Source organism: Mycolicibacterium elephantis DSM 44368 (assembly GCF_004014805.1).
Taxonomy (GTDB): Bacteria; Actinomycetota; Actinomycetes; order Mycobacteriales; family Mycobacteriaceae; genus Mycobacterium; species Mycobacterium elephantis.
Map to the genome: position 1 here is coordinate 1 of NZ_ATDN01000013.1, position 112,804 is coordinate 112,804.

Annotated in this window: 111 protein-coding genes, 1 tRNA gene and 2 pseudogenes (1 of these 114 cut by a window edge); 74 read left to right on the forward strand and 40 right to left on the reverse strand. The window is 68.1% G+C overall.

Annotated features, from left to right (window positions below):
- From MELE44368_RS10795 to MELE44368_RS10805, 3 genes are all read right to left on the reverse strand, one after another.
- Positions 1-1,453 (reverse strand): PP2C family protein-serine/threonine phosphatase (locus MELE44368_RS10795; RefSeq protein WP_164890089.1); only part of this gene is annotated, 1,453 nt, incomplete at its 3' end.
- Positions 1,450-1,914: an FHA domain-containing protein FhaB/FipA gene (locus MELE44368_RS10800; RefSeq protein ID WP_128108478.1), complete on the reverse strand. Its 465-nt coding sequence runs from the start codon at positions 1,912-1,914 to the stop codon at positions 1,450-1,452. The genes MELE44368_RS10795 and MELE44368_RS10800, both read right to left, overlap by 4 nt.
- 117 nt (positions 1,915-2,031) lie before the next feature.
- Positions 2,032-3,534 (reverse strand): FhaA domain-containing protein, encoded by a 1,503-nt coding sequence (locus MELE44368_RS10805; protein ID WP_128108479.1) that lies wholly within the window; start codon positions 3,532-3,534, stop codon positions 2,032-2,034.
- A 257-nt stretch (positions 3,535-3,791) separates the two neighbouring features.
- Between MELE44368_RS10805 and MELE44368_RS10810 the strand changes: the two genes are divergently transcribed.
- The 5 genes from MELE44368_RS10810 (at position 3,792) to MELE44368_RS10830 (ending at position 9,519) form a co-directional block, all read left to right on the forward strand.
- Positions 3,792-3,874 (forward strand) — tRNA-Leu (locus MELE44368_RS10810).
- Between the two features lie 644 nt (positions 3,875-4,518).
- The gene (locus MELE44368_RS10815) at positions 4,519-5,157 is read left to right on the forward strand and encodes a hypothetical protein (RefSeq protein ID WP_128108480.1); all 639 of its coding nucleotides are present in this window, start codon (positions 4,519-4,521) and stop codon (positions 5,155-5,157) included.
- A 36-nt stretch (positions 5,158-5,193) separates the two neighbouring features.
- Positions 5,194-6,834 carry a hypothetical protein gene (locus MELE44368_RS10820; RefSeq protein WP_128108481.1) on the forward strand — a complete coding sequence of 547 codons (1,641 nt, stop codon included), beginning with the start codon at positions 5,194-5,196 and terminating at the stop codon, positions 6,832-6,834.
- 18 nt (positions 6,835-6,852) lie between these two features.
- Positions 6,853-8,226 carry a hypothetical protein gene (locus tag MELE44368_RS10825; RefSeq protein WP_128108482.1) on the forward strand — a complete coding sequence of 458 codons (1,374 nt, stop codon included), beginning with the start codon at positions 6,853-6,855 and terminating at the stop codon, positions 8,224-8,226.
- A gap of 111 nt (positions 8,227-8,337) precedes the next feature.
- Positions 8,338-9,519 (forward strand): DUF7373 family lipoprotein, encoded by a 1,182-nt coding sequence (locus MELE44368_RS10830; protein WP_128108483.1) that lies wholly within the window; start codon positions 8,338-8,340, stop codon positions 9,517-9,519.
- Here the strand turns inward: MELE44368_RS10830 and MELE44368_RS10835 are convergent.
- Positions 9,503-10,102: a TetR/AcrR family transcriptional regulator gene (locus tag MELE44368_RS10835; RefSeq protein ID WP_128108484.1), complete on the reverse strand. Its 600-nt coding sequence runs from the start codon at positions 10,100-10,102 to the stop codon at positions 9,503-9,505. The genes MELE44368_RS10830 and MELE44368_RS10835 overlap by 17 nt on opposite strands.
- Positions 10,103-10,321: 219 nt before the next feature.
- Here MELE44368_RS10835 and MELE44368_RS10840 point away from each other — a divergent pair, with 219 nt between their 5' ends.
- The 4 genes from MELE44368_RS10840 (at position 10,322) to MELE44368_RS10855 (ending at position 14,573) form a co-directional block, all read left to right on the forward strand.
- Positions 10,322-12,493: a molybdopterin-dependent oxidoreductase gene (locus tag MELE44368_RS10840; protein ID WP_241566572.1), complete on the forward strand. Its 2,172-nt coding sequence runs from the start codon at positions 10,322-10,324 to the stop codon at positions 12,491-12,493.
- Between the two features lie 13 nt (positions 12,494-12,506).
- Positions 12,507-13,007, forward strand: a complete 501-nt coding sequence (locus MELE44368_RS10845; RefSeq protein ID WP_128108486.1) for a pyridoxamine 5'-phosphate oxidase family protein — start codon at positions 12,507-12,509, stop codon at positions 13,005-13,007.
- A 4-nt stretch (positions 13,008-13,011) separates the two neighbouring features.
- Positions 13,012-13,491: a nitroreductase family deazaflavin-dependent oxidoreductase gene (locus MELE44368_RS10850; RefSeq protein WP_064930055.1), complete on the forward strand. Its 480-nt coding sequence runs from the start codon at positions 13,012-13,014 to the stop codon at positions 13,489-13,491.
- 119 nt (positions 13,492-13,610) lie between these two features.
- A complete protein-coding gene (locus MELE44368_RS10855) occupies positions 13,611-14,573 on the forward strand; it encodes a ferritin-like domain-containing protein (RefSeq protein ID WP_128108487.1) in 963 nt (320 codons plus the stop codon).
- Between the two features lie 165 nt (positions 14,574-14,738).
- On the opposite strand, the gene MELE44368_RS10860 is transcribed toward MELE44368_RS10855, so the two are convergent.
- From MELE44368_RS10860 to MELE44368_RS10875, 4 genes are read right to left on the reverse strand one after another with little or no spacing between them, the layout of a single operon-like run.
- Positions 14,739-15,542 carry a thioesterase family protein gene (locus MELE44368_RS10860; RefSeq protein ID WP_128108488.1) on the reverse strand — a complete coding sequence of 268 codons (804 nt, stop codon included), beginning with the start codon at positions 15,540-15,542 and terminating at the stop codon, positions 14,739-14,741.
- Positions 15,543-15,563: 21 nt separating this feature from the next.
- Entirely contained in the window at positions 15,564-15,896 is a 333-nt protein-coding gene (locus tag MELE44368_RS10865; RefSeq protein WP_128108489.1) for a GNAT family N-acetyltransferase, read from the reverse strand.
- Between the two features lie 7 nt (positions 15,897-15,903).
- Positions 15,904-16,869 carry a pirin family protein gene (locus MELE44368_RS10870; RefSeq protein ID WP_128108490.1) on the reverse strand — a complete coding sequence of 322 codons (966 nt, stop codon included), beginning with the start codon at positions 16,867-16,869 and terminating at the stop codon, positions 15,904-15,906.
- Between the two features lie 15 nt (positions 16,870-16,884).
- On the reverse strand, positions 16,885-17,301 hold the full coding sequence (locus tag MELE44368_RS10875; protein ID WP_046753932.1) for an EVE domain-containing protein: 417 nt from the start codon (positions 17,299-17,301) through the stop codon (positions 16,885-16,887).
- Between the two features lie 86 nt (positions 17,302-17,387).
- Here MELE44368_RS10875 and MELE44368_RS10880 point away from each other — a divergent pair, with 86 nt between their 5' ends.
- Positions 17,388-18,962: an acyl-CoA carboxylase subunit beta gene (locus tag MELE44368_RS10880; protein ID WP_128108491.1), complete on the forward strand. Its 1,575-nt coding sequence runs from the start codon at positions 17,388-17,390 to the stop codon at positions 18,960-18,962.
- A 125-nt stretch (positions 18,963-19,087) separates the two neighbouring features.
- Here the strand turns inward: MELE44368_RS10880 and MELE44368_RS10885 are convergent, their stop codons facing one another.
- The gene (locus tag MELE44368_RS10885) at positions 19,088-19,378 is read right to left on the reverse strand and encodes a WhiB family transcriptional regulator (RefSeq protein WP_046753934.1); all 291 of its coding nucleotides are present in this window, start codon (positions 19,376-19,378) and stop codon (positions 19,088-19,090) included.
- A gap of 347 nt (positions 19,379-19,725) precedes the next feature.
- Here MELE44368_RS10885 and MELE44368_RS10890 point away from each other — a divergent pair, with 347 nt between their 5' ends.
- Positions 19,726-20,463 (forward strand): helix-turn-helix domain-containing protein, encoded by a 738-nt coding sequence (locus MELE44368_RS10890; RefSeq protein ID WP_128108492.1) that lies wholly within the window; start codon positions 19,726-19,728, stop codon positions 20,461-20,463.
- A gap of 8 nt (positions 20,464-20,471) precedes the next feature.
- Here MELE44368_RS10890 and MELE44368_RS10895 read toward each other — a convergent pair whose 3' ends face one another.
- On the reverse strand, positions 20,472-21,749 hold the full coding sequence (locus MELE44368_RS10895) for a MinD/ParA family ATP-binding protein (protein WP_128108493.1): 1,278 nt from the start codon (positions 21,747-21,749) through the stop codon (positions 20,472-20,474).
- 548 nt (positions 21,750-22,297) lie between these two features.
- Here MELE44368_RS10895 and MELE44368_RS10900 point away from each other — a divergent pair.
- The 12 genes from MELE44368_RS10900 to eccD all read left to right on the forward strand — a co-directional run bounded on the left by MELE44368_RS10900 (position 22,298) and on the right by eccD (position 36,290).
- The gene (locus MELE44368_RS10900) at positions 22,298-23,152 is read left to right on the forward strand and encodes an ESX secretion-associated protein EspG (protein WP_128108494.1); all 855 of its coding nucleotides are present in this window, start codon (positions 22,298-22,300) and stop codon (positions 23,150-23,152) included.
- A 6-nt stretch (positions 23,153-23,158) separates the two neighbouring features.
- The gene (locus MELE44368_RS10905; RefSeq protein WP_409366114.1) at positions 23,159-23,629 is read left to right on the forward strand and encodes a YbaB/EbfC family nucleoid-associated protein; all 471 of its coding nucleotides are present in this window, start codon (positions 23,159-23,161) and stop codon (positions 23,627-23,629) included.
- Positions 23,622-25,343, forward strand: a complete 1,722-nt coding sequence (gene eccA / locus MELE44368_RS10910; RefSeq protein ID WP_128108495.1) for a type VII secretion AAA-ATPase EccA — start codon at positions 23,622-23,624, stop codon at positions 25,341-25,343. The genes MELE44368_RS10905 and eccA overlap by 8 nt, the downstream gene beginning before the upstream one ends.
- A gap of 3 nt (positions 25,344-25,346) precedes the next feature.
- Positions 25,347-26,825, forward strand: a complete 1,479-nt coding sequence (gene eccB / locus MELE44368_RS10915) for a type VII secretion protein EccB (RefSeq protein WP_128108496.1) — start codon at positions 25,347-25,349, stop codon at positions 26,823-26,825.
- Complete coding sequence (eccCa, locus tag MELE44368_RS10920; protein ID WP_128108497.1) at positions 26,822-29,053, forward strand: type VII secretion protein EccCa; 2,232 nt, start codon at positions 26,822-26,824, stop codon at positions 29,051-29,053. The genes eccB and eccCa overlap by 4 nt, the downstream gene beginning before the upstream one ends.
- The gene (eccCb, locus tag MELE44368_RS10925) at positions 29,050-30,810 is read left to right on the forward strand and encodes a type VII secretion protein EccCb (RefSeq protein ID WP_128108498.1); all 1,761 of its coding nucleotides are present in this window, start codon (positions 29,050-29,052) and stop codon (positions 30,808-30,810) included. The genes eccCa and eccCb overlap by 4 nt, the downstream gene beginning before the upstream one ends.
- Positions 30,811-30,978: 168 nt before the next feature.
- The gene (locus tag MELE44368_RS10930; protein ID WP_128108499.1) at positions 30,979-31,272 is read left to right on the forward strand and encodes a PE family protein; all 294 of its coding nucleotides are present in this window, start codon (positions 30,979-30,981) and stop codon (positions 31,270-31,272) included.
- A 49-nt stretch (positions 31,273-31,321) separates the two neighbouring features.
- Complete coding sequence (locus MELE44368_RS10935) at positions 31,322-32,596, forward strand: PPE family protein (RefSeq protein WP_276050632.1); 1,275 nt, start codon at positions 31,322-31,324, stop codon at positions 32,594-32,596.
- An 86-nt stretch (positions 32,597-32,682) separates the two neighbouring features.
- The gene (locus tag MELE44368_RS10940; RefSeq protein ID WP_046753024.1) at positions 32,683-32,985 is read left to right on the forward strand and encodes a WXG100 family type VII secretion target; all 303 of its coding nucleotides are present in this window, start codon (positions 32,683-32,685) and stop codon (positions 32,983-32,985) included.
- A gap of 26 nt (positions 32,986-33,011) precedes the next feature.
- Positions 33,012-33,299, forward strand: coding sequence for a WXG100 family type VII secretion target (locus MELE44368_RS10945; protein ID WP_128108501.1), 288 nt, complete (start codon positions 33,012-33,014; stop codon positions 33,297-33,299).
- Positions 33,300-33,387: 88 nt separating this feature from the next.
- A complete protein-coding gene (locus tag MELE44368_RS10950) occupies positions 33,388-34,764 on the forward strand; it encodes a MinD/ParA family ATP-binding protein (protein WP_128108502.1) in 1,377 nt (458 codons plus the stop codon).
- The gene (eccD, locus tag MELE44368_RS10955) at positions 34,761-36,290 is read left to right on the forward strand and encodes a type VII secretion integral membrane protein EccD (protein ID WP_128108503.1); all 1,530 of its coding nucleotides are present in this window, start codon (positions 34,761-34,763) and stop codon (positions 36,288-36,290) included. Before MELE44368_RS10950 ends, eccD begins: the two co-directional genes overlap by 4 nt.
- 88 nt (positions 36,291-36,378) lie before the next feature.
- Here the strand turns inward: eccD and MELE44368_RS10960 are convergent, their stop codons facing one another.
- Both MELE44368_RS10960 and MELE44368_RS10965 read right to left on the reverse strand, forming a co-directional pair.
- The gene (locus tag MELE44368_RS10960; RefSeq protein ID WP_128108504.1) at positions 36,379-37,761 is read right to left on the reverse strand and encodes an acyl-CoA dehydrogenase family protein; all 1,383 of its coding nucleotides are present in this window, start codon (positions 37,759-37,761) and stop codon (positions 36,379-36,381) included.
- A 115-nt stretch (positions 37,762-37,876) separates the two neighbouring features.
- A complete protein-coding gene (locus tag MELE44368_RS10965; protein WP_046753029.1) occupies positions 37,877-38,188 on the reverse strand; it encodes a hypothetical protein in 312 nt (103 codons plus the stop codon).
- Positions 38,189-38,397: 209 nt separating this feature from the next.
- On the opposite strand from MELE44368_RS10965, the pseudogene MELE44368_RS10970 reads away from it, so the two are divergent.
- Positions 38,398-38,917: pseudogene (locus tag MELE44368_RS10970) on the forward strand (hypothetical protein).
- 7 nt (positions 38,918-38,924) lie between these two features.
- Positions 38,925-39,233 (forward strand): hypothetical protein, encoded by a 309-nt coding sequence (locus MELE44368_RS10975; protein ID WP_046753051.1) that lies wholly within the window; start codon positions 38,925-38,927, stop codon positions 39,231-39,233.
- Between the two features lie 20 nt (positions 39,234-39,253).
- Here the strand turns inward: MELE44368_RS10975 and MELE44368_RS10980 are convergent, their stop codons facing one another.
- Positions 39,254-40,642: an HNH endonuclease signature motif containing protein gene (locus MELE44368_RS10980; protein WP_128108505.1), complete on the reverse strand. Its 1,389-nt coding sequence runs from the start codon at positions 40,640-40,642 to the stop codon at positions 39,254-39,256.
- Positions 40,639-40,941 carry a hypothetical protein gene (locus tag MELE44368_RS10985; RefSeq protein WP_128108506.1) on the reverse strand — a complete coding sequence of 101 codons (303 nt, stop codon included), beginning with the start codon at positions 40,939-40,941 and terminating at the stop codon, positions 40,639-40,641. The genes MELE44368_RS10980 and MELE44368_RS10985 overlap by 4 nt, the downstream gene beginning before the upstream one ends.
- Positions 40,942-41,029: 88 nt before the next feature.
- Between MELE44368_RS10985 and MELE44368_RS10990 the strand changes: the two genes are divergently transcribed.
- The gene (locus MELE44368_RS10990; protein WP_128108507.1) at positions 41,030-41,998 is read left to right on the forward strand and encodes a pirin family protein; all 969 of its coding nucleotides are present in this window, start codon (positions 41,030-41,032) and stop codon (positions 41,996-41,998) included.
- Between the two features lie 11 nt (positions 41,999-42,009).
- On the opposite strand, the gene MELE44368_RS10995 is transcribed toward MELE44368_RS10990, so the two are convergent.
- Complete coding sequence (locus MELE44368_RS10995; RefSeq protein ID WP_128108508.1) at positions 42,010-44,169, reverse strand: FUSC family protein; 2,160 nt, start codon at positions 44,167-44,169, stop codon at positions 42,010-42,012.
- A gap of 39 nt (positions 44,170-44,208) precedes the next feature.
- Entirely contained in the window at positions 44,209-44,775 is a 567-nt protein-coding gene (locus tag MELE44368_RS11000; RefSeq protein ID WP_128108509.1) for a TetR/AcrR family transcriptional regulator, read from the reverse strand.
- A 145-nt stretch (positions 44,776-44,920) separates the two neighbouring features.
- On the opposite strand from MELE44368_RS11000, the gene MELE44368_RS11005 reads away from it, so the two are divergent.
- The 10 genes from MELE44368_RS11005 to MELE44368_RS27315 all read left to right on the forward strand — a co-directional run bounded on the left by MELE44368_RS11005 (position 44,921) and on the right by MELE44368_RS27315 (position 52,566).
- Entirely contained in the window at positions 44,921-45,556 is a 636-nt protein-coding gene (locus MELE44368_RS11005; protein ID WP_128108510.1) for a TetR/AcrR family transcriptional regulator, read from the forward strand.
- A gap of 53 nt (positions 45,557-45,609) precedes the next feature.
- Complete coding sequence (locus MELE44368_RS11010; RefSeq protein WP_128108511.1) at positions 45,610-46,548, forward strand: class I SAM-dependent methyltransferase; 939 nt, start codon at positions 45,610-45,612, stop codon at positions 46,546-46,548.
- 101 nt (positions 46,549-46,649) lie between these two features.
- Positions 46,650-48,050: an aldehyde dehydrogenase family protein gene (locus MELE44368_RS11015; protein WP_128108512.1), complete on the forward strand. Its 1,401-nt coding sequence runs from the start codon at positions 46,650-46,652 to the stop codon at positions 48,048-48,050.
- A 72-nt stretch (positions 48,051-48,122) separates the two neighbouring features.
- Entirely contained in the window at positions 48,123-48,986 is an 864-nt protein-coding gene (locus MELE44368_RS11020) for an SDR family oxidoreductase (protein ID WP_046753037.1), read from the forward strand.
- Between the two features lie 10 nt (positions 48,987-48,996).
- Entirely contained in the window at positions 48,997-49,971 is a 975-nt protein-coding gene (locus MELE44368_RS11025; RefSeq protein WP_128108513.1) for an NADPH:quinone oxidoreductase family protein, read from the forward strand.
- A gap of 19 nt (positions 49,972-49,990) precedes the next feature.
- Complete coding sequence (locus tag MELE44368_RS11030) at positions 49,991-50,695, forward strand: haloacid dehalogenase type II (protein ID WP_128108514.1); 705 nt, start codon at positions 49,991-49,993, stop codon at positions 50,693-50,695.
- A gap of 22 nt (positions 50,696-50,717) precedes the next feature.
- Entirely contained in the window at positions 50,718-51,449 is a 732-nt protein-coding gene (locus MELE44368_RS11035; protein WP_241566569.1) for a methyltransferase domain-containing protein, read from the forward strand.
- A gap of 16 nt (positions 51,450-51,465) precedes the next feature.
- Positions 51,466-51,960 carry a DUF456 domain-containing protein gene (locus MELE44368_RS11040; RefSeq protein WP_128108515.1) on the forward strand — a complete coding sequence of 165 codons (495 nt, stop codon included), beginning with the start codon at positions 51,466-51,468 and terminating at the stop codon, positions 51,958-51,960.
- 8 nt (positions 51,961-51,968) lie between these two features.
- Complete coding sequence (locus MELE44368_RS27310; protein ID WP_264031816.1) at positions 51,969-52,346, forward strand: LLM class flavin-dependent oxidoreductase; 378 nt, start codon at positions 51,969-51,971, stop codon at positions 52,344-52,346.
- A complete protein-coding gene (locus tag MELE44368_RS27315; protein WP_264031814.1) occupies positions 52,234-52,566 on the forward strand; it encodes an LLM class flavin-dependent oxidoreductase in 333 nt (110 codons plus the stop codon). The genes MELE44368_RS27310 and MELE44368_RS27315 overlap by 113 nt, the downstream gene beginning before the upstream one ends.
- Here MELE44368_RS27315 and MELE44368_RS11050 read toward each other — a convergent pair.
- Genes MELE44368_RS11050 through MELE44368_RS27320 form a run of 3 tightly spaced genes read right to left on the reverse strand, consistent with a single transcriptional unit; the run spans position 52,535 to position 54,742 of the window.
- On the reverse strand, positions 52,535-53,332 hold the full coding sequence (locus MELE44368_RS11050; RefSeq protein WP_128108516.1) for a tyrosine-protein phosphatase: 798 nt from the start codon (positions 53,330-53,332) through the stop codon (positions 52,535-52,537). The genes MELE44368_RS27315 and MELE44368_RS11050 overlap by 32 nt on opposite strands.
- Positions 53,332-54,588, reverse strand: a complete 1,257-nt coding sequence (locus MELE44368_RS11055) for an acyl-CoA dehydrogenase family protein (protein WP_128108517.1) — start codon at positions 54,586-54,588, stop codon at positions 53,332-53,334. The genes MELE44368_RS11050 and MELE44368_RS11055 overlap by 1 nt, the downstream gene beginning before the upstream one ends.
- A gap of 22 nt (positions 54,589-54,610) precedes the next feature.
- Positions 54,611-54,742 (reverse strand): hypothetical protein, encoded by a 132-nt coding sequence (locus tag MELE44368_RS27320; RefSeq protein WP_264031811.1) that lies wholly within the window; start codon positions 54,740-54,742, stop codon positions 54,611-54,613.
- 195 nt (positions 54,743-54,937) lie between these two features.
- Between MELE44368_RS27320 and MELE44368_RS11060 the strand changes: the two genes are divergently transcribed.
- Positions 54,938-55,525 carry a peroxiredoxin gene (locus MELE44368_RS11060; RefSeq protein ID WP_128108518.1) on the forward strand — a complete coding sequence of 196 codons (588 nt, stop codon included), beginning with the start codon at positions 54,938-54,940 and terminating at the stop codon, positions 55,523-55,525.
- A 3-nt stretch (positions 55,526-55,528) separates the two neighbouring features.
- Positions 55,529-56,062, forward strand: a complete 534-nt coding sequence (ahpD, locus tag MELE44368_RS11065) for an alkyl hydroperoxide reductase AhpD (RefSeq protein WP_128108519.1) — start codon at positions 55,529-55,531, stop codon at positions 56,060-56,062.
- 63 nt (positions 56,063-56,125) lie between these two features.
- Here ahpD and MELE44368_RS11070 read toward each other — a convergent pair whose 3' ends face one another.
- Entirely contained in the window at positions 56,126-56,380 is a 255-nt protein-coding gene (locus tag MELE44368_RS11070) for a hypothetical protein (protein ID WP_128108520.1), read from the reverse strand.
- Between the two features lie 170 nt (positions 56,381-56,550).
- Here MELE44368_RS11070 and MELE44368_RS11075 point away from each other — a divergent pair, with 170 nt between their 5' ends.
- Positions 56,551-57,201, forward strand: coding sequence for a response regulator (locus MELE44368_RS11075; RefSeq protein ID WP_128108521.1), 651 nt, complete (start codon positions 56,551-56,553; stop codon positions 57,199-57,201).
- Position 57,202: 1 nt separating this feature from the next.
- The gene (locus tag MELE44368_RS11080; protein WP_409366115.1) at positions 57,203-58,408 is read left to right on the forward strand and encodes a sensor histidine kinase; all 1,206 of its coding nucleotides are present in this window, start codon (positions 57,203-57,205) and stop codon (positions 58,406-58,408) included.
- A gap of 49 nt (positions 58,409-58,457) precedes the next feature.
- Here the strand turns inward: MELE44368_RS11080 and MELE44368_RS11085 are convergent, their stop codons facing one another.
- From MELE44368_RS11085 to MELE44368_RS26900, 4 genes and pseudogenes are all read right to left on the reverse strand, one after another.
- On the reverse strand, positions 58,458-59,597 hold the full coding sequence (locus tag MELE44368_RS11085) for an acyl-CoA dehydrogenase family protein (protein WP_128108522.1): 1,140 nt from the start codon (positions 59,595-59,597) through the stop codon (positions 58,458-58,460).
- 11 nt (positions 59,598-59,608) lie between these two features.
- Positions 59,609-61,054, reverse strand: a complete 1,446-nt coding sequence (gene pntB / locus MELE44368_RS11090) for a Re/Si-specific NAD(P)(+) transhydrogenase subunit beta (protein WP_128108523.1) — start codon at positions 61,052-61,054, stop codon at positions 59,609-59,611.
- Positions 61,055-61,057: 3 nt separating this feature from the next.
- The gene (locus MELE44368_RS11095) at positions 61,058-62,590 is read right to left on the reverse strand and encodes a Re/Si-specific NAD(P)(+) transhydrogenase subunit alpha (RefSeq protein WP_128108524.1); all 1,533 of its coding nucleotides are present in this window, start codon (positions 62,588-62,590) and stop codon (positions 61,058-61,060) included.
- 153 nt (positions 62,591-62,743) lie between these two features.
- Positions 62,744-62,854: pseudogene (locus MELE44368_RS26900) on the reverse strand (CAP domain-containing protein); the annotation flags it as partial.
- Between the two features lie 140 nt (positions 62,855-62,994).
- Between MELE44368_RS26900 and MELE44368_RS11100 the strand changes: the two are divergent.
- Both MELE44368_RS11100 and MELE44368_RS11105 read left to right on the forward strand, forming a co-directional pair.
- Entirely contained in the window at positions 62,995-63,672 is a 678-nt protein-coding gene (locus MELE44368_RS11100; protein ID WP_128108525.1) for a TetR/AcrR family transcriptional regulator, read from the forward strand.
- Positions 63,669-65,465, forward strand: a complete 1,797-nt coding sequence (locus MELE44368_RS11105; RefSeq protein ID WP_128108526.1) for an acyl-CoA dehydrogenase — start codon at positions 63,669-63,671, stop codon at positions 65,463-65,465. Before MELE44368_RS11100 ends, MELE44368_RS11105 begins: the two co-directional genes overlap by 4 nt.
- Here the strand turns inward: MELE44368_RS11105 and MELE44368_RS11110 are convergent.
- Positions 65,462-66,568, reverse strand: a complete 1,107-nt coding sequence (locus MELE44368_RS11110) for an alcohol dehydrogenase catalytic domain-containing protein (protein ID WP_128108527.1) — start codon at positions 66,566-66,568, stop codon at positions 65,462-65,464. The two genes, MELE44368_RS11105 and MELE44368_RS11110, sit on opposite strands and share 4 nt — an antisense overlap.
- Before the next feature lie 35 nt (positions 66,569-66,603).
- Here MELE44368_RS11110 and MELE44368_RS11115 point away from each other — a divergent pair, with 35 nt between their 5' ends.
- Together MELE44368_RS11115 and MELE44368_RS11120 are read left to right on the forward strand one after the other, a co-directional pair.
- On the forward strand, positions 66,604-67,041 hold the full coding sequence (locus MELE44368_RS11115; RefSeq protein ID WP_128108528.1) for an acyl-CoA thioesterase: 438 nt from the start codon (positions 66,604-66,606) through the stop codon (positions 67,039-67,041).
- Positions 67,042-67,057: 16 nt separating this feature from the next.
- Positions 67,058-67,498 (forward strand): SRPBCC family protein, encoded by a 441-nt coding sequence (locus tag MELE44368_RS11120; protein ID WP_128108529.1) that lies wholly within the window; start codon positions 67,058-67,060, stop codon positions 67,496-67,498.
- A 135-nt stretch (positions 67,499-67,633) separates the two neighbouring features.
- Here MELE44368_RS11120 and MELE44368_RS11125 read toward each other — a convergent pair whose 3' ends face one another.
- Positions 67,634-68,326 carry a GntR family transcriptional regulator gene (locus tag MELE44368_RS11125; protein WP_206613742.1) on the reverse strand — a complete coding sequence of 231 codons (693 nt, stop codon included), beginning with the start codon at positions 68,324-68,326 and terminating at the stop codon, positions 67,634-67,636.
- A 124-nt stretch (positions 68,327-68,450) separates the two neighbouring features.
- Here MELE44368_RS11125 and fadD5 point away from each other — a divergent pair, with 124 nt between their 5' ends.
- The 17 genes from fadD5 to MELE44368_RS11210 all read left to right on the forward strand — a co-directional run bounded on the left by fadD5 (position 68,451) and on the right by MELE44368_RS11210 (position 88,084).
- Complete coding sequence (fadD5, locus tag MELE44368_RS11130; RefSeq protein ID WP_128108530.1) at positions 68,451-70,091, forward strand: fatty-acid--CoA ligase FadD5; 1,641 nt, start codon at positions 68,451-68,453, stop codon at positions 70,089-70,091.
- A gap of 221 nt (positions 70,092-70,312) precedes the next feature.
- A complete protein-coding gene (locus MELE44368_RS11135) occupies positions 70,313-71,110 on the forward strand; it encodes an MlaE family ABC transporter permease (RefSeq protein ID WP_128108531.1) in 798 nt (265 codons plus the stop codon).
- 1 nt (position 71,111) lies between these two features.
- The gene (locus MELE44368_RS11140) at positions 71,112-71,981 is read left to right on the forward strand and encodes an MlaE family ABC transporter permease (RefSeq protein WP_128108532.1); all 870 of its coding nucleotides are present in this window, start codon (positions 71,112-71,114) and stop codon (positions 71,979-71,981) included.
- Positions 71,982-71,985: 4 nt separating this feature from the next.
- Positions 71,986-73,197, forward strand: coding sequence for an MCE family protein (locus MELE44368_RS11145; protein WP_046752560.1), 1,212 nt, complete (start codon positions 71,986-71,988; stop codon positions 73,195-73,197).
- Entirely contained in the window at positions 73,194-74,225 is a 1,032-nt protein-coding gene (locus tag MELE44368_RS11150; RefSeq protein ID WP_128108533.1) for a virulence factor Mce family protein, read from the forward strand. The genes MELE44368_RS11145 and MELE44368_RS11150 overlap by 4 nt, the downstream gene beginning before the upstream one ends.
- Positions 74,222-75,790: a virulence factor Mce family protein gene (locus tag MELE44368_RS11155; RefSeq protein ID WP_046752562.1), complete on the forward strand. Its 1,569-nt coding sequence runs from the start codon at positions 74,222-74,224 to the stop codon at positions 75,788-75,790. The genes MELE44368_RS11150 and MELE44368_RS11155 overlap by 4 nt, the downstream gene beginning before the upstream one ends.
- Positions 75,791-75,801: 11 nt before the next feature.
- Complete coding sequence (locus MELE44368_RS11160) at positions 75,802-77,436, forward strand: virulence factor Mce family protein (RefSeq protein ID WP_128108534.1); 1,635 nt, start codon at positions 75,802-75,804, stop codon at positions 77,434-77,436.
- A 65-nt stretch (positions 77,437-77,501) separates the two neighbouring features.
- Entirely contained in the window at positions 77,502-78,653 is a 1,152-nt protein-coding gene (locus tag MELE44368_RS11165) for a virulence factor Mce family protein (protein ID WP_128108535.1), read from the forward strand.
- A 3-nt stretch (positions 78,654-78,656) separates the two neighbouring features.
- On the forward strand, positions 78,657-80,219 hold the full coding sequence (locus MELE44368_RS11170; protein ID WP_128108536.1) for an MCE family protein: 1,563 nt from the start codon (positions 78,657-78,659) through the stop codon (positions 80,217-80,219).
- Positions 80,189-80,839, forward strand: a complete 651-nt coding sequence (locus tag MELE44368_RS11175; RefSeq protein WP_128108537.1) for an Rv1363c family protein — start codon at positions 80,189-80,191, stop codon at positions 80,837-80,839. Before MELE44368_RS11170 ends, MELE44368_RS11175 begins: the two co-directional genes overlap by 31 nt.
- Before the next feature lie 11 nt (positions 80,840-80,850).
- Complete coding sequence (locus MELE44368_RS11180) at positions 80,851-81,828, forward strand: RDD family protein (protein ID WP_128108583.1); 978 nt, start codon at positions 80,851-80,853, stop codon at positions 81,826-81,828.
- Positions 81,825-82,376, forward strand: coding sequence for an Rv1363c family protein (locus MELE44368_RS11185; protein WP_128108538.1), 552 nt, complete (start codon positions 81,825-81,827; stop codon positions 82,374-82,376). Before MELE44368_RS11180 ends, MELE44368_RS11185 begins: the two co-directional genes overlap by 4 nt.
- A complete protein-coding gene (locus MELE44368_RS11190) occupies positions 82,343-83,239 on the forward strand; it encodes a mammalian cell entry protein (protein WP_128108539.1) in 897 nt (298 codons plus the stop codon). The genes MELE44368_RS11185 and MELE44368_RS11190 overlap by 34 nt, the downstream gene beginning before the upstream one ends.
- A gap of 16 nt (positions 83,240-83,255) precedes the next feature.
- Positions 83,256-83,963: a YoaK family protein gene (locus MELE44368_RS11195; protein ID WP_128108540.1), complete on the forward strand. Its 708-nt coding sequence runs from the start codon at positions 83,256-83,258 to the stop codon at positions 83,961-83,963.
- Between the two features lie 38 nt (positions 83,964-84,001).
- A complete protein-coding gene (locus MELE44368_RS11200; RefSeq protein ID WP_128108541.1) occupies positions 84,002-84,832 on the forward strand; it encodes an SDR family NAD(P)-dependent oxidoreductase in 831 nt (276 codons plus the stop codon).
- A 2-nt stretch (positions 84,833-84,834) separates the two neighbouring features.
- Positions 84,835-85,602: a fructosamine kinase family protein gene (locus MELE44368_RS11205; protein WP_128108542.1), complete on the forward strand. Its 768-nt coding sequence runs from the start codon at positions 84,835-84,837 to the stop codon at positions 85,600-85,602.
- Between the two features lie 157 nt (positions 85,603-85,759).
- Positions 85,760-88,084: an ATPase gene (locus MELE44368_RS11210; RefSeq protein ID WP_128108543.1), complete on the forward strand. Its 2,325-nt coding sequence runs from the start codon at positions 85,760-85,762 to the stop codon at positions 88,082-88,084.
- A gap of 1 nt (position 88,085) precedes the next feature.
- Here the strand turns inward: MELE44368_RS11210 and MELE44368_RS11215 are convergent, their stop codons facing one another.
- Positions 88,086-89,228 carry a phosphodiester glycosidase family protein gene (locus MELE44368_RS11215; protein WP_276050640.1) on the reverse strand — a complete coding sequence of 381 codons (1,143 nt, stop codon included), beginning with the start codon at positions 89,226-89,228 and terminating at the stop codon, positions 88,086-88,088.
- 173 nt (positions 89,229-89,401) lie between these two features.
- On the opposite strand from MELE44368_RS11215, the gene MELE44368_RS11220 reads away from it, so the two are divergent.
- Positions 89,402-89,680 (forward strand): GlsB/YeaQ/YmgE family stress response membrane protein, encoded by a 279-nt coding sequence (locus MELE44368_RS11220; protein WP_128108545.1) that lies wholly within the window; start codon positions 89,402-89,404, stop codon positions 89,678-89,680.
- On the opposite strand, the gene MELE44368_RS11225 is transcribed toward MELE44368_RS11220, so the two are convergent.
- The 4 genes from MELE44368_RS11225 to MELE44368_RS11240 form a co-directional block, all read right to left on the reverse strand.
- Complete coding sequence (locus MELE44368_RS11225) at positions 89,681-90,973, reverse strand: PQQ-dependent sugar dehydrogenase (protein WP_128108546.1); 1,293 nt, start codon at positions 90,971-90,973, stop codon at positions 89,681-89,683.
- Positions 90,951-91,703 (reverse strand): pirin family protein, encoded by a 753-nt coding sequence (locus tag MELE44368_RS11230; RefSeq protein WP_128108547.1) that lies wholly within the window; start codon positions 91,701-91,703, stop codon positions 90,951-90,953. Before MELE44368_RS11230 ends, MELE44368_RS11225 begins: the two co-directional genes overlap by 23 nt.
- A 55-nt stretch (positions 91,704-91,758) precedes the next feature.
- Positions 91,759-92,883 (reverse strand): NDMA-dependent alcohol dehydrogenase, encoded by a 1,125-nt coding sequence (locus MELE44368_RS11235; protein ID WP_128108548.1) that lies wholly within the window; start codon positions 92,881-92,883, stop codon positions 91,759-91,761.
- Positions 92,884-93,019: 136 nt separating this feature from the next.
- Positions 93,020-94,003: a sigma-70 family RNA polymerase sigma factor gene (locus MELE44368_RS11240; RefSeq protein ID WP_277749992.1), complete on the reverse strand. Its 984-nt coding sequence runs from the start codon at positions 94,001-94,003 to the stop codon at positions 93,020-93,022.
- 58 nt (positions 94,004-94,061) lie between these two features.
- Here MELE44368_RS11240 and MELE44368_RS11245 point away from each other — a divergent pair, with 58 nt between their 5' ends.
- From MELE44368_RS11245 to MELE44368_RS11260, 4 genes are read left to right on the forward strand one after another with little or no spacing between them, the layout of a single operon-like run.
- A complete protein-coding gene (locus tag MELE44368_RS11245; protein WP_128108550.1) occupies positions 94,062-94,901 on the forward strand; it encodes an alpha/beta hydrolase in 840 nt (279 codons plus the stop codon).
- The gene (locus tag MELE44368_RS11250) at positions 94,898-95,884 is read left to right on the forward strand and encodes a hypothetical protein (RefSeq protein WP_128108551.1); all 987 of its coding nucleotides are present in this window, start codon (positions 94,898-94,900) and stop codon (positions 95,882-95,884) included. The genes MELE44368_RS11245 and MELE44368_RS11250 overlap by 4 nt, the downstream gene beginning before the upstream one ends.
- Positions 95,885-95,899: 15 nt before the next feature.
- Entirely contained in the window at positions 95,900-96,649 is a 750-nt protein-coding gene (locus MELE44368_RS11255; RefSeq protein WP_128108552.1) for a DUF2786 domain-containing protein, read from the forward strand.
- The gene (locus tag MELE44368_RS11260) at positions 96,646-97,140 is read left to right on the forward strand and encodes a TIGR04338 family metallohydrolase (RefSeq protein ID WP_128108553.1); all 495 of its coding nucleotides are present in this window, start codon (positions 96,646-96,648) and stop codon (positions 97,138-97,140) included. The genes MELE44368_RS11255 and MELE44368_RS11260 overlap by 4 nt, the downstream gene beginning before the upstream one ends.
- On the opposite strand, the gene MELE44368_RS11265 is transcribed toward MELE44368_RS11260, so the two are convergent.
- From MELE44368_RS11265 to MELE44368_RS11290, 6 genes are all read right to left on the reverse strand, one after another.
- Positions 97,137-97,475: a YbaB/EbfC family nucleoid-associated protein gene (locus MELE44368_RS11265; RefSeq protein ID WP_241566570.1), complete on the reverse strand. Its 339-nt coding sequence runs from the start codon at positions 97,473-97,475 to the stop codon at positions 97,137-97,139. The genes MELE44368_RS11260 and MELE44368_RS11265 overlap by 4 nt on opposite strands.
- Entirely contained in the window at positions 97,472-98,959 is a 1,488-nt protein-coding gene (locus tag MELE44368_RS27325) for a PPE domain-containing protein (protein WP_128108554.1), read from the reverse strand. The genes MELE44368_RS11265 and MELE44368_RS27325 overlap by 4 nt, the downstream gene beginning before the upstream one ends.
- 26 nt (positions 98,960-98,985) lie before the next feature.
- A complete protein-coding gene (gene eccE, locus MELE44368_RS11275; protein ID WP_128108555.1) occupies positions 98,986-100,383 on the reverse strand; it encodes a type VII secretion protein EccE in 1,398 nt (465 codons plus the stop codon).
- Positions 100,380-101,726 carry a type VII secretion-associated serine protease mycosin gene (gene mycP / locus MELE44368_RS11280; protein WP_128108556.1) on the reverse strand — a complete coding sequence of 449 codons (1,347 nt, stop codon included), beginning with the start codon at positions 101,724-101,726 and terminating at the stop codon, positions 100,380-100,382. The genes eccE and mycP overlap by 4 nt, the downstream gene beginning before the upstream one ends.
- A gap of 259 nt (positions 101,727-101,985) precedes the next feature.
- The gene (locus MELE44368_RS11285; RefSeq protein WP_128108557.1) at positions 101,986-102,468 is read right to left on the reverse strand and encodes a flavin reductase family protein; all 483 of its coding nucleotides are present in this window, start codon (positions 102,466-102,468) and stop codon (positions 101,986-101,988) included.
- A gap of 185 nt (positions 102,469-102,653) precedes the next feature.
- On the reverse strand, positions 102,654-103,061 hold the full coding sequence (locus MELE44368_RS11290) for a DUF3224 domain-containing protein (protein WP_128108558.1): 408 nt from the start codon (positions 103,059-103,061) through the stop codon (positions 102,654-102,656).
- A gap of 222 nt (positions 103,062-103,283) precedes the next feature.
- Here MELE44368_RS11290 and MELE44368_RS11295 point away from each other — a divergent pair, with 222 nt between their 5' ends.
- Genes MELE44368_RS11295 through MELE44368_RS11305 form a run of 3 tightly spaced genes read left to right on the forward strand, consistent with a single transcriptional unit; the run spans position 103,284 to position 106,310 of the window.
- Positions 103,284-104,519 carry an MMP alpha-(1->4)-mannosyltransferase gene (locus MELE44368_RS11295; RefSeq protein ID WP_128108585.1) on the forward strand — a complete coding sequence of 412 codons (1,236 nt, stop codon included), beginning with the start codon at positions 103,284-103,286 and terminating at the stop codon, positions 104,517-104,519.
- Complete coding sequence (locus MELE44368_RS11300) at positions 104,513-105,244, forward strand: class I SAM-dependent methyltransferase (RefSeq protein ID WP_128108559.1); 732 nt, start codon at positions 104,513-104,515, stop codon at positions 105,242-105,244. The genes MELE44368_RS11295 and MELE44368_RS11300 overlap by 7 nt, the downstream gene beginning before the upstream one ends.
- Before the next feature lie 19 nt (positions 105,245-105,263).
- Entirely contained in the window at positions 105,264-106,310 is a 1,047-nt protein-coding gene (locus tag MELE44368_RS11305; protein WP_241566571.1) for an MMP endo-(1,4)-3-O-methyl-alpha-D-mannosidase, read from the forward strand.
- On the opposite strand, the gene MELE44368_RS11310 is transcribed toward MELE44368_RS11305, so the two are convergent.
- On the reverse strand, positions 106,294-106,980 hold the full coding sequence (locus MELE44368_RS11310) for a class I SAM-dependent methyltransferase (protein ID WP_128108561.1): 687 nt from the start codon (positions 106,978-106,980) through the stop codon (positions 106,294-106,296). The two genes, MELE44368_RS11305 and MELE44368_RS11310, sit on opposite strands and share 17 nt — an antisense overlap.
- 124 nt (positions 106,981-107,104) lie before the next feature.
- Between MELE44368_RS11310 and MELE44368_RS11315 the strand changes: the two genes are divergently transcribed.
- Entirely contained in the window at positions 107,105-107,674 is a 570-nt protein-coding gene (locus tag MELE44368_RS11315; protein ID WP_128108562.1) for a TetR/AcrR family transcriptional regulator, read from the forward strand.
- 31 nt (positions 107,675-107,705) lie between these two features.
- Here the strand turns inward: MELE44368_RS11315 and MELE44368_RS11320 are convergent, their stop codons facing one another.
- The gene (locus tag MELE44368_RS11320) at positions 107,706-108,365 is read right to left on the reverse strand and encodes a TetR/AcrR family transcriptional regulator (RefSeq protein ID WP_128108563.1); all 660 of its coding nucleotides are present in this window, start codon (positions 108,363-108,365) and stop codon (positions 107,706-107,708) included.
- A 119-nt stretch (positions 108,366-108,484) separates the two neighbouring features.
- Between MELE44368_RS11320 and MELE44368_RS11325 the strand changes: the two genes are divergently transcribed.
- Complete coding sequence (locus MELE44368_RS11325; protein ID WP_128108564.1) at positions 108,485-109,822, forward strand: cytochrome P450; 1,338 nt, start codon at positions 108,485-108,487, stop codon at positions 109,820-109,822.
- A gap of 4 nt (positions 109,823-109,826) precedes the next feature.
- Here the strand turns inward: MELE44368_RS11325 and msrA are convergent, their stop codons facing one another.
- On the reverse strand, positions 109,827-110,294 hold the full coding sequence (msrA, locus tag MELE44368_RS11330) for a peptide-methionine (S)-S-oxide reductase MsrA (RefSeq protein ID WP_409366116.1): 468 nt from the start codon (positions 110,292-110,294) through the stop codon (positions 109,827-109,829).
- Between the two features lie 264 nt (positions 110,295-110,558).
- Between msrA and MELE44368_RS11335 the strand changes: the two genes are divergently transcribed.
- The 3 genes from MELE44368_RS11335 to MELE44368_RS11345 all read left to right on the forward strand — a co-directional run.
- Positions 110,559-111,065 carry a nuclear transport factor 2 family protein gene (locus tag MELE44368_RS11335; RefSeq protein ID WP_128108566.1) on the forward strand — a complete coding sequence of 169 codons (507 nt, stop codon included), beginning with the start codon at positions 110,559-110,561 and terminating at the stop codon, positions 111,063-111,065.
- Positions 111,062-112,075, forward strand: a complete 1,014-nt coding sequence (locus MELE44368_RS11340) for an NAD-dependent epimerase/dehydratase family protein (protein ID WP_128108567.1) — start codon at positions 111,062-111,064, stop codon at positions 112,073-112,075. Before MELE44368_RS11335 ends, MELE44368_RS11340 begins: the two co-directional genes overlap by 4 nt.
- 69 nt (positions 112,076-112,144) lie before the next feature.
- Positions 112,145-112,804: the 5' portion of a class I SAM-dependent methyltransferase gene (locus MELE44368_RS11345; RefSeq protein WP_164890090.1), read on the forward strand. Its footprint extends 114 nt past the window's final position; only the first 660 of its 774 coding nucleotides appear in the window; the start codon lies at positions 112,145-112,147; its stop codon lies off the right edge, out of view.

A 112,804-nucleotide genomic window follows, 5' to 3' on the forward strand; every position in this document is an offset into this window, starting at 1 on the left:
CGGGCGCCGGCGTGCCGGGCGGGGGCGGTGCGGGCGCCGGCGTGCCGGGTGCCGGTGGCGGCGACGTGCGCGGGCTCTCCGGCGCGGGTGTCCGCTCGGCGGTTGTGCGCGGAACATTGGGCAGCCCAGGTGAATTCGTCGCTCCCGGCGAGTGCGGCGACGTCGTGGTGGTGGGCCGTGGCGGAGCCGGTGGCGGGCAGACGGGCAGCAGCGAATCGCGGGCCAGTTGGCTGATCTGGTTGATGGCCTCGTCTTCAGAACCGGTGGGCAGGCCGGCTTCGACCTGGTACCGCTCGGAGGGTTTCAGGTCTTCGACGCGGAACAGTTGACAGTTCTCGGGCGCCTGCCCGGGGCTGACGAGATTGAGCCCGTTGTGCGGGGTCAGGCAGCCCTGCCGGTACACCTCCTGCAGGGAATAGCCGAGAAACGACCCCGGCACCCCGCGCATGATCGACACCACCCCGTCGTGACTGCTGACGTAGAAGTTGCTGCGCACGACCTCGCGGCCGATGGCGAGCCCGGCCAGCACCACCAACACCACCAGCGCCGCGGCGATGAAGATACGGCGCCCCGACCCCGGCGGAGCGGCCGGCTCTTCGGCTTGCGGCAGAGCACGTTGGACTTCGTTGCGGCGCGGGTTGAACGCCGAAGCCCGGCCGGCCGAGGTGTCGGGCGGGGCGACCTGGTCGTCGTTGCCGGACACCGCGCCCGCCAGGATCGGTTGGGTCTGGCCGTAGTCGTAGTCGACGACGTCGGCCACCACCACCGTGACGTTGTCGGGTCCGCCCCCGCGCAACGCCAATTCGATGAGGCGGTCGGCGCTTTCGGCCACGTCGGGAATCTGCAGGGCCTCCAGGATGGTCTCCTGGCTGACCGGGTCGGACAGCCCGTCGGAACACAGCAGGTAGCGGTCGCCGGCGCGGGCCTCGCGCATGATGAGCGTGGGTTCGACCTCATGGCCGGTCAGAGCGCGCATGATCAGCGACCGCTGCGGATGGCTGTGCGCCTCCTCGGCGGTGATGCGGCCCTCGTCGACCAGCGTCTGAACGAACGTGTCGTCCTTGGTGATCTGGGTGAGTTCGCCGTCGCGCAGTAGATAGCCCCGGGAGTCGCCGATGTGGACGAGACCAAGTCGGTTGCCCGCGAACAGGATTGCGGTGAGCGTGGTGCCCATGCCCTCGAGCTCGGGATCGGCCTCGACGTGAGCGGCGATGGCCGCGTTGCCTTCCCGAACCGCCTCGGCCAGCTGGGCCAGCAGGTCACCACCGGGCTCGTCGTCGTCGAGATGGGCCAGCGCGGCGATCACCAGCTGAGAGGCCACCTCGCCGGCCGCGTGCCCACCCATACCGTCGGCCAGCGCCAGCAGCCGCGCGCCTGCGTATACCGAGTCTTCGTTGTTCGCTCGGACCAGGCCGCGGTCGCTGCGCGCGGCGTATCGAAGCACCAGTGTCACGGGCGCAGCTCGATTACCGTCTTGCCGATCCGAATCGGTGTGCCCATCGGAACCCGTACCGCCGTCGTCACCTTCGCCCTGTCAAGGTATGTGCCGTTGGTCGATCCTAGGTCTTCGACGTACCACTCCGAGCCTCGAGGCGACAGCCGGGCATGCCGGGTCGAGGCGTAGTCGTCGGTGAGCACCAGCGTGGAGTCGTCGGCGCGGCCGATGAGTACCGGTTGGCTGCCCAGCGTGATGCGGGTGCCGGCCAGCGCGCCCTCGGTGACCACCAGCTGCCGGGGCACGTTGCGCCCGCGTGTGGGCAGCAGGGACCTCCGCAACGGCAGGCCGCGACGCACCATGACCGCACCCGTCGGTGCGTAGAGATCGGTGCGCAGGATGCGCAGCACCGACCAGATGAACAACCACAGCAGCAGAAGAAAACCGACGCGCGTCAGTTGCAGAACCAACCCCTGCATCTGACGTCCTCTCCGTCTCCATCCGTGCTGGCCGTCCCGGCGCAACGTCACGATACTTGGACGGCCATCCACGTGAGGGTGAAGCGACCAGCTTCGCCCCCAGTGACGGCCGTTCCGTCAGTGCATGCGGACGATGATCTCGGAGTGGCCCAAGCGAATCACGTCGCCGTCGGCCAACTGCCACTCCTGCACCGGCGCGTTGTTCACGGTGGTGCCGTTGGTGGAGTTGAGGTCCGACAGCAGCGCCACCTGACCGTCCCAACGGATCTCCAGGTGACGGCGCGACACCCCGGTGTCCGGCAGCCGGAACTGCGCGTCCTGGCCGCGGCCGATGACGTTGGAGCCTTCACGCAGCTGATACGTGCGGCCGCTGCCGTCGTCGAGCTGGAGGGTGACCGAGGTGCCCGCGGCGGGGTAGTCGGCCTGGCCGTAGCCGGCGCCGTATCCGGCGGGCTGACCGTAGTCGTACCCGCCGCCCGCGGGCTCGCCGTAGCCGGGCTCGGCGTATCCACCGGCGGGCTCGCCGTAGCGGCCGTAGTCGGGCGGGGCGCCAGCCGGGGCGCCAGCCGGGGCGCCATAGCCCTGATCCTGGCGGCCGTAGCCGCCGCCGTAGCCGCCCTGATCGGGGTGGCCGCCGCCCTGGTCGGGGTAAGCGGGCCGCGGTTCGTGCCTGCCGTAGCCGCCCTCGTCAGGCCGGGGGCCGGGCTGACGGCCGTAGTCGTAGTCCGCGGCGGGCGCGCCGTAGCCGGGCTGGCCCCCCGGAGGCGGGCCGTAACCCGCGGGAGCCTGGCGGTAGCCCTGGTCGGGGTAGCCGCCACCGGGCGGCGGACCATAGCCGGCGGGCGGACGCTGCTCATACGACGACGGCGGGTAGCCGCCCTGGTCGGGGTAGCCGGCCTGGTCGGGATAGCCGCCCTGCTCCCCGTAGCCCTGATCGGGGTAGCCGCCGTGGTCGGGGTAGCCGCCGTGGTCGGGGTAGCCGCCGTGGTCGGGGTAGCCGCCCTGGCGCGGGGGATAGCCTTGGTCGCCTTGCGGCGGAGGCGGCGGCGGGTAGCCGGCCTGCTCCTGTGGCGGGTACGGACCGCGCGGGTCCTGCGGCCGGTCGTACCGGTCGTCGTAGGGCTCGTCGGTGGGGCGCCCCGGACCCTGACCGCCGCGGTAGCTTGGGTTGTCGCTCATCGGTGGTACTCCTGATTCTGCGTTAGAAGAGAGTTCTCGAGGTGGTGGGGCGGGCTCGCCAGTGGTCGTGTCAGGATTGACCGCGCCACGCGCGCGAAACTGTCCGGTGTGCAGGTTGGATGATTGTTCGAACCTGACGACGACATCAGCATATGTTTGCCATCCCTGCTCATGGATGTAGCCCTCCAAGTGCTTGGCGAAAGTCGCTGATGTCAGGTCGGGGTCGGCGCTCACCTTCTGATAGTCAGGCACACTGAGCGTAATGACGTAGTCGTTCGGAGCCAAAACCCGGCCGCCGAGCACCTCACGCGCGCCGGCGTCGGCTTCTCGGCGCAGCATCGCCTCGACCTCCTGCGGGACTATCGCACCGCCGAAGACCCGCGCGAATGCGTCACCGACGGTCGACTCGAGCTTGCGCTCGATACGGTCGACCAGACCCATGTCACCGCCTGCCTCACTCGTAGGTATCTGTCGATTCTGCTCACGACTTTGCTCACCAGCGTGTCGCTGGCCACATCGCTCAATTGCATGGTATCGGCCCAGCACACGCCAGTGGGACCAACAAAATCGTGAGAGTTGCATTCAAGCAGCTCAGAGGCTCGGCAACGGTCGGCGTCGGCGCAGGTGGCGGGCCGTGGGGGAGCATCGGTACGGTTGAAGAGTCGGGGCGCCTGCGTGATAGGCTCCCCCGGTTGTTGGGGCGAGTGGCGGAATGGCAGACGCGCTGGCTTCAGGTGCCAGTGTCCTTCGGGACGTGGGGGTTCAAGTCCCCCTTCGCCCACAATCGCAGAGGTCGCGGACTCGGTGTCCGCGACCTCTTTGTGTAGCGAGTGCAGCAGAGGCCGTTTGCACTACTGCCGCGGCTTAGCGCGGCGCAGTCGCGCCGCGTCGGGTCTTTGGGGGTGTCGTAGCGACGTGGCCAGCTGACAATTTCAGGCCCGGCTTGGCTACGCGTCCGTCCACGGTTCTGGAATCGGTGTAGCCTCGTCCGCACCGCTTGGCGAGCCGCCGTGGGACCATCGCGGCCCACACCTGGTGCCGCCATACAAAGGCAACCGGTGGCCCCCGCCAGACCGCTGACCCCGGTCGGATCGAGGGTTCCCAGGAGGCTGCCAGTGCCGACGACGCGCCACGCTTCACCGCGGCCGCCGTGGTGGGTAACGCTCGCGGCCACCCTGGCGCGCGGGCTCAGCGCGCTTCCGTGAGGCTGGCCGGAGCACGAAGACGATAGCTGCTCCGCATACTGGCGAATGCCCACGGCAACTGATCAAAGTTGAGAAGACCGGTGTGACAACAGCATCGACGCCTTCTCAACTGTCGCAGCGACGCTGTGGGTTGGTTGCGCTTTCAACGAGTAGTCAACTACGCATGCCATCTGGTTTGCAGCGAAATACGTTCCGCTCGACTGCAAAACAAGGAGATCGCATGGTTGAAAACCCTTATCTCGGTCATCCGAGCCCCAGCCTGGCTGACGCGTGGGCGATGGGTTTTGTCTCGGGTTACGCCGACGTGTCAATCCCGCTCGACCCGCCTGACGAAATGGACGCCAACGACGGTACGGCGTATTCCGAGGGTGTTCAGGCGGGCCGGCAGGGCGCTATCGATGGCCTGGACATCGGCCGGTGCATTTCCGCCGGCGAGCCGTCGCCGGGTGAAGGGTTCGCCCACCTGATCACCGGAGCCGAAATCCTACACGGAGTCTACGAGCTGGTCGCACTCGCGAAAATCGCTGCAGGAGTGGCCGGTTTGGTTGTCGCACTGATCGAGATCGGTGCTTCAGCGCGGGCCGTTCTGCCGTTGAATCAGACCGCATTACCGGAGGCAGCCGATCCGCTGCTCGAAGCCATGGACGCCTACGGCGTCGGGTCACTCGAAGTCTTTGCCGGTATTGGGCGCGACCCGCTCAGCCATGACTGCGAAATCCAGCTGACCGGCCTCTACCCGTCGCTCGACGATGCGAGAAGCGCGGCCTTGGCCATGGAACGGGCTGACTGGCTCATAGTGAGCTGGCGAACCGATCAATGTGGAAGCTTCCGTGTCGTCGAAGCGGCACCGCAACAGTAATCAAACCACTCGAGTCAACGAAAAGGACACGCAGCCATGCCTATTGACAATGAACCCCGTGCGCTGGCAGCAAGCATGCTCAGCGAGATCATCACCGATATCCGCGCATCGAGGCCTACCCGCAGCGACGGCTCCACGACCACCGGCTATGTGTACTGCCAAATGGTGCCGGGTCTGATGGTCAGTCCACGTGACTTCGCCAAACCGTGGAGCCCGATCGGCGGGGTGGCAGAGCTGAGATCCGGTCAGCGCCCGGCAGATGGGGCGACTGATCCACCGGAGTCGGTAAGCCCTATCATCCGCCGCGCCTATGATGCGGCATTCAAGACGTTCAACTTCTTCGACAAGATGCTGATGGTCACCGATGACGGTACGACACAATACTATTCGGGTGGCGGACGTCATGTGGCCTTCCAGTACCAGAACATTCTCAGTTCGATGACCGCGAAGCCCACTCCCCCCCGCTCAGCCGAGGAGCAGGCCCGTCTCGACGCTGCGACGGCGGTGCTTGAAGACGCCGACGGCAATGACACGCCAAAGTATGCGCGCTACAAGAAGAATCGCAATGCCTACGCGAAGGCGATTGGGGATCTGGCGGCCCAGGAGATCACCTTGCTCAACGATCCCGAACGGGGTCCAGCGGCCGGAGCCCTGCTGTTGCCGTTCTCGGCGGCCGTCGATGACGCCAGGGAAAAGTGGATGTCGCAGGGCGCCGCCGAGGTAGAAGCCGCGTTGGCGACCCGCGCATCCGTCGGCGTGCCGCTGAGCGAAGGCGCCATTCTGCGCGCCAAGAACCTCTTCGGTGCGTGGCAGGCGGCGATTCCGGGTATCCCCGGCGGTCTGGACGGGCGGATTCCCTACACCTATATCTTCCCAAGCGAGTGGAGTCAGATCGAGACGCAAGACATCGGGTGGACGACCTTGAAGCACGACTCTCGGACGTACCGAACGCATTTCGAGAAGCACGGGCACTCTCTGAACGCCGGACAATGGTCCGGCAGCTCGGAGTCGAGCAGCGGAACCGCCGGAGTCGGTATCTTCGGATTCGGCTTCGCAGGCAATTACTCGGAGTGGGAATCCCAGTCGAATTCCAGCTACTCGAACTCGGCTCACGACGGCACCACGTTCAGCGAGAACGCGACCAACCTGAGCATCGAGCTGGAATACGGCATCTGCGAGATCTCGCGGCCGTGGCTGGTCACCGACGTTTTCCACCTCGGCGGCTGGTATCTGCCCGGTCAGCGCAGGGGCGCCATCAGCACCGGGAGCATCGCCGATCAGGTCGGCGACCACGACAAGTTGCTGCCTATGTTGCCCACCGCGATCGTAGTGGTCCGCAACGTGCGGATCACTGCCGAGGACTGGGGATCTGACAAGGCAACTCTGGAGAGTTACTGGAGCAACGGACACCGCTCGGACAGCAGCGGAGGGGAATCGATCGGCGGAAACGTCAGCGTCCCAGTGTTCAGCTTCCTTTCCCTTACCGGTGGTTATCGACACGACGAATCGGAATACAAGGGCGATTTCCGCGACGAGGCCGGCAACGACGTCCGCAACGACTTCGGTGCCTACTTCGAGGGCAACACCCTGGTCATCAACGGTGCGCAAGTGGTGGGTTGGCTGGGCGAGATTCTTCCGCTGTGCCCGCCCGAAGACGACCCGAACCTGCCCGAATAGGCTTAGGAGAACTGCATCATGCCGACCACACTGGACGATCTGGCCACGGGGTTGCAGAGCTTTTTCGCCGATCGCTTTCCGCTGGGCGGAGACGGTGGACCCGGCAGCGTCTTGCTGGTGTTCGACCCTCTCGGACATCCACTGTCAGTACGGGAGTTCGGCAGCGCGGTTGGCGGCGGAGTGGGTGGATTGCTCGCCCATCAGCGCGCAGCGGCGCTCGCCGACCAGATCCCGGCGGCGAATGCGCTCGGCAACGGTTCTTATGTGCCACGGGGAGGATCGGCGCTGTCCCGCTGGTACCGCGATCTCGTGCGCGGCAGCAACGGCCCGCCGGCCAGTAATCCCGACGCCCGGGCCGCGTTCGAAACGGCCAAGACCGAGGCCATCAATGCACTGGCCAACTGCGAGCTGGTGCTGGCGGCAAGTCCCGACGGCTCGCCGTTGCCCGCCGGCGTCAATGTCCGGTATTACGCGACCTCGATGGTTCCAGTGGACTGGTTTGAGCCTGGTTCAGATTCTTGGCAGACCTATAGCGTCGGCGCTGCCGAGAACCCACCGCCGGACCACCAGGCACCGTGGTACGTGCCGGTGCCGCCGCGCGAATACCGGCGTATCCCCCCGGTCGGTCCAGAAGAGGACCCCTTCATCTGGCCCGAGGAGATACCACCCCACCTACGCCAGCTACGAGCGGTGATCAACCCGGCCGTCACCGATTTCGTCCGGGCCGCGACTCTCACCGAAGGCGGCGTCGACGATGCCGACGACGAGGTCGGGATCGGCCTGGACGTGACACCGATCGCCACACCGATCGCCACAGCCGCCGGAGCCGCGCGGGGGCGGTTACTCAACGCCGTGGTCAACCCCGAACTGGCCGCGGCGGCCGGTCGTGTTGTCCTACCCGTCGATGAGACCGTCGTGCATTCCCCAACCTTCCGGTGGAATCCGGCAGCCATTGACGTCCTCGCTGAGGTGTCCGTGATCGACTCGGTCCTTGCCGGGACGACGTCTGAGAAGTCGACGTCGAGCAACTTCTCGGTCCGGTTCGATTACTGCTTGGTCCGCTTCGATCGGCCGTGGTGGGACGACGCCTTTCTCGCCAGGAACGACTGGCAAGTGCCCGGTTACGAGGCACACCAGCTCAGCAGCGGACGTGGCGCCGAACCCCATGATCCGTTGACCCTCATCACGGTCGGCATGCTCGTGGTGCGAAACCTGAGGGTGACTGCTGAATGGAGCGAGAGCGACATCGACGCATTACCGCGCAGCACCAGCCTTGGGCCATTTTGTATAGCTGCAGCTGAGTTCGACTCGGCGACCGGCACACTCAGCCGTGACGGACACCAGGCGATCGCGTGGCTGTGTCAGGTACCTCCGCCGCTGCCGCCACTGTGAGGGAGCGCGCGGCTGACACCGCGGCGCAGCTCAGGACCGCAATATCCGCGGACGAAACGCATCCGGCACTCCTGACGTCCATCTTGGAGCTGACCGGGTAGGTTGCCATTGATGCGCCACCCAGTTCTCGTCCTTCTCTTTGTCATCGCGCTGACGTCCGCGGCGTGCAGCTCGACCGTCGCCGGAAACCCGGTGAAGGCGACGGGCGCGCAGGGGGCACTCGATTTCGACCAGCTCGACGTGGGTCCGTTCCCGACCAAGCCCAGTAAGCCGCTCGGCGTCGCAGGGGATCCGCTGCGCGGCATGGTGATCGAGGCACAGCGGATGGCCAACCACGTCATCGGCCCATGGGAGGTCGATCCCGCGCTGAAAGACTGGTTCGGCTTCGGCGCCATGGTGCTGCCGAAGGCCCAGGCCCTCGGGCTGATCGGTCCCGGCGAGCTCGGCATGGTGGTGAGTCGGCACAACTTCATCAACGGCTTCGCCACCGCGCGCACCGAAGAGAACAAGAAGCTGTTGTTGAACGCGGTCCTGCGGTTCCCCGACGACGACGCCGCCGAAGCGGCGGCCACCGCGCTGGGCGAGGCGGCGATGCAGCAGCAGGGCGCCGACGGTCCCGCGCAGACGACGGGCATTCCCCGCCATCCCGACGCCAAGGCCAACACCTACACCACGGTCGATCGGCAGGCGGGCAAGCGGCATGCGGTGCGCTCGTTCGCTGCCCACGGCCCGTATGTGCTGATGCAGCTCGCGCAGGCCCCCGACAGCGCGGAGCAGGCGGCTGAGCTGGTCGCCAAGACCCTGGATCTGCAGGGCCCCGAGATCGACCGCTTCCGCGCCACCGCACCGTCGGAGTTCGCCGACATCAGCATCGATCCGACCGGCTTGTTGGCCCGAGTGATTCCGGTCGAGGCGCCCGACCCGATGCTGACGAAGAACACCACCTATGAGCGCCGCGGCGCGCTGCACTTCCAGAGCGATCCCACCCGCTCGGCCAAGCTGTTCGCCGACACCGGGACCGACCTGGTGGCCATGGCCAAGGCCAGCGTCTATGAGGCCGAAGACCCGGCGGGCGCCAAGGCCGTCGTCGACGAGTTCTACGCCGAGGTGTCGCCGACGTCGAGACCGGCGAACCCGGTGCGCAACATGCCGGAAAGCCGCTGCATGCAGTTGAAGGACAACAGTTTCTACTGCCTGGTGACCGCCGACGAGTACGCGATCGAGGCCGCCGGGCCCACGCTGCTCACCGCTCAGCAGTTGGCGGCGGCGCAGTACATCATGCTGTTGAGCTGAGCAGGCCGTTCAGCAGCAGGTCGCTGAGTTCGGCGGCCGCGGCATCGACGTCTTTGATCCGGCGCACGCAGACCGCGTACCAGGCGCCGCCGGCGATCGCGTCCATGACGGTGTCGGCGCTGATGCCGTCGCGCGCCGTCCCGTCGATGACCGCCGCGCTCAGCCGGTGGGCCAGTTGGCTGCGCGCGGTGGCCTCCAACCGGTCGCTGAGCAGGCGGCGCATTCGGCGGTCCGACCGTAAGTCGTTGAGCAGACCGGGAATTGCTTCCCGCACGGCGGGATCGGTGTACATGTCCAGCGCGCCGCGGCACAGCCGGACGATCTCGGCGGCGAAGTCGTCGGCGGGGCGGTCGGGGCCGAGGTCGGGAAACAGCGTCTCGTGCACCAGATGCGCCTTGGAGCGCCACCGGCGATAGACGGCGGGCCGGCTCACCCCCGCGGTGCTGGCGATGAGGTCGATCGTGGTGGCCGCGTAGCCGCGCTCGATCAGCAGCCGACGCGTCGCCGCCAGCACCGCCGCGTCGATCGCCGGGTCCCGGCGTGACCCCTGGCGTCGATGCCGCGACGTCACGGTGTCGACCAATTCCGTCCCTCCACCCCGGTTTGTCGTTACAGTCTGTCACAACAAATTGCCCCTGCCGCGAAATAGCATTCCGGGCTGTTCAGAAACCGAAATCGCGACCCGGAATGCTATTTCGCGCCACCGAGCGAGGAGGCCGCCGTGACCGTCGAACTCAGCAGGCCCATAGCAGGTGTCGGCGAAGACGGGCGCCATCTGTACACCTGCCCGCTGTGCGAAGCCATGTGCGGGCTGGAGATCCAGGTCGAGGGCGGGCGGGTCGCCGGCATCCGCGGCAACCGCGAAGACACCTGGAGCCGCGGCCACATCTGCCCCAAAGGCGCCACCCTCGGCGCCGTGCACGAGGACCCCGACCGGATCCGCCGCCCGATGATCAGGGTCGACGGGCAGTGGCAAGAGGTCAGCTGGGACACCGCGTTTCGGCGCTGCACCGAACTGCTCGCCCCGATCATCGAGAAACACGGCATCGGTGCGGTGACCTGCTACACCGGCAACCCGCTGGCGCACTCGTTCTCGTTGGGCCGTTACACCGGTGTGCTGCTTGGCATGTCGGGCATTTCGCTGTCCTACTCGCCGGGCACCGTCGACCAGTGGCCGAAAAACCTGTCGTCGCACCTGATGTACGGCGGCTGGTGGACCTTCCCGGTCCCCGACATCGAGCGCACCGACCTGCTGGTGGTGATGGGGGCCAACCCGGCCGCGTCGCAGGGCTCGCTGCTGGCCGCACCCGACGTGATGGGCATCATCGACGGAATCCGAAAGCGCGGCAAGGTGATTGTCATCGACCCGGTGCGCACCGCCACCGCTGACCGCGCAGACGAATGGCTGCCGATCACCCCGGGCACCGACGCCGCGCTGCTGTTGGCCGTCGCTCACACGCTGTTCGCCGAGAACCTGGTCAACCTGGGCGCGGTGGGGCCCTACGTCGACGGCGTTGAGCGGATGCGGGAGGTGGCCGCCGGCTGGTCACCGGAGCGGGTGGCGGCGACGACGGGGGTGAGCGCAGACCGCATCCGGGCGTTGGCCCGTGAGCTGGCCGGCACCGAGCGCGCGGTGGTGTACGGCCGAATCGGCCTGTGCAACCAGGAGTTCGGCAGTCTAGCGAGCTGGCTCGTCGACGTCATCAACATCCTCACCGGCCACTTCGATACCCCCGGCGGTTCGATGTTCCCCCGTGCGGCGGCGTGGTCGGTGACGGTGCAGCCGATCCCCGGCCTGGAAGACGGCGCGCCGGACTTCGGCCGGTTCCGCACCCGGGTCCGCGGCGCCAAGGAAGTGCTCGGCCAGGTGCCGGTGTCGTGTCTGGCCGAGGAGATCACGACGCCGGGGGAGGGCCAGATCAAGGCGCTGATCACCGTCGCGGGCAACCCGGTGCTGTCCACGCCCGCCGGCCACAAACTCGACGAGGCGCTGCCGATGCTGGACGCGATGATCGCCGTCGACATGTGGATCAACGAAACCACCCGGCACGCCGACGTCCTGCTGCCCGCGCCGTCGCCGCTGGAACAACCACACCACGACGACCTGATCCTGCACTTCGCCATCAACAGCATCGCCAACTACTCGGCGCCGGTGTTCGCGCCCGAGGACCCCGACCGGCCCGAGGAGTGGGAGATCCTGATCCGGCTGACCGGCCTGTGCACGGGAACCCCCGCCGAGGACGTCGACGTCGCCGCCATCGACGACGGCTTCTTCGACTACATGGCGTTCACCCAGGGCTTCGACGGCGCGCAGCTGCGCAAGCACTACGATCACGGCGGCCCCGAACGCATCCTCGACCTCACCCTGCGCACCGGCCCGTTCGGCGACCGCTACGGCGAGAACCCCGACGGGCTGACGCTGGAGAAGCTCAAGGCCCACCCCAACGGCATCAACTTCGGCCCGATGGTGCCGCGGGTGCCCGAGGCGCTCGGCACCGCCGACCAGAAGATCCGGCTGGCGCCGCGGTATCTGCTCGACGATCTGCCGCGGCTGGCCGCGCGGCTCGAGCGCGCCCCCGAGGAACTCGTTCTGGTCAGCCGCCGACACCTGCGGTCCAACAACTCCTGGCTGCACAACGTCGCGCCGCTGATGAGGGGCAGGGACCGCTGCACCCTGCTGATGCACACCGACGATGCGGCCAAACGCGCGGTGACCTCCGGCGACCTGGTCACGGTGACCTCCGAGACCGGCAGCATCGAGGTGCCCGTCGAGGTGACCGACGCGATCATGCCGGGCGTGGTGTCGATGCCGCACGGCTGGGGCCACGGCAAGCCCGGCACCCGCATGGCGGTCGCCAATGCGTCACCCGGCGTCAACACCAACGTGCTGTCGCCACCCACGTTCCTCGACGAACCGTCGGGCAACGGCGCGCTCAACGGCATCCCGGTGACCGTCAGCGCCGCGGCGACCTGAAAGTATCTGGGGCGTGGGCAAGAACGAACGCGCGAAGATCGTCATGACCGACGACGAGATCGCCGAATACATCGAACGCAGTAGAACCGCCACCCTCGCCACGCTGTTACCCGACGGCCGACCGCACCTGGTCGCGATGTGGTACGGCGTGCTCGACGGGGAGATCTGGTTCGAGACCAAGGCCAAGTCGCAGAAGGCCGTCAACCTGCGGCGCAACCCGACGGTGACCGTGCTGATCGAGGACGGCCACACCTACGACACCCTGCGCGGCGTGTCGATCGAGGGCCGCGGTGAGATCGTCGACGACCCGGAAACCGCTCTGCGCGTGGGCATCAGCGTGTGGGAGCGCTACACCGGGCCGTACTCCGAGGAGATGCGCCCGTTCGTCGACCAGATGATGCGCAACCGCATCTGCGTGCGGGTGGTGCCCAGCCGCACCCGCAGCTGGGACCATCGCAAGCTCGGCATGCCCGAGATGCCGCTCGGCGGCAGCACCGCCCAGTACCTAGGTTGAGCGCATGGACCCGACGAAGAAGCCGAAACAGCTCAACTCGCCGATCGTCTCGACGGTGATGAAGTACGCGGGCAAGGCGCACGTGTGGGTGTATCGCCGCACCGGCGGACGGGTCGGCGCCAACTGGCGAGTGGGCGCGGGGTTCAAGAAGCCGGTGCCGACACTGCTGCTCGAGCACATCGGGCGCAAGTCCGGCAGGCGGTTGGTGTCACCGCTGGTGTTCATCTGCGACGGCGACGACGTGATCGTGGTGGCCTCCCAGGGCGGGCGCGACACCGATCCGCAGTGGTACCGCAACCTGGTCGCCAACCCGGATGCATACATCGAGATCGGCTCGGAGCGCCGTCCGGTGCGCGCGGTGACTGCCACACCCGAGCAGCGGGCGCGGTTGTGGCCGAAACTGGTCGAGGCGTACGCCGACTTCGACACCTATCAGGCCTGGGCCGATCGCGAGATTCCGGTGGTCATCCTGCAGCCACGCTGACGCGACTGCGATTTATCTCACACCGCCCCGTGTTCGGCTTCCCCGGCGACCGGGTAGCCAACGAGCAAGGTGCACCCCAGCGCCGACCCATTTCGTCAACGCCTAAGGGGCCAAATTTCATGACTACCGCTACAGGAACCACCTTGCTCAGGCAACTGCGCACGATGCTCGACCTGACCCACACCGAGATCCAGGTCGCCGAGACCCGGATCACGCAGGCCAGGACCGACGCCGTCCGCCGTGAGCTCAGCGAGAACGCCGAGAACGGCCGCATCCGCGCCGAGGCGATCGAGAAGGCGATCCGCGACCTCGGCGGATTCCCTGACACCGTCGGCCCGTTCTTCGGCCGCGCCGCCGCGGCGGTGAAGGCGCTGACCGAGCAGGCGCAGCCGTTCGACGAGGCGCTGCTCGGCGACCTGGCGCTGGAGAACCAGCTGCTGGATCGCGCTCGCTACATCAAGGCGCTCGCCGTTTCGGCCAAGCAGCCTGAGATCCAGGACCTCGCCGACCGGTTGATCACCGCGCATTCGGCGACCGTGCACTGGCTGACCACGGTGTTGGCCGAGGACGCGCTTGGCGGGCCGGCCGCGCTGCAACGCACCCCGATGCAGGCCGCCGCCGGCACCGCGGTAAAGCTGGTCAACCTGCCGGGGCAGTGGTCGGCTCAAGGGGTCGAGCGGGTCGCCGAACTGGTGCGCTCCGCCGGGCCGGCCGTCGAGGACCTGCGTGAGCGGGCGCGACGTGCCAGCGAGATCACGCTCAAGGCGCTTGGCGCCTCGCGGGACGGCGCGCTGAAGCGGGCCGAGGACGTGGTGCGCCGTGAGGGCGCCGGCGACGCGGCCGATGCGCTGCACAAGGCCCGCGCGGCAGGCGGTTTCGTCGACGCCGACGAGCTGCCGATCGAGGACTACGACGAGCTGAACCAGAACGACGCGGTCGCCGCGGTGAAGGAACTCGACGATCCGAGCGACATCCGCACGATCATCGCCTACGAGGAGATGAACAAGAACCGTCAGCGGCTGGTGTCGGCGGCGCAGACGCGCCTGGCCGCCATCGCCCAGGAGGTCGTCGGCCTCAGCTGACCCGAGAGCATGGAAGCACCCCGCGGACATTCCGTGGGGTGTTTTCTGTTTGCGCCTCTGCGCCCGGGGCCTTTTGCGCCGAGTTCTGCGCCAGGGCTGTGGAGCGGCGAAAACCACGACCCTGCGGCAGAATTCGCGCGGCGTGACGGTCGGCCCGCAGCGGGTTTACAGGCGCGGCGGGGAGAAGCCGGGGTTGGACAGCGCGTTGGCCACGCCGCTGCCGATCGGGCCGTGCTCGTCGACGATCGTCGCGCTGCCGGTGGCCACCCCCGCGTCGCTGTAGTGCGTCAGCGCCGCCAGCCCCAGGTACGGCCCCTTCGGCAGGCGGGCCAGCGTCAGCGTGTAGTCGGCGTTGATCCACTGCAATCCGCTGGGCCCGAAGTGCGTCAACGAGCTGACCATGTCCCCGGCCATCGCCGCGCGGGTGAACGGCGTGAGCTCTTCGCCTGCGATCAGGGGGCGGAAGTCGTGCACCCAGATGTGTTTGGGACCGGAGTGCTGCCAGTTCTCCAGGCCTTCGCCGGGACCGGGTTCGCGGTTGTCCTTGCCGTAGGTCCACACCAGGGTGGACAACCCGCGCGGGATCGGATTCGGTATCGCGGGAGGCGCGGGCATGGTCACCGGCGACGTCCAGATCTCGTCGGGCGGTTGCTCCCCACGGCGCAGGAACAGGGCGGTGGCCCGCGCGACGATGGTGTCGTTCTGCCGCATCAGCGCGTCGACCAGCTTCAGGCGACGACCCGCGCGGACGACCGCGGTCTCGACGCGAACCGGAGCCAGCGCCGCGGGCCGGAACAGGTCGACGGTCAGTCGGCTGGGTTGGAAGTCGGGTTCGCCGGCGTCGCGCTCGAGTACGTGGCCGAGCAGGCCGCCGACATAGTTTCCGCTGATCGTCTGCCCCCAGGGGCCCCGCGCGAGCGGGCCGGGGACATACGCGTCGCCGTCCGGGGTGAAAAGCGCCGTCGTCACCGCGAAGACGATAGCTGGCCGCTACCTGTCGGCCAGCCAGCGCTCCACGTCGGGGGACACCGGATCGACGGCGTCGGCGTACTCCTGATGCTTGTCGACATAGGCGGCCACCATCTCGCACACCGGCACGGTCCGCAGCCCGGCGTCGCGGGTCTGCTGCAGCGCTTCGCCGATGAGGATCGTGGCCAGGCCGCGGCCTTGATAGGCGTCGTCGACCTCGGTGTGGGGAAAGACGCGCTGGCCGTCACGGTCGGCGATCTCGGTGAACCCGGCGGTCTGCCCCTGCACCTTGATGCTGAAGCGGTCGGATTCCTTGACGACCTCGGTGGGTGCGCCGGTCTTGTCGGTGGTCATGGCCTATCTATACCCCGGGATTGCGGCGCGGACGCAGGGTGGCGTTGGGCAGTGCCGGGGCGGGCAGCCGCGGGATCGCACCCCGGTAGCCCTGTACTTCGCCGAAGCGGTCGTGGTGGTCCTGCCACTGCGCGCGGTACATCGCGATGTCGTCGTGGCTGCGGCCGACGAAGTTCCACCACATCATGAGCTCTTCGGGGAATGGCGGGCCACCGAGGACGATGACGCGTGCGGGGCGCGCAGCGCCGTTCGTCACGGTCAGCTCGGGATTGCCGGTCGCTTGGAAGGCCAGGTCGGCCACCTCCAACGCAGTGTCGCCGACGGCGACGCCGCCCTGGTCGAGCAGCACCCCGTGCTCGAATGTCGGGTCGACCTCCAGCGTCAGCTCCGCGCCGGGCTCCAGGTCGAGCTGTGCGCCGAGCAGCGGCGTGAACGTGTGCACGGGGGAGCGCTGGCCCGCGAGCTCACCGAGGAAGACCCGCAGCGTCGCCCCGCCGACCGCACGGGGAGTCGGCACGTAATGCGCGAAGTCGCGGCCGGTGTCGCGGTCGGCGTCCGGCAGCGCCACCCACAGCTGAACACCGTGCAGCACCGTGGTGGCCGCGGTGGACACCTCCGAGTGGCAGATGCCCGCGCCGGCGGTCATCAGGTTCAGCTCGCCGGGCCGCACCATCGCGTGCACGCCTGCGCTGTCGCGGTGCTCCACCTCGCCGCTGAACAACCAGCTGACGGTCTGCAGCCCGGTGTGCGGGTGCGGCGGCACGTCCATGCCCGGGCCGCTGCGCACGTCCTGCGGACCGTAGTGGTCGGCGAAACACCACGCCCCGATCAGCGAGCGTTCCCGCTGCGGCAGGGTGCGCCGCACCCGGATCGCCCGCGGCCCGCCCAGCGGCACCTCCCGCGGATGCAGCACACCCGCGAACGGCGATGCGACACAGGCGACTTCGGCAGGCGCGGGTTCGGTGTTGCTCACCAATCCACAGTAGGCCTACTTCGTACTCGTCATCGCCGAACGGATCACCTCCAGATCGCCGTCACCGATCTTGAAGACGCCGAACCGGAACTTGTATCCCCATCGGGACTTGTCCTCGACGAACTCGAGCTGTTCCAGCAGCGGACGGATGGGCGTTTCCGCGCAGTCGAGAAAATCGACATTGCGTCGCCACGGCCCATCGGGCGAAGCCTCGTCCTGATAGGGCTCGTCGTCGACGACCTGACCGATCGCGGTGAAGGCCTGCAGCGGCGGGCCGTCGGGATAGACGGTGCGCGGCGAATAGAACACGATCCAGTCGCCACGCGCCATCCGGCGCAACATGTGAGGCTTGCCGTGGGTGGCTTGGGTGAAGCGGCCACGCACCCCACGTTCGACGTGGTCACGGCTGACGGTGTTGATCCAGTTACTCATGTCCGCACGCTAAGCCGAAGCGCCGACAGAAACGCGCACGCCGACAGCCGCCTGTGGATAACTTCCCGGGCATTAGCATCAGCGCGATGACCGAGTCGGAGGGGCCGATCCGCGACGATCACGCCGAACTGCTGCGCCGGCGGGCGCTGACCGAGGACGCCGCCCGCCCCGAGGCCGTCGAGCGCAGGCACGCCGCGAACGGGCGCACCGCGCGCGAGAATCTCGACGACCTCGTCGACGCGGGCTCGTTCATCGAGTACGGACGCTTCGCGATCGCCGCGCAACGCCACCGCCGTGACCTCGAGGACCTGATCGCCCGCACCCCCGCCGACGGGCTGATCGCCGGAACCGCGCGCATCAACGGCGACCTGTTCGGCGAGCAGCGCAGCGCGTGCGCGGTGCTGTCCTACGACTACACCGTGCTCGCCGGTACCCAGGGCGCGCTGGGGCACCGCAAGAAGGATCGGCTGTTCGAGTTGATCGAGCGGATGCGCCTGCCGACCGTGTTCTTCGCCGAAGGTGGCGGGGGACGGCCCGGCGACACCGACTATCCCGTGGTGTCCGCGCTCGACGCGCGCGCGTTCAAGCTGTGGGCGGCGCTGTCGGGAGTGGTGCCGCGCATCGCGATCGTCAAAGGCCGCTGCTTCGCGGGCAACGCGGTGATCGCCGGGTGCGCGGACCTGATCGTCGCCACCGAAGACGCCTCGATCGGCATGGGCGGACCCGCGATGATCGCCGGAGGCGGGCTGGGCGACGTGGCGCCCGACGACGTGGGCCCGATCGAGGTGCAGGCCCCCAACGGGGTGGTCGACGTCGTGGTGGCCGACGAAGCCGAGGCCGTCGCGGTGACGAGACGTCTGCTCGGCTACTTCCAGGGCGTAACGGCGCCCGGCCCGGTGAGCGATCAAACCCGTTTGCGCACAATCGTTCCCGAACGCGCCCGCCGCGCCTATCAGGTGGCGCCGATCATCGAGACGCTGGCCGACGAGGGATCGGTGACGTTCCTGCGGCCCAAGTTCGCCCCGGAGATGGTGACCGCGCTGGCCCGTATCGACGGCCGACCCGTCGGCGTCCTGGCGAACAACACCATGGTGATGGCCGGGGCGATCACCGCGGCCGCCGCCGACAAGGCCGCCCGGTTCCTGCAACTGTGTGACGCGTTCGGGCTGCCGGTGGTCTCACTGATCGACTGTCCCGGTTACATGGTGGGCCCGGCCGCGGAGGCCGAGGCGTTGGTGCGCCGCGGCTCGCGGATGCTGGTCGCCGTTGCGGCGCTCGAGGTTCCGCTGATCGCGGTGATCCTGCGGCGGGGCTATGGGCTTGGCGCACAGGCGATGACCGGCGGCAGCCTGCATGAGCCGCTGCTCACCGTCGCGTGGCCGGGGGCGCACCTGGGCCCGATGGGCCTGGAGGGCGCGGTGCGGCTTGGGTTGCGCAAGGAACTGGAGGCGATTGCCGACGACGACGAGCGTGAGGAGCGGGTCCGCCAGGCCACGGCCGCCGCGCAGGAAAACGCCAAGGCGCTCAACGCCGCTCAGCTCTTTGAGATCGACGACGTGATCGACCCGGCGGAAACGCGCAAGCTCATCATCGACACCCTGACCGCTGCCACCGCGCACGCGCCGGGTCGTGTCGGCCGCCGGTTCGTCGACACCTGGTGAACGCGAACGTTCCTTACCACTCGAAAAATTGCCGAGATGTCGAGCGGTAAGGAACGTTCGGCGGCGCTGGACGCCAGCCCCCGCCGCCCGCCGCCGACCCCCCGAAACCGGCGGCGGACGTTCGATCAAGCGGGCTCGGCGTACAGGCGGCGGTCGCGAACCGGATAACCATTGCGCTCCGCCAGCGAGCGCAGCTGCCTCAGAGCAAACGTGCGGCCACGGCCACCCTCGGGCACCACGATGCCTGCCCACAACCCTTCCGCGCGGGGTAGCTCGCAGGCTTCCCGGGCGCACAACCATCGACGTGGGCATGCCCGGCAGATCGCCTTGGCCGCCTCGTCGGCCGACGTCGTCCATCGCTCGGGGTCTCGAGTGCAGGCGCCGACGGGCATCTCGTCCCAGTCCATTGCGTTCATTGCTGTCGCTCCTCTGCCGGTCTGCGGCAGGTGCGCCGCGATGACGACAAAGTAGCGAACTAAACCGTAGCGATGCAACAGTTACAACAATGGAATTTGGGGCGCTGGCCCCGCGAGTAGTGTGAATCGACGCCAACTCCCGGAGCAGAAGCGTTATGAACTGCGATGACATCGCAGCCAGCTACGCCTGTCGAAGATGTAGCAGCGCTTCAGTCCAGCCTCCATGAGAAGTCGTAGCTTCGCCACAGAAAGACACCGCCAACACCGCGCCAAGATGTAGCAGTTGACCGCAACACGGATAGGATTGCGGAGCCGTTCACCATGCGTAATCCGAGGGACCGCCAGTCATGAGCCAGCCCGATTCGACCGACGAGCCGGCCGAGATGCTGGACCCCGGCATGGTGCGTGCGGGGGCGGCGGCGGCCGCACGCCGACGCGAGCTGAACATCTCGCAGCGTCGACTTGCCGCCGAGGGCATCATCAACGCCGGCGCGCTGATCGCGTTCGAAAAGGGACGCAGCTGGCCCCGTGAGCGCACTCGGGCAAAGCTCGAGGAGGTGCTGCGATGGCCGGCGGGCACGATCGCCCGGCTTCGCGGCGGCGAGCCCGCGCCGACCCGTGCTGAGCCGCCCGCGGCGCCCGACGGCGACGAGATCCCGCTGATCGCCCAAGCGGTCGTCACCGCGGTGGGCACGTTTCGGTCGGCGATCGAGGCGCTACCGTCCCCGGACGCCCCCGAGTTCACACCTCGGGTGACCAAGATTCTTGCCGACCTGCGCCAGCTCGAGTCGGTCGCGGCGCGGGCCGCGCAGATCAGCCGCGTCACCCCGGCACTGATCAAGGCGTTGAGCGCGGTGCGGGGCCGCTACGACGAGCTCATGTTGCGGGCCGCGCGGTCCCCGCAGGCCACGCTCGGACAGCGGCTGTACGCCGCACGCCGCAGCGCCAACCTGACCATCGGCGAAACCGCCCAAGCCGCAGGGGTTTCCGAAGATGACATCGTCCGCGCTGAAGCCGAGGAACCGGTGTCGGCCACCGCCGCCCGTGCAATCGAGGAGTTGGTCGAACAACTCGACTGGCGGTGATCAACCGTTCAGTACCGCTCCCGAGCACGATCGTCGTGGCTGGGGAAGTGCTCGGCGAGCGCGGCGGCGATCTCCAGGAATCGCCGTCGGGTCGCCGGCGACATCTCTTCGGTGCGGTCGATCACACCGCCGGGCCGCAGATGTCCGTCGAACGGCACCTCGATGACGACCTGCCCCTGCCCCGAAAACTGTTGCCGCAGAATGGAACGCGTGCGCTTGTCGGCGTGCCCGTCGGAATCGTTGAGCACGATGACCGTGCGCTGCAAGAGCGACGTCAGCCCACGGGCGGCCAACCAGTCCAGCGTCTGGCCCGCGGCGGCGGCGCCGTCAACCCACGGCGAGGACACCACGATCAGCGCGTCCAGATCCCGTAGCACCTCCTGGGTGACGGGGGAGTCCATCGTGGAGCTGCAGTCGATGATCGAGATCGTGAAATGCCGGTCCAGCCGTGATGTGGCTTCGCGATAGATCGCGGGATCGAGCACCCGGCGGCGGGCCGGGGTCGCCTCACCGGCCAGCACGAACAACCCCGCGGCGTTGCTGCCCACCCGGCTGCGCACGTCGGCGAACGTCTCCAGGTGCTGGTCGGATGCCAGCTCCCAGTACGAACCCTGCGCGCGAGGGTCGATGCGGCTGCCCAACTTGCCGAAGGCGGTGTCCGCGTCGATCGCGACCACGCGGTCGTCCTGGCGCAGCTCGGCCAGCACCGAGCCGATGCTGGCCGAGACGGTCGTCTTTCCGACGCCGCCCTTGCCCATCACACCGATCTTGAAGTGGCCCCGCAGCGGCGCCTTGACCTTGGCCTCGAGTTGGGCCTGCCGCACCTCCTCGGGTCCGGGACCGAGGTTGACCAGCCCGAAGGTGGCTTTGTAAAGGGCCAGCCGCCAGCCGCGAGTCGGTGCCACCCGGCGCGCCGGCACCAGCTCATCGGCGCGGATCCGTTCGGCGTAGGAGCCGCTCGGCGGCCCCTGCGCGGCCGGTGGATATCCGGCGCCTGGCCACTGCGACGCCGGTGGTACCGGCGGCGCCGACGCCCGCGGCGGGCGGGGGCCTCTGGTGGGCGGGCCGTGCCACGGTCCAGCGTCGGGGCGCGGGCCGCCGGTCAGCGGTCCGGATCCGGGCGGCGGACCGTATCGCGGCGGCGGATAGTCGACCGGCGGGCGCGGCGGTGCCGGTGCAGCCTGCGCAGGTGTCGGCTCGGGTTCGGCGGCGGGTGGCTCGACGTCGGCCTCTTCGGCGCCCGCCCAGCCGGGTTCTCTCCGCAATGCGTCATCGCGGTCGGTCACTACACGTCTCCTCACCGAACTCGGGTGCGATGCAGGTCGGTCCCTTCCCAAGTATCAACTACCCCGGGTTAGCAAACATTTATGCACCCAGCCGGGGAGGGATCGGTGCTGAGGTGAGGCGGTTCTGCCGTGGGCATCTCTTGCCGAGTTCGGGACGGGGTTGCGCCGGGCTGCCACTGTCAGCGAAAAAGCTAGACCATCGACATACCTGTGTTGCTGTAGTTCCGATAGTCGCAGGACAACGTGTCTGACCAGCGAGAAATAAGGTTGCTACCAGCAACCGCCCTCTGTGAACCCCTGCTCACCGGTGTGCCGAAAAAATCATGGTCTACGCACCTCCGCGCCGCTGGTACCCTGTCTTGCGTCGAAGGTTCGCAAACCAGGGTCGAGGGGTGCGCCCCGCTCAGCGCGGCAAAGTGTCGTCGGCGATCTGGATCGCGGTCTGACCGGAATTGCACAGCACCGGGGTTGTTACCGCGGGACGACGAAACAGGAAGACGAGGACTTTCATGCCCGGCGGCGAGCTGCGCGGAACGCGACACCAATAGATGAGCGTTCCGCAATCCGCGTACCACGACGCCGCACACATCGACGATGTCGTTGGCGTCGAGGTCACCATCGACGGCATGTTGGTCATCGCCGACCGACTGGGGTTGATGGAGTTCCCGACAGCTCTGGGCATCCGCCTCAACATCCCGCAACCGGACCTGCGTGAAATCGTCTGGGACCAGGTCAGGCGCGATCTGACGGCACAAGGTGTTCTGGATGTTTTCGGCGAGCCGCACCCCGAGGTAGCCGCGATGGTCGACACGCTCAGCCGGTCCGACCGGACCTTGGAGGCTCGCTGGTGGCGGCGCGACGCGGGCGGCAAGATGGTCCGCTTCGTGGTAAGCCGAAAGGGCGATCGGCACGTCATCGCCGCGCGTGACGGCGACATGCTGGTGTTGCAGCGGGTCGCCCCGCAGGTCGGCCTCGCGGGCATGGTGACGACGGTGCTGGGCTCAGCGACGGCCGCCGACGTGGAACCGCTGACCGGGGTGGCCGCCAAGCTGGCCGAGTGTACGAGCGCAAACCAGATCGCGGCCTACGGTGTCGCACCCGCGTCGGCACGTGTGTACGCCGAGATCATCGCCGAGCCCGCCGGCTGGGTGGAGCTCACCGCGGTAGCGCGCCATTCCGGCGGCACCTTTACCCGAACCGATGTTGCCGCAGGGGTTTTGGATTCACCGCAGGGCCGGATCGTGTCGATACCGCGCAGGGTGAGCGGCGACCTGTACGGCAGCTTCCTGCCCGGCAGCCCCGAAAACCTGCAGCGTGCACTCGACGGGCTGATCGAGTTCCTGCCCTCGAAGTCGTGGTTCGACAACGCCGCATCCAACTCAGTCGATGCCGAGGGGGATTGAGCTGCCGTGACAGACAATCGCCCGCACGACGCCGACGACCTGGCCGCCGCACTCGACTTCTCGATCCCCGAGGAAATCTCGACGACGTCGGACCTCGACGCGCTGGACGTCGTGGCTCCGAGGAGCGCCCACGACGACCAGCAGGAGCCGGTGTTCACTGTCGCCAACCCTGACGGCTCCGTCACGGTGACGGCGTTCCCGAACGGCGGTGTGAAGCAGATCGAGCTGTCACCGAAGGTAACCGCCATGAGCGAAGCGATTCTGGCCGAAGAGATCTCGGTACTCGCCGACCTGGCGGCCCAGGACGCGAAGGCCGCGCAATACGCCTACATCTTCGACGAAATGCGCAGGCGTGGACATGACGACGCGGCCACCCGGGACTTTCTCACCCGCGATCTCGAATTGCCGACGCCGCAGCAAGCCCGGGCCGAACGGGCGCGTGTCTTCGCGGCCAGGTACGGGGGTCGCCATGGCTGAGCACCTGGCCGGCTTGTTCGGAAGTGCGGTGGGCATGCTGCCGAGCGCCCCGGCCCGCTCGTTCGAAATCTTCAGTGAGATCACCATGGCGGACGACGCCGCGTGTGACGCCTGGGTGGGTCGTATCCGGTGTGGCGACACCGACCGGGTCACCTTGTTCCGGGCGTGGTACTCGCGGGCCAACTTCGGTCAGCTCGCGGGCGCGGCCGAGATGTCCATGAACAGCCTCGGCGCCCGGGTGCCGATCGGTGGACAGTTCGGCGACATCACCTACCCGGTCAACTCGCCTCTGGCGATCACCATGGGCTTTGCCGTGCACGAAGCCTCCGTCGGCAATTACGCCGATGCGATGGATGCCCTCGATGAGATACCCGGTACGGGTGCGGAGCATTTGATCGCCTGGGCGAAGGCGGTCATCTACGGCGCTGCCGGACGCTGGACCGACGTCATCGACGAAGTCCGAGGTGCCGGCGGATGGCCAGACAAGTTCCTGGCCGCGGCGGCCGGCGTCGCGCACGGCGTCGCGGCGGCCAACCTGGGTCTGTTCACCGAGGCCGAACGACGGCTGACGGAATCGAATTCGTCACCGGCGGGAGAGGCCTGCGCACCGGCCATTGCCTGGTTCCTGGCGATGACGCGACGAGCCCAGGGCCATGAGGAAGCCGCGGCGGCGCTGCTGGAATGGCTGCAGGCCACCCACCCCGAACCCAAGGTCACTGCGGCTCTCAACGATCCGGCCTACCGGCTGACCACCACCACCGCCGAGGAGATCGCATCTCGCACGGACCCATGGGATCCGGCCAGCGTCGAGGAGGACAACTCGCGACGGGAGACGCTGCTGGCCGAGGCCGAGGCCGAACTGAACCGCCAGATCGGGCTGACCCGGGTCAAAGAACAGGTCGAGGCCTACCGGGCGGCGACCCAGATGGCCAAGATCCGCGCGGCCCGCGGCATGAAAGTCACCCAGGCCTCCAAGCACATGATCTTCGCGGGGCCGCCCGGTACCGGAAAGACGACGATCGCCCGTGTGGTGGCCAACATCCTTACGGGCCTCGGCGTGATCAGCGAGCCGAAACTCGTTGAGACGTCCCGAAAGGACTTCGTCGCCGAGTACGAGGGACAATCGGCGGTGAAGACCAGCCGGACAATCGACCGCGCGATCGGCGGAGTGCTGTTCATCGACGAGGCCTACACCTTGGTGCAGGAGCGCGACGGTCGCGCCGATCCATTCGGCACCGAGGCGCTGGATGCCCTGCTCGCCCGGATGGAGAACGACCGGGACCGGCTCGTCGTCATCATCGCCGGGTACAGCGCAGACATCGACCGTCTGCTGGAGTCCAACGACGGCCTGCGTTCACGCTTCGCCACCCGCATCGAGTTCGACTCCTACTCACCTGAGGAGATCGTCGAGATCGCGAAAGTCATTGCAAGGTCGACGGATTCGGCTCTCGACGAAGACGCCGCCAAACAAGTGCTCGAAGCCGCGACGCTGCTGAGCGAGCGTGAGCTGAACGGTAAGCCGGCACTGGACATCGCGGGCAACGGACGTTACGCGCGGCAACTGGTGGAGGCAGGTGAACAGAACCGGGACATGAGGTTGGCGCGTTCACTCGACTTCGACAGCCTCGATGTCGAGCAGCTCAGCGAGATCAACGGCGTCGACATGGCTGCCGCCATCAGCGCCGTGCATGCCCGATTGAGCGTAAACGAGTAGGTCATGGCGAGTTTCCGGCTTACCACCAAGGTTCAGGTCAGCGGATGGCGGTTTCTGCTGCGCCGTGTCGAGCATGCGATCGTGCGTCGCGATACGCGCATGTTCGACGATCCGCTGCAGTTCTACAGCCGCGCGGTGTCCACCGGGGTCATCGTGGCGGTGTTGATCTGCCTCGGCGCCGGACTGCTGGCCTACTTCAAGCCCCTCGGAAAGCGAGGCAGCGACACGCTTTTGGTGGACCGCACCACCAACCAGCTGTATGTGGTGGTCCCGGGCGGCGGACAGCTGCGTCCGGTCTACAACCTGACGTCGGCGCGTCTGGTACTGGGCAACGCGGGTACCCCCGTGGCGGTGAAGTCCGACGAGCTGAACCGGATGCCAAAGGGACAACCGATCGGAATCCCGGGCGCGCCATACGCCACCCCGATCGGTGGCGCCGACTCGACATGGACTTTGTGCGATACCGTCACCAAGCCGGAGAGCGTCGCCCCCAGCGTGGCCACCTCGGTGATCGTGCGGCCGCTGCTGACCGACTCCTCGGTCGGACCCGTGCGCGCCGACCAGGGCGTGCTGGTGTCCTTTGAGAACGACAACTGGCTGATCACCAAGGACGGCCGCCACGACATCGACCTCGCAGACCGTGCCGTCACGTCGGCTGTGGGTATACCGGTGACCGCCAGGGCGACACCGATCTCGGAGGGCCTGTTCAACGCGCTGCCGAATGCCGGGCCATGGCGACTTCCCCAGATACCGCGCGCGGGTGAGCCCAACACCGTTGGGCTGCCGCCGAATCTGGTGATCGGCGCTGTCTTCACGGCGCTGACCGAAGACGGTGAGCAGCATTTCGTGGTGCTTCCCGACGGCCTGGCGCGGGTCAACGACACGACCGCGGCGGCGTTGCGTGCCACCAACTCCTATGGCTTGGTCGCCCCACCGTCGGTGGAGGCGAGCGTCGTCGCCAAGATTCCGGAGCACGTCTTCGCCTCACCCCTGGCCGACCAACCGCTGGACATCCTGTCGCGCGAGGACTCGCCGACGCTGTGCTGGGCTTGGCAGCGTGAGCCCGGCGACCAGGCCCCGAAGACCACGGTGATCGCCGGGCGGCACCTGCCGATCCCGTCGTCGGCGATGAACAGCGGAATCAGCCAGATTGGCGGTGATGCAACAATTTACATCGACGGCGGTAAGTACATCCGCCTGCAGTCACCGGATCCGCGGTACGGCGAAAGCCTGTACTACATCGACCCTCAGGGCGTGCGCTACGGTCTGCCCGACGAGGAGGTCGGCAACGCCCTTGGGTTGTCAGGCCCGACGAACGCGCCCTGGCAGGTGGTGGGCATGCTGGTCGACGGGCCCGTGCTGACGAAACAGGCTGCGCTGCTCGAACACGACACGTTGCCGCCAGATCCCAACCCACGCAGTGCCGATGGCGGCACGCCCCGCGGCGCGCAACCGGCGTCGAACACCGGAGGCGGCGGATGACCACCAAGAAGTTCGCCCCGATCATCAAGCGCGGCCCGCGGTTGACGCCCGGCGAAATCAACGTCGCGCCACCGGACGACCTCGGCGTCGACATTCCGCCGTCGGGCATCCAGAAGGCGCTGCCCTGGGTGATGGGCGGCGGCATGCTCGGGATGATCGCCATCATGATCTTCACCGGCATCCGCCAGCTGTCGCCGTACATGCTGATGATGCCGCTGATGATGGTGATGGCCACGGTCGGCTTCATGGCTGGCGGTGGGCCCGGCGGCAAGCGGGTGCCCGAGATCAACGCCGACCGCAAGGAGTACCTCCGCTACCTGGCGGGCCTGCGCACCCGGGTGACCTCATCGGCGGCCGCGCAGGTCACATTCTTCAACTACCACGCGCCTCATCCCGAGGATCTGCTGTCGATAGTGGGCACGCACCGGCAATGGTCGCGCACCGTCAGTGCGGACTTCTACGCCGCGACCCGGATCGGTGTCGGCTCCGAGCCCGCCGTCGACCGGCTGTTGAAGCCCGCGGTCGGCGGTGAACTCGCCGGTCCGCAGGGCGCCCCGCAGCCGCACCTCGAGCCGGTAAGCCACATGTGGGTGACGAAATTCCTGCGCACGCACGGGCTCATTCACGAATGCCCAAAGCTGTTGCAGTTGCGTACTTTCCCGACTATCGCCGTCGGCGGCGATCCGGAAGGCGCTGCCCGATTGCTGTCCGCGATGATCTGCCATCTCGCCGTGTTCCATCCGCCGGACCTGCTCCAGATCCGGGTGCTCACCGATAACACCGAAGACCCGAACTGGGCATGGCTCAAGTGGTTACCGCATGTTCAGCATCAAAGCGACACCGACGCCGCAGGGCCGACCAGAATGGTGTTCACCCGGCCCGACGGGCTGAGTGACCTGACCGCACGAGGGCCGCACACTGCCGATGCGACACCGAGCGGCCCCTATGTCGTCGTCGTCGACCTCACCGGGGGCAGAGCCGGCTTCCCGGTCGACGGACGGGCCGGCGTCACGGTCATCACGCTCGGCAACCACCGCGGCTCGGGCTACCGCATCCGGGTGGCCGACGACGGCACCGCCGACGACCGGTTGCCGAACCAGACGTTCCGGCTGGTGACCTCGGCGTCCGACGGGATGACGCCGGAGCAGGCCACTCGCGTGGCACGCAAGCTGGCTGGCTGGTCCATCACCGGCACCATCATCGACAAGAGCGTGCGCGTGCAGAAAAAGGTGGCCACCGAGTGGCACCAACTCGTCGGTGCGCAGACGGTGGAGGAGGTGACGCCCAGTCGGTGGCGCATGTTCAGCGATGCCGACCGCGACCGGCTGCGTATTCCGTTCGGTCACGAGCTCAAGACCGGCGACATCATGCACCTCGACATCAAGGAGGGTGCAGAGTTCGGCGCCGGCCCACACGGGATGCTCATCGGCACAACAGGTTCGGGCAAGTCCGAGTTTCTCCGCACTCTGATCCTGTCGTTGGCGGCGACTCACCATCCCGACCAGGTGAACTTGCTGCTGACCGACTTCAAGGGCGGCTCGACGTTCCTCGGAATGGAGAAGCTGCCGCACACCGCCGCGGTGGTGACCAACATGGAGGAGGAAGCCGAGCTGGTCAGTCGCATGGGGGAGGTGCTCAGCGGTGAACTCGACCGGCGCCAATCGATCCTGCGCCAGGCGGGCATGCAGGTCGGCGCGGCCGGCGCGTTGTCCGGCGTTGCCGAGTACGAGAGGCATCGTGAGCGGGGCGCGGACCTTCCGCCGCTACCAACACTTTTCGTCGTGGTCGACGAGTTCGCCGAACTGTTGCAGAACCACCCGGACTTCATCGGCCTCTTTGACCGGATCTGCCGGGTGGGCCGGTCACTGCGGGTGCACCTGCTGCTGGCCACCCAGTCGTTGAACACAGGCGGAGTCCGTATCGACAAACTCGAGCCGAACCTCACCTATCGGATCGCGCTGCGTACCACCAGCTCGGCTGAATCCAAGGCGGTGATCGGGACTCCGGAGGCGCAGTACATCACCAACAAGGAAAGCGGCGTCGGGTTCCTGCGCGTCGGCATGGAGGATCCGGTCAAGTTCCACAGCGTCTATACCGGCGTGCCTTATGTGCCGTCGGCACCGGAACAGGACGACGGCGCCGCCAAGCCGCGCGTTCACACCCCGACCCAGCCCCGAATTCACCGGTTCACCACCGCACCGATCTTCGACACGGCGGGCACATCATGACCGTCCAGCCCGATCACCGAGTGCTGCGCGAGGTAGTCCTCGACCAGTTGGCCACGGGTGAGATCCGCGCATACCGAATGTGGTTGCCGCCGTTGGCCGATCCGGCGCCGGTCAACGAACTCATCGAACGCGACCACCAACGCCGGCCACTGCGCTTCGGGCTGGGCGTCATGGACGAACCCCGGCGTCACCGCCAGGAAGTCTGGGGCGTCGACGTGTCGGCCGCGGGCGGCAACATCGCCGTCGGAGGAGCGCCGCAGACCGGCAAGTCCACCTTTCTGCAAACGCTGATTCTGTCGGCCGCTGCATCGCACACCCCGCGGCAGGTGCAGTTCTACTGCGTGGACCTCGGCGGTGGCGGCCTGATGTATCTGGAGGACCTGCCGCACGTTGGCGGGGTCGCGACGCGTTCTGAACCGGACCGAGTGAACCGTGTGGTCGCAGAGATGAAAGCCATACTGCGACAACGGGAGACAATGTTCAAGCAGTACCGTGTCGGCTCCATGGCCGCGTACCGGGAGATGCGCGACGATCCCGCCCATCCCGCCGCCGCCGACCCGTTCGGCGATGTGTTCCTGGTCATCGACGGTTGGCCGGCGTTCGTCGCGGAGTTCAGCGACCTCGAACCGATCGTCCAGGACCTCGCCGGGCAGGGCTTGGCGTTCGGCGTGCACACCGTGATCTCCACGCCACGCTGGACCGAGTTGAAGGCCCGTGTCCGTGACTATCTGGGCACCAAGGTGGAGTTCCGGCTCGGCGACGTCAACGAAACGCAGATCGACCGGATCACCCGCGAGATCCCGACCGACCGGCCCGGCCGGGCGGTGTCGATGGAAAAGCACCACCTGATGCTGGGGGTACCCCGTCTCGACGGCGTGCACAGCGCCGACAACCTGGTGGCTGCCATGTCCGAGGCCGTACGGCACATCAAAGCGCAGACGACCGAGCAGGCTCCGCGGGTGCGGGTCCTGCCCGAACGGATCTACCTGCATGAGCTCGACCCGGATCCGCCCGGACCCGATGCCGACTACCGCATCCGGTGGACGGTGCCGCTAGGTGTTCGGGAAGCGGATCTGTCGGTGGCCTACAACAACATGAACATGACGCCCCACCTGCTGATCTTCGGGGCGCCGAAGTCTGGAAAGACGCGCATCGCGCACGCCGTGGCCCAGGCGATCTGCGCACGCAACAGCCCGCAGCAGGTGCGGTTCATGCTGGCTGACTATCGTTCGGGTCTGCTCGACGCGGTGCCCGACAGCCATCTTCTCGACGCCGGAGCGGTCAACCGCAACAACGCGACGCTCGAGGAGGCGATCAAGGCACTGGCCATCAACCTCAAGAAGAGGTTGCCTCCACCGGACCTGACGACGGCCCAGCTGCGGGCGCGATCGTGGTGGAGCGGTCCCGACGTGGTGTTGCTGGTCGACGACTGGCACATGATCGTGGCCGCCAGCGGTGTGGTGCCGCCGATGGCGCCGTTGTTTCCGCTGCTGCCTGCGGCCGCCGATATCGGCCTGCACATCATCGTGACCTGTCAGATGAGCCAGGCGCACCGGGCCACCATGGACAAGTTCGTCGGGGCCGCCTACGGCGCAGGTACGCCCACGATGTTTCTCTCCGGCGAGAAGCAGGAGTTCCCGTCAAGTGAGATCAGGCTCAAGAAGCGACCTCCTGGGCAGGCTTTTCTTGTCAGCCCCGATAACAAGGAGGTGATTCAGGCGGCCTATGTGGATCCGCCGGAAGAAGAAGTGTCATGAGCACCCTTTGGACGTGGTTAAGATGTAGCCATACGTTCTCCAGCAAACTTCATTCTTTGGTGCTGGCAAAGGGGTCGGGGACGGCTTCCCGGATGCTGTGGCCACCATCGCTCGCGGCCGCACAAGACAATATCCTGCGCATTCCATCCAGGTGAGGAGACATCGCAAATGCAACCAATGACGCACAATCCGGGGGCCGTCGGAATCGGCGCGCAGGTAGTCGCCAACGGCGCGCGCGGCCTTGCCGCCGGCACGACGGCGTCGGCAGAGGTCACCGCGATGGTGCCCGCGGGAGCCGACGAGGTGTCCGCGCAGGCGGCACTCGCGTTCGCCGCCGAAGGCGTCGAAACCCTCGCGATGAATACATTTGCGCAGGAAGAGATGGCTCGTGCCGGTGCGGCCTACATGGAGATCGCGGGCATCTACACGGCCGTCGACGGCGCCAACGCCGCCGACTTCTGACGACTGACGCCACTCGATGAGGACGCACTAGACGATGTTCTGGCACGGAATGCCGCCAGAGCTGAACACTGCGCGGCTGATGGCCGGCGCCGGCCCGGCGCCGATGCTGCAGGCCGCCGCAGGGTGGGAAGCGCTGGCGGTGTTCCTGGAAACGCAGGCCGACGAACTGGCCGCGAGCCTTGCTGCGTTGGCGTCCGCGTGGAGTGGTTCGGCGAGCGAACGTGCCGTTGCCGCAACCATGCCGATGGTCATCTGGCTAAGAACTGTTTCGGCCCAGGCGCAGAAGCGGGCGCTCCAGGCGACGGCGCAGGCGAACTCCTACAACCTCGCGATGGCGACCACTCCGCCGCTGCCGGAGATCGAGCAGAACCACATCACTCACGCCGTGCTGGAGGCCACCAACTTCCTTGGCGTCAACACGGTTCCGATCGCGGTGAATGAGTTCGACTATTTCGTCCGGATGTGGAACCAGGCGGCTGGCACCATGGACGTCTACCAGGCCGAGACGGCGCTGAACATCTTGTTCGAGCCGATCATGCCGATGAAGCCGATCGTCATCCCCGGCGTCGGCGAAGGCGCCGCCTCTGCTGCGCTCGGCCAGGCCGCCACCATGGCGCCAGGGGCCGCCGTTCGCAACGCCGCGATCGCGCAAGTCGGCGCCCAGGCCAGCGTCGAGTCCGCTGGCCTCCAGACCGGTCGCGCTGTGTCGCAGGCAAATCAGGCTGCGGTACACGCCGAAGGTCAGGCACAGCGGACGCAGAACGCCCATCAACTCGGGCCGCAGGACGCGATGCAGCAAGGCATGCAGACGGGCATGCAGATGGGGGCTCATCTGGGCTCGACGCTGGCTCAGCTGCCGCAGCAGGCCGGCCAGATGGTCATGCAGCCGATGCAGCAACTCACCCAACCGCTGCAGCAGGTGACCTCGATGTTCGGCCAGTTCGGCAGCTTGGGCGGCAGTGACAAGGCGCAGATGGGGTTGATCGGCGCGGCCCCGCTGTCCAACCACCCGTTGGCGGGCGGCTCCGGGGCGGGCGCAGGAGCGGGTCTGGTTCGGGCCGCGTCGCTACCCGGAGCCGGCGGCACTGGGACACGAACGCCCTTGCTGGCCAACTTGATCGGAGAAACCAAACCGGTCGCGGTGTCACCCGGCGCAACGGCCGGGGCGGGTGTCGCGGGGGTGGCACCCGTCGGCGCGGGGGGCGGAATCGGGCCGTTGGGCGCGATGGGCCAACGCGGCACCAGCGGCGGCTCCAAGCAGGGTTTGAAGGCGCCGTCGGTGCTGCCGCAAGACCTCGGTGAAGAAGAAGACGACGACTGGTAGTCGTCCACATGAACTTCCCGGCTGTCCGGCCGGAAAGACTCGCCATCTGTTGGTGAGGACACGCAGAAAAAGAAAGAGTATCCAGCATGGCACAGATGAATACCGATGCCGCTGTCCTCGCCAAGGAGGCAGCCAATTTCGAGCGGATCTCCGGTGAGCTCAAGGCCGTCATCTCGCATGTCGAGTCCACCGCCGGTGCGCTGGCCGCGCAGATGGTGGGCCAGGCAGGCACTGCCGCGCAGGCGGCGCTGGCGCGCTACAACGAGGCGGCTGCGCGCCAAATCCAAGAGCTCAACGACATTTCGGCCAACATTCACACGTCCGGCATGCAATACACCGCGACCGACGAAGACCAGGCCGGCATCGTCGCGGGCGCAATGGGCATCTGACCACCAACGAGAAACGGAGCACAGACATGACAGAACAGGTGTGGAACTTCGCCGGTATCGAAGGCGGGGCAAGCGAGATTCAGGGGGCCGTGGGCCAGACCGCCGGCCTGCTGGACGAAGGCAAGGGATCGCTCGCCGCGCTGGCCGCGGTCTGGGGCGGTTCGGGTTCGGAGGCCTATCAGGCCGTCCAGATGCGTTGGGACGGCACATCTGCCGAGCTCAATGCGGCGCTGCAGAATCTGGCGCAGACGATCAGTGAGGCCGGTGCGACCATGGCCCAGACCGAAGCCGGCGTTACCGGGATGTTCGCCTAACACGACGGTGCGCGCAGGTGGGCAGGCCCGTCCTTACGGCTCTCGCCCACCGCGCGTGTCCGACGTATCGAAACGTTAAGAGGTATCCATGTCGGCCGATTATGACCGGCTTTTCCGCTCTCAGAGCGATGCTGTGCAGACAGCGGACCAAGCAGCTGATCGTGACGCTGCTCCCGCGGACGCGACGTTTATCAGTGGCCCTGGCCGCAGTGAGGTGACGCCGCCCGCGATGCCCATCTCGAGCCTGACACAGACGGCGCCGCCGCCGCCGGCGCGCGAAACCGAGATCACCGCCCAAATGCCGCCCACCAGGACGACGCCCCCGCAGGGTCAGGCCCACGGGATGATGCGGACACCGAATGCCGAGGCGCACACCGGCGCCCGCCACGAACAACCGCGGACCGCCCCTACACCACCGCCGCGGCCCGCACCGGTGCCCGCACCGACGCAGCATTTTGCCGAAACCCATTCGGACACCGCCGGCGGAGGCCGGTTGGGCCAGCCGACGCCCACCTCCGCGGCGAGCATTGGCAACCATCGCGCCATTGACGCGCTGTTGCACGTCGGGGTGAAGTCGGCGGTCAAGATGCCACCGCAACGAGGCTGGCGGCATCTGCTGTACGTGTTGACCCGGATCAATCTGGGTCTGTCGCCCGATGAGCTCTACGAGATGGAGCTACACCACCGAATCCGGCGAAACGCCAGGGACTCCTATCAGATCGGCGTCTTCGGCCTCAAGGGCGGGGTCGGCAAGACCGCCGTCACCGTCGCGCTCGGCTCGGCGCTGAGCAGGGTGCGCGGCGACCGGATTCTGGCGATCGATGCAGATCCAGACGCCGGGAATCTGGCCGACCGTGCCGGACGCCAGTCGGCCGCGACTGTCGCCGACCTGCTGGCGGACAAAGAGTTGGCACGCTACAACGACATTCGCGCGTACACGAGCATGAACGCGGCAAATCTGGAGGTGCTGTCATCGGAGGATTACAGCGGCGCGCGCCGCGAGTTCAACGACGACGACTGGAAAGGCGTGACCGACATTGTGTCGCGCTACTACAACCTCGTGCTGGCCGACTGCGGGGCCGGGCTCTTCCCGCCCGCTGCTCGCGGTGTGCTGTCGACGGTGTCGGGCCTGATCATCGTTGCGAGCGCGTCGATCGACGGTGCCCGGCAGGCCGCGGTGACGATGGATTGGTTGCGGCAGAACGGATATCAGGATCTGCTCGGCCGCTCGTGCGTGGTGATCAACCATGTGGTGCCGGGTAAGCCCAACATCGACGTCGACGATCTGGTGGCACAGTTCGAGCGGCATGTCTCGCCGGGCCGCGTCATCGTGTTGCCATGGGACAGGCACATCGCGGCGGGCACCGAGATCCAGCTCGAACTGCTCGGCAAGACGTTTCAGCGCCGCATCGTCGAGTTGGCGGCGGCACTGTCCGATGACTTCGACAGGCTCGAACGTCGGTGACCTCCACCGCCGCCGCAACATCCACCTCCGGCGTCGCACCGGGCCGGCCGTCGACGACGCGCGTGACGATCCTGACCGGCCGACGGATGACCGACCTCGTGTTGCCCGCGACGGCGCCGATCGAGAGCTACATCGACGAGACGGTTTCGGTCTTGGCGGAGCTCCTCGAGGACACTTCCAAGGACGTGCTGGCAGGGTTCGACTTCACGGCGCAGGGGGTGTGGGCCTTCGCCCGGCCGGGCGCTCCGCCACTGAAGTTCGATGAATCGCTCGACGACGCCGGAGTGGTCGACGGCTCGCTGCTCACGCTGGTCTTGGTCAGTCGCACCGAGCGTTACCGCCCGCTCGTCGAGGACGTCATCGATGCGATCGCCGTGCTCGACGAGTCGCCGGAGTTCGACCGAGGCGCGTTGAATCGTTTTGTCGGCGTGACGATTCCACTGGCAACGCTGATGGTGACCGTGATGACGCTGGTGACATGGCGTCAGACCGGAAACGGCTGGTGGTGGGCGGCGGCGCTCGGCGTGCTGGGCCTGGGTCTGCTGGGTGGCAGTGCGATCGCGACCAACCGGTATCGGAACCTCGACGCGGCGGAGAGCCTGTTGGCGGCCGCATTGCCCGCGTTGGCGGGCGCGGCGGCGCTGGCGGTGCCGTTGCCCCGTGGCTTCGATTCGTGGGGTGCGCCGCAGGCGGCGGGCGCGGCGGCCGTCGTGTTGTTGGTGACGCTGGCTTCCCGCGGCGGACCGCGCCGACGAGCCGAGCTGGCGGCGTTTCTGGCGGTCACGTCGCTGGCGTCGGCCGCGGCGGCCATCGCGTTCGGATACGGCTGGGCGTACTGGGCCGCGGCCGGCGCCATCGCGTTCGGGCTGATCGTCGTGACCAACGCGGCGAAGCTGACGGTGGCGGTGGCACGGATCGCGTTGCCGCCGATCCCCGCGCCCGGGGAAACGGTGACCAACGACGAGTTGCTCGACCCGGTGGCCACCTCCGACCTGACCGGCGAGGAGTCACCGACCTGGCAGGCGATCATCGCCTCGGTTCCCGATTCCGCGGCCCGCCTGCACGAGCGCAGCGAGTTGGCGAAGCGCCTGTTGGTGGGGTTCGTGACCGCCGGTGCCCTGGTGCTGTCTGCCGGTGCGATCGGCGTTGTGGTGCAAGGGCACTTCTTCGTGCACAGCATGATCGTCGCCGGGTTGGTCACCACGATCTGCGCGTTTCGCTCGCGGCTGTACGCCGAGCGCTGGTGCGCGTGGGCGCTGCTGGCCGCGGCGGTGCTCATTCCGACCGGTGTGATGGTCAGGCTGGTTCTGTGGTACCCCGACAAGGCCTGGCTGGTGCTGAGCCTCTACACGGCCGCAGGGATCGTCGCGCTGATCGCCATCGGCGCGACGGCGGGGGTGCGGCGGGTGTCTCCGGTGACCAAGCGGATCCTCGAACTGCTGGACGGAGCGGCGATCGCGGCGGTGATACCGCTGCTGTTGTGGATCGCGAGCGTGTACGACGTGCTGCGTAACCTGCGGTTCTAGCGCGGCACAGCGATGTCTGCAGAGGGTCGTTAGCCCACGCGGCGGATTCACAACCCTGCTGCAGAGGTCGGCGAAACGACGCAGCCGGTCACTTACGCGGCGGGCGCAGCACGTTCATCGCGAGCCGCATGACCGGCGCGGGCACCCGGTCCTTGGCGGCCAGCGCGGCGTCGGCGGCGCGACCGCGCAGCGGGGTGCCGCGCCCGAACATCTTGTTGAACGGACCGCCGGTCGGCTCGAGGTCGAAGTGCAGCGGCGGCTTGCCGTCGGCGGCGCCGAGCGCGTTGGAGATCACGATCCGCTGAATCTCGCTGGTGCCCTCGAAGATGGTGTACAGCTTGGCGTCCCGGTACCACTTCTCGACCGGATGGTCCTTGATGTAGCCCCAGCCGCCCATCGTCTGGATCGCGCGTTCGGTGGCGCGGACGGCGACCTCGCTGGCGGCCATCTTGCACATCGAGCCCTCGCCGCGCTCGAATGCCACCCCGCTGGCCGCCATCCATGAGGCGCGCCAGGTGAGTAGCCGGGCCCCGTCGATCGCGGCGGCCAGCTCCGCCAGCGGGAACGCGATGCCCTGGTTGTCGATGATCGGCGAGCCGAACGCCTCGCGCCGGTTGGCGTACTCGGTGGCGTATTCCAAAGCGGCCCTGGCGATCCCGAGCGCCTGCGCGGCGACCATCGGGCGGGTCTGCTCGAAGGTGCCCAGCGTCGCCGAGCCGGAGTGCTTGGCGCCCTCGACGGCTTCGCGGGCCTTGGCCAGCTTGTAGTCGAGCTTCTCCTGCCCGCCGAGCAGGTTATCGGCGGGGACACGCACGCCGTCGAACCTCAACTCCGCGGTGTGCGACGCGCGGCAGCCGAGCTTGTCGAGCTTGCGCACCATCTCCAGGCCCGGGGTGCCGCCGGGGACGATGAACAGCGCCTGCCCCTTGTGCCCGAGTTCCTCGTCGACGACGGCGTTGACGACGTGCACGTTGGCGATGCCGCCGTTGCCGATCCACATCTTGTGCCCGTCGATGATCCAGTCGTCGCCGTCGCGGTGGGCGCGGGTGCGCAGGTTGCGCACGTCGCTGCCGCCCTCGGGTTCGGAGATCGCCAGCGCGGCCAGCTTGAGATCGCCAGGGGTGCCGAAACATTCGGGCGCCCACTGCAGCATCTGCTCGGGGGACGCGGCCTGACCGATGGCTGAGAGCGCCAGCGCGGGCATCACCACGGCCAGCCCGATCCCGGCGCAGCCCCAGAACAGCTCCTCCATGAACATCGGCAGCGACAGCCCGGTCGGATCGCCGATCAGGTCGCGGTAGAACAGCGGGCTGTAGAACCCGCGGGTCGCCGCCTCCTCCAGGACCGGCCAGGGGAACTCCTGGCGCGCGTCGTAGTCGGCGGCCACCGGGCGAACGACCTCGGCGGCGAACTCGTGCGTTCGTCGCGCCAGGTCGTGCTGCGCCTCGGTCGGGGCGATGTCGAAGCCCATCGAGGGCTGGATTAGCCATCCGGAACCGCCGCGAAACCCACCGGGCGCAATGTCCGCAATGACAAAGCCCCCGGATGCTAGGGGGAGACATCCCGGGGCTTGTCGTGGGAGGTGGTCACTTCACATCGACGTACACCGTCTTGTTGAGTACGCGGGTGTTGAGGTCATGGCCCACACCTTGGCTGTTGGTCTGGGTGTAGGTCTGACCGGTCCGCACCGCGAGCACGTTGGCCTGGTCGAGCGGGGCGTTGCCGATCCGGTTGACGATCACGTTGTAGCCCTCCGACTCGAGCTGGCTGATCGTCTCCTGGGCGTTTCCGGTACCCGACGGCGCGGCCTGAGCCGGGGCGGACAATCCGATGAGTGCGGCCGTCAGTGCGCTGGCGGCGACGGTGGCGGCGGTGGTGACAGTGCCGAACTTCTTCATGATTTCCAGCCTTCTTTTCTTCTCACCCTTCGTTTCCGAGCCGTGGCAGATGTCGCGGTTCGAGCTGCAGCTGCACTGTTCAACCTCAAGATCAAGGGTTTAATCCCGATGGCAGAAATTGATTGCCAGTTGGCAGCAATTGTGCTGCGGCACAGGCGATGGCCCACGTTTCGACCGCCGGATTGGACCAACTCGGCAGACTGGAGCCGATGAAGCTCGCCGGCATGCGGCTGCGCCAGCGCGACGGGGTGACATGCGGCCCGACCGTCGCGGTGGTGGCGGGCGCGCTGATCGACCCCGAGCGCCGCGCGGCATTGACCCGGCCGCTTTCGGGCGCCGAGTGGTTCTCGGCCGAGCAGGCTCGGGTGCACGCCGAGATCAACCGGATCTGGCCGCGCCGGCTGGGCACCACCCCGTCGGGCATGGCCCGCGCGCTCACCACGCCCAGAGCCCGGTACCGCTGGCGGATCTTCCCGCGGGCGCGGCGATCCGCTGACCGATGTGCTGCGGGCGGTGGCCGACGGGTGGCCGGTCGCGATGCTCATCGGACGGTTCATCCCGCGCCACTGGGTGCTGATCGTCGAGGTCGAGGGGTCGCAGCTGCAGTGCTATGAGCCATCGTCTGGGGAGGTGAGCACGGTCCCCGTCGCCGACGTACGTCGCGGCCGGCTCACCAGGCTCGGCTACCCGCGACCGTTCGTGTTCACCTTCCCGAATTCGAACGTATGATCGAACAGTGGGCGAGCTGCAGTCGATCGGCTACAACGGGCAGCCAGTGCAACAGGCTTTCCGCCGGGTCGATCCGCCCGTCACGGTGCTCGTCGACCTGACCGTCGTCTTTCCGCGCGAACCACACCGCAGCGGCGGTTACAACCCGGCCGGACTGCAGATGCACTCGATCGTCGAGGGCCGGCTGACCTGCTGGGGCATGTGCGAGCAGGGCTACTGGTGGGGCCTGGTCACTTACGAGATCGCCTACGGCGCACGCCGCAAAGCTGTCACACACTGGATTCCCGCGTGGACGTTGAAACGCAAGGCCGACTAGGGCCCTGGCCCCCGCGCTGGCTACGGTCCTTCATCGTCTTCGGGCAGCAGGTACTTCTCGGGGTGGTGGTAGTTGTTGACGCGGGACTGACCCGTGTCGAGGTCGGGCGGCGGCAGCCACTCGATACGCCCATCGGCGCGCCGGCGGGTGGTCCAGCCGACTCGTCTGTCGATCAGCCGGTTGTGCGGCGGGCAGGCGAGCGTGAGGTCGTCGATGTTGGTCAGCCCGCCGTCGACCCAGTCGGCCACGGCGTGGTGCACCTCGCACCGATAGCCCGGCGCGGTGCATCCCGGCTTGGTGCAGCCACGATCACGCGAGTGCAGCACGATCCGCTGTCCCGGGGTGGCGAAGCGCTTGGCCCGCCCGACATACAGCGGCAGCTCGGTGTGGCCTTCATAGACGACCAGATAGTGGTGGGCTTGCGAGGCCATCCGGATCACGTCGCTCATCGGCAGCATGCTGCCTCCGCCGGTGACCGCCATGCCCGTCGCCGACTCCAAGTCCTTCAGCGTGGTCGACACGATGATCGAGGCCGGCAACCCCTTGTGCTGCCCGAGTTGCCCGGACGCAAGCACCGCGCGGCCCATCGCCTTGAGGGCGTCGTGGTTGCGCTGACCGGTGCTGCGCATATCGCTGTACCGCTGGTCGAATGTGGGTTCACCGTCGACACAAGGGCTTTCGTCGTTCGGGTTGCACATGCCCGGCGCCGCCATCTTGGCCCACACCGCATCCAGCGTGGCGCGGGTCTCGGGGTCCAGCCAGCCGCTGATCCTGCTCATCCCGTCACGGCACTGCTTGCCGATGTGCACCGAGCGCTTGCGTGCGCGTTCCCTGTCATCGGGCTCCGGCCCGTCCTGATCCAGCAGCACCGCCAGCCGCTCGGCGGCCTTACGCAATTCCTCCGGCCGCAGCCCGGTCGCGATGCGTGCCAGGGTGACCTCGGCCTCCTCGCGGGACTGATAGTCCACGTACACGGGCAGCTTCTTGAAGAACTTCTCGATGATGCCCACCTGCTCCGCGCCCAGCGCGCCTTCGGCCTGGGCGGCCGCGGTGGTGGGCAGCAGCGGCGCCAACCGTTCGCCGGTCATCGCGGTGCGTGGACCGAGCGCCTCCGCGGACTTGATCCGCCGACTGGCCTCCTCGTTGGAGATCAGCAACGCCGTACACATCACCTCGGCCAGCGACGACGCCCCCAGCGTCTTGGGATCCTCGAGCGCCAGCCGTGAGATCAGCGCGTGGTCGAGGACCGCGTCGCGGCGGCGCACCCGTTCCAGCCGGTTCTGCACGGCCACCAACTCACGACCCGTCAAGGTCTCCAGCGACAGCCGAAGCAGTTTCTGGTGGGCGGCCTCCACCTCCTCGACGGCGGCGAAGACCGCCTCAGAAGAGATGACGCCGCCCAGCGTCATGGCTGACCGACCGCCTCGCGGATGCGCCGTTGCGCTTCTCCGGGGGAGATGCGCAGCCGCCTGGCCAAGTCTTTCGCCGAGCACGCTCCGGCGGGCCGGGATGCGCCGCCTTCGGCGACCAGCCGGCCGATGAGCTTGCGGTTCAGCGTGACGCGCTGCTGCTCCAGCCTGTCCAGCCCGGCCACCAAGGCATAGAGATCGGTACGCGACAGCCGGTCCAGGGGCAGCGCCGCCAACTCCTTGTAGGCGCTGTCGATCGACGTGAGCACGTCGACCGCGGACACTGTATTCGAACGCATGTGCGAAAGTCTACCGGCGTCCGCCGACAAGCATCCGAAGTCATCCACAGGCAAGGAATATTTGGACCGCAGTCCGGTTAATCCGGGTATGCCTGCCATCACCGCTGACACCCTGCCCCTTCCCAGGATCACGGCGCCGTCGGCGTCGGACACCGAACGACCCGTCCGCTCCATCACCACCGGCCCCCGCGGCTACGAGGGCGAGGGCTTCCCGGTCGTCCGGGCGTTCGCCGGCGTCAGCGCCGCCGACCTCGACCCGTTCGTGCACATGGACCAGATGGGCGAGGTCGACTACGAGCCCGGCGAGCCCAGGGGCACCGACTGGCATCCGCACCGCGGGTTCGAAACCGTCACGTACATGATCGACGGCCGCTTCGCCCACCAGGACTCACACGGCGGCGGCGGGCTGATCACCGACGGCGCCACCCAGTGGATGACGGCCGGATCCGGGATCCTGCACATCGAGACCCCGCCCGCCGAACTCGTCGAGAGCGGCGGCCTGTTCCACGGCATCCAACTGTGGGTCAACCTGCCCCGCCGCGACAAGTTCGCGCCGCCGCGCTACCAGGCCATCGAGGGCAACGAGGTCAAGCTGCTGGCCTCCGACGACGGCGGCGCGTTGGTGCGCGTCATCGCGGGCGAGATCGACGGACAGCACGGCCCCGGCGTCACCCACACACCGATCACATTGGCGCACACCACGATCCAACCCGGTGCCCGCCTGGCCCTCCCCTGGCATCCTGAGTTCAACGCGCTGGTCTACGTGCTGTCCGGCCGCGGTGCCGTGGGCCCGGCGCGACATCCGATCCGGCAGGGCCAACTCGCGGTGCTCGGAGCCGGTGACCGGATCAGCGTGGCCGCCGACACCACGCAAGACTCACACCGCCCCGCACTCGAGGTGCTACTACTCGGCGGCAAGCCAATCCGCGAACCGGTGGTCCACTACGGCCCATTCGTGATGAACAGCAAGGCAGAGCTGATCCAGGCGCTCGAGGACTACCAGGCCGGTAAATTCGGCACCATTCCGCCCAATGCGCTGATGCCACACCGTATCTGACGGCCGACTCCTCAGGAACGCTTGGGGTACAACAACTCCAGCCCGCCCAGGTGCGCGGCGACGGTCACCAACGGCAGCGCAGCCGCGACCGCCAGGTCACCGTTGCCTGGGTGGTCGGCCTTGGACTGCAACGCCACGACCTCGGCCGCCTCGGCGCGCAGCGTCATCACGAAGTCGTCGCTGATCGGCGGCGGCGACTCCTGGCTGCTGCCCGTGATCCGTTCAGTGACCGCCTTCGCATGGGTTTCCAGCACCGCCTTGGTCTGGTCGTAGACGCCAAGCGGCGGCGGGACGACGTCGGCGATCAGTTCCGCGGCGGCCCGCAGTCGGACCGCCCGGTTGGCCGCGCGCACCGTGGGTGCCCGGATGTCGGTGACGCCGCCGTTCTCCGAAAGGAACTGGCGCACTGCGTCATCGGCGGTGCGCGTCGCGACCAGCGCGTCGTGGCTCAGCGTGTGCACCCGGTTGCTGGCCTCTTCGGAGGCGCCGCGGGTGACGCGCTGCACCGCGGCCTTGAGGAACTTCGCGCTGACGGCGAACGCCTGGTCGATCGCGGTGTTCACCCGCGCCGCGGCGCCCCTCGGCCACAGCATCACCGACACCATGACGCCCACCAGCGCGCCGACCACCACGTCCTCGACGCGTGCCAACCCGACGCTCCAGCCCGTCGGCGCGATCAGGTTGAACGTGATGAGCACCATCATGGTGAACGCCGCCTGTCCGGCGATGAACGACGCGACCTCGGGCACGAACGCCGACCCGAACGCCGCGAACGGCAGCAGCGTCCACATGACGATCGGGTCGACGCCGACGAGTTCGATGACGATCACACCCAACACGAAGCCGATCCCGGTGCCGAGGACCGCGCGCACGACGCGCGTCCCGGTGGTCAGCGCGCTGCTGCGCAGCACCGACATCGCGCCGAGCACCACCCAGAAGCCGTGCTCCACCGGCAGCAGGTGCGTGACGGCGACCGCAAGCGCGAGGCCGAGGCCGGTGCGCACGGCGTTGCGGAACGCCACCGCCCTGGTGGCCAGAAGGCCCCGGGTGATCTGTGCGACGGCGGTGGTCTCGGGCATCACCCAGTCGGCCGTGCCGGTCGGCGGCAGGCCGCGGCCCAGCACGCGGTCCCACACGGGGCGGCCGTCGGCGGCGGCCGCGTTGCGGATGACACGTCCGGTCACCCCGACCGTCGCCGAAAAAGTGCGTCGTTCCAACAGATTCCGGCCAACCACCACCGCCGCGTCGTCCTCGGGGGAGTCGAGGATCTCGATGATGTCCTCGCGGTAGTTGCCCGCTGCGATCGCGCGCAGCTCGCTCAGCGCGATGTTCAGGTCGGCGCCGCGGGCGCTTCGGGCCGCGCGGTCGGAGACCTGCAGCACGTCGGCGCAGTCGCGCAGGACCCGCACCAGCGGCTGCTTCATCTGCCCGAGCCGGCGCCCGGTGTCCTCGGTGAGGCGGTCCGACAGGTAGCCGAGGTCGTCGACGACGCGCACCAGGGCGCGGCTGCCCGCGCTCAGCGCGACGGGCCGGAAGTCGGCGTACAGGAACGTCTCCCACAACGCGTTCATCGCCCGCGTCACCTCTTTGACCGTCGCGGCGCCCTCCAGCGCGTCGGCGAGCTTGGTGCACACCGCGGCGGCGTCGGCGCGCAGTTCGTCGTGATGGCGTGGGGGAAGCAGGAACAACGCCGCGGGCACGCACACCGCCAACGCGATGAGCCAGCCGAGCAGCCGGTCGGGAATCGGCCCGACCGGCGTGCACACCGGCAGCACGAAGGTCAGCAGCGTCGCGCGCTGGCCCGCCGCGATGATCTCGCTGAGCACCCCGGAGAACGTCACCACGACGCCGAGCACGAACATCACCGCGACCGCCAGCCACGGATGTGGCGCGACCAGCGTGCCGAGCGTGATGAGCACGACGCCGTTGACGCCGAGCCCGCCGTACGCCAGCGCACGGGCCGGGCGGTTGCCGGGGAAGTCCACCACGATCAGCAGCGCCACCGACCCGAAGATCGCGAACAACGGCGTCTGCGAGCCGCCGCCCACCAGAAAGCCGATCGCCGCGGCGATCGGCAGCACCACGGCGGCCCGCGTCGCACGGCGCAGCGCGTCGTACTCGGGGTCGCGCTGCCGGATCCGGTCGTACACGCGACGCCACAACCGCCTCATGACAGGCGGGCAACCGGGTGCGTTTCGGTGTCGCGCGCGCTAGTCACCGTCGGAGACCGATGCGAACCGGCCGGAATCGAGGAAGGTGATCATCTGCGCCGCGATCCACTCCAGGGTGGCGGCATCGCGCGGCAAGGTGGCCTGTTCGTAGCCGACCAGCAAATACACCGCCCATGCCGCGAACACGTGTGCCTGGCGCTCGTGTTGCAGGATCTCCAGTGCCGACTCGTACATGATCTCGTAGCGTTGCTGGTCCACCGCGGTTTGAACCGTGTGGACCTCGGGGTCGATCGTGCTCCACACCCGGATCGCCGCCTCCGCCCCGTGGGGCAGGCCAAGGCCGATCTGCACCAGCGTGTCGATGCGACGGCGCGGGTCGGGTTCGGCCCGCACGGCGTCGATGACGCGCACGGTGCGGTCCTGCCGCCAGTGCGCGACGAGCTCCTTGGTGTATTCGGCCCAGTTCGGAAAGTAGTGGTAGAAGGATCCGGTGGTGACGCCGAGGCGGTTGCACACCTCGGCCAGTTTCAGCCCGCCGTAACCGAGGTCGGACAGAACGTCGAGACCGGTGTCGAAGTAGTCCTCGCGCGATACGACGCTCGCCATGAGACGGGACACTAGTTCGTCGGCACCGCTTCCCTCTACGCGGATTCGCCTCTGGAAGACCGGGATATTTGCTGGTCTTACGCGCGGCGGCGCCCCGAGTCGGCCTGTGTCGGTTATCGCACGTGGGGTGTGGCACAATTTGACCGTGCCGCATACCGCGAGTAGAGGCCCAGGCCGCCCTCCCGCAGCGAAGGCCGCCGAGACGCGGGAGCGCATCATAAAGGCGGCTCGCGAAGTCTTCAGCGAACTCGGGTACGACGCAGCCACGTTCCAGGCGATCGCGATTCGCGCCGATCTCACCCGGCCCGCGATCAACCACTATTTCGCCAGCAAGCAGGTGCTGTGGCGGGAAGTCGTCGAGCAAACCAACGCGATGATCGCCCGCGAGGGCAGGGCCAAGGCCGAGAACGAGACGAACCTGCTCAATCGGCTCAGCGCCTATTTCACCGCGGCGATGCAGGCCGACTCCGAGGACCGCTCCGCGGCGGCGTTCCTGGTCACCTCGGTGCTGGAGTCCCAGCGCCACCCCGAGCTCGCCGGCGACGACCACGATGCGCTGAAGAACTCCCGCGAGTTCATCGCGTGGGCGGTCAACGACGCGATCGAGCGCGGTGAGCTCAGCACCGACACCGACGTCAAGCACCTGGTCGAGATGCTGGTCGCGGTGATGTGGGGCATGGGCTTCTACGCCGGGTTCGTCGGCACGCACCAGGAACTGACCGCGGTGATGCACAAGTTCGAGCTGTTGATGGCCAACAAGCTGTGGCAGCTGAACCAGTAACACCGATCACAGCTCGATAGCCCGACTAAGTTCTTCGATTACCATGGCGCACGATGAGTTCTCTGCGCACAGACGATGACACCTGGGACATCGCGACCAGCGTCGGCTCCACCGCGGTGATGGTGGCCGCCGCCCGGGCCGCCGAGACCGCGTGCGACGAACCGCTGATCCGCGACCCGTTCGCCAAGGTGCTCGTGCAGGGCGCGGGGACCGGTGTCTGGGAGCTCATCCTCGACGACGAGTTCGACGCCAAGGTCGCCGAGCTCGATCCCGAGGTCGCCGCGATCTTCGAGCACATGGGCAATTACCAGGCGGTGCGCACCCACTTCTTCGACGAGTTCTTCACCGGCGCCACCGCCGCGGGCATCCGGCAGGTCGTCATCCTGGCCTCCGGTCTGGACTCGCGGGCCTACCGGCTGCCGTGGCCGACGGGCACCGTGGTGTTCGAGATCGACCAGCCGAAAGTGCTCGAGTACAAGGCCGCCCGGCTGGCCGAGCACGGCACGTTGCCGTCGGTGCGGCGGCACGCCGTCCCCGTCGACCTGCGTGCGGACTGGCCCGAGGCGCTGCGCGAGGCCGGCTTCGACCCCGACGCGCCCACCGCCTGGCTGGCCGAGGGACTGCTGATGTATCTGCCCGCCGACGCGCAGGATCGGCTGTTCGAGCAGATCACCGCGCTCAGCGCGCCGGGAAGCCGGACGGCGGTCGAGACCGTCGGCACGCAGGCGGACGACCGGCGCGCGGAGATGCGGGCGCGGTTCGAACGGATCGCGGCGCAGTTCGGCATGGAGCAGACGCTCGACGTCGGCGAGCTGATGTACGACGACCCCCACCGCGCCGATGTGCAGCAGTGGCTCGACGAGCACGGCTGGCGGGCCGCCGCCGTGAGCGCCCGAGAGGAGATGCGGCGTTTGGGCCGGTGGGTGCTGCCCACCGAAGAGTACGGCGACGACGCGTTCTCCTCGTTCGTCACCGCCGAGAGGGTGGGCTGACCGCCCGAACGGGCGACATGAGGGGCACGAAGTTGCCCCTGACGGGGCCCCAACCGGTTGGTTAGGATCGGGTATTCCTAGGGTCAGGAAGGACACCCACCATGACCACTGAATTCGCCGCGCCCGCGCAAGCCACCACCGACATCCCGGCGGTCGTCCGTCGGCTCCGTGAAACGTTCAACACCGGGCGCACCAAAGATCTGGCCTGGCGTAAACAGCAGCTCGAAGCGATGGAGCGGCTGGTCACCGAGAACGAGGACGCCATCGCCGAGGCACTGCACCAGGATCTTGGCCGCAACCGCTTCGAGGCGTGGCTGGCCGACATCGCCAGCACCGCGGGGGAGGCCAAGGACGCCGCGAAGAACGTCCGCAAGTGGGCCCGCCGCCGCTACCGGCTGCTGGAGCTCTCGCAGCTGCCCGGACGCGGCTGGGTCGAGTACGAGCCCTACGGCACGGTGCTGATCATCGGTGCCTGGAACTTCCCGTTCGTGTTGACGCTCGGGCCGGCCATCGGGGCGATCGCGGCGGGCAACACCGTCGTGCTCAAACCGTCCGAGGTGTGCCCGGCGTCGTCGGCGCTGATGGCCGAGTTGGTGCCCAAGTACCTCGACAACGACGCGATCGCGGTGGTCGAGGGCGACGGCGCGGTCAGCCAGGAGCTCATCGCGCAGGGCTTCGATCACATCTGCTTCACCGGCGGCACCGAGATCGGCCGCAAGGTCTACGAGGCCGCCGCACCGCACCTGACCCCGGTCACCCTGGAACTGGGCGGCAAGAGCCCGGTGATCGTGTCCGCCGATGCCGATCTCGACGTGGCGGCCAAGCGGATCGCGTGGACCAAGCTGATCAACTCCGGGCAGATCTGCATCGCGCCGGACTACGTGCTGGCCGACGCGAAGATCCGCGATCAGCTCGTCGACAAGATCAGGGACGCGGTGACGAAGTTCGAGTCCGAGAACCCCGACGGCAAGCGCATCGTCAACGAGCGCCACTTCAACCGGCTCACCTCCGCGCTGGCCGCGACCAAGGGCGACGTCGTCGTCGGCGGCGGATCCGACCCGGCGAAGCTCAGCATCCAGCCCACCGTCGTCGTCGACCCCGACCCGGCCGAACCGCTGATGACCGACGAGATCTTCGGACCGATCCTGCCGGTCGTGACGGTCAAATCCCTCGATGACGCAATCGGTTTCGTGAACTCGCGCCCGAAGCCGCTGGCGGCCTACCTGTTCACCAAGACTAAGAGCATACGCGAGCGGGTCATCAAGGAGGTGTCGGCGGGCGGCATGGTGATCAACCACCTGCTGTTCCACTTCGCCACCAACAAGCTGCCGTTCGGCGGGGTCGGCCCGTCGGGGATGGGCGCCTATCACGGCAAGTACGGGTTCGAGCAGTTCAGCCACAAGAAGACCGTGATGACCAAGCCGACCCGACCCGATGTCGGGGCCTTCATCTATCCCCCGTATACAGAGAAGGCGCTTAAGCTCGCCAAACGTCTGTTTTAGCGATTTCGGTGCGGTAAGTAGCGCTCAGCGCAACTTGGCGCACCGAAATCACAGGTTCTAGAAAGGAATCTCATGCCAGGAGTGCAGGACCGCGTCATCGTCGTCACCGGGGCCGGGGGCGGTCTCGGACGCGAATACGCGTTGACGCTCGCCAAGGAGGGCGCCAGCGTCGTCGTCAACGACCTCGGCGGGGCCCGCGACGGCACCGGCGCCGGGTCGGCGATGGCCGACCAGGTGGTCGCCGAGATCAAGGAGGCCGGCGGCCGCGCGGTGGCCAACTACGACTCCGTGGCCGAGCCCGAGGGCGCCGAGAACATCATCAAGACCGCGCTCGACGAGTTCGGCAAGATCGACGGCGTCGTCTCCAACGCGGGCATCCTGCGCGACGGCACCTTCCACAAGATGTCCTTCGAGAACTGGGACGCGGTGCTCAAGGTGCACCTCTACGGCGGGTACAACGTGATCCGCGCGGCGTGGCCGCACTTCCGGGAGAACAGCTTCGGACGCGTCGTGGTCGCCACCTCGACCAGCGGGCTGTTCGGCAACTTCGGGCAGGCCAACTACGGCGCCGCGAAGCTGGGCCTGGTCGGGTTGATCAACACGCTGGCCCAGGAGGGCGCGAAGTACAACATCAAGACCAACGCGGTCGCGCCCATCGCGGCGACCCGGATGACGCAGGACATCCTGCCGCCGGAGGTCTTCGAGAAGCTGACGCCGGAGTACGTGGCGCCGGTGGTGTCCTACCTGATGACGGAGGAAGTCCCCGACACCGCTTCGGTGTTCATCGTCGGCGGCGGCAAGGTGCAGCGCACCGCGCTGTTCCAGAACGAGGGCGTGACGTTCACCGAGGTGCCGTCGGTCGACGACATCGCCGCCAAGTGGGGCGAGATCACCGACCTGTCGGCCGCTCAGCGCGCGACGTTCAGCCTCGGCTGAGCGTCACCGCATGAAAGCGCTTGTCGCGCGGGAGCTTTCCGGTCCGGCAGGCCTGGACTACACCGACGTCGACGACCCCGTCGGGGGCGACGACATGGTGGTCATCGACGTCCGGGCCGCCGGGGTCAGCTTTCCCGACCTGCTGTTGCTGCGCGGTGAATACCAGCTGAGGCTGGAGCCGCCGTTCATCCCCGGCATGGAGGTCGCCGGCGTGGTGCGGTCGGCGCCGTACGAGTCGGAGTTCACGCCGGGCCAACGTGTCACGGCGATGGCGATGCTCGGCGGGTGGGCTGACCAGGTGGCGGTGCCGACCGCCAACGTCGCACCCACTTACGACGATCTCGACGACGCCGAATCCGTTGCGCTGATGGGTAATTACCAGACGATGTACTTCGCGCTCGCCAAACGCGGGGCGCTGCGTCCGGGCGAGACCGTGTTGGTGCTGGGATCGGCGGGCGGCATCGGGGTGGCCGCCATCCAGATCGCGAAGGCGCTGGGCGCCAAGGTGATCGCGATGGTGCACCGTCCGCACGCCGTCGATTTCGTGAAATCGCTTGGCGCCGACGTTGTCCTACCGCTCACCGACGGTTGGTTGCAATCGGTCAAGGACGCGACGGACGGCGAGGGTGTCGACCTGGTCGTCGACCCGATCGGCGGCGAGGCGTTCGACGACGCGGTGCGGGCGCTGGCGACCGAGGGCAGGCTGCTGGTGATCGGTTTCGCCTCCGGCGGCGGCATCCCGACGGTCAAGGTGAACCGGCTGCTGCTGCGCAACGTCGCGGTGATCGGCGTCGGCTACGGCGAATACGTCAACCGCAAGCCGGGTTCGCAGTCGGTGTTCGCGTTCGGTGTCGGCGAATTGGTCAAGGCGGGGCTGCGTCCGCCGCCGCCGGTGCGCTTCGGTCTCGCCGAGGGTGCCGCCGCGCTGCAGGCCCTCGCCGACGGCGGGGTGCTGGGCAAGGTCGTGCTGGAGCCCTCGGGATGAGCGCGAAGAGCATCGGGTGATGGCTCCGCGGGTCCTTGCCTTCGACGTGTTCGGCACCGTCGTCGACTGGCGATCGAGCATCATCGCCGAGCTCAAGGAGTTCGGCCGCCGCCACGACGCGCACCGCGACTGGGCGGCCGTCGCGGACAGCTGGCGCGCCGGCTACGTGCCGGCGATGGACCGGGTCCGTCGCGGCGAGCTGCCGTGGATGACGATCGACGACCTGCACCGGATGATTCTCGTCGAGCTGCTCGAGGCGGTGGGGCTGGAATCGGTCGGCGCCGACGAGGTCGACCACCTCAACCGCGCATGGCACCGCCTCAACCCCTGGCCCGACTCGGTGGCCGGGCTGGAAAGGCTCAAGCGGCAGCACGTCATCACCACCTTGTCCAACGGCAACGTCTCGCTGCTGACGAACATGGCCAAACGCGCCGGGCTGCCGTGGGACTGCGTGATCTCGGCGGAGCTGTTCCGGCGCTACAAGCCCGACCCCGAGGCGTATCTGGGCTGCGCGGAGCTGCTCGACGTGGCGCCGGGAGAGTTGATGCTGGTCGCCGCCCATCCGGCCGACCTGCGGGCGGCGCGCAGCGCGGGCCTGTCGACCGCGTATGTGTCCCGGCCGCTCGAGCGTGGGCCGCGGCGCCCGCAGCGGCGGGTCGAGCACGGCGAGTTCGACGTCACCGCAACCGATTTCCTGGACCTCGCCGACAAGCTGGGGGCATGACGTGCAGGCGTAGCGTGGATCTGTGACCACCGCGCTGCCGCCCGCGCTGAGCCGGGCGATCGAACTGTTCACCGAACCACCGTCGAACCCCGATGCCGGCAAGGGCTACCTCGACCTGCTGAGCGGCCAGTCGAGCGCCGCACCGCCGCGGAACACCGGTTTCATCCAGGCCGTGTGGGCGTCGGGCATCGGATCGCTGCTGTACGACAACGCGCAGGCCTTCGCCCGCCGGTTCATCGGCGCGTGGCGAACGCCGATCGACTGGCTCGACATCCCGAAGGGCGGCATCGCGCTCGACGTCGGAAGCGGTCCCGGCAATGTGACCGCGGCGCTCGCGCGTGCCGCGGGACCGGACGGGCTGGCGATCGGCGTCGACATCTCCGAACCCATGCTGGCTCGGGCGGTCCGCGCCCACGCCGGCCCCAACGTGGCCTTCCTGCGCGCCGACGCGCAGCGGCTGCCGTTTCGCGACGACACCGTGGACGCGGTGACGTCACTGGCCGTATTGCAGCTGATCCCCGAGCCGGCGGCCGCGGTCACGGAGATGTTCCGGGTGTTGCGGCCGGGCCGGCGCATCGCGGTCATGGTGCCGACGGTCGGCTCGGTGCCGCCTCCGCTGCGGCTGTTGGCCAGCAGCGGCGCGCACTTCTTCGGCGAGGACGAACTCGGCGACCTGTTCGAACAGGTGGGGTTCGGGCGCGTTCGAACCAAGACATTCGGCAGCATCCAGTGGGTGCGAGCCGAGCGCCCCTGACCCGTACATTCGACGTATGAGTACCGGCGGCATCGTGCTGGCCGCGTTGGTCATTGCGGTGGGCCTGGTGGGCATCGTGGTGCCGCTGCTACCCGGCACGGTGCTGGTGTTCGGCGCGATCCTGGTGTGGGCCGTGATCGAGGGCCGGGAGCACGCCGTCACCGCGTGGGTGACCTTCGGCGTGGCGAGCGCGCTGTTGGCGGCCGCCATGGCGATCAAGTACCTGTGGCCCGTCAAACGGATGCGCGCCGCCGAGGTGCGGACCCGGATCCTGGTCGTCGGCGCGGTGTTCGGCATCGTCGGGTTCTTCGTCATCCCGGTGCTCGGTCTGGTGCTCGGCTTCGTGCTCGGGGTGTATCTGGCCGAGCTCGCGGATCGCCGCGATCGACGGCTGGCGTGGACGTCGACCATGCACGCGGTCAAGGGCGTCGCGCTGTCGGTCGGGGTGGAACTGGCCGGCGCGGCGCTGGCCACCGCCGTTTGGGTCATCGGGGTGTGCCTGACGACGTAGCTTGAGGAATGGCCAAGCTCCGTTTCGGGTACTTCATCGCACCGTTTCACCGCCCGGGCACCAATCCCACCCTGGCGTTGCAGCGCGACCTCGAGTTCATCGAACACCTCGACGCGCTCGGCTACGACGAGGCCTGGATCGGCGAACATCATTCGGCGGGAAGCGAGATCATCAGCGCGCCGGAGGTGTTCATCGCCGCGGCGGTCCAGCGGGCCAAAGCGGATACGGTTCGGCACCGGCGTCATCTCGCTGGCCTACCACAACCCGCTGTGGGTGGCGGACCGGCTGATGCTGCTCGACCACCTCACCCACGGCCGCATCATCGGCGGCATGGGACCGGGCTCGTTGCCCACCGACGCCGCGATGATCGGGCTGACCCCCATTGACACCCGCGAGCTGCTGGAGACCAACCTCGACATCGTCGTCCGGCTACTCAAGGGGGAGACCGTCTCCGCCAAGACCGCCACCCACGAACTGCAGACGCCCGACTGCAACTGGCGCCCTACGCCGAGGACGGCATCCCGTTGGCGGTCGCCGCCGTGGCGTCGCAGCGCAACAGGACGCACACAAGTCGCTAGTCCAGCAGCGCGGCGCGCACCTTGGTGACGTCCTCGTCGGTCGCCCCGGCGGCCTCGAGATATCCACGTAGCGAGCCGAATTCGCGCTCGATCGTCTGCCACGCGGAACCCAGGTAGTCCTCCCGCACGCCGAGCACTTCGTCGGTGAGCCGGGCCTCGGCGAACGTGACGACCTCGGGGGTCTCCGAACGCTCGCGCACCGACTCCAGGATGCGTTCCCGTAGCAGCGGCACGGCTTCGTTGCTGCGCAGAAAGTCGGCGAGCACCGCGTCACGCTCGACACCGACGGCCTCCAACACCGTGGCGACGGTGAACCCCGTGCGATCCTTGCCCGCGAAACAGTGCGTGATCACCGGGCGGCCGTCGGCGAGCAACGAAATCACCTGCCGCACAGCGCGTCGCGCGCCGCCGAGGGTCGGAAACCGGAGGTACTCCTCGGTCATGAACCGCTTGGCGGCCACCGCGACGTCCTCGTCGTCGGGCTTCTCGCTCATCATCTTCTGGAAGGTGGCCTCGTGCGGCGCCTCCCCGTCGACCGCCGAGACATCCGGAAACGGCAGTAGGTGAACCGCGACCCCCGGCGGCACCGCTCCCGGGCCGCGGCGCTCGACCTCCCGGGGCGAGCGCAGATCCGCCACATCGGAGATGCCGAGCTCCTTCAGCCGGCGTCGGCCTTCCTCGGAGAGCCTGCTCAGCTCGCTGGACCGGAACAGACGGCCGGGCCGTACGCCGGTCGTCGTCGCGACGTCACGAAAGTTCCACGCCCCGGAGAGTTCTCGGATCTCGACAGCCACTACGACGTCACCGTGCTGCTCGGTTGGGCGCACGCTGCCGAGGCGAAAGTGCTCTGCTCCCCGCCGATTTCGGCTCGCGCGATGGTGCGCATGTGCACCTCGTCGGGGCCGTCGAACAGCCGCATCGCCCGGTGCCAGCCGTACATCCGGGCGAGCGGGACATCGTCGCTGACCCCGGCGCCGCCGTGCACCTGAATCGCGCGGTCGATCACATCGCACGCCACCTGCGGGGCGACCGCCTTGATCTGGGCCACCTGCACCTGCGCGTCCTTGCTCTTGTTTCCGAGCTGGTCGATGGTCCACGCCGCTTTGTGGCACAGCAGACGGGCCTGATCGATTTCGTTGCGCGACTTGGCGATCGCCTCGCGCACCACCCCTTGCTCGGCGAGCGGCTTACCGAAGGCCACCCGATTCCTGGCCCGGTCGACCATCAGCGCCAACGCCCGCTCGGCCGCGCCGAGGGCCCGCATGCAGTGGTGGATGCGGCCGGGGCCGAGGCGGGCCTGCGCGATCGCGAAGCCGCTGCCCTCTTCGTGCAACAGGTTCGCGGCGGGCACCCGCACGTTGTCGAAGAGGATCTCGCAGTGCCCGTGCTGGTCCTGCCAACCGAACACCGGCAGCGAACGGCGGATGTCGACGCCCGGGGTGTCGGTGGGCACCAGGATCATCGACTGCTGTTGATGGCTGGCCGCGTCGGGGTTGGTGCGGCCCATCACGATCATGATCTTGCAGCGGGGGTCGGCGGCCCCGGTGATCCACCACTTACGGCCGTTGATGACGTAGTCGTCCCCGTCGCGCAGCATGGTGGTCTCGATGTTGCGGGCGTCCGAGGACGCCACGGCCGGTTCGGTCATCGCGAAGGCGCTGCGGATCTCACCGGCCAGCAGCGGCTCGAGCCACTGCTTGCGCTGCTGCTCGTTGGCGAACAGGTGCAGGGTCTCCATGTTGCCGGTGTCGGGGGCGGCGCAGTTGGTGACCTCCGGGGCGATCTCCATGCTCCACCCCGTCAGCTCGGCGAGCGGCGCGTACTCGAGGTTGGTGAGTCCCGAGACGGGAGGCAGAAACAGGTTCCACAACCCCTGCTCCTTGGCCAGTGCCTTGAGTTCCTCGACGACGGGAGGAACGGTGTGGTCGTCGGGACCGGCTTCTTCGCGGTACCCGTGATAGTCCGCCTCCGCGGGGAACACGAATTCGGTCATGAAGTCGGTCAACCGCTTGTGGTAATCGGCCGCCTTGGCCGACATCGCGAAGTCCATGCCCTCCACGATATGACACCTGCTAATCGGGCTTGTGCTGCGTGGGGCTCTGTTCGGACTCCCATTTCGCCTGCAGCGAACGGGTGACCCGGGCGCCGGCGGGATACTCGAGTCGAACGTCGTCGATGGGGTCGTTCTCTGAGGCGTTGGCCATCCTTTCGACGGCAGCACAGCGGGGCGCCGCGCCGTCGCCGCCAAATACGCCGAAACCGGCTGAAACCGAACTAATTTCACGTGTGAGTGTGGCCACAATCACGTTCGTAACCCTTGTCTTTGGTCGGAGAAACCAACAGAATCGACTATGTAATCTGGACTGACTCCAAACTAGACCAAGGATGGTGTGCAACCCATGGCATTGCTGACGATCGGTGACCAGTTCCCTCGTTACGACATGGCGGCGGTTATCGGTGGGGATCTCTCTGAGGTCGATGCCAAGCAGCCCGACGACTACTTCACCCGCGTGACCAGCGATGATCACGAAGGCAAGTGGCGGATCATCTTCTTCTGGCCCAAGGACTTCACCTTCGTGTGCCCGACGGAGATCGCGGCGTTCGGCAAGCTCAACGACGAGTTCGAGGACCGCGACGCCAAGGTGATCGGCGTCTCGGTGGACAACGAGTTCGTGCACTTCCAGTGGCGCGCCCAGCACGAGGACCTCAAGAAGCTGCCGTTCCCGATGGCCTCGGACCTCAACCGCGAGCTGAGCCTGGCCACCGGTGTGCTCAACGCCGACGGCGTCGCTGACCGGGCCACGTTCATCGTCGACCCCAACAACGAGATCCAGTTCGTGTCGGTGACCGCCGGCTCCGTGGGCCGAAACGTCGACGAGGTGCTGCGTGTGCTCGACGCGCTGCAGTCCGACGAGCTGTGCGCCTGCAACTGGAAGAAGGGCGACCCGACCATCAAGCCGGCCGAGTTGCTGGCCGAGGCGGTGTAATCCGTGAGCATCGAGAACATCCGGGAAGCACTTCCCGAGTACGCCAAGGACCTCAAGCTCAACCTCGGCAGCATCGTGCGGACCACCGAGTTGTCCGAACAGCAGCTGTGGGGCGCGCTGGTGGCGACCGCCGCGGCGACCAAGTCCGAGCGGCTGATGCGTGAGGTCGCCGAGGACGCGCTGGACATCCTCAGCGAGGAGGCCTACAACGCCGCCCTCGGCGCCGCGGCCATCATGGGGATGAACAACGTGTTCTACCGCACCAAGGGCCAGCTCGACGGCGCCTATGACGACCTTCGCGCCGGTCTGCGGATGAACATCATCGGCAACCCCGGGGTCGCCAAGGAGGATTTCGAGCTGTGGTCGCTGGCGGTGTCGGCGATCAACGGCTGTGGGCACTGCCTGGCCGCGCATGAGAAGACGCTGCGGGACGCGGATGTCTCGCGCACCGCGGTCTTCGAGGCGATCCGGCTGGCGGCGATCGTCTCCGGCGTCGCACAGGCACTGCAGACGGCCGACGTGCTGACCGCCGTCTAGATCCACAAGACGACACGAAGGCGGGGCACCCCCCTCAGTGTGCCCCGCTTTGGTCTTCCCGGATCAGGGGTGATAGCCGGGCTGCAGGTTCATGATGTGCTCGGCGCGGTTGTGGTGATGCGAGCCCGGGAGGGCCCCCGGGGCGGGATGCGCGGTGTGCGACGGCGTCGCGACGATGCCGGGGCGCGGGGTGTGATGCTGCGAGTAGGTCCCGGCGCTGGCGGCCCCGGCGAAACCGAGCGCCCCGGCGATGATCCCTGCCGAGATCGCCGGCAGTGCGAAGTAGCGGGCGAAGCGGCGGGTGGTGTCTGCGTTCATTTCGAAATCTCCTGTGTTCGTTTCTTTTTCGGTTTGTCCGCCGGTGTCTCTCGGCGATGACTCAAGAGTGCTGCACGGCGCCGACGTGTCGCCGCGGCGGATGCATCGGATGAACCGGTTGTCCCCCAATAGGGGGAATCGACGGTGGCCGGTGTGCCAAGCGTTCGTCCGTGGCATCAGGGGGCACCGGCGAGAGGGTGCAGGTGGTCGTGGGGGACGACCATCCGATGTTTCGCGAGGGTGTGGTCCGCGCGCTGGTGTCGAGCGGGTCGATAGACGTGGTCGCGGAGGCCGACGACGGCGTCAGCGCGCTCGAGGCCATCCGTGCCCACCAGCCGCGAGTCGCCCTGCTGGACCGCATGCCGGGCATGGACGGTGCCGAGGTCGCCGCGGCGGTCCTGCGCGACCGGTTGCCGACCCGGGTGCTGTTGGTGTCGGCGCACGACGAGTCGGCGATCGTCTACCAGGCGCTGCAGAACGGCGCGGCCGGTTTCCTGCCCAAGGAGTCGACCCGCGCAGAACTCGTGCAGGCCGTCCTCGAGTGCGCCAAGGGCCGCGACGTGGTGGCGCCCAGCTTGGCCGCCGGGTTGGCCGGCGAGATCCGCAGGCGGGCCGACAACGAGGGCCCGGTGCTGAGCCCGCGCGAACGCGACGTGCTCAGGCTCATCGCGGCAGGCAGCAGCATTCCCGCGATGGCCAAGGAGTTGTTTCTGGCGCCTCCGACGGTCAAGACCCACGTGCAGCGCCTCTACGAGAAGCTCGGTGTGAACGACCGAGCGGCCGCCGTCGCCGAGGCGATGCGGCGCAAGTTGCTGGACTGACGTGCGACGACTGCTGGACCGCGGCGCGGACTTCTTCACGGCGGAACCGGTGCGTGTCACCGCAGTGCTGCGCCTGCCCCTGATCGGGTTGATCGCGCTGCTGGTGTGGCTCTGGGAAGTCGATCACTGGCTGCCCGGCGTCTACGTGGCGGTGCTCGGGGCGTACGCGGCTGCCGCGTTGGTGTGGCTGGTCGTGGTACTGCGGGGTCCGGTACCGCGCTGGGCGGGCTGGTGGTCGACGGCGGTGGACGTTCTGGTGGTCGTGGTGCTGTGCCTGGTGTCCGGCGGTGCGACGGCGGCGTTGTTGCCGGTGTTCTTCGTGTTGCCGATCGCCGTGGCGTTCCAGGACCGCCCCCTGCTGACCGCGATCCTGGGCACCAGCGCCGCGCTCGGTTATCTGGCGGTGTGGATCGTCTACTCCAAGCGCGACGACAACGTCGGCCTGCCCGACATCGTCTACACCCATGTCGGGTTCCTGTTCTGGGCCGCGGTCGCCGCTGCCGGGCTCTGCCTGGTGCTGGTGCGCAGGCAGGCACGGATCAACAAGCTGCAGGAGACGCGCCGCCAACTGATCTCGGGAGCGATGCAGGCCGACGAGCGGAACAACCGCGAGGTCGCCGAGCACCTGCACGACGGGCCGCTACAGACGCTGCTGGCGGCGCGGCTGGATCTCGACGAGGCCAGGGAGCGTCTCGACGACCCGGCGCTCGAGTCGGTGCACGCCGCGCTGCAGCAGACGGCGACGGCGTTGCGCTCCACGGTGACCCAGTTGCACCCGCAGGTGCTTGCCCAGCTGGGTTTGACACCGGCGGTGCGAGAGTTGGTGCGCCAGTTCGAGACTCGCGGGAACTACAGCGTGCAGGCCGATCTCGAGGACGTCGGCAAGCCGGAGTCCCAGCAGCTGATGCACCGGTCCGCCCGCGAACTGCTGGCCAACGTGCACAAGCACGCGGGAGCGAGGCTGGTGCGGGTCGGGCTGGCACGGCAGGGCGATCGGATCGTGCTGACCGTCGACGACGACGGAAAGGGCTTCGATCCGGACGTCGCGCAATCCGTCGCCGACGGGCACATCGGCCTCGGTTCGCTGCTGGCCCGGTTCGACGCGATGGGCGGGTCGATGCGGATCACCTCGTCACCGGGCAGCGGAACGCGGGTGACCGCCACCTCACCGCCGGAGCCCGTCCCTTCTTCCGGCGAGCAGACGTGAACCCCCCTTTTCGAGCCGGTTTTGGGGGGTGTTCGCGTCTGCTCGCGTGCTAAGAGGTCAAGCCGCGCGCGATGACCAGACGCTGAATCTGGTTGGTGCCCTCGAAGATCTGGGTGATCTTGGCCTCGCGCATGTAGCGCTCCACGCGGAAGTCGCGGGTGTAGCCGACGCCGCCGAGCACCTGCACCGCGTCGGTGGTCACCTTCATCGCGGCGTCGGTGGCAACCAGCTTCGCGACGCTGGCCTGCTGGGAGTAGGGCTGGTTGAGATCGCGACGCCGCGCGGCATCCAGGTAGGTGGCGCGCGCGCCGGCCACCGCGGCGGCCATGTCGGCAATCAGGAAGCCCAGGCCCTGATGGTCGATGATCTTGCGGCCGAACGTCGTTCGTTCGTTGGCGTACTTCACGGCTTCGTCGAGCGCGGCCTGCGCCAACCCCGTCGCGACCGCGGCGATGCCCAGCCGCCCGGAATCCAGTGCGGAGAACGCGATCTGCAGACCCTGGCCTTCGTCACCGATGAGGCGGTCGTCGTCGATGCGGGCGTTGTCGTAGAACGCCGACGTCGTCGGAACCGCGTGCAGACCCATCTTCTCCTCGGGCTTGCCGAAGCTCAGCCCAGCCTGATCACCGGGCACCAGAAAGCATGAGATCCCGCGCGAGCCTTCGCCGGTGCGGGCGAACAGCGTGTAGAAGTCGGCCCGGCCGCCGTGGGTGATCCACGATTTCGCGCCGTTGAGGACGTATCCGCCATCGGTCTTGGTGGCCGCGCACCGCAGCGCCGCGGCGTCCGACCCGGCCTGCGGCTCCGAGAGGCTGTAGGCGCCGATCTGCGTGCCCGACAACATCTGCGGCAGCCACCGCTGCTTCTGCTCCTCGGTACCGAACGCCAACAACGGATGCGACGACAGGCTGTGCACGCTGACCGCGACCGCCACCGCCGCCCACCGCGCCGCGATCTCCTCGAGCACCTGCAGGTAGACCTCGTAGGGTTGGCCGCCCCCGCCCCACTCCTCAGGCTGCGGCAGGCTCAGCAGCCCGGCCTCGCCCAGTTGGGCGAACACCCCTTCGGGGTAGGTCTCCGACTTCTCGTGCTCGTCGACGATCGGGTCGAGCACCTTGTCGGCGATGTCGCGGGTCAGCGCGATCAGGTCGTGGGCTTCTTCGGTGGGTAACAGTCTGTCGACCGGCATGGCTACCGACCCTAGTGACCGGCGTGGACCGCTTCGGAGAGCGCGGCGTTGATGGCGTCGACCCGGTCCTTGGCGTCGCCGAACAACATCTGGGTGTTCTCCCGGAAGAACAGCGGGTTCTGGACGCCGGCGTAGCCCGACGCCATGGACCGCTTGAACACGATCACGTTGTCGGCCTGCCACACCTTCAGCACCGGCATGCCTGCGATCGGGCTGCCCGGATCCTCGGACGCGGCCGGGTTGACGGTGTCGTTGGCCCCGATCACCAAAACCACTGACGTGCCGTCGAAGTCGTCGTTGATCTCGTCCATCTCGAGCACGATGTCGTACGGCACCTTCGCTTCGGCCAGCAGCACGTTCATGTGGCCGGGCAGGCGACCGGCGACCGGGTGGATGCCGAACCGGACGTCGATGCCGCGTTCACGCAGCCGGCGGGTCAGGTCGGCCACGCCGTACTGGGCCTGCGCGACGGCCATGCCGTAGCCGGGCGTGATGATCACCGAACCGGCCGAGGCCAGCAGCTCGGCGGCGCCCTCGGCGGTGATTTCGCGGTGCTCGCCGTAGTCCGTGTCGTCGGCGGGCCCGGCCTCGATCCCGAAGCCGCCGGCGATGACGGAGATGAACGACCGGTTCATCGCCTTGCACATGATGTAGGACAGGTAGGCACCCGAGGAGCCGACCAGCGCGCCGGTGACGATCAGCAGGTCGTTGCCGAGCAGGAAGCCGGCCGCGGCCGCGGCCCACCCCGAATAGCTGTTGAGCATCGACACCACCACCGGCATGTCGCCACCGCCGATCGAGGCGACCAGGTGCCAGCCCAGCAGCAGGGCCAGCACGGTGACCACCGCGAGCACCCACAGCTGCGGGTCGATGACGAACCAGACGGTGAGCGCGACGAACACCACGAGCGCGCCGACGTTGAGCACGTTCTTACCGGGCAGCATCAGCGGCGCGGACTTCATCCGGGCCGACAGTTTGAGGTTCGCCACGATCGATCCGGTGAACGTCACGGCACCGATGAAGACTCCGATGACGACCTCGGCGGAGTGAATGCCGAGCATTCCCTCCTGCCCCAGCTGGGCGGCTTCGGCGCCGGTTGGGTCACCCTCGACGTGCAGGTAGCCGTTCCACCCGACCAACACGGCGGCCAGGCCGACGAACGAGTGCAGCAACGCGATCAACTCGGGCATGCCGGTCATCTCGACGATGCGCGCGCGCCACAATCCGATCACCGCGCCGATGGCCATGGCCACGACCAGCAGGCCCAGTCCGAGCGGTTCGATCTGATGGTTGACGGCCAGCGCGATGGTCGCGATGAGCGCGATCGCCATGCCGACGATGCCGAAACTGATGCCGGCGCGGGAAGTCTCGTGCTTGGACAGGCCGGCCAGGGAGAGCACGAAGAGCAGCGCCGCGACGACGTAGGCCGCGGTGGCGGTGGTCTCGAGATCGAACATGGGCTAGCTCCTCGTGAACATGGACAGCATGCGGCGGGTCACCGCGAAACCGCCGAAGATGTTGATGCTGGCGATCAGGATCGCCACGAATGCCAGCGTGGTGATGACGACGTCACCGTGGCCGATCTGCAGCAGCGCGCCGACGACGATGATGCCCGAGATGGCGTTGGTCACCGACATCAACGGGGTGTGCAGCGCGTGGTGCACGTTGCCGATCACGTAGTAGCCGATCACGATCGCCAACGCGAACACCGTCAGGTGTACCTGCAGCGCGGCCGGGGACAGGGCGATCAGCGCGAAGACCGCCGCGGCCGCCGCGAACGTCAGGCCGAGCCGGCGAGCGTTCGACATCGGCTCCTTGGCCGGTTGGGCCTCGACCGCGGCCGCGGGTGCCGCCGCAGGCGCCGCCGAGACCTGCACTGGTGGCGGCGGCCAGGTGATCTCGCCGTCGCGCACCACGGTCATCGAGCGCTGGACGACGTCGTCGAAGTCCAGGGTGAGCTGCCCGTCCTTCTCCGGGGTGAGCAGCTTGAGCAGGTTGACCAGGTTGGTGCCGTACAGCTGGGAGGCCGTGGCGGGCAGTCGGCCGGCCAGGTCGGTGTAGCCGATGATCGTCACGTTGTTGTCGGTGACGACGACCTGGTCTTTGACCGTGCCCTCGACGTTGCCGCCGTTGGCCGCGGCCATGTCGACGATCACGCTGCCCGGCTTCATCGCGGCCACCATGTCGGCGGTGATGATGCGCGGTGCGGGCTTACCGGGGATCAGCGCGGTGGTGATGATGATGTCGACGTCGGGAACCAGCTCGGCGTAGAGGGCGGCCTCACGCGCCTTGTAGTCCTCGCCCATCTCCTTGGCGTAACCGGTCGCCGAGATTTCGGCCTCCGCCGATTCGATCGACACGTACTCCCCGCCGAGGGAGCGGACCTGATCGGCGACCTCGGGCCGCGGGTCGGTGGCCTTGACGACCGCACCGAGGCTGCCTGCCGCGCCGATGGCGGCCAGCCCGGCCACCCCCGCGCCGACGACGAGCACCTTGGCCGGCGGCACCTTGCCGGCCGCGGTGACCTGTCCGGTGAAGAACCGTCCGAAGCTGTGCGCCGCCTCCACGACCGCGCGGTAGCCGGCGATGTTCGCCATCGACGACAACACGTCCAGCGACTGCGCCCGTGAAATGCGAGGGACGGCGTCCATCGCCAGCACCGTGATGCGGCGTGCGGACAGCTTCTCCAGCAGTTCCGGGTGCAGCGCCGGAGAGATCAGGCTGACCAGCGTCGCGCCGTCTTTGACGCCCGCGATCTCGGCGTCGGTGGGCGCGTTGACCTTGAGGATGACGTCGGCGCCCAGGACCTGTTCAGTGCCGCCGATCTCAGCGCCGGCGTCGACGTAGGCGGCGTCGGCGAAGCTGGAGGCAGCACCGGCGCCGGACTCGACGACGACGGAGTAGCCCAGCTTGAGGAGTTGTCCGACGGTCTGCGGCGTGGCGGCGACGCGCGTCTCACCGTCGTGCGATTCCCGCGGTATCCCGATAAGCATCCGGAAAGTCTGCCATCTGTCCTCTTGCGACCGGCTTGGCCCTCCCGCGCTGTTGGTCAGCGCCGGCGGCGTGCGCGGTCACTCGTGCGCCGAGATCGACGTTCAGGCGCGATCTACTCGCACTTTCCCGCCCGTTTGTCCCTTCGGGCGTAGTTAGACCGGAGGGTAGGCCGGTGGGGGGTAGACGCCGCGCAGAATCCAGGCGAACCAGTTGACTCCGTACTCCAACTCGTCGCTCGCGTCATAGTCCGGGTTCGGATCCACGTCATCACCTCTCGAGTGCGGCCCGCTCTGGCGCAAGTCTAGACCCGCCGATTGCGTCGGCGATAGCCCTGGCCCCATAAACTAGCCAACCAGTTGATTGACGCCCGAACAGGCTTCGGGCCTGCATATAGTGAGTCGCCATGTCCGTTTCGTCCGCCGAAAGCAGCAACGGGAAGTCCCGTCGCGAAGAGCTGTTGGCCGTCGCCACCAAGCTGTTCGCAGCGCGCGGATATCACGGCACCCGGATGGATGACGTGGCCGACGCGGTCGGGCTGAACAAGGCGACGGTGTATCACTACTACGCCAGCAAGTCGCTGATCCTCTACGACATCTACAAGGGCGCCGCCGACTTCACCGTCGACGCCGTGCACGACGACCCGACCGCGTCCGCACGCGAGACGATCTACCACTTCACCCACAGGTTGCTCGTCGGCATCGCCAGCGACATCGAGCGCGCCGCGGTGTACTTCCAGGAGGGGCCGTACATCACGGAGTGGTTCACCGAGGACCAGGTGGCCTACATCCGGCAGGCCGAGGCGCAGGTGTACGAGCACATCCGCGACGTGATCGACCGCGGCATCGAGAGCGGCGAGTTCTACGACTGCGACTCGCACGTGCTCGCCCTCGGCTACATCGGAATGACGCTGGGCGCATACCGCTGGCTGCGGCCGCAGGGCAGGCGCACCGCCCAGGAGATCGCCGTCGAGTTCAGCACGGCCCTGCTGCGCGGCCTGATCCGCGACGAGACCGTGCGCGTGGAGTCCCCGCTGGGGATCGACCTACCCACCACCGAGAGCACTGCGCAGGCCCAGCCATGAAATCGAATCTGCTGTCCCGACGTGACATCGACTTCCTGCTGTTCGAATGGCTCCGGGTCGACGAGCTGACGAAGCGCCCGCGGTTCGCCGAGCACTCCCGGGAGACGCTGGAAGGGGCGCTGGAGCTGTGTGAGCAGCTGGCCACCCGCTACTTCGCGAACCACAACAAGAAGAGCGACGCCAACGAGCCCAGCTTCGACGGCGAGAAGGTCACCGTCATCGAGGAGGTCAAACAGGCCTGGGACGCGTTCGCCGACGCCGACCTGCTCGGCATGTCGATGGACAACGAGCGCGGCGGCGCCCAGTTGCCGTTCGCCGTGGCCGAAGCCGGCTTCGCCTGGTTCGCCGCCGGCAACATCGCCACCGCCGGCTACCTCATGCTCACCATCGCCAACGCCAACCTGCTGAGCCGGTTCGGCACCGACGAGCAGATCGAGCGCTTCTTCGAACCGATGCTGGCAGGGCAGTTCTCGGGCACGATGGCGCTCTCGGAGCCCCAGGCGGGCTCCTCGCTGGCCGACATCGTCACCCGGGCGGAGCCGCAGGAGGACGGCACCTACCGGCTGTTCGGAAACAAGATGTGGATCTCCGGCGGGGACCACGAGTTGACCGACAACATCGTCCACCTGGTGCTGGCCAAGATCCCCGGCGGCCCGCCCGGCACCAAGGGCATCTCGTTGTTCATCGTGCCCAAGTTCCTGGTCGGCGCCGACGGGTCCGTCGGCGAGCGCAACGACGTGGTGCTCGCAGGGCTGAACCACAAGATGGGCCAGCGGGGTATCACCAACGCGTTGCTCAACTTCGGGGAGGGCAAGTTCAGCCCCGGCGGAAAGCCCGGTGCGGTCGGTTATCTGGTGGGTGAAGAGCACCGCGGCATCGTCTACATGTTCACGATGATGAACGAGGCACGGCTGCTCGTCGGGATGGCCGCGGTGGCCCTCGGCTACACCGGATATCTCAAGTCGGTGCAGTACGCGCGCGAGCGCCCGCAGGGTCGCCCGCTGACGGCCAACGATCCGGCAGCCCCGCAGATCCCCATCGTCGAGCATGCTGACGTCAAACGAATGTTGTTGGCGCAGAAGGCTTATGTCGAGGGTGGGATGGCGCTGCAGCTGTACTGCGCCAAGCTCATCGACCAGACCAACAGCGCCGAGTCCGACGAGGAGCGCGAGACCAGCGCCCTGTTGCTCGACCTGCTGACCCCGGTCGGCAAGAGCTGGCCCTCGCAATGGTGCGTGGAAGCCAACAACCTGGCGATCCAGGTGCACGGCGGCTACGGCTACACCCGCGAGTACGACGTCGAGCAGCACTACCGGGACAACCGGCTCAACCCGATCCACGAGGGCACGCACGGCATTCAGAGCCTGGACCTGCTGGGCCGCAAGATCCCGGCCCGCGGCGGTGCCGCGCTGACGGCATTGGGCACCGTCGTCGGCCGCTCGATGGCCACCGCCACCGAGCTCGGCGGCGAACTCGCCGAACACGCCGCCGCTCTCGACGCCACCTGGCAACGGCTGGTCGCCGTCACGACCGCGATGTTCGGTTCCGGTGACATCGAGGCCGCGATGGCCAACAGCGTGGTCTACCTCGAGGCGTTCGGTCACATTGTGGTCGCGTGGATCTGGTTGGAGCAGCTGATCGCCGCGCACGGCCGCGACGGCGACTTCTACGACGGCAAGCGCGCGGCGGGCCGCTACTTCTTCCGCTACGAGTTGCCCAAGACCGGGCCGCAACTCGACCTGCTGGAAAGCCTGGACCGCACCACGCTCGACATGCGCGACAGCTGGTTCTAGCCGAACGCGATGATCTGCCGGACGGCCCTGCCTTCGGCCAGTTCGTCCATCCCGGCGTTGACGTCGGCCAGCGAGATGGTCGAAGACACCAGCGATCCCACCGGCAGCCGCCCGTCGCGCCACATGCCCACGAAGCGTGGAATCTCGCGCTGCGGCACCGCCGAGCCGAGGTAGCTGCCGATCAGCGTGCGTCCTTCGGCGACGAAACCCAACGGCGACAGCGACATCCGTGCGTCGGGGGAGGGCAGGCCGACCGTGACGGTGCGCCCGCCCGGCGCCGTCAACGCGACCGCGGTCTCCACCGCCGCGGCGTGCCCGACGGCTTCGATCACCACCGCAGCCCTGACGCCGTCGTCGAGGGCCTCCTGCGGGCTGTACGCGGCGTGCACGCCGAGCGACCTGGCCCGCGCGAGCTTGTCGGGCAGCCGGTCCACACCGACGACGCGCACGTCGTCGTGCGCCAGCGCGGTGAGCACCGCCGCCATCCCGACCCCGCCGAGACCCACCACCGCCACGGTCTCACCGGGGCGCGGGCGGCCTGCGTTGACCACCGCACCCCCGCCGGTCAGAACCGCGCACCCGAGCAGCGAGGCGACGACGGGCGGCACATCGGAGGCGACGGGCACCACCGAGCGGCGGTCCACGACCGCGTGCGTGGCGAACCCCGACACCCCCAGGTGGTGGTGAACCGGTCGACCGTCGCGGCTCAACCGTCGTGCCCCGGTCATCAGCGTGCCCGCGTTGTTGACCGCGCTGCCGGGCTCACACGGCGTCAACCCGTCGGTGGCGCAGGCCGCGCACTGCCCGCACCGCGGCAGGAAGGTCATCACCACGCGGTCACCCGCGTCGACGTCGGCCACCCCGGCGCCGACCTCCTCGACGGTCCCGGCCGCTTCGTGACCGAGCAGCATCGGCACCGGTCGCACCCGGCTGCCGTCGACCACCGACAGATCCGAATGGCACAGCCCCGCGGCCTCGATGCGCACGAGCAGTTCGCCGCTGCCCGGCGGCGCCAGGTCCAGCTCGGCGATCGAAAGCGGCCGCGATTCGGCGTACGGCCGGGGCCGACCGATCTCTTCGAGCACCGCGCCGCGGATTCTCATGGCTACCAGCATGGCGGCGCTGACACACTGCTGCCATGAGTAGCGCTGAGGCGCGGCCGAACGCCGAGGACTTCCGGGTGCACTGGCCGGTGTCGACGCGGTGGATGGACAACGACATGTTCGGCCACCTCAACAACGCGGTGTACTACGGGCTGTTCGACACGGCGATCAACGGCTGGATCAACACCACCTGCGGGATCGACCCGACGACGGCGCCCTGGCTCGGCGTGGTCGCCGAGTCGGGCTGCAGGTACTTCTCGGAGCTGAGGTTTCCCGACCCCTTGACGGTCGGTCTGGCGGTGACGCGGCTCGGCAACAGCAGCGTCACCTACCGGCTGGGGCTGTGGAAACCGGACGGTCCGGTGGCCGCGGTCGGGCACTGGGTGCACGTCTATGTCGACCGTGTCACCCGCAGGCCGGTGTCGATCCCCGAAACCGTTCGCGCGCTGGTGGAAACGGCCCGCTGCGAGTAGTCGATATGCTCGACGGATGCCGCTCGTGAGCAAGACCGTCGAGGTCGAGGCGTCCGCCGAGGCGATCATGGGGATCGTCGCCGACTTCGAGGCGTATCCGGAGTGGAACGCCGAGATCAAGGGCTGCTGGGTGCTGGCGCGATACAACGACGGCCGGCCCAGCCAGCTGCGGCTCGACGTGGTCGTGCAGGGCCAGTCGGGCACGTTCATCACCGCCGTGTACTACCCGGGGGAGAACCAGATCTACACGATGCTGCAGCAGGGCGACCACTTCACCAAGCAGGAGCAGAGGTTCTCGGTGGTGCCGATCGGGGCGACATCGTTGCTGACCGTCGACCTCGAGGTCGAGACCAAGCTGGCCATCCCCAACACGATGGTCAAGAAGGCGATCGGGGACACCCTGGACTACCTGGCCGACAACCTCAAGACGCGCGCCGAGCAGCTGGCCGCCAAGTAGCCGGAAACATGACGGATTTCGCCGATTCTCGTCACCATCCCGACGTTCGGCGGGCTTAACGGGTTGATTGCAGCCATCAGGTGCATGCGATCAACCCGTTAGTGCCACCGCAGCTGGCCGCCAAGTAGCCCGGGGTCAGCTCCACAACCCGGTCTCCTCCAAACGGGCGATCAGCCGCTTCGCGCCGTCGGCGAACTCACCACCGGTCAGCCGGATGACCGCGTCGGCGTCCCGCCGGCGCAGCGCCGCGATCAGCTTGCGGTGACGGGTCAACGCCGCAGCCCCCCAGTGCGCATCGTCCGTGTAGATCCGGCCCGGCAGATACCGCGCGACGTGCAGCAGGAACCAGGCCAACTTGATCCGGCCGGTGGACAGGTTGAACGCCCGGTGAAAGGCGAACTCGGCCGACGCGATCTCCCTCGCGTTGCCCTGCTCGATCGCCGCGGCCAGCGCGTCGTTGAGCTCCTCGAGCTCGTCGATCTCGGCGTCGGTGATCCGCTCGGCCGCGGTGGCCGCCAACTCCTTGGCGATCGTGCCCTGCAGCCAGAAGATGTCCTCGACATCGGCGCGGGTCAGCGGGACGACCACGTGGCCCCGGTGCGGTTCGAGCTGCACCATGCCCTCGCCGCGCAGCGTGCGCAGCGCCTCACGCACCGGGGTGATGCTGACCCCCAGCGCGGCGGCGGTCTCGTCCAGCCGGATGTACGTGCCGGGCCGCAGCGTCCGGGTCATGATGTCGGCGCGCAACCGGTTGGCCACCTTGTCCGACAGCTGCTCACGCCGTACCCCGCGAGGGGGCCCCGGAAAGGGGGTGGCCGGTGCGTTCACTGTCTTCTCCGGTCATCTGGCGAGGGCTTGTCCCCGAACCGCCGAGGCCATAGTGTGACCGGGGCAACAACAATGTTTGATCAAATATCAACACTGTGCAACCCGGAGATGGAGTACACCTCTGTTGACCGAGCCCGACCCCACCCAACAGCCGTATCTCGCCCGAAGGCAGAACTGGACCAACCAGCTCGCTCGCCACGCCCTGATGCAGCCCGACGGGGTGGCCCTGCGCTTCTTGGGAAAGACCACCACCTGGCGTGAGCTCGATGAGCGCGTCGCGAGGCTCGCCGGGGCGCTGAGCCGGCGCGGGGTGCAGTTCGGCGACCGGGTGCTGATCCTGATGCTCAACCGCACCGAGTACATCGAGGCGTTCCTCGCGGCCAACAAGCTCGGCGCGATCGCCGTCCCGGTCAACTTCCGCATGACCCCTCCGGAGATCGCCTTCCTGGTCAGCGACTGCCAGGCCAAGGTGGTCATCACCGAGGCGGTGCTGGCGAACGTGGCCGCCGCGGTCCGCGACCTCGACCCGACACTGACCACCGTGATCGTCGCCGGCGGTGCGACCGATCAGAACTTGATCGGCTACGACGACCTGATCGACGAGGAGGGTGAACCGGCCCCGACGGTCGACATCCCCAACGACTCGCCGGCACTGATCATGTACACGTCAGGCACCACCGGCAGGCCCAAGGGCGCGGTGCTCACCCACACCAACCTCGCCGGGCAGGCGCTGACATTCCTGTTCACCAACGGCGCCGACATCAACAACGACGTCGGCTTCGTCGGTGTGCCGCTGTTCCACATCGCGGGCATCGGCAACATGATCCCCGGCCTGCTGCTGGGCCGGCCGACGGTGATCTATCCGCTGGGCGCCTTCGATCCCGGCGCGCTGCTGGACGTGCTCGAGGCGGAGAAGGTCACCGGCATCTTCCTGGTGCCCGCGCAGTGGCAGGCGGTGTGCGCCGAGCAGAGCGCCCGCCCCCGCCGGCTACAGCTGCGGGTGCTGTCGTGGGGCGCGGCGCCCGCCTCGGACACGTTGCTGCGCACCATGTCCGACACGTTCCCTGGCACGCAGATCCTGGCCGCGTTCGGCCAGACCGAGATGTCGCCGGTGACGTGCATGTTGTTGGGCGACGACGCGATCCGCAAGCTGGGCTCGGTCGGCAAGGTCATCCCGACGGTCGCCGCGCGCATCGTCGATGACGACATGAACGACGTACCGATCGGCGAGGTGGGCGAGATCGTCTACCGGGCGCCGACCCTGATGGCCGGCTACTGGAACAACCCGCAGGCCACCGCCGAGGCGTTCGCGGGCGGGTGGTTCCACTCCGGCGACCTCGTTCGCCAGGACGAGGAGGGCTACATCTGGGTCGTCGACCGCAAGAAGGACATGATCATCTCCGGTGGCGAGAACATCTACTGCGCGGAGGTCGAGAACGCCCTGGCCGCCCATCCAGCAATCGCCGAGGTGGCGGTGATCGGCCGCCGGGACGAGAAGTGGGGCGAGGTCCCCGTCGCGGTGGTGGCTCTCGGCCAGGACGCCGACGGTGATCTTGACCTGCGCGATCTCGACGAGTTCCTGTCCCAGCGGCTCGCCAGGTACAAGCATCCGAAGGTCCTCGAGGTGGTCGACGCGCTGCCGCGAAACCCCGCCGGCAAGGTGCTCAAGACCGAATTGCGGGAGCGGTTTGCCGTCGGCAAAACCGGTGACGCCGGCGAAAGTGCCACTCCGCCAACAGTTTCTGCCGGAGCCCAGGAGGAGTAGCAGATGGATTCGCGGTTACCGCTGGTTGCGGCGCGAATACTGCAGATGCGATACACCTCGGCGATCGGATCGGGTACAGTCCGGTGGTCTGCCTTACTACTGGCGAGTAAGGAGACGTTGGTCACAGACACCAGGCTCGAAGAACTCGAACAAGGAGGGCGCGTGCGACAGGCGCAGTTGTTGCGCCACGACACTCGCGATTTCGTCGTGGGAGTGCACTGGTGACGGCGACGACCGGTATGACCGGGTACGTGCGTGACCAGGTCAGACCGGGACTGGAGGCTGTCGGCGGGTTCGTCCGCATGTGCGTGCTCACCGGAAAGGCGCTGTTCAAGCCGCCGTTCCAGTGGCGCGAGTTCATCCTGCAGAGCTGGTTCCTGATGCGGGTGGCGTTCCTGCCCACGCTGGCCGTGTCGATCCCGCTGACCGTGCTCCTGATCTTCACGCTGAACATCCTGCTCGCGGAGTTCGGCGCCGCCGATGTCTCCGGCGCGGGCGCCGCGATCGGCGCCGTCACCCAGCTGGGTCCGCTGGTTACCGTGCTCGTCGTTGCCGGGGCCGGCTCGACGGCCATTTGCGCCGACCTCGGCGCCCGCACCATCCGCGAGGAGATCGACGCGCTGGAGGTGCTCGGCATCGACCCGATCCACCGCCTTGTGGTGCCCCGCGTGGTGGCCTCGACGTTCGTCGCGGTGCTGCTCAACGGCGCGGTGATCACCGTCGGCCTGGTCGGTGGCTTCATCTTCGGCGTGTACCTGCAGAACGTCTCGGCGGGCGCGTACGTCTCGACGCTGACGCTGATCACCGGCCTGCCCGAGGTGGTCATCTCGATCGTCAAGGCCGCGACCTTCGGGCTGATCGCGGGCCTGGTCGGCTGCTACCGCGGCCTGACCGTTTCCGGCGGCGCCAAGGGCGTCGGCACCGCGGTCAACGAGACGCTGGTGCTGTGCGTCATCGCCCTGTTCGCCGTCAACGTGGTGCTGACCACGATCGGTGTCCGGTTCGGAACAGGGAGCTGACGTGTCGACGACAACGGTCCTGCGTTCACGGTTTCCGCGGGGGTACTCCCGCGCACAGAGTGTGGCCAGTTCTCCCGCCCGCTTCCTGGACAGCGTCGGGCATGTCGCGGTGTTCGTCCTCACGGCGGTCGGCTCGATCGGGTACGCGCTGCGCTACTACCGCAGGGAGACGCTGCGGCTGATCGCCGAGATCGGCATGGGCACCGGCGCTATGGCGGTCATCGGCGGCACGGTGGCGATCGTCGGCTTCGTCACGCTGTCCGGGTCGTCCCTGGTCGCGATCCAGGGCTTCGCCTCCCTCGGCAACATCGGTGTCGAGGCGTTCACCGGCTTCTTCGCCGCGCTGATCAACGTCCGCATCGCCGCCCCGGTGGTCGCGGGCCAGGCGCTGGCGGCCACCGTCGGCGCCGGCGCCACCGCCGAGCTCGGTGCGATGCGGATCAGCGAGGAGATCGACGCCCTCGAGGTGATGGGCATCAAGTCGATCTCGTATCTGGTGTCCACCCGGATCATGGCCGGCTTCATCGTGATCATCCCGCTGTACGCGATGGCGATCATCATGAGCTTCCTGTCCGCACAGGTGACCACGACGTTCTTCTACGGGCAGTCGATCGGCACCTACGAGCACTACTTCCGCACGTTCCTGCGTCCCGACGACGTGTTCTGGTCGTTCATCCAGGCGGTGATCATCTCGGTCATCGTGATGCTCAACCACTGCTACTACGGCTACTACGCCAGCGGCGGTCCGGTCGGCGTCGGCGAGGCCGTCGGCCGGTCGATGCGCGCCTCGCTGGTCGCGATCGTGTGTGTGGTCCTGTTCGCCTCGTTGGCGCTCTACGGCGTCGACCCGAACTTCAACCTGACGGTGTAGCGCTATGACGGCACCCTTGAACGCTCCTCGCACACCGCCGTACAAGCTGGCGGGGCTGGTACTGACGCTGTTGACGGTCATCGCGCTGGTGCTGGTCTACATGCAGTTCCGCGGCGACTTCCTGCCGCGCACGCAGCTGACCGTGCTCTCCGCGCGCGCGGGTCTGTCGATGGATCCCGGCGCCAAGGTCACCTACAACGGTGTGGAGATCGGCCGGGTGGCCGCCGTCGAGGGCGTCACGGTGGGCGACGAGCCGAAGGCCAAGATCATCCTCGACGTCGATCCCAAGTACCTCGACCTGATCCCGCGCAACGTCGACGCCAGCATCGACGCCACCACCGTGTTCGGCAACAAGTACGTGAACTTCACCGCGCCCGAACACCCCGACGCGGCACGGATCACCTCCTCGGACGTGATCGACGTGACGTCGGTGACCACCGAGTTCAACACGCTGTTCGAGACCGTGGTGTCGATCTCGCAGCAGGTGGATCCGATCAAGCTGAACCAGACGCTGTCCGCGACCGCCGAAGCCCTCGACGGGCTCGGCGACCGGTTCGGGCAGTCGATCATCCACGGCAATGAGATCCTGGCCGACATCAACCCGAAGATGCCGCAGATCGCCGAGGACAACAGGCTGCTCGCCGACCTCGGCGAGGTGTATGCCGACGCGGCGCCCGACCTGTTCGACGGGCTGGAGAACGCGGTGACCACCGCGCAGACGCTCAACGAGCAGCAGGGCAACATCGACCAGGCGTTGATGGCCGCGATCGGCTTCGGCAACACCGGTGGCGACATCTTCGAGCGCGGCGGTCCGTACCTGGTGCGCGGGGCCGAAGACCTTGTCGTGCCCTCGAAGATCCTCGACGAGTACAGCCCGGCGCTGTACTGCACGATCCGCAACTATCACGACGTGGAGCCCAAGGTGGCCGCGTCGCTGGGCGGTAACGGGTACTCGCTGCGGACGCTGTCGGAGCTCATGGGTGCCGCCAACCCCTACGTGTATCCGGACAACCTGCCGCGCGTGAACGCACGCGGCGGTCCGGAGGGCCGGCCCGGCTGCTGGCAGCCGATCACGCGTGACCTCTGGCCGGCGCCGTACCTCGTCATGGACACCGGTGCGTCGATCGCGCCGTACAACCACTTCGAGTTGGGCCAGCCGCTCCTGATCGAGTACGTCTGGGGCCGCCAAGTCGGGGAGAACACGATCAACCCATGAAAATCACCGGAACCGCCATCAAACTCGGCGCCTTCTCGCTGGTGCTGCTGTTGTTCACCGCAGTCATCGTCGTGGTGTTCGGCCAGATGCGGTTCGACCGCACCACCGGATACTCGGCGATCTTCTCCAACGCGAGCGGGTTGCGTGCCGGACAGTTCGTTCGCGCATCGGGTGTCGAGGTCGGCAAGGTCGACAAGGTCGAGCTGATCAACGGCGGCTCGATGGTGCGGGTCGACTTCAACGTCGACCGCTCGCTGCCGCTGTTCGAGGGCACCACCGCGTCGATCCGCTACCTGAACCTGATCGGCGATCGGTTCATGGAGCTCACGCGCGGCGACAGCGACGAGCGGATGCCCGCGGGCAGCACCATCCCCGTCGAGCGCACCGAGCCGGCGCTGGACCTCGACGCGCTGATCGGCGGGTTCCGCCCGGTGTTCCGGGCCCTGGATCCGGACAAGGTCAACAACATCGCCCAGTCGATCATCACGGTCTTCCAGGGTCAGGGCGGCACCATCAACGACATCCTCGACCAGACCGCGTCGCTGACGTCGGCGCTGGCCGACCGCGACCAGGTGATCGGTGAGGTGATCCGCAACCTCAACACGGTGCTCGACACCACGGTGCGCCACCAGCAGCAGTTCGACGAGACCGTGCAGGACTTCGAGAAGCTGATCACCGGCCTGAAGAACCGGGCCGACCCGATCGCCACGTCGGTCGCCGACATCAGCGACGCGGCCGGCACGGTCGCCGACCTGCTCGCCGACAACCGCCCGCTGCTGCAGAGCACGGTCGGTCACCTCGAAGCCGTGCAGCAACCGCTGGTCGACCAGCGCGACGAACTGAACGACATCCTGGTCAGGCTGCCCACCGCGTTCAAGATCATCGGGCGTGCGGGCGGTATCTACGGCGACTTCTTCAACTTCTACGCCTGCGACATCTCGATTCGGATGAACGGGCTGCAGCCCGGTGGGCCGGTGCGGACCATCAAACTCTTCAGCCAGCCGTCGGGTAGGTGCACGCCACAATGAGAACTCTGGAGGGATCGAACCGGGCCCGCATCGGGGTGATGGGCATCATCATCCTGGTCCTCGTGATCGGGGTGGGGCAGAGCTTCGCCAGCGTGCCGATGCTGTTCGCCTCGCCGACCTACTACGCCTACTTCTCCGACACCGGCGGTCTCGTCGAGGGCGACAAGGTCCGCATAGCCGGCGTCGACGTCGGGGAGGTGCGCTCCCTGGAGATCGAGGGCGACAAGGTCAAGATCGGCTACTCGCTCGGCGGTACGCAGATCGGCACGGACAGCCGCGCGGCCATCCGCACCGACACCATCCTGGGCCGGCGCAATATCGAGATCGAGCCGCGCGGGTCGGATCCGTTGCGCGCCAACGGCGCTTTGCCGCTGGGCCAGACCACCACGCCCTACCAGATCTACGACGCGTTCTTCGACGTGACGAAGGCGGCCTCGGAGTGGGACACCGAAACCGTCAAGCGCTCGCTGAACGTGTTGTCGGAGACTATCGACCAGACCTATCCGCATCTGAGCGCCGCGCTCGACGGGGTGGCGCGGTTCTCCGAGACGATCGGCAAGCGCGACGACGACGTCAAGAAGCTGTTGGCCAACGCCAACAAGATCGCCGGCGTGCTCGGCAGCCGCAGCGAGCAGATCAACCAGCTGCTGGTCAACGCCCAGACGCTGCTGGGCGCGATCAACGAGCGCAGCTACGCCGTGGCCGCCCTGCTCGAGCGGGTCGGGTCCTTCTCCGAACAGGTGAAGGGCTTCATCGACGACAACCCGAACCTCAACCGGGTGCTCGAGCAGCTGCGCGTGGTCAGCGACGTGCTGCGCGAACGCCAATACGACCTGATGGACACCCTGACCACGGTCGCCAGCTTCGTGGCGTCCCTGGGTGAAGCCGTGGCGTCGGGTCCGTACTTCAAGGTGATGCTGGTGAACCTGTTGCCGGGCCAGATCCTGCAGCCGTTCATCGACGCCGCGTTCAAGAAGCGCGGCATCGACCCGCAGAAGTTCTGGGGCGACGCGGGCCTGCCCGCGTGGCGGTTCCCGGATCCGAACGCGCAGGGCTTCGACAACGGCGCCCCGCCGCCGGGACCCGCGGTGCTGGAGGGCACGCCGGAGCATCCGGGACCCGGTGTGCTCAAGGGACATCCGTGCTCGTACACGCCTGGGCCCGGCGGCCTGCCACGGCCGGACAACCCACTGCCGTGTGCCGGGCTGTCCGTCGGTCCGTTCGGCGGCCCGGCCTACGGTCCGATCGACGTGGTCACGTCCGATCCGAACGCGCACGGTCCGCAGCCGTCACCGGGTGTGCCCGCCGCGGCCATCCCCGGCCAACTGCCGCCCAACATGCCGAGTCCACACGGTCAGGTGTCGGCCGACACCCCGCCGGGTGCGCGCACCGTGCCGGTGGGCCCCATGCCTCCGCAGCCGCCTGACTTCACACCTGGCATCGCGCCGTTGCCGCCGGCCCTGCCCGCCCCGCCGGCACCGGGACCGGGGCAGCAGTTGGCGCCGGCCGGGCAGCCGCCGCTACCGGGCAATCCGCCGTTCCTCCCGCCGGGATCGCAGGGATAGGGGGATAACTGATGTCGACCATCTTCAACATCCGAAGCCTGCGGCTACCACAGGTTTCTCGGGCCACGCTGATCATCGGCACCCTGGTCGTGGTGCTGGCCGTGGTGGCGGCCTTCGTCGGCTACAACCTCTACAAGAGGCTGACCACGAACACCGTCGTCGCGTACTTCACCGACACGCTGGCACTGTACCCGGGCGACAAGGTGCAGATCATGGGCGTCAAGGTCGGCTCGATCGACAAGATCGAACCGGCGGGCGACAAGATGAAGGTGACCTTCCACTACGACAACAAGTTCAAGGTGCCCGCCAACGCCACCGCGTCGATCCTGAACCCGAGCCTGGTGGCGTCGCGCACCATCCAGCTGGCCCCGCCCTACACCGGCGGGCCGGTGATGGAGGACAACGCCGTCATCCCGCTGGAACGCACCCAGGTGCCGGTCGAGTACGACGAGCTGCGTGACTCGATCAACCGGATCCTCACCGATCTCGGCCCGACACCCGAGCAGCCGTCGGGACCGTTCGGCGAGATCATCGAGTCGGCCGCCGACGGCTTCGCGGGCAAGGGCGAGCAGCTCAACCGGACGCTTAACGGGCTGTCCGAAGCGCTGTTCGCGCTCAACGAAGGCCGCGACGACTTCTTCGGCGTGGTCAAGAGCCTGGCGCTGTTCGTCAATGCGCTGCACCAGAGCGATCAGCAGTTCGTCGCGCTGAACGACGACCTGGCGCAGTTCACCAACGCGTTCACCAACACCGACCGCGAGGTGTCCAAGGCGCTGCGCGACCTCAACGAGCTGCTGACCACCACGCGCGGCTTCCTCGACGAGAACGCCGAGGTGCTGACCCACGACATCAACAACCTGTCGTCGGCCACCACGGCGATCCTGCAGCCGGACTCGCGCGACGGGTTGGAGACCGCGCTGCACGTGTTCCCGAACCTGGGCGCCAACCTGATGAACATCATCTCGCCGGTGACCGGCGGCGTGATGGGCATCCCGGTGATCAACAACTTCGCGAACCCGCTGCAGTTCGTGTGCAGTTCGATCCAGGCGGCCAGCCGGCTGGGTTATCAGGAGTCGGCCGAGTTATGCGCGCAGTACCTGGCGCCGGTCCTGGACGCGATCAAGTTCAACTTCCCGCCGTTCGGCGTCAACCAGTTCAGTTCGGCGCTGACGTTGCCCAAGCAGGTTGCGTACTCCGAGCCGAGGCTGCAGCCGCCGCCGGGGTACAAGGACACCACCGTGCCGGGCATCTGGTCGCGGGACACGTTGTTCTCGCACGGCAACCACGAGCAGGGCTGGGTGGCCGCACCGGGCATGCAGGGCGTCGAGGTGCAGCCGTTCACCGCGAACATGATGACCCCGGCGTGCCTCTCCGAGCTGATGGGCGGACCCGACTGCGAGATCCCGCCTGCGCCACCGACCTTCGGTGGACCGCACCAGGCGGGCCCGCCGAACGCCTACACGGAGAACACGCCGCTGCCGCCGCCGTGGTATCCGCAGCCCGGCCCGCCGCCGGCTCCGGCGCCGGGAGTGATCCCCGGTGACCCGGGTGGGGCTGCGCTGGCCGGACCCATGCCGGCCCAGGGCGGCCCGCCGCCGGGTCCGGCGCCGGCAGGACCCGCGCTGCCAGCAGAGGTGGGTGGCTGATGGGTGCTCGCGCGAGGATCGAAGGGCTCAGGATGAGGGCTCGCACTAGGAACAGAGGACCGGTCATGGGTGCTCGCAGGCTGAGCACGATCGCACGGCGCACCGTGGCGTTGGGTGCGATCGCGCTCGTGGTGAGCTCGTGTGGATCTTGGAGGGGCATCGCGAACGTGCCGCTGCCCGGCGGGCCCGGCACCGGATCGGACGCCTACACGGTTTACGTGCAGATGCCGGATACGTTGGCGCTCAATGTCAACAGCCGGGTCCGGGTCGCCGACGTGTACGTCGGCCGGGTGCGCGCGATCGAGCTGAAGAACTGGGTCGCCACGTTGACGTTGGACCTGGAGCCCAGCGTGAAGCTGCCGAAGAACGCGCTGGCGAGCATCGGGCAGACCAGCCTCCTCGGTTCGCAGCACGTGGAGCTGGAGCCGCCGCCGGACCCGTCGCCGGAGCCGTTGCGCAACGGTGACACGATCCCGCTGCAGAACGCGTCGGCGTATCCCACCACAGAACGGGTGCTGGCCAGCATCGCCACCATCCTGCGCGGCGGTGGCGTGCAGAACCTCGAGGTCATCCAGACCGAGATCAACAACCTGCTCACCGGGCGGGCCGACCAGATCAGGGAGTTCCTGAACCGGTTGGACACCTTCACCGGCGAGCTCAACCAGCAGCGCCAGGACATCACCCGGGCGATCGAGTCCACCGACCGGTTGTTGTCGATCGTCGCCCAGCGCAACAACACGCTGGACCGGGTGCTCACCGAGTTCCCGCCGCTGATCAAGCATTTCGCCGAGACCCGCGATCTGTTCGCCGACGCGGTGCAGGCCGTCGGGCGCATCAGCGGGGCGGCCGACGCCGCGCTGGGGCCGGCCAGCGACGACCTGAACACCAACCTGGCCAACCTGCAGCGGCCGCTGCGAGAGTTGGGTAAGGCGTCGCCGTACCTGGTCGGTGCGCTCAAGCTGCTGCTCACCGCGCCGTTCTCGATCGAGAACATTCCGAAAGTGGTGCGCGGTGACTACCTCAACGTGTCGCTGATGATCGACCTCACGCTGTCCGCGCTCGACAACGGCGTGCTGACCGGGACCGGTGTCTCCGGCATGCTGCGCGCGCTCGAGCAGGCGTGGGGCCGTGACCCGGCCACCATGATCCCGGACGTGCGGTACACCCCGAACCCGCACAACGTGCCCGGCGGGCCGCTGGTCGAAAGGGCTGAGTGAGCGATGCTGAGCAGGTTCATCAAGATCCAGCTGGTGCTGTTCACGATCCTGACGGTCATCGCGTTGGTCGTGCTGGGCTGGTACTACCTGCGGATTCCTGCGCTGGTCGGGATCGGCCAGTACACGCTGCACGCCGACCTGCCGCGGTCGGGCGGCCTGTACGCGACGGCCAACGTCACCTACCGCGGCACCCAGATCGGCAAGGTGACCGAGGTGGAGCCCACCGAGACCGGGGCGCGGGCCACGATGAGCATCGACAACCGCTTCAAGATCCCTGCCGATGCGACCGCGAACGTGCATTCCGTGTCGGCGATCGGCGAGCAGTACCTGGACCTGGTGTCGACCGGTGATCCGGGCCAGTATCTGCAGCCGGGCGCGACGATCACCGAGAGCACGGTGCCCAGCGAGGTCGGCCCGGCGCTGGACGCGGCCAACGAGGGTCTGGCCGCGCTGCCCAAGGAGAAGATCGACGCGCTGCTCACCGAGACGTCGCAGGCGGTCGGCGGGTTGGGTCCGGCGCTGCAGCGCCTGGTCGATTCGACGTCCAGCCTCGCGGCGGGCTTCCAGGAACACCTGCCCCAGGTCAACGACATCATCCTCAACGCCACCCCGATCCTGGACAGCCAGGTGACCTCGGGCGACAACATCGAGCAGTGGTCGCGCAACCTCAACGTGATCGCGGCGCAGGCGGCCCAGGAGGATGCGGCGTTGCGCAGCGGCCTTCAGCAGGCCCCGCCGACGCTGGATCAGGTCACCGCGGTGTTCGGCGATGTGCAGGAATCGCTGCCGCAGACGCTGGCCAACCTGTCGGTCGTCATCGACATGCTCAAGCGCTACCACAAGGGGCTCGAGCAGACGCTGGTGATCTGGCCCCAAGGCGGCGCGGCCAGCCAGGCGGGCACGCTGTTCGAGGATCTGGGCCAGCTGCCGCTGGCGCTGTCGATCAACCAGCCGCCGCCGTGCCTGACCGGCTTCCTGCCCGCGTCGGAATGGCGCTCACCCGCCGACACCAGCATGGCGCCGCTGCCCAAGGGCACCTACTGCAAGATCCCGAAGGACTACCAGGCCAACGTCGTTCGCGGGGCACGTAACTATCCGTGCGTCGACGTGCCCGGCAAGCGCGCGGCGACGCCGATGGAGTGCCGCAGCGACGAGCCGTATCAGCCACTGGGCACCAACCCGTGGTACGGCGACCCGAATCAGGTCCTGTCGTGCCCAGCTCCGGGCGCGCGTTGCGATCAGGGCGTCAACCCGGGCTTCGTCGTTCCCGCGCCGTCGGTGAACAGCGGTGTCAACCCGATGCCCGCCAGCGAGCTGCCGCCGGCGTTGTCGACGTCGCCGGTCAGCGACCCGCTGAGCCCGCCAGGACAGGGGTCCGTCACCTGTAGTGGACAGCAGCCCAACCCCTGCATCTACACTCCGGCACCAGGGCCACCCGGCTCGACGGCGGTGTACAGCCCGACCAGCGGACAGGTGGTCGGACCCGATGGCGTCAGGTACAACGTCAGCAACTCGAGTAACCCAGGAGACGACGGATGGAAGGAGATGCTGGCACCCGCCAGCTGAACCCCACCGATGCTGATGAAACGCCCGACGAAGCCCACCCAGAGCCCGACGAGTCGTTAGCAGTATCCACAGAAGAAGAGCCGACAGAACAGACCAGAAAGACAGCTGACCGACGCCGCCCGCCCCGGCTGGGCCGCGGCTGGGCGATCGGGATCTGCACGGCGCTGCTGCTGCTCGCGCTCGCCGGCGGAGTCGGCGGATACCTCGCGCTGAGGGCGCACCAGGACAACGACGCAACCGCGCGTGCGGAGGCGGCCGCGCTGCAGGCCGCGAAGGATTGCGTGACCGCCACGCACGCGCCGGACACCGCTGCGATGACCGCGGCGCAGGCCAAGATCATCGAATGTTCGACCGGTGACTTCGCCGTGCAGGCCTCGCTGTACAGCGGCGTACTGGTCGACGCGTACCAGGCCGCGAACGTTCAGGTGCAGGTGTCGGATATGCGCGCGGCGGTGGAAAAGCACAACGCCGACGGATCGTTCGATGTTCTGGTCGCCGTGCGGGTCAAGGTGACCAACTCCGAAACCGCCGACCAGGAGCAGGGTTACCGGCTGCGCGTCCAGATGGCGCCCGACGAGGGCACCTACAAAGTCGCCCGATTGGACCAGGTCACATCGTGACCTCATCGACCATGACGCTCGACGACTCCGACCTGCACACTCCGCCCGCCGACGAGGTGGCCGCGCCACCTTTGGCATCCTGGCCTGCGCGCGCCGGCGCCTTCGCCATCGACGTGCTGCTCGGGCTGGCGGTGGTGGTGACGCTGGCGCTGGTGGCCTGGACGGCCCCGCTGCGGGGGTGGCTGTGGTGGGTGTTCACCGTGGCGGCCGCCCTGGTGGTGCTCGTGATGGCGGTGAATCGTCTGGTGTTGCCCGCGGTCAAGGGATTCAGCCTGGGGCGCGCGCTGTTCGGCATCGCCGTGGTGCACCGGTCCGGCACCCGGGCGGGCGTGTGGCGGTTGTTGGCGCGCGATCTGGCGCATCTGCTGGACACCGCGGCGCTGTTCCTCGGCTGGCTGTGGCCGCTGTGGGACCGGCGTCGGCGGACGTTCGCCGACCTGTTGTTGCGCACCGAGGTGCACAAGAGCCCGTCCGAGGCCCGCGACGTGCGCCGGCTGACCGCGGGGGTGCTGATCGCGGCCGCGCTGCTGTGCGTGGTGGCGGTCGCGCTGAGCGTCGTGGTGGTGTACCGCCAGGACCGCGCCATCGAGAACGCTCGCGCGCAGATCACCGAGCAGGGACCGCGGATCGTCGAACAGATGCTGACCTACAAGAAGGACACGCTGCAGCAGGATTTCGCGCATGCACAGTCGCTGACCACCGATGCGTACCGCGACCAGTTGATCGCTCAGCAGCAGGCGGTTCAGAACGCCGGCGTGACGTCCAACGAGTACTGGGCGGTCAGCAGCGCGGTGGTGCCGAACCCGCCGGTCACGCCATCCAGCGCGTCGATGCTGTTGGCGCTGCAGGGTCAGCGCGGCGATGACCCCAACAGCCTGAAGTTCATCACCGCGACCGTGCGGGTCAAGTTCGAGAAATCGGACGGGCAGTGGCGCGTTGCTGATCTGACGGTGCTCAAGAAGCCGCTGACGAGTCCGGAGGGCCAGTGAGCCCGCGGCGCCGGATCGAGGCCGACGAGCCAGACTTCTTCGAGGTGACGCCCCGGCGGCCCCGCCGGTGGGGGCTGCCGGTCGTCGCCACGGTGGCGTCGCTGGTGCTGATCGCGATGCTCACGTTGAGCACGCTGTTGTTGGTCAACCATGAGATCGACCGGCGCGCGGCGGTCAAGGACGCGTTGGCGCTCGGCTATGTCCGCCAGTTCATGACCGAGTACACCTCGCTGGATCCGTTCCACGCCAACGACTATGTGGAGCGGATCCTGGCCGAGGGCACCGGCGAGTTCGCGGAGATGTTCAACGAGAGGAAGAACGAGATCCTGGTCCAGGTGGCGCGCGCCGAGCCCACCGCCGGCACCGTGGTGGAGGCCGGGGTGCAGCGCTGGAACGACGACGGCAGCGCCGATGTGCTGGTCGCGACGACGGTGACCTCCCAGTCGCCCGACGGCAAGCAGACGTATGAGAGCGGAAGCCGTTGGGTCGCAACGGCTATTGAGGAAGGACAGCAGTGGAAGATCAGCCAGCTGATTCAGGTGATCTGACCACCGACGCGGACGCGGCGGCCGATCCGGCGACGCCTGCCCGTCGTCGCCGCTGGTTCATCCTGCGTCGTCGCACCAAAACCGTTGCGCCCGACGAGGTTTCGGCCAAGCCACAGGGCACCGAGCCGGGACAGGCCAAGCCGGTGCCGCGGGGCAAGGCCGCGCGGGCAGCCAAGATGGAGCCTGTGGAAGCCGAAACGCCTGCGGAGGCCGAGGCTCCCGAGGCTGCGGAGGCGGAGGCCATCGAGACCGAGGCCGAAGCCGCCGAGGATGAGAGCGCCGAGCCCGCCGAGGCTGAGGCTCCCGAGCAGGAGCCGGCGGCGGAGCAGGTGCTCGTGCCCCATCGGCCGGCAGGCAAGCGGTTGGCGATCGCGGCGATCGTCGCGGGCGTGTTGTTCGTCGGGGCGGCGGGGTTCGCGGGCGCGATGCTGCAGCCGTATCTGACCGACCGCGCCACCGTTCAGATCAAGCTCGACGTGGCCCGCACGGCGACCGAAGCGATCACCACGCTCTGGACGTACACGCCGGAGGACATGGAGAGCCTTCCGGACCGCTCGGCGGGCTATCTGGGCGGCGATTTCGAGCACGAGTACCGCAAGTACATCGACGCGATCGTCGCGCCCAACAAGCAGGCCCAGGTCTCCAACACCACCCAGGTGATGGGTGCGGCGGTCGAGACGCTCACCCCGACCGAGGCGACCGCGATCGTCTACACCAACTCGGTGGCCACCAGCCCGGTGACCAAGAACATCCCGTCGCTGCGCTATCTGTCGTATCGGCTCACGATGAAGCGCGACGATGCGGACTGGTTGATCACCCGCATGTCCACGGTCACCTCGCTGGACCTGACACCACAGCTGTAGGCCGGAAGCCTCGACCGTGGCTGTCGAATCGCCTGTCTCGCAACGGTTTACGGTCTTGGCACTGTTCATGCTCACGTTCGCGACCGGCCTGGTCGACGCGGTCAGCGTGCTGGTCCTCGGGCACGTGTTCGTCGCCAACATGACCGGCAACGTCATCTTCCTCGGGTTCTGGTTCGTGCCGCACTCGGGTGTGGACGTGACGGCCGCGCTCGTGGCGTTCGTCGCCTTTGTGGCGGGCGCCGTGATCGGCGGCCGGTTGTGCCGCCACCTCGGCTCGGAGGTCCGGCGCTGGCTGGGGATCACCCTCGGCCTCGAAGTGGTGGCGTTGTCGGTGCTGGCGCTCCTGGCGGGCGCCGGCGTGCTCGATTACCAGGACGACACCAAGCTGATTCTGATCGCGGGGCTGGCCGTTGTGTTCGGCAACCAGAACGTCACCGGGCGTCAGTTCGGCGTGCAGGAACTGTCGACGACGGTGCTGACGTCGACGATCTCGGGTCTCGGCTTCGACAGCAGGCTCGCCGGTGGTAGCGGGGAACGGGAAAAGCTGCGCTACGGCGTGGTTTTGACGATGTGCGGCGGCGCGGTGGTGGGTGCGACGTTGACGCGGGTCACGGTCGCCCCTGTGATCGGGCTGGCCGCGGCGGTGATCGCCGTCGGCGCCGCCATCTTCTGGTTCGGTCCCCGACGCGCGACGACCTCGTCGGCGGGCGCACACACGCCGTAGTCTGACAACTGCTTCTGCCAGCCGACCGAGGAGAAGAGATGCCCTCTGTACTGGTCACCGGCGCCTCCCGGGGCATCGGCAAGGCGATCACCGAACATCTGGCCGCCCGTGGGTGGGACGTGATCGCGGGCGTCCGATCCCAGCCCGATGCCGAGGCGGTCACCGCGGCCAACCCGCAACGCATATCGGCCGTCATCCTCGACGTCACCGACCCCGAACACATCGATGCGCTGGCGACCTCGTTACCGGCCGACCTCGACGCGGTGGTCAACAACGCGGGAATCGCCGTCGCGGGCGCGGTGGAGGCGGTGTCTGTCGAGAATTGGCGAAAGCAGTTGGAGGTCAACGTCGTCGGTCAGATCGCGGTGACCCAGGAAGTGCTACCCCGGTTGCGGAAGTCACGCGGCCGCATCGTGTTCATTTCGAGCGTCAATGGCCGGCTCTCGATGCCGCTGATGGGTGCGTACTCGGCGAGCAAGTTCGCATTGGAGGCCGCCGCCGACGCATTGCGGGTGGAGTTGAGCCCGTGGCGCATTCCGGTGATCGTCGTCGAACCCGCGCAGACCGACACCGACATGTGGCGCACCGCCGACGACATGGTGGCCGAGGTCGAGGCCGGTCTGACGCCGGAGCACCGTGATCTCTACGCGAAACACATTGCGGGGATGAAGAAGTTCATCCCCATCGCGCAGCGCAGCGCGGTGTCCCCGACGAAGGTGTCCGCCGTCGTCGAGCAGGCGCTGACCGCCGGGCGGCCCCGGGCGCGCTACGTGGTCGGCCTCGGCCCCAAAGTCCAGGTCGGGTTGATGACAAAGCTGCCGTCCAGGGTCCGTGACCACGCGGTACGCCGCGTGTTCGGCCTCCCGTAGGCATGCGGCCGTTCAGCAAGCGTCGTGCAGGGGCGCCCCCTGGACTATTTGCTTTCGAAGCCGCTGGGCTGCAATGGCTTTCAGCTGCACGCGGAGGCGTGCCGTGCGCCAGGGTGTTCGACCACACCGACGACAGCATCACCCTCGAACACCTGCAGACCACCGCACCGACCCATACTGCCGCGTACGAGTTCGGTCAGCGGCTGGCATGCACGCACGACGCGGGAGCAGACGGGTTCGGTGCGCCACCGGACGGCTGGCACGGACCCGGTTACTTCGGTCCGCTGCACCACCCGCTGCCCATGTCCTTGACGCCCCACTCCGCCTGGGGCGTGTTCTATGCCCGAGAACGGCTGCGCCCCATGGCGAACCGGGCAGACGCGGCACTGGGGGCGACCACGCGCGCAGCCGTCGACGCGGTGATCGCCCGCTGTGAGGCCGGTGATTTCGACGACGACGATCCCCCGGCGCGGCTGCACGGTGACCTGTGGAGGGGCAACGTGATGTGGACGCGCCGCGGCGCGGTGCTGATCGACCCGGCGGCCGCCGGCGGGCACCGGGAAACCGACCTGGCGATGCTGGACCTGTTCGGCTGTCCATTCCTCGGTGCGGTGCTCGACGGCTACCAGTCGCAGCGCCAGCTACGCGACGGGTGGCGCCACCGGCTCGCGCTACACCAGCTCTATCCGTTGCTGGCGCACGTCGTCATCTTCCGCGGCGGCTACGAGCGCCAGCTCGCACGTGCTGCGGCTGACGCGCTGGCCCTCTGACCACGACGGACAGTCGACGAGTTAGCCATCTGCAAAGCTCGATGCCCACGACCCGGTTTGTTTGCGGAGCGAACGAATTTGCCCAACTCGCCCCGCCGCGCGCGCTTCATGCTACGGTCTGGCCCAAACCAACGGGGGGCCAGGAGGAACAGTTCAGTTGGCTGGCAGACATCAGGCACGCCGAAGGAACGTCAAGAAGTTCGCCAGAAAGGCCACCGCCCTCAGCGCCGCCACCGCGACGGCAACGGCCCTGATCGGTGTCACCCCCACCCCGGAGGCGACCGCCGCAGCCGAGGTCCGGGCCGTCGATGCCCAGCTCCTTGCGGCCGTCAACCAGTGGCCGTCGCCGGGCCAGCTCCCCGACGTGACGGCGGGCCTGGGCACGTTCGGTTCCAACGTCACCCAGACCGTGGTGGACTTCGTCGCGCGTGCGGTGGTCGAGAACCTCAACCTCGCCGCGCTCGCCCGGGCCGCCGGCATGGATCCGGAAAGCCTCCTCGAGAGGCTGGTGGGCGACCCGAACTTCTTGGTGGACAACGTTCTGGGCGGGCTGCTCGGCGAGATTCCCATCGACCTGTCACCGGTGCTCGACGCGTTGGTCGGCCAACTCGTCACCAACACGGTGCTGATTCCCGTCCTGCAACTCCTCGGCATCACCGACGCCCAAGGCGTGACAGACCTACTGCGCCTGCTGAACCTGGTCGGCCTGGACCTCAGCGATCCGCTCAACCTCGGCAACCTCGGTGTCCCGGGGCTGAACGTCGTCACCGCCGGCCCGGTCTTCACCATGTTGAAGCTGTTCGGCGCCGACCTCGGCTGGGTACCGCCGCTGCCCAACTCGGTGGCCGGCGACATCAACGGCACCGAGTACCTCGAAGTCGGGGCCGTCGGTCTGCTGACCACACTGCTCGCCAGGCTGACCCGAACCCTGCCGGGCAACCCGTTGATTCCGCTGCTGGGCAACGTGATCGACGGTCTGCTCGGCGATGTTCTGCCCGACGTCGTGCACCTGCGGGTTCCGGTGTCGGTGGGCATCGGGATGGGCGCGTTCGCGATCGCCACCGGTTACGACAAGGTGCTCGCCGATCTGGCAAATCAGCCCGGCGGGGTGAACTATGCCGGTCTCGATCCCCTGTTGGGCAGCATCACCGTGCTGCCGATGTTGCTGCTGTTGAACCCGGCCCGTCCCAACGGTGGGGCGTTCGCGCGGTTCTACCCGTTGTTCGACCTGCTCGGCATCAATACCGTCAACCCGCAGACCCAGGTGACCTCCAGCGGGGGATTGGCCCAGTTGCCGCTCGGCCTGTCGCTCGGCGGTGCGAACATCATCCCGGTGCTGATCGACATCGGCGTCGAGTACCACCCGATGTCGGACCTGGCGGCCTGGCCGAACCCGTTCTCGCTGCTGAACAACCTGATGGCCGGGATACTGCCGACCTACATGCTTCGGGGCCTCACCCTCGACACGGTGCCCGACCAACTCACCGAACAGATCGGTGATGCGCTGGAGAACCTCGTCGACGGCAAGCTGGCGCTGAACCTCTACGTCACGCTGCCGTCGGCCACGCAGCCGCTGCTCGAGCCGCTGTACCTGCTCTCGGACATCATCGCCATCACCACGCTCGGGGCGCTGGGCGTGAACCCCGTTGGAATGCTTGCCAATGCGCTTGCGCCCGCGGTCGAAGCACTCAACAACCTGGGTTACACCGACGTGGTCCGCAACCCGGACGGGACCTACACCAGGACGCTGACCGAGGGCGCGATTCCGACGCCGTTCCTGTCGTTCCCGTCGGGGATCAACCCGCTGCAGGTGCCGTTCGACATCCTCAATCTGCTGATCCGCGGATTCCAGAAGGAGTTCTTCAGCGGGAACCCGACTCCGGCCACACCGAACGCGATCCTCAACCTGCTCGACTACCTGACCGGCGGAGACCTGCTGGGCGCTTTGCCGTTGAGCGGCCTGAGCGGCCTGCTGAACGACGCCGTCGGCGGCCTGATCGGCAACCTGAACCTGCCGGCCATGACGCCACAGTTCGCCGCGCCGGGCGAGCCGGCCGAGACCGTCGCCTCCGGTGCGAGGATGCTGGCGATGTCGCACACCGACGACGACGACGTGGAAGACGAACCACGCTCCGACACAACGGATCCCGAGGTGACCGAGAAGGCTTCTGACGAAGGGACGGAAGAGGCCGCTGAGGATCAAGCGCCCGACGTCGACGAGACTTCCGAAGACGAGGATTTCGACGACGAGACACTCGACGAGTCGCTCGACGAGGATTTCGACGAGGACGAGGATTTCGACGAGTCGCTTGACGAGGATTTCGACGACGACGAGGCGTTCGGCGAGGACGAGTCCGCCGCGCCGAATCTGAGCACCACGAGCACCGACACCGACACCGACAGCGACAGCGACACGGAATCCACCGGACGGTCCGCCGGTTCAAGCGAATCCAGCGACGGAGCGTCAGGCAAGGCCGCCTGAGCTAGTTGAACGCGAGCCAGCTCGGCAGCGCGCGCTCGCGAGAGTCGCACAGCACCTGCCGGGTGTCGCACGACCCGCGCGGGACGCCGGCACCGGCCCACATGCCTCCGGTGTCGCGGCGCAACACGATCGCCGACGAGCCGCCGCCGTCGAGCAGCACCGCGGTGTCGCTGCCCAGTCCGCGGAACAGATCCTGGATCTGATCGGGTGTGTAACTGCCGCCCTGGAACACGTACATCTCGTCCTTGGTCCTGGAGTATGCGATCGCCGTGCGGGCGGCGCTCGGTCCGCCGTCGTTGAGCTGGCTGGTATCGCCGGGCGACAACAACCCGATTCCGGCGACGGCGACGAAGCGGACGCCCTTCTCGACCAGGTCCTCGACGACCGGCGAGGCGGCGTCGTAGTCGTCCGGGTTCTTCGGTGCGACGACGAACGGCGCCCCGGCGACCGGAAGGATCATCGTGGACAACGCCTTCCAGTGCTCGTTGCCGCCCGACAGACCCTGCTTGCCCGCATAGGCGATGCGGCCGGTGACCGCGGCGTTGGCCCGGCCCATGCCGCTGGTGTTGTCCACATAGGCGCCGAGCGGTGAGGTGCAGCCGGTGGATTTCCACGAGCCGCCCTTCTGACCCCGCACGTCGAAGAAGTTGGCGTTGATCGCGATCGTGGGCTGGCCGAGCACTTGCCAGGCCTGCAGGGGTGTGAAGATCTCCGACGCCTGGACCAGCCCTTCGCCGGTGCGGGCGCGCGGATCTCGTTCACATCGAGCCTGATATCCCCGATGAGTGTCGACGAGCAGGCGCGGTGCGAGCCGCTTCGAGGCCGCCTTGATGATCATCAGGTGCCCGCCGTTGTTCATCTCATAGGCGTGGCCGGCCGCGTTGACCATCGGCGCGGGGTGACCGCTGCCGAAGTTGTAGACGAGATAGGACCCTTTCGTGTTGGCGATGGCGTCGGCGAGCAGCTCGCGGGCGCTGGCGGCGTGTGCGGCCGGTGCGGTCGCCGTGGCCGGCACCGTGGCGCACAGCACCAGCGCTGCCGCCGTCGCCGCGAGACAGCGCACGTTTGCCAAAGGGGTCGACACAGTGGTCCCTTCCCGGGAGAGCCCTACAACGGAACAACTGTAATCACACGAGACACACAGCTAACTTGCGTTACAGCTGCATCACAATCTGATCGCGATTTCCTGCTTTGCGCTCTACACCGTCGCGGCCGGGAGTTCGATGGACGTGTCCAAGACCGATCGAGATTAGGAAGGGTCTGTGCCGGGCACTGTGTTATGACGGCGCACCCGCGCCGACATCGAAGGAGTCAGATATGTGGACGATCATCGTTGCTCTCATCGTCGGGGCCATCCTCGGCGTGTTGGCGCGACTAATCCTGCCGGGTAAGCAGAACGTCGGAATGCTGGTCACCATCCTGCTGGGCGCGGTCGGCGCGTTGCTCGGTGCGTGGATTTCCAACGCGGCGTTCGGTACCGGCGACAAGATGTTCTCGCCGATTCCGTTCGTGATCGGGTTGGTTGTCGCGGTCATCCTCATCGGGATCTACGTGGCGATCACCGGCCGCCGTGGAGCGGGAACGCCGCGAACCTGATCAACGCCCTGGCGGCGCCAGGCGATAAACGGCGTCCGCATAGTCATCGGTGATGTACACGGCGCCGTCCGGTCCCGCCACAGCGGCGACCGGGCGGCCCCACCGTGAGCCGTCGTCGGCCTGAAAACCGCCGGCCAACGTCTGCCGATCCTTCAGATCCCCATTGCGCCAACCGAAGAACGCCACCTCCGGTGGCTGCGGCGGCTCCCGGTTCCATGAACCGTGCACGCCGATCAGCGCGCCGCTGTCGAACGGAGCGGGCAGTACGCCCTCGGTGAAGCTCATACCGAGCGGCGCCGCGTGCGCGCCGAGGCTCTGCTCGACGGGCGCAAGCGCGGCGCAGTCGAGCCTGCTGCCGTCCGCGTTGGTCTGAACGTCCCGGATGAACGGCAGGTCGGCCGGGCCGCCGTCGGAATTGCAGTACGGCCAGCCCAGTTCGCGTCCCTCGGTCAACTTGGCGACCTGCTCCGGTGGATGGTCGTTGACGTACTCCTTCTCGACCTCACCGGTCGCCGGGTTGGCGACGTTGTCGCGGCCGTTGACCGCCGTCCACAACGCTCCGTCCGGCGCGACGGCCAGCCCGGTCCCGTTCCGCACCCCGGTGGCGAACGGAACGGCCGCACCCCCGCCGGGAGGCACCCGCATGATCGTGGCGCGCGGCGGATCGGCGTCGCGGTCTGCGGCCGAGATGTTGCCCGTCGACCCGATCGAGAAGTACACGGCGCCGTCCCGACCGACAGCAACGCTTTTCAGGGCATGCGCATAGGCCCCGCGCAGGTCGGCGCTTTCCGCGTCGGGTAGGTCGGCGACGACGGTGCGCCGATTGCTCGCGGTGCCGTCGGCGTAGTCGTAGACGTCGACCTGATCGCTTTCGGCGACATAGAGCCGGTCGCCGTCGAACGCCAGGCCGTGTGGCTGGTCCAGCCCGTCGAGTAGGACCGTCTCACGCGGCTGCGTGGCGGTGGGCCGCAGATGAAGCACCTGCCCGGCGCTCGGGACCGAGATCAGCAGAGCGCCGTCGGGGGCCCATGCCGCCAGCCTGGCCGTTGGGACACGGGCCCAGACCGACAACGTCCATCCCTCCGGGACCAGCGCCTGGCGCGGCTCGTCGAACGGCTCCTGCGCGAGGCCCGGCTCGACCTGAACCGTCACCGGCACCAGGTCCGCGGTCGGCTGGGCGGGCGGCGGCGAGGCCGGCTGCGGCGCCGGCGCGGGTGTCGTCGAGCATGCGGCAAGCACCGAAACCGCGCCCAGGAGGACACCGATCCGGTTACGCCGCGGCCAAACTCGCATGCATCTCCCACACCAGGATCTCGGCGGGCTCCGTGGCGGTGACCCGCTGGCCGCCGGAAGCGGTGAACCGGACGGCGTCGCCGTCGTGAAGCGGTCCGGCGCCCTCCAACGTGACCTGCCCGCGGGCCACGAAGAGGTGCAGGTACTGCGCCTCGGGCAACTCGAGGCTGTCGCCGGGCTGCATCCGCGCGCCGTGCAGGGCCGCGTGCTTGTTGTGGATCGTGATCGCGGTGTGGTCGCGGTGGCGCGGCATGCCCGAGGCGATGGTGACCAGGCCGCCGCGCAACAGCTCGTCGTCGATCTCGAGTTGCTGGTAGCCCGGCGTGAGACCGGCCTCGTCGGGCACCACCCACATCTGGATGAAACGCACTGGCTCGTCGTGGGTTTCAGAACCCGTCAAGGTCCAGGAGTCGTTCTTCTCGGAGTGCAGGATGCCCCGCCCGGCCGACATCCGTTGGGCCAGACCGGGATAGATCACGCCGGCGTTGCCGGTGGAGTCCTGGTGCACCAGCGATCCGCGCAGCACCCACGTCACGATCTCCATGTCGCGATGCGGATGGGTGTCAAAGCCGGAGCCGGCCTTGACGATGTCATCGTTGTTCACCAGCAGCAGGCCGTGGTGGGTGTTCTCGGGCTCGTAGTGGCTGCCGAAGGAGAACGAGTGCCGGGAGTCCAGCCAGTCGATCTTGGTCTGCGCGCGGTCGCCGGCTCGACGGATGTCGACGGTCATGTGCCTCACTCCTCGCGCAGTCAACGCCAGCCTAGGCGCTCGGGCGGGGGTCCGGCTACCAGTCCGATTCGTCGAAGGTGATGACGCCGCGGATGTTCTTACCCTCGAGCATGTCGGCGTAGCCCTGGTTGATGTCCTCGAGCCGGTAGGTGTTGGTGATCATCTCGTCGATGCGCAGCAGCCCGGACTTGTACAGCCCGACCAGCCGCGGTGTCTCGATGTGGCTGCTGCCCCCGCCGAAGATGTTGCCCTTCAACGTCTTCTGTAACATCGTGAACAGGAACAGGTTGAGCTTGACGTCGACGTCGGCCATCGCGCCCATGCCGGTCACCACGCAGGTGCCGGTCTTGGCGGTCAGCGTCATCGCCTCTTCGATGTACTCGCCCTTCATGTCTCCGACGGCGATGATGGTCTTGTCGGCCATGACGCCGTGGGTGAGGTCGATGAGCGGAGCGATCGCCTCGGCCATCGACGGGTAGACGTGGGTGGCGCCGAACTTGATCGCCTGGTCGCGCTTCCACTCGTTGGGGTCGATCGCGACGACGTTGCGGGCCCCGGAGATGACGGCGCCCTGCAACGCGCTCATGCCGATACCGCCGACGCCGACGATGACGACCGTCTCCCCGGGCGCCACCTCGGCGACGTTGGTGGCCGAGCCGAAGCCGGTCGGCACCGCGCAGCCCATGATGGCGGCCGTCTCGAACGGCACATCCTTGTCGATCTTGACGACCGAGTCCTTGTGCACGGTCATGTACGGGGCGAACGTGCCGAGCAGGTTCATCGGGGACACCTCGGTGCCGCCGGCGTGCACCCGGCAGGTGCCGTCGGCGATCGCCTTGCCGCCCAGCAGCACCGCGCCGCGGTCACACAGCGAGCGGAAGCCCTTGCGGCACGGCGGGCATTCGCCGCAGGCCGGGATGAACGCGAGGATGACGTGGTCGCCCTCCTCGATGCCGGTGACGTTGCGCCCGACCTTGGTGACGACGCCCGCGCCCTCGTGGCCGCCGAGCGCGGGCAGGCCGATCGGGGTGGCGCCGGTGGTCAGGTGGTAGTCCGAGTGGCACATGCCCGCGGCGTGCACGCGGATCTGCACCTCGTCGTCGACGGGATCACCGACCTCGATCTCGTCGATCCGGAACGGGGAGTTGAGCTCCCACAGCAGCGCGCCCTTGGTCTTCATGGGGGCTGACTATAGAACACGTTTCAGGACACGTGTCAATTACGGCTGTGAACTGGGACTATGACGTACTAGAGCACGTCACGCCGACGCTGAAGCACCGTGAACGTCTGACAACCCGACACTCGGCGGTCAGGGCCTAGAGCGAGTCGGGGAGGCCCCACTTCTCGAACGATTTGGCGTGAAACGCTACGACGTGCGTGATGCCGTCGGCACCGACGTCGAGAACGTGCAGCTGAAAGGGTTCGTGCACGCCGGTTTCCGGGTTGCGCATGTACATCGCCCCGGCGGGTTGACCGTTGGCGGTGGTGGGGATCAACCGCATGTCGCCGGGCCGCTCTGCGGGGCAGTGTGTCTTCGACAGCAGCACGATCTCGCGCGGACCCTGGTACCAGCCGTCGAACGGCGGCATCTCCCACACCGCGTCGGCGGTGAACAGCTCGACGAGCTTGTCGATGTCGTAGCTCTCGAACGCCGCGATGTAGCGCGAAAGCAGATCCTGCGCCTCGGGCGACTCCAGCGGCGCCGACACATCGTCCTCGCTGGGGCCGACCGCATCGAGTTGCGCGCGAGCCCGCTGCAGGAGGCTGTTGACCGCTGCCGTAGAGGTGCCGATCGCCTCGGCCACCTCGGCGGCCTTCCACTGAAGCACCTCACGCAACACCAGCACCGCCCGTTGCCGCGGTGAGAGGTGTTGCAGCGCCGCCACGAACGCCAACCGCACCGACTCCCGCGATCCCACGATGTTCGACGGGTCGGTGGCGTCGTCGGGAAACGGCTCAAGCCACGGCACCTCTTCGCGCGCCACGATGTCGTCGGCCGGATCCGAGCTGGGCGCGCCCAGCCCCGTCGGCAGCGGCCGGCGTTGACGGCCCTCCAGCGCGGTCAGGCAGGTGTTGGTGGCGATGCGGTACAGCCAGGTGCGCACCGACGATTTGCCCTGGAACCCCTTATAGGACTTCCACGCCCGCAAGTACGTTTCCTGCACCAGATCCTCGGCGTCGTGCACCGATCCGGTCATCCGGTAGCAGTGCGCGAGAAGCTCGCGACGGTACTGCTGCGCGTCGGCCAGGAAGGCGTCCTCGGTACTGCTGTCCCCGAGATCATGGGCCAGAACGGTCACCTTGCCGAGCTTAATCGCCGTCACCGACAAGTGACGGCTCGACCGCTAGTCTCCGGGGATGGCCACAACCCGCAGCGAACGAAGCTTCGACGGTGTCAACGGTGTGCGCATCGTCTACGACGTGTGGACCCCCGACGGTGAACCCCGCGGTGTGGTGGTGCTCTGCCACGGGTTTGGTGAGCACGCCCGCCGCTACGACCACGTCGCCCAACGCTTCGGCGAGTCCGGGCTGATCACCTATGCGCTGGACCTCCGCGGGCACGGCCGCTCCGGCGGCAAACGTGTCTACCTGCGCGACATCGGCGAGTACACCACCGACTTCCGCACCCTGGTCGGCATCGCGACCCGTGATCATCCCGACCTCAACCGCGTGGTGCTCGGCCACAGCATGGGCGGCGGGATCGTGTTCGCCTACGGCGTCGAGCACCTCGACGAATACTCCGCGATGGTGCTGTCCGGGCCCGCCGTGTACGCCCACGACATGGTGTCCTCGCCGAGGATCGTGCTGGCCAAGATCGTGGGCTCGATCCTGCCGGGTCTGCCGGTCGAGCAACTCGAGACCGAGGCGGTGTCCCGCGACCCCGAAGTGGTGGCCGCCTACATGGCCGATCCGCTGGTGCACCACGGCAAGGTGCCCGCGGGCGTCGCCAAGGCGCTGATCAAGGTCGGCGAAACCATGCCGCAACGCGCCGCGAAGCTCACCGCGCCGCTGCTGGTCGTGCACGGCGGGCAGGACAAGCTCATCCCGGTCGAAGGCAGCCGCCGACTGCTCGAGTGCGTGGCATCGACCGACGCCCACCTCAAGGTCTATCCCGAGCTCTACCACGAGGTGTTCAACGAGCCGGAACGCGCGCTGGTGCTCGACGACGTCACCGCGTGGATCGAGGCCCGGCTTTGAAAACCGTTCTCGGACTGCTTCTCTCACTGACGCTGGTGCTGGCCGGCTGCTCATCTGACAAACCGCAGGGCTGGGTCGAGGACGACGTCAGCTTCGTCGACGCCGGGCTGACCATCCACGGCACGTACCGGCACCGGGCCGACGCCGCACCAGGGCCGGCCGCGCTGCTGATCTCGGAGAGCGGCAACACCGACCGCGACGGCGACAACGCCGTCGCCGGACCGGTCGGCAACATGCGTCAGCTCGCCGAGCTGCTGTCCGAGCGTGGGGTGGCCAGCCTCCGCTACGACAAGGTCGGCACCGGCAAGACCGGCCTGGGCCCCTACGCGCAGAAGCCCACCGACGTCGTCAGCGCCGTCTACACCTCCGGCGCGAAAGCGGCGCTGCGTTTCCTGGCCGATCAGCCGGGCACCGACACGGACCACGTCTCGGTGTACGCCCTCGGCGAGGGCACCGTCCACGCGATGTCACTGGCCGCCGACACCGGCCCGGACGCGCCCGAGGTCCACGCGCTCGGGCTGTTCCAGCCGCTGTCGGGCCGCTATCTGGACATCATCACCAATCGGGTCCGCGCCAACGGCGACCAGGCCGCGCTCGACGCCTGGCTGGCCGCAGTGGAGCAGGTGCGCGCCACCGGCACCGTGCCGGCGAGCCTGCCCGAGGGGCTCGGTGCGCTGGTGAACGCGGGCAACGTCACCGCCGTCGTCGAGGCCGACAAGATCGACCCGGTGGAGCTGGCCGCCGAGGTGCCCGCGGACACCCAGGTGTTGCTGACGTGTTCGGACGCCGACGGCCAGGCCCGGTGCGAGGACGAGAAAGCGCTCATCGACGCGCTCGGGCACACCACCCTTACGGTCGTCGAACTCACCGGCGTCAACCACGTGCTGCGCGACGACGCGAGCGACAACGTGGCCAACTACGCCAGCCAGGAGCCGCTTTCTCCACAGGTTGTGGAGGCGCTGAACGGATTCGTCGGCGAGTAGCCCTAGATTTGGGTCATGAGCGACGACAAGATGCTGGCCCGGATCGCCGCACTGCTCCGCCAGGCCGAAGGCACCGACAACCCGCACGAGGCCGACGCGTTCATGGCCGCCGCGCAGCGGCTGGCCACGGCGACCTCGATCGATCTGGCGGTGGCGCGCGCGCATTCCGAGCAGCGCACCAAGGCGCAGATGCCGGTACAGCGCACGATCACCATCGGCAACCCGGGCACTCGCGGCCTGCGCACCTTCGTGCAGTTGTTCACGGTCATCGCCCACGCCAACGACGTGAAGTGTGACATCGCGTCGAACTCGACGTTCGTGCACGCCTACGGTTTTCCCGAGGACATCGACGCCAGCCACGCGCTCTACGCAAGCCTGGTGATGCAGATGGTCAAGGCGTCGCAGGCCTACATCGCCTCGGGCGCACACCGCCCGACACCCACCATCACCGCGCGCATCAATTTCCAGCTGGCATTCGGCGCCCGGATCGGCCAACGGCTGGCGCAGGCCCGCGAAGAGGCCCGCAGGGCGGCCACCAAGAGTCGCGACAGCCGGCCGGGAACCGCTATCGCACTGCGTGACAAGGACATCGAACTGCGCGACTTCTACCGCGAGACCTCCGAAGCGCGTGGCACCTGGCGGGCCACCAGCGCGACGGCGGGATACTCCTCGGCGGCGCGTCGGGCCGGCGACCGTGCCGGTAAACGCGCCCGGTTGGGCACCAGCCCGGAACTGGCGGGCGCCCGCTCTGCGCTCGAGAAGTGACGCCGCGCGACTTTCAGCGCGCGAAGGTCTACGCGGCAGAGGATTTCGTGCGCACCCTGTTCGACCGGGCCAGTGAGCGCGGCAACCCGGTGGTGGAGTTCTTCGGAACACAGTTGACGCTTCCGCCGGAGGGACGGTTCGGCTCGGTGCCGGCGGTGCAGCGCTACCTCGACGACGTGCTGGGCCTGGCCGCGGTCCGGGGTCGCTGGCCGGGCGTCCCGCCGTTGACGGTACGTGCGCGCCGTGGCGTGTCGGCGGCGCATTACGAGCGCACCGACGAGGGCGCCGTCATCGCCGTGCCCGAGCGTCGCAGCAACTGGGCGTTGCGGGAACTCGTTGTGCTGCATGAGATCGCACACCATCTCTGCGACGCACAGCCGGCGCACGGACCGTTGTTCGTCGCGACCTTCTGCGAGCTCGCGGAGACGGTGATGGGACCCGAGGTGGGCCATGTGCTGCGGGTGGTATACGCCAAAGAGGGTGTGCGCTAGGGGAAGTCAGCCGAATCGGCGGTGATCTCGGCGACCGCCGCGTCGATCCGCTCGCGATCTGCCTCGATCGAGGCGCCGGCTGCCGAGGTCGCGTTTCGCAGGGCCTCGTTGAGCCGGCGCTCGAGTTCGTCGGCCCCCACCCGCATCAGGCCCTCGGCCAAATGCACCGCCTTGAGGTGGTGGTGGCCGTCCAGGGTCACTTCGACGGTGCCGGACTCGTCTGTGGCCGTGAAGGTCTGGCTGTTCATCCGATCGAGCTGCTCGTCCATGATCGACTGCAACCGCTGCGCCTGCGCCAAGACAGCGGCGACCTGCGGATGCATCTCGTCGGTCACGGACGCTCCTTGCTCTCCCCGCCGTCTTCCCGACGCCGACGGTTGCCGATGACCCCTTTGGTCCAGGGCCGGTCCTCGGTGTACAGGTCCTCGTCGGGCGCCAAGTCGGGGTTGCGCCGCTTCTCCTTACCCTGTCCTGCGCCGGCGCCACCGTGCATGGGGGCCATACCCATGCCGCCCGCCGTCGGCCCGGCCACCGACGGCCCAGGCGCCGCACCCGTCGCGGCCGACGTCACCGGAACCGGTGCGGGAGCGACGGTCTCGGCCGTCACCGCGGGCGACAGCGGCTGCGCCCCGGTACCTCTGCCACCGCCGCCCGATGCGCCCCCGCCGGCACCGGCGCCGGTGGCCGCCGCCGGGCGCAGGCCCGGATCGGAGACAGGTCTCGCGGTGCCCGTGGAGGCTCCGCTGGGCGCGCTGCCCGGCGCATCACCAGCAGCACCGCCCCCCGCAGGCGACCCGCCACCCGACGGCCCCGAGGGCGTGCCACCCGAGGGTGCACCGCGGCCGGGCTGACCGTGGGCGGCGGGCGTCGTCGCCGACGGCGAATCACCGGCCGCCGTCGCCCGGCCAGCGGCGGCCACCCCGCCCGATCCGCCTGCCCCGCCTGAACCGCCCGCGCCCACCGAACCGCCACCTGGGCCCGCCCCGGGCGGGCCGTCGATGCGTACCGGGTCCACCGTCGCGTTTCGCGCATACTCCTCGCGCACCTCGTCGGAGAGCCGCTGCAGGTCTTTCAGCTCGTCGACGATGGCGTCCACATCGGCGCCGGCTTGGGCCAGCTGGGCCTCCAGCGCAACGTATCTGGTGAAGATGGGGACGTGCCGGTTGTTGGCGTTCTGGTGGGATGCGCCCACCTTGGCGGCCGCTTGCGCCAGCCGTTGCCAGGCTGATGACAGCTCGTGCAGCCAGGCGCTGAACGCGTTCATCCTGGCGTGGGCCGTGTCCGCGGCGGCGCCTTCCCAGTCCGTGACATCGCGCGGCGCGGCGTGGCTCTCGACGAACGCCGCTGCGAGCCCCCACTGCACCTCGGCCAGCTGCAGCGAGGTGCCGTGATCGCCCGCGTTCAGATCGCCGTGCGTCTTCTTGACGTCGCTGTACTCGCTGGCGGTCGGTCGGCGCGGTGCCGCCGGCCCGTCGGGTAATGGGGGCAGCGGGGTCGACGGCGCGGGCAGCGCGATGTCCGCGATCGCGGCCTGGCGGGCCGGGTCGTCGAGCTTGTCCGCATAGGCGTCGTCGACACGCTCGTAGGCCGCTGCGGCGTTGTCCAACATCTCTGCGATGCGCCGGTTTTCGGCATCGGCCCAGTCCTGGTATCCGGTGAGCACCCGCGCGGTCTCGTTGAGACCGTCCACCGCGTCCTTTGCCAGCGCCAGCGCGTCCGGCGGTATCGGATGCACCGTCGGCGTCGACCACGTGAGTCGGCGCATCGCCGCCGCCTGCGCCTTGAGCGTCGCGGGGTTGACGCGCACTTCTGCTGACATGGCTACACCTCCGTCCTCACCGCCGGTCAGCGTTCCAGCGCCATCTGATAGCGGCTTTCCTCCCGCGGGTTGATCAACCGGATAGGCAGTTGGTGATGGCGCGGAGTGCCGATAAAGCTGTCGCGCAGGACAACTCGGCCCACACCTGCGTGCGGCCCGAGATAGGTGGTGGCATTCGGCCAGGCGACCTTGGCCACGTCGCCGATGCGGCCGTTGACGAACCCGGCGAACTCGTTGAACTGCGGCAGCAGGGTGACCACCGCGCCCGCCGCGGCCGACCGCACGATGAACTGGGTGAACAGCCGCGCGTCACCGAGGGTGATGCTGGCGTCGACGTCGTCGAACGGCATGTACACCGGATAGCGGTCGGCCGTCTCGCCGACCAGCACGCCCGCCGAACCGATCGGCAGCTCGTAATGGCGATCGGTGACCGGCGTGACACCGTGAAACGCCGCGCGCTGCCCGCCGAACAGACACGAAAACCCGCGCGGCGTCGTCGGATTGGCCAATGTTGTCAGCAGCACCGTCGTCCTCGGAGCGGTTCCCGGCCGCACACGCACCCGGGTGATGGTGTGATCGGCGCGGGCCGACCACCACACATCGGGCCCGCCCGGGGCGCTGTAGGCGGCGGTGAACGTGCTGCGCCCCTTGATGGCCGACCAGGTCTCGCGCTCGAAGCTGATCTCGGTCGCGTGGTCGAACGCATCGAAGCTGCGCACGACGCGAGCATCGATTCCGTTGCCGGCCAACTGATCTGCGACACGGGTCGCCGAGGACACCAGATAGCGGGCCAGCCCGGCCACCCCGGTCTCCCGCCGCTGCGAGGACTTGCGGGTGTGTTCGGGGTCGGCGCGAAGCACGATCCAGGTGCGCCGGTTGGCAGGTGCCGGGTACGGCCCGATCACCTGCTCGTAGAGCGACACCAGCGTCGCCGGCGCGGTCTTGCCCACCCGGTAGCCCGCCGCGACCACGTCGGCCTCGAGGTCGGGGCAGTGCGCGGCCAGCAGCCGTTCGACGAGCAGGGTGTCGACCACGTCGTCGGTCTTGGCCTCGCCGTTGACGATCACCGTCGGCGTGAACGGGTGCGGCACGAGTTCGATCGCCGCGATCAACCGCTCGTCGTGCCAGCGCACCGCGACGTGGTCACCGGGCAGCACCGTCGCGCCGACAGCCGGCTCCGACGGCCGCTCCGGAGCGTTGCGGTGCCGTCGCCGCCACGCCAGCACGGCCGCCACCCAGCCGGTGACGCGCCTGCCACGGATCGTCACCACCGCGGCAAGAGCGATGAACACCGCCAGCGCGATGCCCAACCACAGCAGGCCGAGTCGGGCGAACAACACGACGGCGGCCGGCGCCAGCACCGCCGCCCAGACGGTGTGACCGGTCGTGACGCGCAGCCCGACGAGGGTCCGGATCGAGTTCATCTGCGCCTCAACGCGCGTCGGGCAAGGGCGCCGAGCCCGATGGCCAGCGCCAGCGCCGTCGCCGCGATGACGACCGCGGTGATCGGGCCGCGGTCCGGCGGCGGCACGTGCACCGGCGGCGGGATCTCCTTGACCTGGTAGGGCGCCCGCTCCGGCCCGGCGGGCACGTCCCAGGTCAGCGCCGCCACCGGGTCGATGACGCCGGCGCCGACGTAGTTGTCCACCCCGCCGCCCGGATGCCTGGCGGTGGCGGTGATCCGGTTGATGATCTGGGCGGGCGTCAGCTCGGGGAAGCGCTGCTTGAGCAGGGCGGCCAGGCCCGAGACGTAAGCGGCCGCGAACGAGGTGCCGCTGATCGGGATCAGGCCGTCCTCGCCGTGCAGCGCGTTGACCGGATTGCCGTCGGAGCCGAGCGCGGTCAGGTTCTCGGCGGGCGCCGCGGCACCCAGCCACGGCCCCGACATCGAGAAGCTGCTCGGCTGCCCATTTTCGGCGGTGCCGCCCACGGTCAGCACCAGCGGCGAGTACCAGGCCGGGCTGACGACGGTCTGCACCTGCTCCCAGCCACGCGGGTCGGCGGGCAGCGCCGGATCCGGCGGCGGGTTCTGCGTGCAGTCCTGACCGGTGTTGCCCGCGGCGACGATGACGACCGCGTTCTTGACGTTGACCGCGTAGTTGATCGCCGCGCCGAGGCTGGCTTCGTCGATCGGGCGGGTGACCTTGTAGCAGGCCGCTTCGCTGATGTTGATGACCTGCGCGCCGAGGTTGGCCGCGTGGACGACGGCTCGGGCCAGGCTGCGCAGCGAACCCGCGGTCTGCGTGGTGTTGGGATCGTTGGGATCGGTGCGGGCGCCGACCGGCTGAAACGCCGCCGACGTCTGGCGCAGCGACAGGATGCGGGCATCGGGGGCGACCCCGATGAACCCGTCGGTGGGCGCCGGCCTGCCCGCGACGATCGAGGCGGTGAGGGTGCCGTGGGCGTCGCAGTCCGACATGCCGTTGCCGGCCTGGTCCACGAAGTCCCCGCCGGGTTCGGCGGGCACCCGCGGCGATCCGTTGACCCCGGTGTCGATCACCGCGACAGTTACACCCGCGCCGGTTGCGAACTTCTGTGCCTCGGCGAGCCGCAGGTAGTCGTTGGCCCACGGCTTGTCGGCGAAGTTGGATTCAGGGAACACCGCGGGCGTCGCGCACGCCCGGCGCAGCTCGGTGGGCTGGTCGGGACCGGTCTCGTCGGCAGGTATGGCGGCCGGATCGATGGCCGGCGGCTCGAGCGCACCGGCCACCGGCGCGCCGACCAGTGCCAGCAGCAGTGCTGCCAGCAGCGCGGCGAGGCGATGCACGGGCTAGGGTCCTTCGGTTTCGGCACGTCGGGGGACAGTGTGCTGGCGCATCGACAGCAAACACCGCACCGCTGCCTGGACAGCACGAAGTCTCACGTCAAGCCGATCGGCCGATAGCACGCAGCCAATCTTAAGGGCCCGCGGAGGTACCCGGTTCCGCTATCTGACGCCACCGCAGCCGGCAGGCCCCCGCCGAACGTGGGTTACCCGCACGCCACGAGCGCGTTTCGCGTGCGCAAACCCCACACTCGCGGGAGGTTCAGGCCTCGTGACCGGGTTCCAGATCCCGCACGTCGGCGAAGGTGACCAGCTCATCGAAGCGGTCCGGCGCGCTGCCCGCGACCGGCTCCAAGAGGTGCCCGACGTGGTCGCCGAGGTCGTAGCGGTTGAGCACCTCACCCACGAACCAGCCCGCCGCATCGTCGAGTATCGGCAGGTCATGCGGGCCGCGATGCCACGAACAGCGGGCGAACTTGTCCGTGTGGTCGCCGGTCTCGCTGCCGAACAACCGGGCCAGGTCGCGCTGGGTCCGCGGAAGCAGGTGCACGGCCAGGTGCGACGCGTGCTGTGCGACGCGGAAGGTGTGGTTGCGCTTGGACAGCCCGACCAGAAACCGGGCCGGCTCGATGCTGACCTGGCTGCTGAACCCGATCAGGCAACCCGCCCGCCGGTCACCGGCACGGGTGGTCACGACGAACATCGGATAGTCCAGCATCGAGACCAGCTTTTCGAACGCGTCCATCGCATTCCCCCCGTCCAGTTCACGACATCGTAAGGTGCTCACCGCCTTTCGCGTGGCAGGTGAGCACGCCGCCGTAGCCGCGGCCGTCGCCGCCGAACGTGGGTTACCCGCACACCTGGAGCGTGATTCACGTGCGCGAACCCCACACTCGGCGGGAAGGGCGGAGCCTATCGGCGGCTTTCCCGCTAGCCTTCCGCGAGCGCGGTGTCGAGACCGTCGAGGTCCAGCGTGATGGACCCGCCCGGATCCGCGCGGAAGCTGCCGGTGCCTGCCGCGTTGGCCAGCTCACCCGTGCCAGACGCGATGCGCAGCTCCGCGCTGGCCACCCCGTCGCGATAGGTGCCGTCGTGCAACAGCACAAGGCCGCCGGTCATGCCGCCGACGCTGCCCGTGAGATGTTCGATGCCGACGTAGATCGCCGACTTGTCCGGTGCGTAGGCCAGCAGCCACTTGGTGGTGGACGTGCCTTGTATGTCGCCGTCGTAGCGTTTGGCCACCAGCGCCTCGGTGAGCCTGGTGCTCTCGTCGCCGTCCTCGAACGGAGTCTCGTCCCAGCTGCCGATCTCGAAAGTCGCCTCGATATGCCTGCTCATTGTCGGCGGATACCCGGTGGCTCGGCGATGGAACCGGGAGGCCGGATATCGCCGCCCTCGCCGGCTGTGGTAGTCAGGGCAGTGCGGCCGCTTTGCGTCCGATAGCACGTCAAACTATAGTCTGGACACATGTCCAGAGGGTTCGGAGTTGTTGCGTGACACGTTTTGTCCTGGCCGCCGACCTCGGATTCTTCCGCCGCAGCGCATCGTCGTGAGTTGAGCATGCGCATCGCCTTGTTGTCGTACCGGAGCAAGACCCACTGTGGCGGGCAGGGGGTCTACGTGCGTTACCTCAGCCGCGGGCTGGTCGAGTTGGGCCACGACGTCGAGCTGTTCTCCGGCCAGCCGTACCCCGAGGGCCTCGACCCCCGCGTCCGGCTGACCAAGGTGCCCAGCCTGGACCTGTATCGCGAACCCGATCCGTTCCGCATCCCCTGGCCGACCGAGATCAAGACCCGCATCGATCTGCTCGAACTGCTCACGACGTGGACGGCGGGCTTCCCCGAACCGCGCACGTTCAGCCTGCGCGCCGCCCGGGTGTTGGCCGAGCGCCTCGATGACTTCGATGTGGTGCACGACAACCAGTGCCTCGGCACCGGGTTGCGCAAGATCGCCGAGATGGGTCTTCCCGTGGTGGCGACGGTGCACCACCCGATCACCCGGGACCGGGTGCTCGACGTCGCGGCCGCACCGTGGTGGCGCAAGCCGCTGGTGCGGCGCTGGTACGGCTTCGCCGAGATGCAGAAGCAGATCGCCCGCGAGATCCCCGAGATCCTCACCGTGTCGTCCACGTCGGCCGCCGACATCGCCGAGGACTTCGGGGTGGCGCCGAGCCAGTTGAACGTCGTGCCGCTGGGGGTGGACACCGAGATGTTCAAACCGGCGCAGCCACGGGTCCGCAACCGCATCATCGCGATCGCCAGCGCCGACGTGCCGCTCAAGGGCGTCAGCCATCTGCTGCACGCCGTCACGCGGCTGCGCGTGGAACGCGACCTCGAACTGCAACTGGTCGCCAAGCTCGAGCCCAACGGGCCCACCGAGAAGCTGATCGCCGAGCTGGGCATCTCCGATATCGTGCACAGCTCCAGCGGTCTGTCCGACGCGGAGCTGGCCGAACTGTTGGCCTCGGCCGAAGTCGCCTGCATCCCTTCGCTTTACGAGGGCTTCTCGTTGCCCGCCGTGGAGGCGATGGCCAGCGGCACGCCGATCGTCGCCAGCCGTGCCGGTGCGCTGCCCGAGGTCGTCGGCCCCGACGGCCAATGCGCCCGGTTGGTCCGGCCCGCCGACGTCGACGAGCTGACCAGGGTGCTCGGCGAACTGCTGGACTCACCCCAGGAACTTCGCCGTCTGGGCGAGGCCGGCAGGCGCCGGGCGCTGGACGTGTTCAGCTGGGAATCCGTTGCGGCGCAAACGGTTGCGGTTTACGAGCGGGCGTGCGAGCGGGTCGGCGCATGCTGACCGTCGACTTCGACCGGCTCGGTGTCGGTCCGGGCACCAAGCTGATCGACGTCGGTTGCGGCGCGGGGCGGCACAGCTTCGAGGCGTACCGCCGCGGCGCCGACGTCATCGCGTTCGACCAGAACGCCTCCGACCTCAACGACGTCGACGAGATCCTGACCGCGATGCGCGAGCAGGGCGAGGCGCCCGCCACCGCCAAAGCCGAGGCGGTCAAAGGCGATGCGCTCGACTTGCCCTACGCCGATGGCACTTTCGACTGCGTCATCGCTTCGGAGATACTCGAGCACGTCCCCGAGGATGACCGGGCGATCTCCGAACTGGTGCGGGTGCTGGCGCCGGGCGGCGCCCTGGCGATCACCGTGCCGCGGTGGCTGCCCGAGAAGATCTGCTGGCTGCTGTCCGACGAGTACCACGCCAACGAGGGCGGGCACGTGCGGATCTACCACGCCGACAGGCTGTGCGACAAGGTGTTGGCCCACGGGTTGCGGCTCACCCACACCCACCACGCCCACGCGCTGCACTCCCCGTACTGGTGGCTGAAATGCGCTGTGGGAACGGAGAACTCGAGTCATCCCGCGGTGGCTGCCTATCATCGCCTGCTGGTGTGGGACATGGTCAGCCGGCCGTGGCTCACCCGTACCGCGGAGTCGATGCTCAATCCGCTGATCGGCAAGAGCGTGGCGTTGTACTTCAGGAAGCCGGGGGTACCTGTTGCTGCGAGATGATCTCGCCGACGTCCCAGGCGTGCGTGGTGTCCTGACGCCCGCCGAGTGCCGACAGACCGCGGAGTCGATCGCCGCCATACAGGAACCTTCCGGCGCCCTCCCGTGGTTCGACGGCGGCCACACCGATCCGTGGGACCACGTCGAGAACGCGATGGCGCTGACGGCGGCCGGGTTGCTCGAACCGGCCCGCGCCGCGTTCGAGTGGTGTCGATTGAACCAACGCGCCGACGGCTCGTGGCCCCTGCAGGTGCGCAACGGCGTGGTCGAAGACGCCAACAGCGACAGCAACTTCTGCGCCTACATCGCCACCGGGGTCTGGCACCACGTGCTGATCACCCGCGACCGGCGGTTCGCCGAGACCATGTGGCCGGTGGTGAGCAAGGCCATCGACTTCGTCATCGACATGCAGCTCGACGGCGGCCAGATCTCTTGGGCCAGAAGTCCGTCCGGCCTGGAACCCGATGCGCTGCTGACCGGCTGCGCCAGCATCCACCACAGCATCCGGTGCGCGTTGGCGCTGGCGGACTACTTCGACGACCCGCAGCCGGAATGGGAGGTGGCCGTCGGGCGACTCGGCCACGCGATCGCCCATCACCCGGAGGCGTTCGTGCTGAAGGACCGCTGGTCGATGGAGTGGTACTACCCGGTGCTCGGCGGCGCCGTGCGCGGTACGCAGGCCGGCGCCCGCATCGCCGAGCGGTGGGACGACTTCGTGGTGCCCGGTCTCGGCATTCGCTGCGTCGACGACCGGCCATGGGTGACGGGCGCCGAAACCTGTGAGCTGGTCCTGGCTTTGGACGGAGTGGGGGACTCGGCACGTGCGCACGAGCAGTTCAGTGCGATGCAGCACTTGCGCGAGGACGACGGCTCCTACTGGACCGGGCTGGTCTACGCGGACGGCAAGCGGTGGCCGGTGGAACGCTCGACCTGGACCGGGGCGGCGGTGATCCTGGCTGCCGACGCGCTGTCGCGAACCACCGCGGCCAACGGCATCTTCCGCGGTACCGACCTGCCCCGCGGCCTGGAGGGCGAGTACGACTGCGCCTGCGCTACCAGCGGCCGGTAGCGGGCACCTCGCCAGGCACGCCGGAGACGCGCTCGAGCACCCGCATCGACCCGGTGGCCGACACCTCTCGGAAGTCGCCGGTGTCCAGCGCGCGCCGGTAGATGTGGTACGGCGCCTGGCCGCCGTCGGCTGGATCGGGGAACACATCGTGGATGACCAGCGCCCCGCCGACCTCCACCCACTTGGCCCAGCCGTCGAAGTCGCGTTGCGCGGCCGCCTCGGTGTGGCCGCCGTCGATGAATAAGAACCGTAGCGGTGTTCGCCAACCGCGGGCTGCCACAGGGGATTTCGCAACAATCGCCACGACGTGGTCATCCAGGCCCGCGGCGTCGAGGGTGTGACGCAGCTTCGGCAGGGTGTCGAACAGTCCGGTGACCGGGTCGACCATCGACGCGTCGTGGTACTCCCAACCCGGCTGGTGTTCCTCGGAGCCGTGGTGGTGGTCGACGGTGTAGAGCAGCCCGCCGCTCTGCTGCGCGGCGGCGCCGAGCAACAACGTCGACTTGCCGCAGTAGGTGCCGATCTCCACGCCGATGCCGTCACCGAGATACCGCAGCGCGGTGTCGTAGAGCGCGCGGCCCTCGTCGGCGGGCATGAAGCCGGTGACCTCCTCGGCGAGAGCGAAAAGGCGTGCGGCGGACGGCGGAAGCGCGGTGTCGGTGTTGCTCATCGGGGTCTAACCTAGCGGGTCGCCGATCGCTTGCGGGGAACGAGTCGCGTTGAGGAGACCGGCCGTATTGGCCAGCGGGTCGGTTCGTTGCTGGTGCAGGAGCGTTGTAGTAGCGTCCGGACACGTGTCCGACACGGCTCTTGAGGGGACTCGCCGCCGTCTGACCGCGAAGCAAGCCGAGACTGTCGACCGGCTGGGTCGGGCCGCAGTCGAGTTGCTGTGCCGCGAGGGGTTCGCGGCGCTCACCGTGCGGCGGGTGGCCGCCGAGGCCGGGGTGGGCGCTGCCACCGCCTACACCTACTTTTCATCGAAGGAACACCTTGTGGCCGAGGTGTTTTGGCGTCGGCTGGCCGCCTCGCCGCCGGCGGCGCACGGATCGGAGGACCGAGCGGCGCGGGTCGTCGAGGTGCTGCGCCACATCGCGTTGCTCGTCGCTGACGAGCCGGAGTTCGCCGGTGCGGTGACCACCGCCCTGCTCGGCAGGGACCCCGACGTTGAGGTGCTGCGCCAACGCATCGGCCTCGACATTCGGGAAAGGCTCGCCGCCGCGCTCGGATCCGACGTCGATCCCGACGTCATAGACTCGCTGGAGATGCTGTACGCGGGAGCGCTCGTGCGCGCCGGGATGGGTTATGCCTCCTACCCCGACATCGCCGCGCGGTTGGAGAAGTCCGCGCGGCTGATTCTGGGTTAGTTCTCGTCGTCAGTCCTCGTCGAAACTGAGCTCATGCACGAAATACGTCGCGATTCGCGTGCATATCTTCAGTTTCGGCGGACGAAGGCAGGCCGAGGATCGCCGTCGACGCGGTGATCGCCGGCTCGACGAGGCCGCGCACGTCGCGGCCGTCCTCGACGAACAGCGCGGTCAGCTCCCGCAGCCCACCGAGCAGGATGAGCGCCAGCGGCCGGGAGACCGGCGGCAGACCCGCGCGCCGGAAACCGGGATTGTCGCTGAGATCGACCAGCATGTCGGTGAGGTTCGCCATGGCCTGGCGGTGCAACGGCGTTGCGACGTCACCCAGCGCGGGCGCCTCGCGAATCCAGCTCAGCGTCACCGCGGGGCGGGCCTCGATGTGGTCGACGTACGCGGTGACCGCGCTGCGGATCTGCTCGCGCCAGTCGGCCTCGGGGTCCACCGCGTCGCGGATGCCGGCGATCAACAGCTCGTTGTTGCGCCGCAGCAGCTCGATGAGGCACTGGGCCTTGCTGGAGAACTGCTCGTAGAACGTGCGTTTCGAGGTGTGGGCGTGCCGGACGATGTCGGCGACCGTGGTGTCGCGGTAACCGCGCTCGGCGATCGACGCGGCCATGCCGTCGAGCAGCCGGTCGCGGAACAGATCGGGGGGACGCGAATCGCGCGCGCCCGCGTCGAGCGCTGTCGTCACATCGCCTCCCCGAGATCCCTTGCGGTCACTGGTACCAAGCGGTACCGTACTACACACACCTGCGGTACATGGTTGTACCAACCGAGGGCGTCGCACCGGAGACGCCGGCTGGGAGTGACATGAGCGAGCCGTCCACCGTCGAAGCACCCGCCACACCGGCCCGCGCCGTGAAGCTGCCGCCTGGGCCCCGGCTTCCCATGACACTGCAGGGACTGGCGTTCATCGCCAACCGGCGCTGGACCGTGCACCAGATGCACCGCCGCTACGGCGACGTGTTCAGCCTCAACATCCCGATCTTCGGCCGGACGGTGGTGGTCGCCGATCCGCAGCTGGCCAAGCAGGTGTTCACCGCGAACCCCGACGACCTGGGCAACGTCCAGCCCAACCTGTCGCGGGTGTTGGGCTCCGGTTCCGTGTTCGCGCTCGACGGCGTCGAGCACCGCCGCAGGCGCCGACTGTTGACCCCGCCCTTTCACGGCAAGAGCATCAAGAACTACGAGAAGATCTTCGAAGAGGAGACCCTGCGCGAGTCGGTGAACTGGCCGGAGGGTCAGGCGTTCGAGACGCTCGAGCCGATGATGCGCATCACGCTCAACGTGATCCTGCGCGCGGTCTTCGGCGCCGACGGGGAACGCCTGCACGACCTGCGCCGCATCATTCCGCCGTGGGTCACCCTCGGCTCGCGCGTCGTGAGCCTGCCCCCGACGACACGGACATACGGGCGTTACAGCCCCTGGGGCAGGCTGGCCGAGTATCGCCGCCGGTACGACGTCGTCATCAACCGGCTGATCGACGAGGTGACGGCCGACCCGTGCTTCGGCGACCGCAACGACGTCCTTGCGCTGCTTCTGCGCAGCACCTACGAAGACGGTTCGGCGATGTCGCGCCAGGAGATCGGCGACGAACTGCTGACCCTGCTGGCCGCCGGTCACGAGACGACGGCCTCCACGCTGGCGTGGGCGTTCGAGCGGATCACCCGCCACCCCGACGTGCTGGCCAGGCTGGTCGAGGAAGCCGAGACCGACGACAACGAGTACCGCCAGGCCACCATCCTTGAGGTGCAGCGCAACCGGACCATCATCGACTTCGCGGGCCGCCACGTCTACTCACCGACGTTCGAGCTCGGCGAATGGGTTGTGCCCCGGGGCCATACGGTCCTGACCAGCATCCTGCTGATGCACGAGCGGGCAGACGAGTTCCCCGCGCCGGAGCGGTTCGACCCGCGGCGGTTCCTCGGCACCCGACCGTCGACGTTCGCCTGGATCCCGTTCGGCGGCGGCACCCGCCGGTGCGTGGGGGCGGCGTTCGCCAACGTCGAGATGGACGTGGTGTTGCGCACCGTCCTGCGTCATTTCGTGCTCGAGACGACGACGGCGCCGGGCGAGAAGTGGCACTCCCGCGGTGTGGCGTTCACCCCGAGGAACGGCGGTCGCATGATCGTGCACCGCCGCGGGTGACGAGCTAGGAGCGGGCCTCCTGCCGCTTCGGTAGCTTCCAGTTGGGCCGGGGGAAGTGGCAGGTGTACCCGTTGGGGAAGCGCTCCAGGTAGTCCTGGTGTTCGGGTTCGGCCTCCCAGAACTCACTGGCCGGTGTCACCTCGGTGACGACCTTGCCCGGCCACAGTCCCGACGCCTCGACGTCGGCGATGGTGTCGAGCGCGATCCGCTTCTGCTCGTCGTCGAGGTAGAAGATCGCCGACCGGTAGCTGGTGCCGATGTCGTTGCCCTGCCGGTTCTCGGTGGTCGGATCGTGGATCTGGAAGAAGAACTCCAGCAGCGTCCGGTAGTCGGTCTGCGCCGGGTCGTAGATGATCTCGATGGCCTCGGCGTGTCCGGGGTGGTTGCGGTAGGTGGGGTTGGCGTTCTCGCCGCCGGTGTAGCCGACGCGGGTCGAGAGCACGCCGGGCTGCTTGCGGATCAGGTCCTGCATGCCCCAGAAGCAACCGCCGGCCAGGATGGCCTTTCGCGTAGTGGTCACGCTTTCTCCTTCAGTGTCGTCGTCGCCTGCAACCATTCTGCTCGCAGCCTTCATCCGCCGGCCATCACCGTGGGGTGATGCGCGCCCTCACCGTGGTGGTGCCTCCGCGACAAGGGGTGCTCTTCACCGACAACCCCGCGATCGTCGATCCGCACCCGATGCACTTCACCACTACTGACACTCGACAAATACAGTAGAACGTGTTCTAGTTCTGGCGTGACAGGCAAGGTGTTCAGTCGGGAGGAACTGGCTGCAGCGTTCGAACAGTTCGAGGCGACCGTGGACCGCGCCGCGCAGACCCGCGACTGGGACCCGTGGGTCGCGCAGTACACCCCCGACGTCGAATACGTCGAGCACGCGGCGGGCACGATGCGGGGCCGCGAAGAGGTGCGCGCCTGGATCTGGAAGACGATGGAGAGCTTCCCCGGCAACCACATGACGTCGTTCCCCTCGCTGTGGACGGTCTTCGACGAGCCCACCGGCCGCGTCATCTGCGAACTCGACAACCCGATGCGTGACCCGGGCGACGGCACCGTCATCAGCGCCACCAACATCTCGATCATCACCTACGCCGGCGACGGGTTGTGGCGCCGCCAGGAGGACATCTACAACCCGCTGCGGTTCGTCAAGGCCGCGATGAAGTGGTGCCGCAAGGCCGAGGAACTCGGCACGCTGCCCGACGAGGCGCGAAACTGGATGCGGCAGTACGGCGGTGGCGAATGAGCCCAGCACCCAAGCTGGTCATCGGCGCCAACGGCTTCCTCGGCTCGCACGTCACCCGGTTGCTGGTCGGCGACGGCCACCAGGTGCGCGCGATGGTGCGCCCGACCGCCAACACGATCGGCATCGACGACCTGCCGGTGCAGAGATTCCTCGGCGACATCTGGGACAACGACACGTTGGCCGAGGCGATGGCCGGCTGCGACGACGTCTACTACTGCGTCGTGGACACCCGCGGGTGGCTGCGCGACCCGGCGCCACTGTTTCACACCAACGTCGACGGCACCCGAAACGTGTTGGAGGTGGCCAAGAACGCCAACCTGCGCCGATTCGTCTACACCTCCAGCTATGCGACGGTGGGCCGGCGCCGGGGCCGCGTCGCCGACGAGACCGACGTCGTCTCCGACCGCGGGCTGACATCGTATGTGCGGTCCCGGGTGCAGGCCGAGAACATGGTGCTGCGCTATGCGCGCGAGCACGGGTTGCCCGCGGTGGCGATGTGCGTGTCGACGACCTACGGCGCCGGAGACTGGGGCCGCACTCCGCACGGCGCCATCATCGCCGGTGCGGCGTTCGGCAAGATCCCGTTCGTGTTGCGCGGCATCGAACTCGAAGCCGTCGGCGTGGACGACGCCGCCCGCGCGATGCTGCTGGCCGCCGAGCACGGCCGCGTCGGCGAGCGCTACCTGATCTCGGAGAAGATGATCACCAACGCCGAGGTGATCAGGATCGCCGCGGAGGCGGCGGGCATGGATCCGCCCACCAAGTCGATCCCGCTGCCGATGGCATACCTGCTGGCGACGCTCGGCAGCGTCAAGGCGCGGTTGCGCGGCACCGACGAGAAGCTGTCGCTGAACTCGCTGCGCCTGATGCGCGCGGAGGCACCGGTTGACTGCAGCAAGGCCAGGCGTGAATTGGGTTGGCAGCCAAGGCCGGTCGAGGAATCCATTCGGGAGGCCGCCAAATTCTGGGCTGGTCTGCGCGACGCGAGGCGGGCGAGCAAAGCGGGTTGACGCGCGGGCGCTAGCCTCGAACGGGTGGGTGAGAAACTGCACGTCGATCTGTCCGGTGCCCCGCAGACCATGCTGGCCACGCTCTACGCCAAGGCGCTGGACGCCGACCTGCCGAAACCGATCCTCGGTGACCGTTTCGCCAGAGACATCGTCGACCGCATCGACTACGACTGGTCGAAAACGTCGATCACCACGACCAATTCGCCGTCGGTGACCACCCGCACCGCACACTTCGACCTCTGGGCGCGGCAGTTCCTCGCCGTACATCCCGAGGCCGTCGTGCTGCATCTGGGCTGCGGGCTGGACGCGCGGGCATTTCGGCTGGAGCCCGGCCCCGCCGTCGAGTGGTACGACGTCGACTACCCCGACGTCGCCGACTTGCGCCGGGCGCTCTACCCGGCCCGCGACCACTACCACGTCGTGCCCGCCTCGGTCACCGACCCGGCCTGGCTCGCCGACATCCCCACCGACCGGCCGGCGCTGATGATCGCCGAGGGCCTCACCATGTATCTCGAACCGTCCGACGGCATCGCGCTGCTGCGCCGCATCGTCGACCGATTCCCTTCCGGCGAACTACAATTCGACGCGTTCAGCCGGCTCGGCATCCGGGCGCAGTGGATGAACGCGGTGGTGCGCCGTGCGGGTGCGACGCTGCGCTGGGGCGTCGACAAACCCGACGACATCGTCGACGCGGTGCCGGGAGTGCGGCTGCTGGCGTGGGTTTCGCCG

Excerpts from the sequence above, each read along its gene's own strand:
- MELE44368_RS10800 (WP_128108478.1), bottom strand. The coding sequence starts at position 1,914 with ATGCAGGGGTTGGTTCTGCAACTGACGCGCGTCGGTTTTCTTCTGCTG.
- MELE44368_RS10805 (WP_128108479.1), bottom strand. The coding sequence starts at position 3,534 with ATGGGTCTGGTCGACCGTATCGAGCGCAAGCTCGAGTCGACCGTCGGT.
- MELE44368_RS10815 (WP_128108480.1), top strand. The coding sequence starts at position 4,519 with ATGGTTGAAAACCCTTATCTCGGTCATCCGAGCCCCAGCCTGGCTGAC.
- MELE44368_RS10820 (WP_128108481.1), top strand. The coding sequence starts at position 5,194 with ATGCCTATTGACAATGAACCCCGTGCGCTGGCAGCAAGCATGCTCAGC.
- MELE44368_RS10825 (WP_128108482.1), top strand. The coding sequence starts at position 6,853 with ATGCCGACCACACTGGACGATCTGGCCACGGGGTTGCAGAGCTTTTTC.
- MELE44368_RS10830 (WP_128108483.1), top strand. The coding sequence starts at position 8,338 with ATGCGCCACCCAGTTCTCGTCCTTCTCTTTGTCATCGCGCTGACGTCC.
- MELE44368_RS10840 (WP_241566572.1), top strand. The coding sequence starts at position 10,322 with ATGTGCGGGCTGGAGATCCAGGTCGAGGGCGGGCGGGTCGCCGGCATC.
- MELE44368_RS10850 (WP_064930055.1), top strand. The coding sequence starts at position 13,012 with ATGGACCCGACGAAGAAGCCGAAACAGCTCAACTCGCCGATCGTCTCG.
- MELE44368_RS10855 (WP_128108487.1), top strand. The coding sequence starts at position 13,611 with ATGACTACCGCTACAGGAACCACCTTGCTCAGGCAACTGCGCACGATG.
- MELE44368_RS10865 (WP_128108489.1), bottom strand. The coding sequence starts at position 15,896 with ATGACCACCGACAAGACCGGCGCACCCACCGAGGTCGTCAAGGAATCC.
- MELE44368_RS10875 (WP_046753932.1), bottom strand. The coding sequence starts at position 17,301 with ATGAGTAACTGGATCAACACCGTCAGCCGTGACCACGTCGAACGTGGG.
- MELE44368_RS10880 (WP_128108491.1), top strand. The coding sequence starts at position 17,388 with ATGACCGAGTCGGAGGGGCCGATCCGCGACGATCACGCCGAACTGCTG.
- MELE44368_RS10885 (WP_046753934.1), bottom strand. The coding sequence starts at position 19,378 with ATGAACGCAATGGACTGGGACGAGATGCCCGTCGGCGCCTGCACTCGA.
- MELE44368_RS10890 (WP_128108492.1), top strand. The coding sequence starts at position 19,726 with ATGAGCCAGCCCGATTCGACCGACGAGCCGGCCGAGATGCTGGACCCC.
- MELE44368_RS10900 (WP_128108494.1), top strand. The coding sequence starts at position 22,298 with ATGAGCGTTCCGCAATCCGCGTACCACGACGCCGCACACATCGACGAT.
- eccA (WP_128108495.1), top strand. The coding sequence starts at position 23,622 with ATGGCTGAGCACCTGGCCGGCTTGTTCGGAAGTGCGGTGGGCATGCTG.
- eccB (WP_128108496.1), top strand. The coding sequence starts at position 25,347 with ATGGCGAGTTTCCGGCTTACCACCAAGGTTCAGGTCAGCGGATGGCGG.
- eccCa (WP_128108497.1), top strand. The coding sequence starts at position 26,822 with ATGACCACCAAGAAGTTCGCCCCGATCATCAAGCGCGGCCCGCGGTTG.
- eccCb (WP_128108498.1), top strand. The coding sequence starts at position 29,050 with ATGACCGTCCAGCCCGATCACCGAGTGCTGCGCGAGGTAGTCCTCGAC.
- MELE44368_RS10930 (WP_128108499.1), top strand. The coding sequence starts at position 30,979 with ATGCAACCAATGACGCACAATCCGGGGGCCGTCGGAATCGGCGCGCAG.
- MELE44368_RS10935 (WP_276050632.1), top strand. The coding sequence starts at position 31,322 with ATGCCGCCAGAGCTGAACACTGCGCGGCTGATGGCCGGCGCCGGCCCG.
- MELE44368_RS10940 (WP_046753024.1), top strand. The coding sequence starts at position 32,683 with ATGGCACAGATGAATACCGATGCCGCTGTCCTCGCCAAGGAGGCAGCC.
- MELE44368_RS10945 (WP_128108501.1), top strand. The coding sequence starts at position 33,012 with ATGACAGAACAGGTGTGGAACTTCGCCGGTATCGAAGGCGGGGCAAGC.
- MELE44368_RS10950 (WP_128108502.1), top strand. The coding sequence starts at position 33,388 with ATGTCGGCCGATTATGACCGGCTTTTCCGCTCTCAGAGCGATGCTGTG.
- MELE44368_RS10960 (WP_128108504.1), bottom strand. The coding sequence starts at position 37,761 with ATGGGCTTCGACATCGCCCCGACCGAGGCGCAGCACGACCTGGCGCGA.
- MELE44368_RS10965 (WP_046753029.1), bottom strand. The coding sequence starts at position 38,188 with ATGAAGAAGTTCGGCACTGTCACCACCGCCGCCACCGTCGCCGCCAGC.
- MELE44368_RS10980 (WP_128108505.1), bottom strand. The coding sequence starts at position 40,642 with ATGACGCTGGGCGGCGTCATCTCTTCTGAGGCGGTCTTCGCCGCCGTC.
- MELE44368_RS10985 (WP_128108506.1), bottom strand. The coding sequence starts at position 40,941 with ATGCGTTCGAATACAGTGTCCGCGGTCGACGTGCTCACGTCGATCGAC.
- MELE44368_RS10990 (WP_128108507.1), top strand. The coding sequence starts at position 41,030 with ATGCCTGCCATCACCGCTGACACCCTGCCCCTTCCCAGGATCACGGCG.
- MELE44368_RS10995 (WP_128108508.1), bottom strand. The coding sequence starts at position 44,169 with ATGAGGCGGTTGTGGCGTCGCGTGTACGACCGGATCCGGCAGCGCGAC.
- MELE44368_RS11000 (WP_128108509.1), bottom strand. The coding sequence starts at position 44,775 with ATGGCGAGCGTCGTATCGCGCGAGGACTACTTCGACACCGGTCTCGAC.
- MELE44368_RS11010 (WP_128108511.1), top strand. The coding sequence starts at position 45,610 with ATGAGTTCTCTGCGCACAGACGATGACACCTGGGACATCGCGACCAGC.
- MELE44368_RS11015 (WP_128108512.1), top strand. The coding sequence starts at position 46,650 with ATGACCACTGAATTCGCCGCGCCCGCGCAAGCCACCACCGACATCCCG.
- MELE44368_RS11020 (WP_046753037.1), top strand. The coding sequence starts at position 48,123 with ATGCCAGGAGTGCAGGACCGCGTCATCGTCGTCACCGGGGCCGGGGGC.
- MELE44368_RS11025 (WP_128108513.1), top strand. The coding sequence starts at position 48,997 with ATGAAAGCGCTTGTCGCGCGGGAGCTTTCCGGTCCGGCAGGCCTGGAC.
- MELE44368_RS11030 (WP_128108514.1), top strand. The coding sequence starts at position 49,991 with ATGGCTCCGCGGGTCCTTGCCTTCGACGTGTTCGGCACCGTCGTCGAC.
- MELE44368_RS11040 (WP_128108515.1), top strand. The coding sequence starts at position 51,466 with ATGAGTACCGGCGGCATCGTGCTGGCCGCGTTGGTCATTGCGGTGGGC.
- MELE44368_RS27310 (WP_264031816.1), top strand. The coding sequence starts at position 51,969 with ATGGCCAAGCTCCGTTTCGGGTACTTCATCGCACCGTTTCACCGCCCG.
- MELE44368_RS11055 (WP_128108517.1), bottom strand. The coding sequence starts at position 54,588 with ATGGACTTCGCGATGTCGGCCAAGGCGGCCGATTACCACAAGCGGTTG.
- MELE44368_RS27320 (WP_264031811.1), bottom strand. The coding sequence starts at position 54,742 with ATGGCCAACGCCTCAGAGAACGACCCCATCGACGACGTTCGACTCGAG.
- MELE44368_RS11060 (WP_128108518.1), top strand. The coding sequence starts at position 54,938 with ATGGCATTGCTGACGATCGGTGACCAGTTCCCTCGTTACGACATGGCG.
- MELE44368_RS11070 (WP_128108520.1), bottom strand. The coding sequence starts at position 56,380 with ATGAACGCAGACACCACCCGCCGCTTCGCCCGCTACTTCGCACTGCCG.
- MELE44368_RS11085 (WP_128108522.1), bottom strand. The coding sequence starts at position 59,597 with ATGCCGGTCGACAGACTGTTACCCACCGAAGAAGCCCACGACCTGATC.
- pntB (WP_128108523.1), bottom strand. The coding sequence starts at position 61,054 with ATGTTCGATCTCGAGACCACCGCCACCGCGGCCTACGTCGTCGCGGCG.
- MELE44368_RS11095 (WP_128108524.1), bottom strand. The coding sequence starts at position 62,590 with ATGCTTATCGGGATACCGCGGGAATCGCACGACGGTGAGACGCGCGTC.
- MELE44368_RS11100 (WP_128108525.1), top strand. The coding sequence starts at position 62,995 with ATGTCCGTTTCGTCCGCCGAAAGCAGCAACGGGAAGTCCCGTCGCGAA.
- MELE44368_RS11105 (WP_128108526.1), top strand. The coding sequence starts at position 63,669 with ATGAAATCGAATCTGCTGTCCCGACGTGACATCGACTTCCTGCTGTTC.
- MELE44368_RS11110 (WP_128108527.1), bottom strand. The coding sequence starts at position 66,568 with ATGAGAATCCGCGGCGCGGTGCTCGAAGAGATCGGTCGGCCCCGGCCG.
- MELE44368_RS11115 (WP_128108528.1), top strand. The coding sequence starts at position 66,604 with ATGAGTAGCGCTGAGGCGCGGCCGAACGCCGAGGACTTCCGGGTGCAC.
- MELE44368_RS11120 (WP_128108529.1), top strand. The coding sequence starts at position 67,058 with ATGCCGCTCGTGAGCAAGACCGTCGAGGTCGAGGCGTCCGCCGAGGCG.
- MELE44368_RS11145 (WP_046752560.1), top strand. The coding sequence starts at position 71,986 with ATGACGGCACCCTTGAACGCTCCTCGCACACCGCCGTACAAGCTGGCG.
- MELE44368_RS11150 (WP_128108533.1), top strand. The coding sequence starts at position 73,194 with ATGAAAATCACCGGAACCGCCATCAAACTCGGCGCCTTCTCGCTGGTG.
- MELE44368_RS11155 (WP_046752562.1), top strand. The coding sequence starts at position 74,222 with ATGAGAACTCTGGAGGGATCGAACCGGGCCCGCATCGGGGTGATGGGC.
- MELE44368_RS11160 (WP_128108534.1), top strand. The coding sequence starts at position 75,802 with ATGTCGACCATCTTCAACATCCGAAGCCTGCGGCTACCACAGGTTTCT.
- MELE44368_RS11165 (WP_128108535.1), top strand. The coding sequence starts at position 77,502 with ATGGGTGCTCGCAGGCTGAGCACGATCGCACGGCGCACCGTGGCGTTG.
- MELE44368_RS11170 (WP_128108536.1), top strand. The coding sequence starts at position 78,657 with ATGCTGAGCAGGTTCATCAAGATCCAGCTGGTGCTGTTCACGATCCTG.
- MELE44368_RS11175 (WP_128108537.1), top strand. The coding sequence starts at position 80,189 with ATGGAAGGAGATGCTGGCACCCGCCAGCTGAACCCCACCGATGCTGAT.
- MELE44368_RS11180 (WP_128108583.1), top strand. The coding sequence starts at position 80,851 with ATGACGCTCGACGACTCCGACCTGCACACTCCGCCCGCCGACGAGGTG.
- MELE44368_RS11200 (WP_128108541.1), top strand. The coding sequence starts at position 84,002 with ATGCCCTCTGTACTGGTCACCGGCGCCTCCCGGGGCATCGGCAAGGCG.
- MELE44368_RS11205 (WP_128108542.1), top strand. The coding sequence starts at position 84,835 with ATGCGGCCGTTCAGCAAGCGTCGTGCAGGGGCGCCCCCTGGACTATTT.
- MELE44368_RS11220 (WP_128108545.1), top strand. The coding sequence starts at position 89,402 with ATGTGGACGATCATCGTTGCTCTCATCGTCGGGGCCATCCTCGGCGTG.
- MELE44368_RS11225 (WP_128108546.1), bottom strand. The coding sequence starts at position 90,973 with ATGCGAGTTTGGCCGCGGCGTAACCGGATCGGTGTCCTCCTGGGCGCG.
- MELE44368_RS11230 (WP_128108547.1), bottom strand. The coding sequence starts at position 91,703 with ATGACCGTCGACATCCGTCGAGCCGGCGACCGCGCGCAGACCAAGATC.
- MELE44368_RS11235 (WP_128108548.1), bottom strand. The coding sequence starts at position 92,883 with ATGAAGACCAAGGGCGCGCTGCTGTGGGAGCTCAACTCCCCGTTCCGG.
- MELE44368_RS11245 (WP_128108550.1), top strand. The coding sequence starts at position 94,062 with ATGGCCACAACCCGCAGCGAACGAAGCTTCGACGGTGTCAACGGTGTG.
- MELE44368_RS11255 (WP_128108552.1), top strand. The coding sequence starts at position 95,900 with ATGAGCGACGACAAGATGCTGGCCCGGATCGCCGCACTGCTCCGCCAG.
- MELE44368_RS27325 (WP_128108554.1), bottom strand. The coding sequence starts at position 98,959 with ATGTCAGCAGAAGTGCGCGTCAACCCCGCGACGCTCAAGGCGCAGGCG.
- eccE (WP_128108555.1), bottom strand. The coding sequence starts at position 100,383 with ATGAACTCGATCCGGACCCTCGTCGGGCTGCGCGTCACGACCGGTCAC.
- MELE44368_RS11285 (WP_128108557.1), bottom strand. The coding sequence starts at position 102,468 with ATGGACGCGTTCGAAAAGCTGGTCTCGATGCTGGACTATCCGATGTTC.
- MELE44368_RS11290 (WP_128108558.1), bottom strand. The coding sequence starts at position 103,061 with ATGAGCAGGCATATCGAGGCGACTTTCGAGATCGGCAGCTGGGACGAG.
- MELE44368_RS11295 (WP_128108585.1), top strand. The coding sequence starts at position 103,284 with ATGCGCATCGCCTTGTTGTCGTACCGGAGCAAGACCCACTGTGGCGGG.
- MELE44368_RS11300 (WP_128108559.1), top strand. The coding sequence starts at position 104,513 with ATGCTGACCGTCGACTTCGACCGGCTCGGTGTCGGTCCGGGCACCAAG.
- MELE44368_RS11310 (WP_128108561.1), bottom strand. The coding sequence starts at position 106,980 with ATGAGCAACACCGACACCGCGCTTCCGCCGTCCGCCGCACGCCTTTTC.
- MELE44368_RS11325 (WP_128108564.1), top strand. The coding sequence starts at position 108,485 with ATGAGCGAGCCGTCCACCGTCGAAGCACCCGCCACACCGGCCCGCGCC.
- msrA (WP_409366116.1), bottom strand. The coding sequence starts at position 110,294 with ATGCAGGACCTGATCCGCAAGCAGCCCGGCGTGCTCTCGACCCGCGTC.
- MELE44368_RS11340 (WP_128108567.1), top strand. The coding sequence starts at position 111,062 with ATGAGCCCAGCACCCAAGCTGGTCATCGGCGCCAACGGCTTCCTCGGC.